This window comes from Mycobacterium hippophais (assembly GCF_027529605.1).
Taxonomy (GTDB): Bacteria; Actinomycetota; Actinomycetes; order Mycobacteriales; family Mycobacteriaceae; genus Mycobacterium; species Mycobacterium arseniciresistens.
On record NZ_JAPZPY010000018.1, the window covers coordinates 1 to 114132 of the forward strand.

108 protein-coding genes and 1 pseudogene (1 of these 109 only partly in view) are annotated in these 114132 nt (G+C 69.7%); 66 read left to right on the plus strand and 43 right to left on the minus strand.

Going from position 1 to position 114132, the window contains the following annotated elements; translation table 11 throughout:
- The 3 genes from O6P37_RS26910 to O6P37_RS26920 form a co-directional block, all read right to left on the minus strand.
- Positions 1-445: FHA domain-containing protein (locus tag O6P37_RS26910; RefSeq protein ID WP_269896952.1), on the minus strand; the 445-nt coding region annotated here is incomplete at its 3' end.
- Positions 446-487: 42 nt separating this feature from the next.
- On the minus strand, positions 488-1966 hold the full coding sequence (locus tag O6P37_RS26915; protein ID WP_269896953.1) for a neutral zinc metallopeptidase: 1479 nt from the start codon (positions 1964-1966) through the stop codon (positions 488-490).
- A 1-nt stretch (position 1967) separates the two neighbouring features.
- On the minus strand, positions 1968-3071 hold the full coding sequence (locus O6P37_RS26920) for an FHA domain-containing protein (RefSeq protein ID WP_269896954.1): 1104 nt from the start codon (positions 3069-3071) through the stop codon (positions 1968-1970).
- Positions 3072-3460: 389 nt separating this feature from the next.
- Here O6P37_RS26920 and O6P37_RS26925 point away from each other — a divergent pair, with 389 nt between their 5' ends.
- Positions 3461-4492, plus strand: a complete 1032-nt coding sequence (locus tag O6P37_RS26925) for a sensor domain-containing protein (RefSeq protein WP_269896955.1) — start codon at positions 3461-3463, stop codon at positions 4490-4492.
- A 34-nt stretch (positions 4493-4526) separates the two neighbouring features.
- Here the strand turns inward: O6P37_RS26925 and O6P37_RS26930 are convergent, their stop codons facing one another.
- From O6P37_RS26930 to O6P37_RS26945, 4 genes are read right to left on the minus strand one after another with little or no spacing between them, the layout of a single operon-like run.
- Positions 4527-6539: a serine/threonine-protein kinase gene (locus O6P37_RS26930; protein WP_269896956.1), complete on the minus strand. Its 2013-nt coding sequence runs from the start codon at positions 6537-6539 to the stop codon at positions 4527-4529.
- A 34-nt stretch (positions 6540-6573) separates the two neighbouring features.
- Positions 6574-7800, minus strand: a complete 1227-nt coding sequence (locus O6P37_RS26935; RefSeq protein ID WP_269896957.1) for a DUF7373 family lipoprotein — start codon at positions 7798-7800, stop codon at positions 6574-6576.
- Between the two features lie 5 nt (positions 7801-7805).
- Entirely contained in the window at positions 7806-9035 is a 1230-nt protein-coding gene (locus O6P37_RS26940; protein WP_269896958.1) for a DUF7373 family lipoprotein, read from the minus strand.
- A gap of 48 nt (positions 9036-9083) precedes the next feature.
- A complete protein-coding gene (locus O6P37_RS26945) occupies positions 9084-9689 on the minus strand; it encodes a TetR/AcrR family transcriptional regulator (RefSeq protein WP_269897055.1) in 606 nt (201 codons plus the stop codon).
- Between the two features lie 141 nt (positions 9690-9830).
- Between O6P37_RS26945 and O6P37_RS26950 the strand changes: the two are divergent.
- Both O6P37_RS26950 and O6P37_RS26955 read left to right on the plus strand, forming a co-directional pair.
- Positions 9831-11994 (plus strand): annotated as a pseudogene (locus O6P37_RS26950) (molybdopterin-dependent oxidoreductase).
- A gap of 12 nt (positions 11995-12006) precedes the next feature.
- Positions 12007-12516, plus strand: coding sequence for a pyridoxamine 5'-phosphate oxidase family protein (locus O6P37_RS26955; RefSeq protein WP_269896959.1), 510 nt, complete (start codon positions 12007-12009; stop codon positions 12514-12516).
- Positions 12517-12522: 6 nt separating this feature from the next.
- Here O6P37_RS26955 and O6P37_RS26960 read toward each other — a convergent pair whose 3' ends face one another.
- The 4 genes from O6P37_RS26960 to O6P37_RS26975 are packed head-to-tail and all read right to left on the minus strand — an operon-like array spanning position 12523 to position 15121.
- Positions 12523-13344: an acyl-CoA thioesterase domain-containing protein gene (locus tag O6P37_RS26960; protein ID WP_269896960.1), complete on the minus strand. Its 822-nt coding sequence runs from the start codon at positions 13342-13344 to the stop codon at positions 12523-12525.
- A gap of 24 nt (positions 13345-13368) precedes the next feature.
- Positions 13369-13701 (minus strand): GNAT family N-acetyltransferase, encoded by a 333-nt coding sequence (locus tag O6P37_RS26965; protein WP_269896961.1) that lies wholly within the window; start codon positions 13699-13701, stop codon positions 13369-13371.
- 22 nt (positions 13702-13723) lie between these two features.
- A complete protein-coding gene (locus O6P37_RS26970) occupies positions 13724-14686 on the minus strand; it encodes a pirin family protein (RefSeq protein ID WP_269896962.1) in 963 nt (320 codons plus the stop codon).
- Positions 14687-14695: 9 nt separating this feature from the next.
- Positions 14696-15121 (minus strand): EVE domain-containing protein, encoded by a 426-nt coding sequence (locus O6P37_RS26975; protein WP_269896963.1) that lies wholly within the window; start codon positions 15119-15121, stop codon positions 14696-14698.
- Positions 15122-15218: 97 nt separating this feature from the next.
- Between O6P37_RS26975 and O6P37_RS26980 the strand changes: the two genes are divergently transcribed.
- Positions 15219-15500: a DivIVA domain-containing protein gene (locus O6P37_RS26980; RefSeq protein ID WP_264014863.1), complete on the plus strand. Its 282-nt coding sequence runs from the start codon at positions 15219-15221 to the stop codon at positions 15498-15500.
- A 199-nt stretch (positions 15501-15699) separates the two neighbouring features.
- Here the strand turns inward: O6P37_RS26980 and O6P37_RS26985 are convergent, their stop codons facing one another.
- Positions 15700-15993 (minus strand): WhiB family transcriptional regulator, encoded by a 294-nt coding sequence (locus tag O6P37_RS26985; RefSeq protein WP_264014862.1) that lies wholly within the window; start codon positions 15991-15993, stop codon positions 15700-15702.
- 353 nt (positions 15994-16346) lie between these two features.
- Between O6P37_RS26985 and O6P37_RS26990 the strand changes: the two genes are divergently transcribed.
- Entirely contained in the window at positions 16347-17093 is a 747-nt protein-coding gene (locus tag O6P37_RS26990) for a helix-turn-helix domain-containing protein (RefSeq protein WP_269896964.1), read from the plus strand.
- 179 nt (positions 17094-17272) lie between these two features.
- Positions 17273-18502: a chromosomal replication initiator protein DnaA gene (locus O6P37_RS26995; RefSeq protein WP_269896965.1), complete on the plus strand. Its 1230-nt coding sequence runs from the start codon at positions 17273-17275 to the stop codon at positions 18500-18502.
- 61 nt (positions 18503-18563) lie between these two features.
- Here the strand turns inward: O6P37_RS26995 and O6P37_RS27000 are convergent, their stop codons facing one another.
- Together O6P37_RS27000 and O6P37_RS27005 are read right to left on the minus strand one after the other, a co-directional pair.
- Entirely contained in the window at positions 18564-19589 is a 1026-nt protein-coding gene (locus O6P37_RS27000; protein ID WP_269896966.1) for an MPT63 family protein, read from the minus strand.
- Between the two features lie 208 nt (positions 19590-19797).
- The gene (locus tag O6P37_RS27005; protein ID WP_269896967.1) at positions 19798-21303 is read right to left on the minus strand and encodes a MinD/ParA family ATP-binding protein; all 1506 of its coding nucleotides are present in this window, start codon (positions 21301-21303) and stop codon (positions 19798-19800) included.
- 589 nt (positions 21304-21892) lie between these two features.
- On the opposite strand from O6P37_RS27005, the gene O6P37_RS27010 reads away from it, so the two are divergent.
- The 12 genes from O6P37_RS27010 (at position 21893) to eccD (ending at position 36031) form a co-directional block, all read left to right on the plus strand.
- Positions 21893-22732, plus strand: coding sequence for an ESX secretion-associated protein EspG (locus O6P37_RS27010; RefSeq protein WP_269896968.1), 840 nt, complete (start codon positions 21893-21895; stop codon positions 22730-22732).
- A gap of 11 nt (positions 22733-22743) precedes the next feature.
- On the plus strand, positions 22744-23298 hold the full coding sequence (locus O6P37_RS27015) for a YbaB/EbfC family DNA-binding protein (RefSeq protein ID WP_269896969.1): 555 nt from the start codon (positions 22744-22746) through the stop codon (positions 23296-23298).
- Complete coding sequence (gene eccA, locus O6P37_RS27020; RefSeq protein WP_269896970.1) at positions 23291-25015, plus strand: type VII secretion AAA-ATPase EccA; 1725 nt, start codon at positions 23291-23293, stop codon at positions 25013-25015. The genes O6P37_RS27015 and eccA overlap by 8 nt, the downstream gene beginning before the upstream one ends.
- A gap of 1 nt (position 25016) precedes the next feature.
- Complete coding sequence (gene eccB / locus O6P37_RS27025; protein WP_269896971.1) at positions 25017-26489, plus strand: type VII secretion protein EccB; 1473 nt, start codon at positions 25017-25019, stop codon at positions 26487-26489.
- Complete coding sequence (gene eccCa / locus O6P37_RS27030; protein ID WP_269896972.1) at positions 26486-28714, plus strand: type VII secretion protein EccCa; 2229 nt, start codon at positions 26486-26488, stop codon at positions 28712-28714. The genes eccB and eccCa overlap by 4 nt, the downstream gene beginning before the upstream one ends.
- Positions 28711-30471 carry a type VII secretion protein EccCb gene (eccCb, locus tag O6P37_RS27035; RefSeq protein WP_264014132.1) on the plus strand — a complete coding sequence of 587 codons (1761 nt, stop codon included), beginning with the start codon at positions 28711-28713 and terminating at the stop codon, positions 30469-30471. The genes eccCa and eccCb overlap by 4 nt, the downstream gene beginning before the upstream one ends.
- 117 nt (positions 30472-30588) lie before the next feature.
- A complete protein-coding gene (locus tag O6P37_RS27040) occupies positions 30589-30882 on the plus strand; it encodes a PE domain-containing protein (protein ID WP_269896973.1) in 294 nt (97 codons plus the stop codon).
- A 43-nt stretch (positions 30883-30925) separates the two neighbouring features.
- On the plus strand, positions 30926-32230 hold the full coding sequence (locus O6P37_RS27045) for a PPE family protein (RefSeq protein ID WP_269896974.1): 1305 nt from the start codon (positions 30926-30928) through the stop codon (positions 32228-32230).
- A gap of 83 nt (positions 32231-32313) precedes the next feature.
- Positions 32314-32619: a WXG100 family type VII secretion target gene (locus O6P37_RS27050; RefSeq protein WP_269896975.1), complete on the plus strand. Its 306-nt coding sequence runs from the start codon at positions 32314-32316 to the stop codon at positions 32617-32619.
- Positions 32620-32667: 48 nt separating this feature from the next.
- Positions 32668-32961, plus strand: coding sequence for a WXG100 family type VII secretion target (locus tag O6P37_RS27055; RefSeq protein WP_269896976.1), 294 nt, complete (start codon positions 32668-32670; stop codon positions 32959-32961).
- Between the two features lie 107 nt (positions 32962-33068).
- Positions 33069-34502 (plus strand): MinD/ParA family ATP-binding protein, encoded by a 1434-nt coding sequence (locus O6P37_RS27060; RefSeq protein WP_269896977.1) that lies wholly within the window; start codon positions 33069-33071, stop codon positions 34500-34502.
- Positions 34499-36031 (plus strand): type VII secretion integral membrane protein EccD, encoded by a 1533-nt coding sequence (eccD, locus tag O6P37_RS27065; protein WP_269896978.1) that lies wholly within the window; start codon positions 34499-34501, stop codon positions 36029-36031. The genes O6P37_RS27060 and eccD overlap by 4 nt, the downstream gene beginning before the upstream one ends.
- 72 nt (positions 36032-36103) lie before the next feature.
- Here the strand turns inward: eccD and O6P37_RS27070 are convergent, their stop codons facing one another.
- The 4 genes from O6P37_RS27070 to mycP are packed head-to-tail and all read right to left on the minus strand — an operon-like array spanning position 36104 to position 40690.
- A complete protein-coding gene (locus tag O6P37_RS27070) occupies positions 36104-36433 on the minus strand; it encodes a YbaB/EbfC family nucleoid-associated protein (protein WP_269896979.1) in 330 nt (109 codons plus the stop codon).
- On the minus strand, positions 36430-37938 hold the full coding sequence (locus tag O6P37_RS27075) for a PPE domain-containing protein (protein WP_269896980.1): 1509 nt from the start codon (positions 37936-37938) through the stop codon (positions 36430-36432). Before O6P37_RS27075 ends, O6P37_RS27070 begins: the two co-directional genes overlap by 4 nt.
- A gap of 11 nt (positions 37939-37949) precedes the next feature.
- Positions 37950-39347, minus strand: a complete 1398-nt coding sequence (gene eccE / locus O6P37_RS27080; protein ID WP_269896981.1) for a type VII secretion protein EccE — start codon at positions 39345-39347, stop codon at positions 37950-37952.
- Positions 39344-40690, minus strand: a complete 1347-nt coding sequence (mycP, locus tag O6P37_RS27085; RefSeq protein ID WP_269896982.1) for a type VII secretion-associated serine protease mycosin — start codon at positions 40688-40690, stop codon at positions 39344-39346. Before mycP ends, eccE begins: the two co-directional genes overlap by 4 nt.
- Positions 40691-41006: 316 nt before the next feature.
- On the opposite strand from mycP, the gene O6P37_RS27090 reads away from it, so the two are divergent.
- Complete coding sequence (locus O6P37_RS27090) at positions 41007-41975, plus strand: pirin family protein (RefSeq protein WP_269896983.1); 969 nt, start codon at positions 41007-41009, stop codon at positions 41973-41975.
- On the opposite strand, the gene O6P37_RS27095 is transcribed toward O6P37_RS27090, so the two are convergent.
- Together O6P37_RS27095 and O6P37_RS27100 are read right to left on the minus strand one after the other, a co-directional pair.
- A complete protein-coding gene (locus O6P37_RS27095; protein WP_269896984.1) occupies positions 41972-44119 on the minus strand; it encodes an FUSC family protein in 2148 nt (715 codons plus the stop codon). The two genes, O6P37_RS27090 and O6P37_RS27095, sit on opposite strands and share 4 nt — an antisense overlap.
- Positions 44120-44139: 20 nt before the next feature.
- Positions 44140-44703: a TetR/AcrR family transcriptional regulator gene (locus tag O6P37_RS27100; protein ID WP_269896985.1), complete on the minus strand. Its 564-nt coding sequence runs from the start codon at positions 44701-44703 to the stop codon at positions 44140-44142.
- Between the two features lie 146 nt (positions 44704-44849).
- Here O6P37_RS27100 and O6P37_RS27105 point away from each other — a divergent pair, with 146 nt between their 5' ends.
- From O6P37_RS27105 to O6P37_RS27140, 8 genes are all read left to right on the plus strand, one after another.
- Complete coding sequence (locus O6P37_RS27105) at positions 44850-45485, plus strand: TetR/AcrR family transcriptional regulator (RefSeq protein ID WP_264015013.1); 636 nt, start codon at positions 44850-44852, stop codon at positions 45483-45485.
- A gap of 58 nt (positions 45486-45543) precedes the next feature.
- A complete protein-coding gene (locus O6P37_RS27110; protein WP_269896986.1) occupies positions 45544-46482 on the plus strand; it encodes a class I SAM-dependent methyltransferase in 939 nt (312 codons plus the stop codon).
- Between the two features lie 70 nt (positions 46483-46552).
- On the plus strand, positions 46553-47947 hold the full coding sequence (locus O6P37_RS27115; protein WP_264015011.1) for an aldehyde dehydrogenase family protein: 1395 nt from the start codon (positions 46553-46555) through the stop codon (positions 47945-47947).
- Between the two features lie 33 nt (positions 47948-47980).
- On the plus strand, positions 47981-48847 hold the full coding sequence (locus O6P37_RS27120) for an SDR family oxidoreductase (RefSeq protein ID WP_269896987.1): 867 nt from the start codon (positions 47981-47983) through the stop codon (positions 48845-48847).
- Positions 48844-49806 (plus strand): NADPH:quinone oxidoreductase family protein, encoded by a 963-nt coding sequence (locus tag O6P37_RS27125; protein ID WP_269896988.1) that lies wholly within the window; start codon positions 48844-48846, stop codon positions 49804-49806. Before O6P37_RS27120 ends, O6P37_RS27125 begins: the two co-directional genes overlap by 4 nt.
- A 25-nt stretch (positions 49807-49831) precedes the next feature.
- Positions 49832-50533 carry a haloacid dehalogenase type II gene (locus tag O6P37_RS27130; protein ID WP_269896989.1) on the plus strand — a complete coding sequence of 234 codons (702 nt, stop codon included), beginning with the start codon at positions 49832-49834 and terminating at the stop codon, positions 50531-50533.
- 49 nt (positions 50534-50582) lie between these two features.
- Positions 50583-51284 carry a methyltransferase domain-containing protein gene (locus tag O6P37_RS27135; protein ID WP_408633264.1) on the plus strand — a complete coding sequence of 234 codons (702 nt, stop codon included), beginning with the start codon at positions 50583-50585 and terminating at the stop codon, positions 51282-51284.
- Between the two features lie 18 nt (positions 51285-51302).
- A complete protein-coding gene (locus O6P37_RS27140) occupies positions 51303-51788 on the plus strand; it encodes a DUF456 domain-containing protein (protein WP_264015006.1) in 486 nt (161 codons plus the stop codon).
- Between the two features lie 115 nt (positions 51789-51903).
- On the opposite strand, the gene O6P37_RS27145 is transcribed toward O6P37_RS27140, so the two are convergent.
- A complete protein-coding gene (locus O6P37_RS27145; RefSeq protein WP_269896991.1) occupies positions 51904-52704 on the minus strand; it encodes a tyrosine-protein phosphatase in 801 nt (266 codons plus the stop codon).
- Positions 52701-53918, minus strand: coding sequence for an acyl-CoA dehydrogenase family protein (locus O6P37_RS27150; protein ID WP_269897056.1), 1218 nt, complete (start codon positions 53916-53918; stop codon positions 52701-52703). The genes O6P37_RS27145 and O6P37_RS27150 overlap by 4 nt, the downstream gene beginning before the upstream one ends.
- Before the next feature lie 90 nt (positions 53919-54008).
- Between O6P37_RS27150 and O6P37_RS27155 the strand changes: the two genes are divergently transcribed.
- Positions 54009-54635, plus strand: a complete 627-nt coding sequence (locus O6P37_RS27155; RefSeq protein WP_264015001.1) for a LysE family translocator — start codon at positions 54009-54011, stop codon at positions 54633-54635.
- 54 nt (positions 54636-54689) lie between these two features.
- Positions 54690-55469 carry a methyltransferase domain-containing protein gene (locus O6P37_RS27160; RefSeq protein ID WP_269896992.1) on the plus strand — a complete coding sequence of 260 codons (780 nt, stop codon included), beginning with the start codon at positions 54690-54692 and terminating at the stop codon, positions 55467-55469.
- Here O6P37_RS27160 and O6P37_RS27165 read toward each other — a convergent pair.
- The 7 genes from O6P37_RS27165 to O6P37_RS27195 all read right to left on the minus strand — a co-directional run bounded on the left by O6P37_RS27165 (position 55454) and on the right by O6P37_RS27195 (position 63907).
- Positions 55454-56221, minus strand: a complete 768-nt coding sequence (locus O6P37_RS27165; RefSeq protein WP_408633260.1) for a phosphotransferase — start codon at positions 56219-56221, stop codon at positions 55454-55456. The two genes, O6P37_RS27160 and O6P37_RS27165, sit on opposite strands and share 16 nt — an antisense overlap.
- Positions 56222-56232: 11 nt before the next feature.
- Complete coding sequence (locus O6P37_RS27170) at positions 56233-57375, minus strand: acyl-CoA dehydrogenase family protein (RefSeq protein WP_269896993.1); 1143 nt, start codon at positions 57373-57375, stop codon at positions 56233-56235.
- A 124-nt stretch (positions 57376-57499) separates the two neighbouring features.
- Positions 57500-58948 carry a Re/Si-specific NAD(P)(+) transhydrogenase subunit beta gene (gene pntB / locus O6P37_RS27175; RefSeq protein ID WP_408633261.1) on the minus strand — a complete coding sequence of 483 codons (1449 nt, stop codon included), beginning with the start codon at positions 58946-58948 and terminating at the stop codon, positions 57500-57502.
- 4 nt (positions 58949-58952) lie between these two features.
- On the minus strand, positions 58953-60488 hold the full coding sequence (locus O6P37_RS27180; RefSeq protein WP_269896994.1) for a Re/Si-specific NAD(P)(+) transhydrogenase subunit alpha: 1536 nt from the start codon (positions 60486-60488) through the stop codon (positions 58953-58955).
- 91 nt (positions 60489-60579) lie between these two features.
- Positions 60580-61950, minus strand: a complete 1371-nt coding sequence (locus O6P37_RS27185; protein WP_269896995.1) for a glycosyltransferase — start codon at positions 61948-61950, stop codon at positions 60580-60582.
- Positions 61947-62963: a glycosyltransferase gene (locus tag O6P37_RS27190; RefSeq protein WP_269896996.1), complete on the minus strand. Its 1017-nt coding sequence runs from the start codon at positions 62961-62963 to the stop codon at positions 61947-61949. The genes O6P37_RS27185 and O6P37_RS27190 overlap by 4 nt, the downstream gene beginning before the upstream one ends.
- On the minus strand, positions 62960-63907 hold the full coding sequence (locus tag O6P37_RS27195) for a WcbI family polysaccharide biosynthesis putative acetyltransferase (protein WP_269896997.1): 948 nt from the start codon (positions 63905-63907) through the stop codon (positions 62960-62962). Before O6P37_RS27195 ends, O6P37_RS27190 begins: the two co-directional genes overlap by 4 nt.
- Before the next feature lie 114 nt (positions 63908-64021).
- Between O6P37_RS27195 and O6P37_RS27200 the strand changes: the two genes are divergently transcribed.
- The 8 genes from O6P37_RS27200 to O6P37_RS27235 are packed head-to-tail and all read left to right on the plus strand — an operon-like array spanning position 64022 to position 71190.
- The gene (locus O6P37_RS27200) at positions 64022-65074 is read left to right on the plus strand and encodes a glycosyltransferase family protein (RefSeq protein WP_269896998.1); all 1053 of its coding nucleotides are present in this window, start codon (positions 64022-64024) and stop codon (positions 65072-65074) included.
- Entirely contained in the window at positions 65071-66162 is a 1092-nt protein-coding gene (locus O6P37_RS27205; RefSeq protein ID WP_269896999.1) for a glycosyltransferase, read from the plus strand. Before O6P37_RS27200 ends, O6P37_RS27205 begins: the two co-directional genes overlap by 4 nt.
- Positions 66159-67142 carry a glycosyltransferase gene (locus O6P37_RS27210; RefSeq protein ID WP_269897000.1) on the plus strand — a complete coding sequence of 328 codons (984 nt, stop codon included), beginning with the start codon at positions 66159-66161 and terminating at the stop codon, positions 67140-67142. Before O6P37_RS27205 ends, O6P37_RS27210 begins: the two co-directional genes overlap by 4 nt.
- A complete protein-coding gene (locus tag O6P37_RS27215) occupies positions 67139-67978 on the plus strand; it encodes a glycosyltransferase family 2 protein (protein WP_269897001.1) in 840 nt (279 codons plus the stop codon). Before O6P37_RS27210 ends, O6P37_RS27215 begins: the two co-directional genes overlap by 4 nt.
- Before the next feature lie 44 nt (positions 67979-68022).
- Positions 68023-68886 (plus strand): ABC transporter permease, encoded by an 864-nt coding sequence (locus tag O6P37_RS27220; RefSeq protein WP_408633262.1) that lies wholly within the window; start codon positions 68023-68025, stop codon positions 68884-68886.
- Complete coding sequence (locus tag O6P37_RS27225; protein WP_269897002.1) at positions 68883-69920, plus strand: taurine ABC transporter substrate-binding protein; 1038 nt, start codon at positions 68883-68885, stop codon at positions 69918-69920. Before O6P37_RS27220 ends, O6P37_RS27225 begins: the two co-directional genes overlap by 4 nt.
- A gap of 37 nt (positions 69921-69957) precedes the next feature.
- A complete protein-coding gene (locus tag O6P37_RS27230; protein ID WP_269897060.1) occupies positions 69958-70707 on the plus strand; it encodes an ABC transporter ATP-binding protein in 750 nt (249 codons plus the stop codon).
- 42 nt (positions 70708-70749) lie between these two features.
- The gene (locus O6P37_RS27235) at positions 70750-71190 is read left to right on the plus strand and encodes a hypothetical protein (protein WP_269897003.1); all 441 of its coding nucleotides are present in this window, start codon (positions 70750-70752) and stop codon (positions 71188-71190) included.
- Here the strand turns inward: O6P37_RS27235 and O6P37_RS27240 are convergent.
- Both O6P37_RS27240 and O6P37_RS27245 read right to left on the minus strand, forming a co-directional pair.
- Positions 71187-72083, minus strand: a complete 897-nt coding sequence (locus O6P37_RS27240) for a class I SAM-dependent methyltransferase (RefSeq protein WP_269897004.1) — start codon at positions 72081-72083, stop codon at positions 71187-71189. The genes O6P37_RS27235 and O6P37_RS27240 overlap by 4 nt on opposite strands.
- A gap of 82 nt (positions 72084-72165) precedes the next feature.
- Positions 72166-72276, minus strand: a complete 111-nt coding sequence (locus O6P37_RS27245; protein WP_264014633.1) for a hypothetical protein — start codon at positions 72274-72276, stop codon at positions 72166-72168.
- Positions 72277-72420: 144 nt separating this feature from the next.
- Between O6P37_RS27245 and O6P37_RS27250 the strand changes: the two genes are divergently transcribed.
- From O6P37_RS27250 to O6P37_RS27260, 3 genes are read left to right on the plus strand one after another with little or no spacing between them, the layout of a single operon-like run.
- Positions 72421-73086, plus strand: a complete 666-nt coding sequence (locus O6P37_RS27250) for a TetR/AcrR family transcriptional regulator (RefSeq protein WP_264014631.1) — start codon at positions 72421-72423, stop codon at positions 73084-73086.
- On the plus strand, positions 73083-73856 hold the full coding sequence (locus O6P37_RS27255) for an SDR family oxidoreductase (RefSeq protein WP_269897005.1): 774 nt from the start codon (positions 73083-73085) through the stop codon (positions 73854-73856). The genes O6P37_RS27250 and O6P37_RS27255 overlap by 4 nt, the downstream gene beginning before the upstream one ends.
- The gene (locus tag O6P37_RS27260) at positions 73853-75649 is read left to right on the plus strand and encodes an acyl-CoA dehydrogenase (RefSeq protein WP_269897006.1); all 1797 of its coding nucleotides are present in this window, start codon (positions 73853-73855) and stop codon (positions 75647-75649) included. The genes O6P37_RS27255 and O6P37_RS27260 overlap by 4 nt, the downstream gene beginning before the upstream one ends.
- On the opposite strand, the gene O6P37_RS27265 is transcribed toward O6P37_RS27260, so the two are convergent.
- Positions 75646-76584, minus strand: coding sequence for a LysR family transcriptional regulator (locus tag O6P37_RS27265; RefSeq protein WP_269897007.1), 939 nt, complete (start codon positions 76582-76584; stop codon positions 75646-75648). The genes O6P37_RS27260 and O6P37_RS27265 overlap by 4 nt on opposite strands.
- A gap of 126 nt (positions 76585-76710) precedes the next feature.
- Here O6P37_RS27265 and O6P37_RS27270 point away from each other — a divergent pair, with 126 nt between their 5' ends.
- From O6P37_RS27270 to O6P37_RS27280, 3 genes are read left to right on the plus strand one after another with little or no spacing between them, the layout of a single operon-like run.
- Positions 76711-77733 (plus strand): tripartite tricarboxylate transporter substrate binding protein, encoded by a 1023-nt coding sequence (locus O6P37_RS27270; protein WP_264014622.1) that lies wholly within the window; start codon positions 76711-76713, stop codon positions 77731-77733.
- 3 nt (positions 77734-77736) lie between these two features.
- Positions 77737-78318 (plus strand): tripartite tricarboxylate transporter TctB family protein, encoded by a 582-nt coding sequence (locus tag O6P37_RS27275; protein ID WP_269897008.1) that lies wholly within the window; start codon positions 77737-77739, stop codon positions 78316-78318.
- A 15-nt stretch (positions 78319-78333) separates the two neighbouring features.
- Positions 78334-79857, plus strand: coding sequence for a tripartite tricarboxylate transporter permease (locus O6P37_RS27280; protein ID WP_269897009.1), 1524 nt, complete (start codon positions 78334-78336; stop codon positions 79855-79857).
- Between the two features lie 67 nt (positions 79858-79924).
- On the opposite strand, the gene O6P37_RS27285 is transcribed toward O6P37_RS27280, so the two are convergent.
- Both O6P37_RS27285 and O6P37_RS27290 read right to left on the minus strand, forming a co-directional pair.
- The gene (locus tag O6P37_RS27285) at positions 79925-80608 is read right to left on the minus strand and encodes a FadR/GntR family transcriptional regulator (protein ID WP_264014619.1); all 684 of its coding nucleotides are present in this window, start codon (positions 80606-80608) and stop codon (positions 79925-79927) included.
- A gap of 7 nt (positions 80609-80615) precedes the next feature.
- Entirely contained in the window at positions 80616-81737 is a 1122-nt protein-coding gene (locus tag O6P37_RS27290; RefSeq protein ID WP_269897010.1) for an L-talarate/galactarate dehydratase, read from the minus strand.
- A gap of 125 nt (positions 81738-81862) precedes the next feature.
- On the opposite strand from O6P37_RS27290, the gene O6P37_RS27295 reads away from it, so the two are divergent.
- Positions 81863-82786 carry a mechanosensitive ion channel family protein gene (locus tag O6P37_RS27295; protein ID WP_269897011.1) on the plus strand — a complete coding sequence of 308 codons (924 nt, stop codon included), beginning with the start codon at positions 81863-81865 and terminating at the stop codon, positions 82784-82786.
- On the opposite strand, the gene O6P37_RS27300 is transcribed toward O6P37_RS27295, so the two are convergent.
- Complete coding sequence (locus tag O6P37_RS27300) at positions 82773-83885, minus strand: alcohol dehydrogenase catalytic domain-containing protein (RefSeq protein ID WP_269897012.1); 1113 nt, start codon at positions 83883-83885, stop codon at positions 82773-82775. The genes O6P37_RS27295 and O6P37_RS27300 overlap by 14 nt on opposite strands.
- A gap of 35 nt (positions 83886-83920) precedes the next feature.
- Between O6P37_RS27300 and O6P37_RS27305 the strand changes: the two genes are divergently transcribed.
- Complete coding sequence (locus O6P37_RS27305; RefSeq protein ID WP_269897013.1) at positions 83921-84364, plus strand: acyl-CoA thioesterase; 444 nt, start codon at positions 83921-83923, stop codon at positions 84362-84364.
- 19 nt (positions 84365-84383) lie between these two features.
- On the plus strand, positions 84384-84821 hold the full coding sequence (locus tag O6P37_RS27310) for an SRPBCC family protein (protein ID WP_264014614.1): 438 nt from the start codon (positions 84384-84386) through the stop codon (positions 84819-84821).
- A gap of 1 nt (position 84822) precedes the next feature.
- Here the strand turns inward: O6P37_RS27310 and O6P37_RS27315 are convergent, their stop codons facing one another.
- Complete coding sequence (locus O6P37_RS27315; RefSeq protein ID WP_269897014.1) at positions 84823-85527, minus strand: GntR family transcriptional regulator; 705 nt, start codon at positions 85525-85527, stop codon at positions 84823-84825.
- A 106-nt stretch (positions 85528-85633) separates the two neighbouring features.
- Here O6P37_RS27315 and fadD5 point away from each other — a divergent pair, with 106 nt between their 5' ends.
- From fadD5 to O6P37_RS27405, 18 genes are all read left to right on the plus strand, one after another.
- Positions 85634-87307, plus strand: coding sequence for a fatty-acid--CoA ligase FadD5 (gene fadD5, locus O6P37_RS27320; protein WP_269897061.1), 1674 nt, complete (start codon positions 85634-85636; stop codon positions 87305-87307).
- 296 nt (positions 87308-87603) lie between these two features.
- On the plus strand, positions 87604-88320 hold the full coding sequence (locus tag O6P37_RS27325) for an MlaE family ABC transporter permease (protein WP_408633265.1): 717 nt from the start codon (positions 87604-87606) through the stop codon (positions 88318-88320).
- A 1-nt stretch (position 88321) separates the two neighbouring features.
- Positions 88322-89215: an MlaE family ABC transporter permease gene (locus O6P37_RS27330; RefSeq protein WP_264014609.1), complete on the plus strand. Its 894-nt coding sequence runs from the start codon at positions 88322-88324 to the stop codon at positions 89213-89215.
- Positions 89216-89217: 2 nt separating this feature from the next.
- The gene (locus O6P37_RS27335; protein WP_269897016.1) at positions 89218-90429 is read left to right on the plus strand and encodes an MCE family protein; all 1212 of its coding nucleotides are present in this window, start codon (positions 89218-89220) and stop codon (positions 90427-90429) included.
- A complete protein-coding gene (locus O6P37_RS27340; protein ID WP_269897017.1) occupies positions 90426-91457 on the plus strand; it encodes a virulence factor Mce family protein in 1032 nt (343 codons plus the stop codon). Before O6P37_RS27335 ends, O6P37_RS27340 begins: the two co-directional genes overlap by 4 nt.
- Positions 91454-93037, plus strand: a complete 1584-nt coding sequence (locus O6P37_RS27345; RefSeq protein WP_269897018.1) for a virulence factor Mce family protein — start codon at positions 91454-91456, stop codon at positions 93035-93037. Before O6P37_RS27340 ends, O6P37_RS27345 begins: the two co-directional genes overlap by 4 nt.
- Positions 93038-93051: 14 nt before the next feature.
- A complete protein-coding gene (locus O6P37_RS27350; RefSeq protein ID WP_269897019.1) occupies positions 93052-94698 on the plus strand; it encodes a virulence factor Mce family protein in 1647 nt (548 codons plus the stop codon).
- Positions 94699-94722: 24 nt separating this feature from the next.
- Positions 94723-95883: a virulence factor Mce family protein gene (locus tag O6P37_RS27355; protein ID WP_408633263.1), complete on the plus strand. Its 1161-nt coding sequence runs from the start codon at positions 94723-94725 to the stop codon at positions 95881-95883.
- Positions 95884-95886: 3 nt separating this feature from the next.
- Entirely contained in the window at positions 95887-97446 is a 1560-nt protein-coding gene (locus O6P37_RS27360; RefSeq protein ID WP_269897020.1) for a virulence factor Mce family protein, read from the plus strand.
- A complete protein-coding gene (locus tag O6P37_RS27365) occupies positions 97416-98102 on the plus strand; it encodes a hypothetical protein (protein ID WP_269897021.1) in 687 nt (228 codons plus the stop codon). The genes O6P37_RS27360 and O6P37_RS27365 overlap by 31 nt, the downstream gene beginning before the upstream one ends.
- A complete protein-coding gene (locus tag O6P37_RS27370) occupies positions 98099-99073 on the plus strand; it encodes an RDD family protein (protein ID WP_269897022.1) in 975 nt (324 codons plus the stop codon). The genes O6P37_RS27365 and O6P37_RS27370 overlap by 4 nt, the downstream gene beginning before the upstream one ends.
- Positions 99070-99624: a mammalian cell entry protein gene (locus O6P37_RS27375; RefSeq protein ID WP_269897023.1), complete on the plus strand. Its 555-nt coding sequence runs from the start codon at positions 99070-99072 to the stop codon at positions 99622-99624. Before O6P37_RS27370 ends, O6P37_RS27375 begins: the two co-directional genes overlap by 4 nt.
- Positions 99591-100604, plus strand: coding sequence for a mammalian cell entry protein (locus O6P37_RS27380; RefSeq protein ID WP_269897024.1), 1014 nt, complete (start codon positions 99591-99593; stop codon positions 100602-100604). Before O6P37_RS27375 ends, O6P37_RS27380 begins: the two co-directional genes overlap by 34 nt.
- 20 nt (positions 100605-100624) lie before the next feature.
- Positions 100625-101305: a YoaK family protein gene (locus O6P37_RS27385; protein ID WP_269897025.1), complete on the plus strand. Its 681-nt coding sequence runs from the start codon at positions 100625-100627 to the stop codon at positions 101303-101305.
- A 73-nt stretch (positions 101306-101378) separates the two neighbouring features.
- Positions 101379-101738 carry a hypothetical protein gene (locus tag O6P37_RS27390; RefSeq protein ID WP_269897026.1) on the plus strand — a complete coding sequence of 120 codons (360 nt, stop codon included), beginning with the start codon at positions 101379-101381 and terminating at the stop codon, positions 101736-101738.
- Between the two features lie 9 nt (positions 101739-101747).
- Entirely contained in the window at positions 101748-102587 is an 840-nt protein-coding gene (locus O6P37_RS27395; RefSeq protein ID WP_269897027.1) for an SDR family NAD(P)-dependent oxidoreductase, read from the plus strand.
- Positions 102584-103354 (plus strand): fructosamine kinase family protein, encoded by a 771-nt coding sequence (locus O6P37_RS27400; protein WP_269897028.1) that lies wholly within the window; start codon positions 102584-102586, stop codon positions 103352-103354. The genes O6P37_RS27395 and O6P37_RS27400 overlap by 4 nt, the downstream gene beginning before the upstream one ends.
- A gap of 365 nt (positions 103355-103719) precedes the next feature.
- The gene (locus O6P37_RS27405; protein WP_269897029.1) at positions 103720-105876 is read left to right on the plus strand and encodes a hypothetical protein; all 2157 of its coding nucleotides are present in this window, start codon (positions 103720-103722) and stop codon (positions 105874-105876) included.
- Between the two features lie 66 nt (positions 105877-105942).
- Here O6P37_RS27405 and O6P37_RS27410 read toward each other — a convergent pair whose 3' ends face one another.
- From O6P37_RS27410 to O6P37_RS27420, 3 genes are all read right to left on the minus strand, one after another.
- Complete coding sequence (locus O6P37_RS27410) at positions 105943-108015, minus strand: acyltransferase family protein (protein WP_269897030.1); 2073 nt, start codon at positions 108013-108015, stop codon at positions 105943-105945.
- A gap of 148 nt (positions 108016-108163) precedes the next feature.
- Positions 108164-108997: an alpha/beta hydrolase-fold protein gene (locus tag O6P37_RS27415; protein WP_269897031.1), complete on the minus strand. Its 834-nt coding sequence runs from the start codon at positions 108995-108997 to the stop codon at positions 108164-108166.
- Between the two features lie 8 nt (positions 108998-109005).
- A complete protein-coding gene (locus O6P37_RS27420; RefSeq protein ID WP_269897032.1) occupies positions 109006-110085 on the minus strand; it encodes a phosphodiester glycosidase family protein in 1080 nt (359 codons plus the stop codon).
- A gap of 222 nt (positions 110086-110307) precedes the next feature.
- Here O6P37_RS27420 and O6P37_RS27425 point away from each other — a divergent pair, with 222 nt between their 5' ends.
- Entirely contained in the window at positions 110308-110595 is a 288-nt protein-coding gene (locus O6P37_RS27425) for a GlsB/YeaQ/YmgE family stress response membrane protein (protein ID WP_269897033.1), read from the plus strand.
- Here O6P37_RS27425 and O6P37_RS27430 read toward each other — a convergent pair whose 3' ends face one another.
- Both O6P37_RS27430 and O6P37_RS27435 read right to left on the minus strand, forming a co-directional pair.
- The gene (locus tag O6P37_RS27430) at positions 110596-111918 is read right to left on the minus strand and encodes a PQQ-dependent sugar dehydrogenase (protein ID WP_269897034.1); all 1323 of its coding nucleotides are present in this window, start codon (positions 111916-111918) and stop codon (positions 110596-110598) included.
- Entirely contained in the window at positions 111896-112654 is a 759-nt protein-coding gene (locus O6P37_RS27435; protein ID WP_269897035.1) for a pirin family protein, read from the minus strand. Before O6P37_RS27435 ends, O6P37_RS27430 begins: the two co-directional genes overlap by 23 nt.
- Before the next feature lie 68 nt (positions 112655-112722).
- Between O6P37_RS27435 and O6P37_RS27440 the strand changes: the two genes are divergently transcribed.
- Positions 112723-113166 (plus strand): MarR family winged helix-turn-helix transcriptional regulator, encoded by a 444-nt coding sequence (locus O6P37_RS27440; protein ID WP_269897036.1) that lies wholly within the window; start codon positions 112723-112725, stop codon positions 113164-113166.
- Here the strand turns inward: O6P37_RS27440 and O6P37_RS27445 are convergent.
- Both O6P37_RS27445 and O6P37_RS27450 read right to left on the minus strand, forming a co-directional pair.
- Positions 113163-113957, minus strand: coding sequence for an ANTAR domain-containing protein (locus tag O6P37_RS27445; protein WP_269897037.1), 795 nt, complete (start codon positions 113955-113957; stop codon positions 113163-113165). The genes O6P37_RS27440 and O6P37_RS27445 overlap by 4 nt on opposite strands.
- A protein-coding gene (locus tag O6P37_RS27450; RefSeq protein ID WP_269897038.1) for an STAS domain-containing protein crosses the window boundary here: on the minus strand, positions 113957-114132 show its 3' portion. The gene runs 88 nt beyond the window's last position; 176 of the gene's 264 nt are visible here — the last part of the coding sequence; its start codon lies beyond the right edge, outside the window; the stop codon is at positions 113957-113959. The genes O6P37_RS27445 and O6P37_RS27450 overlap by 1 nt, the downstream gene beginning before the upstream one ends.

The following is a 114132-nucleotide window of genomic DNA, read 5'->3' on the forward strand; positions in this document are numbered from 1 at the left end:
GCGGCGGTGGCGGCGGCCGGTGCGGCGGCGGGGCGGGCATGGCGCCGGTGGCGGGTCGCGGCGGCGGCGGGCTCGACGGCCACGGACCCGGCGCGACCGGACTGCTGATCACGTTGAGCTGCTGACTGCCGGTGCGGAAGGTCAGGCGAGGCCCGTCGGGGGCGCCGAGGCTCACGTCGACGTCGTCGTCGATGAACACCTGGGGCTGCCGCGCGCCGCCGCTGTAGATGCCGTTGCGGCTCTTGTTGTCGACGGCCACCCACTGCTGACCATCGAAGCGCAGCACCGCGTGGACGCGCGAGATGGCTTGTCGCTCGGGCACGTCGACACGGATGTCGCACTGATCGCCGCGCCCGACGGTGACCTCCCGACCGGCCGGGAACGTGTACATCGCCGCTCCGAGCCACACCGTCAGCGGCGGAGCTGCCACTGCTCTGTCGGTCACGCGTACCTCCGGAGGTCGGGAGTCACTGGCGGCGGCATCGGACTACTCGTCGGCGAACTGGTCGAAGCAGCGATCGGCGTTGGTCTGCAGGCCGGCGCGGTAGGCCAGGATTCGGGTGAAGCCGGCGGGCACCGCGTTGCCGTTGACGTCGCTGGCGCCGATGCCGTTGGTGAGCAACCCCGAGACGCTCTCGTCGACGTCGCCCGCGGTCAGCTGGAAGTTCCCGCCCGACGGCAAGCTGATCGGTTCGACCATCTCCCGGTCGGCGGCGCCGGTCAGGCAGGCGGTGCGCATCGCGGCGGTCGCGCTGTCGAGGGCCAGGCCCCGCTGGTGCTGCAGGGCGATCATGTAGCGCGACGTCACCGCCGACAGCGCGGTGTTGTCCCCCTGCAGCATCATGCCGTCGTCCTCGTTGGCGGCCCGGCCCATCTCCTCGAGCGCCGGGAGGTCGGCGGTGATGGTGTTGGTCGCAGGACAGTAGGTCACCGGTGCGGCGGACGTGGCGTCGGGACATTCGGCCCCGGTGTCGAAGGACAGGGCGGGCGGCTGCTCGGGCTTGTAGATGAAGCCGAGCGTCTCCACCAGGGAGGCGATGGACTCCTCGCCGATGGGCAGCTGGCCGCTGTTCACCGACCCGGTCTCCTCGTCGACCTGGAGCACCATGGGGATGTCGCCCCGGCGCTGGTAGATCTCATCCAGATCGATCGCGGCGCAGGCGGAGACGCCGGACACGAAGCCGATCTGGGCGGCGGTGACCCGGTCCAGTGCGGTGCCGTGCCCCTCTTCGATCATCTCGGCGTCGGCGGGGGTGAGGACGGGGTCACGGGAGGCGATGACGGCGGCGAGGATCTTGTTAAGGCCGTCGCCGGTGCTCAGCGTGAATCGTGGCGAGCCGTCCTCGGCGACCCACCGCATGTAGGCGCCGGCGAAGCAGTCGGCCTGCTGCTCGAAGACGATGGTCGGGGTGCGCGGATTGACCAGCCCGGCCATCCGCTGCACGGCGTGCCCGTACTCGTGGGCCATCAGCCCGGCCGCCGATGTCTTGCCGAAGTACTTCACCCCGACGGGGACGAGAAGTCCGCGGTCCCAGGCGATCAACCGCTCGCGATGGCAGTAGAACGCGTTCGGCCGCTCGTAGGTCTTGGCCCCGCACACCATCGGGGACTGCGGGTTCTGGGAGTCGTAGGACAGGAAGTTCTGGACGGGGCGGAACGCGCCCGGCAGCGATCCGTAGTTCTGTTGCCAGAAGTCGGCGACGTCGTTGGTGGTGAGCAGCATCAGCTGGTCGACCTTGCCGCCGTCGGTGTCGCGTACCTCGCCGGCGGGCGGCGGCGCGCCGTCGCGCACGTCGCTGGGGCCGTCGGTCACCGGCAGTCCACCGACCTCGAACGGGTCGAAGAGGCCCGATACGGGCGTGCCCTTGACGGTGTCACCGCTCCCGCAGCCGGTGAGCAGCGCCGCGGTGCACAGGGCGAGCACGCCGAGAGTGGCGGCAGACCTCGACGTCCGGTGAGATGTCATGTCAGGCGCTCCAGTGCCGGGTGAGGGTGGCGATCACCGATTCCAGTGCCGCTGCAGCCGCCGCGTCGACGGCCTGATCGGCTTCGGCCGCGGTGACGATGCGCGCGTCAACGCCTGCGGCCGCGGCGATCTCGTCGACGCGCAGTTCGCTGCGGTGCCGCGCGGTGTAGAGGCGCGGACCCAGCGGTGCGCCGGGCGCCTTGGCGGCGCGGCCCATGAGATCGGTGTGGGCACGGCGGACCTCGCTGAGCAGCACCGCCAGGTCGGCGCCCGAGGTGGCCGCCAGGGTGGCCCGGCTGATCATCGACTCGAGCCTGCGCAGCTCGCTGAGCAGTTCGCCGACCTGATCGGCATAGCCGGGGTCGTGAAGGGCGGGGAGGGTGAGGATGCGCGCGTTGATCCCGTGCAGGCCGATCTCTGCGGCGTCGACCACCAGCTGCATCTCGACGGTGTTGGACAGGACCTCGGTGTTGTCGTCCGCGGATTCGCCGTCGACGGGCTGAGCGCCGGACTCGCCCGCCACGATGGCGGCGATGGTGCCGGGCGGCCACTTCAGTACCTCTTCGAGGCGGGCACGGCTGCTTTTGCGCGGCCACGTGCGGCCGTTCTCGAAGTTGACCAGTGTCCCTTGGCTTTTCGCCACCCCGAGGGCGAGCAGGTCCCGTTGCGACAGCCCGAGTTCGCGGCGCCGCTCGGCGACGGCCTGACCGGCACGCAGGAGGCGTTCGTCCACCGCGTCCACCGGGTCGTCCTCGGGGTCGTCGACCGGCTCGGCGTCGGCGATCGAGGTGAAGGACACCGGGATGCCGTCGGCGTTGCCGAGGTGCACGGTCATGCCGTCGGTGATCGCGGTGACGCCGATGCGGTGTCCGTCGACATACGTGCCGTTGGTGCTGCCGAGGTCGGTGAGCACCCAGTGGCCCGAGAGGGCGTCGATGCGGGCGTGCCTGCTGGAGATGCGGGGGTCGTTGACCAGGATGCGGGCCGGCGGGATCCGGCCGATGGTCACCGGGCCGTCGTCAGGCCGCACCGTGTGGGCGTCCGCGTCGAGAGCGCAGTGGATCATCAGGGCGGGAACGTCGGGTTCGCCGGTGCCGTCGGTCATCCGTCCAGCGCCCCCCGTCAGTGTGTCCCGCAATCTTCATCGCACCTCGTCCGGCGCCGACGTAACTGTAGCACCGGATCTATCAATGTGAAGCACCCGCTTCGGTTACGTGCACAGTTTCACGCGGCGGAGCTGCCGATGACAGTCGCTGTGGAGAGGACGCTCTTGGAATATAACCGCAGGCTAGGGTCATTCTTGCAGAGCACCATGTGTTGAAAGCGATGTTTGCCCGAGCGGGTCACCGCAGCGCGGATGCTACAGTTCCGTCAATTTGCGGTCGGAGAAACTGAAGCGCTAACCGATGCGGTCTGGCATACTCGGGGTCACGTTCACCGGCGTCAGCAAAGAGATGCAAGGCTGTGCCGAAACCCACCGGAAGGGCGAGTGAGATGAACACGCAGGATCCGCGCGGCACGGGCGGTCGCGAGGGTGAGGACTTCACCGCCGACTGGCCCGCCCGTCAGCGGCCGTCCGGTCCGCCGCCGCCTCCGGCGCCGTACGGCGCCGCCCAGGGCCACCAGCCTTTTCCTCCTGCGCCGCAGCAGCAGTTCCAGCAGCCGCCGGGCTGGTATCCGCCGGGGGCGTCACCGCAGTCGATCACCGTCACGCCGAAGCCGGAGAAGAAGGGACGTCGGCTCGGGCTGGCGATCGGTGCGGCGTTCCTGGCAGGCATCGTCGTCGCCGGCGGCGCGTTCGCGGCCTACGAGTTCACGGCCGGAGAGGATGACGACACCGCCTCGGGCCCGCGCAGCACGAACGTCTGGCCGCCACCCACATCGAGCAAGCCGTCCGGCACGCAGCAGACGACACCGAGCCAGCCGCCCGCGGGGAATGTCGACCCCGCCGCACTGCGTGGGTTCCTGCTGCCGGCGGCCGAGATCGACACCTTCCTGCAGACGTCGGGGCTGGTGCCCTCCGGGGTGATTTCTGTGCTGGCGGCCAACGGGCGGGTCACCCCGCCGACCTCACCGGACTGCCTGAGCGCGTGGGCGGTATTGAACAAGTCGACCTACCTCGCGTTCCCCACCACCGGTGTGGCCGCGCAGGCGGTCGGCGAGGAACCGAAGCCGTTCCACCAGGTGATCCAGGGGGTCGCCGCATTCCCGGACGAGGCGGCCGCCCAGGCGTTCTTCAAGCAGCAGGTCGGTCGCTGGGCGGAGTGTCAATCGAAGCCCATGAGCGTCGATTGGGGTAACACCGCCGACGATGTCGAAGCTGTGGTCCTTGGTCCGTCTGCCGTCACCGGTGACATGCTGACCCTGGCGGTGGAGCGCCCTACCGACGGGGGGCCGCCGTTGAAGTGCGAGCGGGCGATCACGTGGCGGCGCAACGTCGTCGTCGACGTCAGGGCGTGCAGACCGAATGATCCCGTGGCGGGAGCCACCGTGGCGCGAGCGATCGCCGACAATGTCACGGCCTAGCGGAACGGGCGCCCGCGGCGCTGGATGTGACCGGCTACTTGACCCGCTGCGCCATCGCCGGGACGAGCGTCGAGTCGAGGAACTGGGTGGCCAGGTAACCGCCTGGCTGCGCCAGCGCCGCTACCACATTCGTGTCGTCGACGATGATCAGATCACCGGTGTACGCGTTCAATTCGTTGGGGAGGCCGCCGAAGCCACCGCCCCCGGCGGCGCTGTCCGAGCGGATCACCACCAGTACATCGCTCCGGATGCTGTAGAGCCTGTTGGTGTCGGTGATCGAACGCGCGGTGACGGTGTCGCCCGGCCCGCGGAGCAGGTCATCGTTGTAGCGCAAGCCCAGACCGTCCAGGTAGTCCGCCGTGTTCGACGGTTTCAGTACCTGGGCCACGCCGTCGTCGGAGAGGTTGAGCGCTTCTACCGTCTTGCCGACGAGCTGCGGATTCTGGTTGCGCAGGTCGGCCCGCTGGTCACGAACTGCGGTCAGCAGTTCGTCGGCCCGGTCCTGCAGTCCGAGGATTCGGCCAACCCACTTCAACTGCTCCTGCCACGTCCACTGCTGGGAATCAGCTGACTCGGGCTGGGTGATCGTGGGCGCGATCGCCGTAAGCTTCTGATAGGTGGCTTGGTCGACACCACTGGTCGCGATGATGACGTCGGGCTTTGCAGCCGCCACGGCGGCGGTGTCGACGAAGCCGAGCACCTTCGCCGACTGACTGAACTTGTCCCGCTCCCAGCTCGGCAACTGGGCATTCGGTGCGAATGTCACGACCGGCTCGACGCCCAGCGAGAGGACGGCGTCGGCGTCTCCGGCGCCGATCGCGGCGACGGCCTCGGGCGCGGCGCTCAGCTCCGTCTGGCCGTACTCGTGAGCGAAGGTCTGTGCTTCGTAGGGGACGGATCCCGGTCCGCGGGTGAAGTAGAAGCCCGCGATCGCCGCGACCAAGAGCACTGTCCCGGCGATTGCGCCGGCTATCAGAAACTTTCGGCGTCCCCGCTGTGGTGCTGCCGGAGGCGGGGGGCCCGGCAGCACGGGTGGCGGCCCGAAGTGGTGCTGTGGGGGAGGGGGATTCAAGCCGGCCCCGGCATCGTTGGTCGGATGCCAGCCGCTGGGATAGGTGATCGGGTCGCTGTCAGACCTCGGCGGTGGACCGGCGAAGGCCGGCGGTGGTGCTGGAACCCACTGTTGGGTGCCGCCGCCCGGCGACGGACCGCCCGCCAGCGCAGCGGACGCTGCCTGGGCCAGCTCGCGCGCCGACTGGTAGCGCTGGTTGGGATCTTTGGCCATCGCCTTGGCGATGACGTCGTTGAATGCCCCGGGCAGCGCCGGGATCCGGTCGGTGACGCGGGGTGGCGGTGAAATCAGGTGCGCGGTCGCGACCGCGGACAGGCCGCCGGATCTCGAGAACGGGGTGGCGCCGGTGAGCAACCGGTAGAGGGCGCATCCGAGGGCGTAGATGTCGGTGCGGTGATCGATGTGGGTGCCTTCGAGGGCCTCGGGTGCGGCGTAGGCGACGCTCGCCATGACCGTGCCGGTCTGGGTGAGCCCCACGGCCTCGTCGACGGCGCGGGCGATCCCGAAGTCCGCGAGGAAGACCCGCTCCTCTCCGTCGTCGTTGCTGCCGATCAGGAAGTTCGCGGGCTTGATGTCGCGGTGCAGGATCAGTCGCCGGTGGGCGTAGTCGAGCGCCTTGGCGACCTCCCCGATGATGTGCACTGCTCGCGCGGGCGTCATGCGCCCGCGAGTGGTCTCCCGGTCGGCGTCGCTTCCCGCGACATATTGCATGGCGATCCACAGCTGGCCGTCGGTTTCGCCGCGGTTGTACACCGTGACGATGTTGGGGTGGTCCAGGGTCGCGGCCATATCCGCCTCCCGCAGGAAACGGGCACGGAACATCTGGTCCTGCGACATCTCGGCACTGAGCACCTTGACGGCGTCGCTGCGCGGCAGGCTCGGGTGCTTGGCCCGGTAGACGGTGCCCATCCCGCCGGCGCCGAGCACCGACTCGATGGTGTAGCCGCCGACGACGGTCCCTTCGCTCAACGGCATGGCTTACCTGCATCCACCGGGGTCACGTCTCGAATCACGTTGTCAGGAGCAGGTACTGCGCCGCGGCGCGCTGATGGGCGTCGGGGAGCTGCTGGGACGCGACCTCCGCGACATAGCGGTCCACGTTGAAACGGCATACGAATCGAGGAGCTCCAATCTTCGGTGCTCCGGAGGCGGCTTCGCCGCCGTCGAAACACTTCGAGGTCGCCAAGCCGGGAACGGGGTCGGTTTCGACGCTCCTGGGTTCGGGTCGGCGAGCAGCCGCGTCGGCGAATCCCTTCATCAGTATCGAACTCCCCGCGGCGTCCCGAGTCTGGGTGACGGTGACCAGCCCGTTCGCCACGCCGACCACACCCGCGTCGGCGAACAGAGCGCTCGAGCTCAGCGGGTCGACGCTGAAGTGGAGCACTCCACGCGCAGGCCACCAGCCGTGGGTGACCATGAGGGTTCCGGGCGCCGGCGGGATGGTCTTCACCTGAACACCGTCGGGGTCGACGGGCAAGGCGGCGAATCGGTCGGCAGGCGTGGGTTCGAAGGCGTCGAGCCGCGGCTTCTGCAGGCTCAGCGCAGTGGTGGTCAACCGGGTCACCGTGTCGGCGTTGCCATCCTGAGCGCGCGCGAAGGTGTACAGCACGAACATGCCGCGCGGCGTGTATGCGGCGACCGTGGCCGATCCGTCACCGGCAGTGCTCGGCACGGCAAGCGACTCGGCGTGGCCGACCACCGGCAGCAAGGGCGGCGGGTCGGTGGCGCCGGGAGGCCCTTGGGGCGCGCGCGCCATCTCCGCGGCCGCGGCTGTGGCGGCTTCGGCACTCGGGAAGCGCATCACGGCGATCTGCAGGGCGGTGAGACTGCCCGGCGCCGCGTTAGAACTGCGGTCGGTGCTGAAGCCGGTCAGGAAACCACGAGTTGCAGCGATCGTGGAGATGTTCTGCGGCAGAGACGTCCCCATGGCCTCCGTACTGCGCCACACGGAGGTGGAAGCGGTCCCGCGGTTCTGCAGCGTGGGGTCGACTTCCCACGGTCCGACCACGGCGTCGGCCATCCGATGAGCTTCGATGATGGCGCCGTTCGAGCCCGCGGCGCCCAGTGGCGGTCGGGGCGCGGTGGAGTAATTGCCGGCGTCGAGTGTCACCCAAGCCGGTGCATCGGGGTCCCTGCCGGCCTCGCCGGTGACCGTTGCAGAACATCCGGTGAGCATCGCCAGAACCGGCAGCACCGATATGAGCCGCGATCTGGCGGTCGCGGTCGCTCGCGCCACGTGCGTCATCCGGCCATCAGCAGGGCGTACTGCGCGGCGAGTTGCTGGTGAGCGTCGGCGATCTGGGTGGCGCTCACCTCGAACGCGTACCGATCAGCACTGGCAATGCAGTGGTTACCGGCATCACCGCTGAAGCAGCGGCTGTCGGGCAACTGCGCCACCCCGTCGGAGGGCTTGTTGCCGACGCCGACCTCCTCGGCGAAGTCGTCGGCAAGCTGTCGTGCCGAGGCGGCGTCAGCGGCCTGATAGACAGTGGTCTTGCCGCGTGACACCAAGTCGACTCCGGCATCGGTGAACGCCGTGGCGGAGAGCACCGGATCGCTCTGAAACTGCAGTCCTCCCAGCCGTTGATAGACCGTCCGCTGGGTGAGGATCGCGTCCTTGGGGGCGATCGGCAACGTCTTGGCCAGCAGGCCGGTGGGATCCAGCGGCAGATCGGCGAACTCAGCGGGGTTCGTCGCCTTGAACTGGTCGATGAGGGGGCCCTGCAGGTCGAGCGTCTTGGCGACCAGAGCCGCCGTTGCGTCCACGTCGACCGCCTGTGCCTGTTGCAGCAGCACGTACGGCCCACGGGGGGTCGCCGATCGGACGGTGGCCCACGATCTCGGGCCGTTGTTGTGTGTGCTGCTGGTGGCGACGGTCTCAGGGTGCCCCGGAATCGGTAGGGGCGTCGCCGGTGAGGTCTGCATCGGTAGTTGGATCTCGCCGGCCACCCGTGCGATCTCGGCGGTCGCTGCGGCGGCCGCTCCGGGATCGGGGAAGCGCAGCACCGCGTGGTGCAGGAACGTCTTGTCGTCCGCCGACCGGCGCGAGACGAAGAACCCGTTGACGAACTGGTAGCGCTCGGCGGCCTGGTTGACCTGCTTGAGCATGGGAACCGAGACCTGCCCCGGGAGGAGCACCATGGGTTGCCGGATGTAGCCGACGACCAGGGCCGGATCCACCTCCCACGGGCCGATCACGTAGTTGGCCATCCGCTGGGCTTCGACGATCGCCCCCACCTCGGGTTTGCCCGCGGTGCCCAGCGGTGCGGGTTTGGTGGGGTAGTTGCCGACGTCGAGGCTGGCGATGTCGACGGTGCCGGGCGGCGGGCCCGCTGCGGTGACCGGCGAACCGGTGACCTCAGAGGTGCAGGAGGTCAGCAGCGTCGCGGCCCCCAGCACGGCGAGTCCGACACGGAGGCCGCCGGCCGTCGACGTCGTGACATCCCTGATCGACCCCAACCCCACCCACACGCAGGACACAGTAGTCAGCATCGCACCGACCAGCCAGCGAACGCGCTGCTACCTCTGACCGGGTATGAGCACTCCGCGCAGCACCAGTTCGGCGAGTTCGCGTGCCGCGGTCTCCACATCGCGAACCCGGCGCACACACACCGCATACCAGGCGCCGCCGGCGATCACGTCCATGACGGTGTCGGCGCCTACGGCGTCGCGGGCCACCCCCGTCCGGACCGCCTGGTCGATCCGCTCGGCGAGTGCACCACGGGCCGCCGCCTCGAGCCGGTCACTGAGCACCCGTCGCGACTTGCGGTCCGCCCTCAGATCGTTGAGCAGGCCGGGAATCGCCTCGCGCACCGCGGCGTCGCCGTACATCCGCATCGCCCCGCGACACAGCCGGACGATCTCGGCGGCGAAGTCGTCCTCGGGTCGCTCGGGGCCGAGGTCGGGAAAGAGCGCTTCGTGCACCAACTCGGCCTTCGAACTCCAGCGCCGGTACACCGCGGGGCGGCTCACGCCCGCCGTGGCGGCGATCAGGTCGATCGTCGTCGCCGCGTAGCCCCGCGCGATCAGCAATTCGCGCGTCGTCGCCAGCACCGCGGCGTCGATGGCGGGATCGCGTCGCGAACCGTGCCGGCGCCGCGGCGCCGCGTCCGCCGTTCCCACGATTCGGTCTCCCGCCCACCCCGTCGTCGTTACAGTCTGTCACAACAAACACGAGGAGGTCCGATGACCACCGATCTGGGCACACCGCTGGCAGGTATCGGGCAGGACGGCCGCCACCTCTACACCTGCCCGCTGTGTGAAGCCATGTGCGGCCTGGAGATCCAGGTGACCGACGGCCGGGTCGCAGGCATCCGGGGCAACCGCGACGACACCTGGAGCCACGGGCACCTCTGCCCCAAGGGCGCGACACTGGGCGCGGTCCACGACGATCCGGACCGCATCCGGGCGCCGATGATCAAGGTGGACGGGCAGTGGCGCGAGGTCTCCTGGGCCGCCGCATTCCGGCGCTGCACCGAACTGCTCGCGCCGGTGATCGAGAAATACGGCATCGGCGCGGTCACCGCCTACACCGGCAATCCGCTCGCACACTCCTTCTCGCTGGCCCGCTACACCGGCGTGCTGCTGGGGATGTCGGGAATGCCGGTCACCTACTCGCCCGGCACCGTCGACCAGTGGCCCAAGAACCTGTCGTCGCACCTGATGTACGGCGGCTGGTGGAGCTTTCCGGTGCCTGACATCGAGCGCACGGACCTGCTGGTGGTGATGGGCGCCAATCCGGCGGCGTCGCAGGGATCCCTGCTGGCCGCCCCCGATGTCATGGGCATCATCGGCGAGATCGGTCGCGTCCTGGTGATCGACCCCGTCCGCACCGCAACGGCCGACCGGGCCGACGAGTGGTTGCCCATCACGCCGGGCACCGACGCCGCGTTGCTGCTGGCCGTCGTGCACACCCTGTTCGCCGAGGACCTGGTCTCCCTCGGTGCGATGCAGGGACACGTCGACGGCGTCGACCGGCTGCGTGACGTCGCCGCCGACTGGTCGCCCGAGCGGGTGGCCGGCCCCAACCGGCATCGACGCTGCGCGCATCCGGGCACTCGCCCGCGAGCTCGCCGGCACCGAGCGCGCTGTCGTGTACGGCCGAATCGGGTTGTGCAATCAGGAGTTCGGCAGCCTGGCGAGCTGGCTGGTCGACGTCGTCAACATCCTCACCGGACATTTCGACGTGCCGGGCGGCGCCATGTTCCCGCGTGCCGCGGCGTGGTCGCTGACGGTGCAGCCGCAGCCCGGCCTGGAGGGCGGGCTGCCCGAGTTCGGTCGCTACCGCACCCGTGTCCGCGGCGCCAAGGAGGTACTCGGTCAGGTGCCGGTGTCCTGCATGGCCGAGGAGATCGCCACCCCGGGTGACGGCCAGATCAAGGCGCTGATCACCGTCGCAGGCAACCCGGTGCTGTCCACCCCCGGCGGACACCGCCTCGACGAGGTGCTGCCCACGCTGGACGCGATGATCGCCGTCGACCTGTGGATTAACGAGACCACCCGGCACGCCGACGTCATCCTGCCCGGCCTGTCGCCGCTGGAGCAGCCGCATCACGATGACCTCATCCTCAACTTCGCCATCAACAGCGTCGCGAACTACTCGCCGCCGGTGTTCACACCCGAGGACCCCGACCGGCCGCACGAGTGGGAGATCCTCATCCGGCTGACCGGACTGTGCACCGGCACACCCGCCGAGGACGTCGACGTCGCCGCCATCGACGACGGCTTCTTCGACTACCTGGCCTTCACCCAGGGGCTGGACGGCGCCGAGATCCGCCGCCACTACGACCACGGCGGCCCGGAGCGCATCCTCGATCTGACGCTGCGGACCGGGCCGTTCGGCGACCGCTACGGTGAGGACCCGGACGGTCTCACGCTGGACCGGCTCAAGACCACGCCGAACGGCGTCAACTTCGGTCCGATGGTCCCGCAGGTGCCCGCCATCCTCGGCACGCCGGACTCCAAGATCCGCCTCGCCCCGCAGTACCTGCTCGACGACCTGCCCCGGCTGGCCGGCCGGATCGAGCGTGCGCCCGACGACCTGGTGCTGGTCAGCCGCAGGCACCTGCGGTCGAACAACTCGTGGTTGCACAACGTGCCGTCGCTGATGAAGGGCAGGGACCGCTGCACGCTGCTGATGCACGTCGACGACGCCACGCGACGCGGGCTGAGCACCGGCGACCGGGTCGCGGTCACCTCGTCCGGCGGCAGCATCGAGGTACCCGTGGAGGTCACCGACGCGATCAAGCCCGGGGTGGTGTCGATGCCGCACGGCTGGGGCCACGGCAGGCCGGGCACCCGGATGTCGGTGGCCAACGGATCGCCTGGGGTCAACACCAACGTGTTGTCGCCGCCGACCTTCCTCGACGAACCGTCGGGCAACGGTGCGCTCAACGGCATCCCGGTGACCGTCGCGCGCGCCGACGCCTGATAGGCATTACCGATGGGCAAGAACGAGCGCGGCAAGATCGTGATGTCCGACGCCGAGATCGCCGAGTTCATCGACCGGAGTCGCACCGCCACCATGGCGACGGTGCTCCCCAGCGGGCGACCACATCTGGTCGCCATGTGGTACGCGGTGCTCGACGGCGAGATCTGGTTCGAGACCAAGGCCAAGTCGCAGAAGGCCGTCAACCTGAGGCGCGACCCCACGGTCACGGTGATGATCGAGGACGGCGACACCTACAACACCCTGCGCGGGGTGTCGATCGACGGGCGCGCGGAGATCGTCGACGACGACCCGGATCTGCTTCTGCGCGTTGGCATCAGCGTGTGGGAGCGCTACACCGGGCCGTACAGCGACGACATGAGACCGTTCGTCGACCAGATGATGAACAACCGCATCGCCGTACGCGTGGTGCCCGAGCGGAACCGCAGCTGGGACCACCGGAAACTCGGGATGCCCGAGATCCCGCTCGGTGGCAGCACCGCGCAGTATCTGGGCTCGGCCTGAGCCGCGCTAGCGGGCAGGCGGCGCGAAACCCGGGTTCGCCAGCGCGGTCGTGGTGGCGTTGCCGATCGGGCCCAGCCGGTCGAACATGGCGGCCACACCCGTGGCGATGCCGTCGTGACTGTGATGGGTCAGAGCGCTCAGGCCGATGTGCGGACCGTCGGGCAGCCGGCTGAGTGAGATCGAGTAGTCGGCGTTGATGAACGGCAGCCCCGTGCTGCCGAAACTGGTCAGCGAGCTGGCGTAGTCACCGGCGATCGCGGCGCGGGTGAAGGGTGTCAGCTCGACGCCGTCGACCAGCGGGGTGATGTCGCGCACCCACACCGCTTTCGGCCCGTCGTGCTGCCAGCCGTTCAGATCGGTACTGGGACCCCTGTGTTCGGCTCCGGCGCCGAAGACCCACAGCAGCATGGTGCGGCCATCGACGTCGGCGGGATCGGGCGGGATCGGCGGCATGGCGATCGGGGTTGTCCAGGCGTCGTCGTCGGGCTGCGGGCCGCGGCGCAGCAGCAGCGCACTTGCGCGCGCCACCACGGTGTCGTCCTGCAGCAGCTCGGCATCGACGAGGTGCAGCCGCCGGCCCCGGCGGACGAGCCGGGTGCGCCCCCGCACTGGCGCCATCGCGACCGGCCGCAACAGGTCGACGGTGAGGCGCGCCGGGTGCATATCGGTGTCGTCGCCCCGGTCGGCGTCGACGAGATGCCCGAGCAGACCTCCGACGAAGTTGCCGCTCACCGACTCACCCCAGGGACCGCGGGCGGACGAGGTGGGGACGAAGGCGTCGCCGTCGCGCTGGAAGTAGGCGGACCCGGCGCGGCTCTGTGATGTCACCGCGCCGACCCTAGCGGGCCGCGCTCACCGGCCGGACAGCCAGCGTTTGACATCCCTGTCGACCGGATCGACCACGTCGGAGAACTCGTCGTGCTTCTCGACGTAGTTGGCGACGAGTTTGCACACCGCGACGATCCGCATCCCGTCGTCACGCGTCCGGCGCAGCGCCTCGGCGACCAGAATCGTGGCCAGCCCGCGTCCTTCGAACTCGCCGTCCACCTCGGTGTGGGTGAAGACGCGCTGCTTGTCGCGGTCGGCGTACTCCGCCAACCCGACGGTGCGACCCTCCACCGCGATGGTGAACTTGCCGTCCTCGGCAGCGACGTCGGTGGGTGCCCCGGTCTTGTCAGCGGTCACGGTGTCTCCTTGTTCTCGGTTGTCATCTGGGGTTGCGTCGGGGCCGCAGGGTCCCGTTGGGCATCGGCGGCGCCGGAAGTCGGGATACCCGGCCGCGGTAGCCGCTCACCGTCCCGAAGCGGTCGGACCCCGCCTCCCACGCCTCACGGTAGGCGGCGATGTCGGCATGGCTGCGGCCGACGAAGTTCCACCACATCAGCAGCTCCTCGCCGAAAGGTGGACCACCCAGCAGGATCATCCGTGCGGGACCGTCGCCACGATTGACGATGCCCAGGTCGTGCCGCCCGGCGGGCTGGAACGCCAGCTCGGCGACGTCGAGTCGGACGCCCGCCGCCTCCACATCACCCTGGTCGAGGAGGACGCCGTGCTCGAACCCGGCGTCCACCTCGAGTGCAACCGACGCTCCCGGTTGCAGGTCGAGCTGGGCGCCGAGCAACGGTGTGAAGGTCGCCACCGGTGAGCGCGCGCCCTCGACCTCGCCGAGGAACACCCGCAAGGTGACGCCGGCGGTGGTGCGGGGACTCGGAACGTGATGGGCGAAGTCCCGGCCGGTGTCGCGGTCGGCCTCGGGCAGGGCGACCCAGAGCTGCACGCCGTGCAGGACGGTGGTCGCGGGAGTGGACACCTCCGAGTGGCAGATGCCTGCGCCCGCGGTCATCAGATTGAGCTCGCCGGGCCGGACCATGGCGTGCACGCCGGCGCTGTCACGGTGCTCGACCTCGCCGCTGAACAGCCAGCTGACCGTCTGCAGGCCGGTGTGGGGATGCGGCGGAACGTCCATGCCGCCCCCGCGGGACACGTCGTGCGGCCCGTAGTGGTCGGCGAAGCACCAGGCGCCGATCAGCGACCGGTCACGCTGCGGCAGTGTGCGGCGAACGTGGATGGCGCGCGGCCCGCCGAGTGGCACATCGCGGGGATGCAGCACACCGGCGAACGGTGCAGCGCCGCAGACGACCTCGGCGGGCGCCGGGTCGGTGTTGCTCACCGTGCCAATCTACGGAACGGACGCACCGGCCATCGCGGCGCGGATGACGTCGAGATCGTGGTCGCCGATCGTGAAGACGCCGAACCGGAACTTGTAGCCCCAGCGCTGCTTGTTCTCGATGAAGTCGAGGTGCTCGATCAACGGGCGGATCGGCGTCTCGGCGCACTCGAGGAAGTCGACGTTGCGGCGCCACGGCTGCTGATCAGCGGACAGTTCGGCCTGGTAGGGCTCGTCGTCGACCACCTGCCCGATGGCCGTGAACGCCTGCAGCGATTCGCCGTCGGGGTGGGACGTGCGCGGTGAGTAGAAGACGATCCAATCGCCGCGCGCCATCCTGCGCAGTGCGTGTGGCTTGCCGTGGTTGGCCTGCGTGAAGCGGCCGCGGACGCCACGCTGGACGTGGTCGCGGCTGACGGTGTTGATCCAGTTGGTCATGCATCGCACGCTAGGTCCCGGGTCCGACGATGACGACGGTGCGGCGAACGGCCTGTGGATAACTTCCGTCGAGGTGTGTGCGCCTACCATTCCGGGCATGAGCCGAGCCGCCGGCGCGCTTACCGCCGACCAGGTCCGCAGTGCGACCTTCGGGAAATGCCAGTGGAACCGGCGGGGTTACGACCCGAAGTCGGTCAACGACCTGCTGCAGCTGGTGGCCCGGCGCCTCGACGGCCGCGGCCATCTCACGGCCGACGACGTGCGGGGCGTTCGATTCCCCAAGGCGCCGTTGGGGCGTCGCGGCTATGACGAGGGCGAGGTCGACGCCTTCGTGGCGGCGCTACTGACGACGATGGCCGGTCTCGAGGACCGGCCATAGTCGAAGTTTGGGACGGTGCCGCCATGGCGCCTCTCGGCGAGTGGTCGCTCGTAGCGACTGAAGGGGTGGAGCCCGGGGCATGCCCGGCACCGTCGGAAGATGTAACCGTCGCTGTGCCCGCGCTATTCCGGGGACAGCATTCTGCCCTCCTGCCGCCGTCCCCTCGACGCGGCGGCAAGAGGGCAGACGTGCGAGGCGGCTACGCCGACTCGGGGTAGTACCGGCGCACGGCCCGCACCGGGTAACCGTTGCGCTCGGCCAGCGAACGAAGCTGGCGAAGCGCGAAGGTGCGGCCGCGGCCGGCTTCCGGGATGACGATGCCGGCCCAGAGGCCCTCGGCCTTGGGCAGTTCGACGGCGTCGCGGGCGCACATCCATCGGCGGGGGCACCCGCGGCAGATCGCCTTGGCGTCCTCGTCGGCCGTGGTGGTCCACCGCTCGGGATCGCGGGTGCAGGCTCCGACCGGGATCTCCAGGAAGGTCACATTGCTCATGGGGTTCGGCTCCTCTGCTACTCGGCGGTTCTGCACCGCATGGGAGAAATGTATAGCAATAACCGTAGCGATGCAACAGTTTGATCGAACGCAATACCGAAGCGGTGCGACGTATCGCTACGGGACGCCAGCGGAAGCACGCTGAACTGGCCTTTTCAACATTCAGCGACGGGTGAACCGAGGAGGTCGGGTGTCGAACCGTAGCGATGTGCTTGGCCGTGACGGCCCGCAGGTGTAGCTTTGAAACGGCTGTGAACCGCAGTACGCGACCCGAGTCGTAGCGCGCGCTACGGTGACGGCTAGTATTGCGGCGTCGGAGCCGCCGCCCACCCCAGCGAGGAATACGCCGTCCAATGACCAACGCGGAGCCGATCGACGAGGCAACCGGTGCGGTCGATCCAGGGATGGTCCGGGCCGGCGCTGCCGCCGCCGCACGACGGCGAGAGCTCGACATCAGTCAGCGCAGCCTCGCCGCCGACGGCATCATCAACGCCGGCGCGCTCATCGCGTTCGAGAAGGGCCGCAGCTGGCCGCGGGAGCGAACCCGGGCAAAGCTCGAGGAGGTCCTGCGGTGGCCACCGGGGACCATTGCTCGACTCCGAGACGGGCAGGCTCCGGTGCCCGGCGAGGAGGGAGCCGAGACCACCACGACGGTCGTCACCACCGGGGACGAGGTCCCGCTCGTCGCCCAGGCCGTCGTGACGGCGGTGCACACGCTGGCCTCGGCCGCGGACGCGCTGCCTCCGGTCGACGATCCCCAGTTCACACCCCGGGTGTCGGCCATCCTCGCGGACCTGCGGCAGTTGGAGGCGGTCGCGGCCCGCGCGGCACGGATCAGCAGGGTGACCCCGGCGTTGATCAAGGCGCTGAGCTCGGTCCGCGGTCGTATCGACGACCTCACGATGCTCGGCGCCACCGCGCCGAACGCCACCCTGGGCCAGCGGCTCTACGCCGTGCGGCGCCGCGCCAACCTGACGATCGGCGAGACCGCACAGGCGGCCGGGGTCACCGAGGCCGACATCGTGCGTGCCGAGGCCGAGGAGCCGGTGCCGGGTTCGGCGGTGTCCGCCATCGAGCAACTGATCGAACAGCTCGATTGAGGTTCCGGATGCATCGACCAGCGGGGCGGCCCGCAGAGATCGCGCCGTCGGGGTGACCGCCCACTAGTCTTGGTCTGCGAGTTCAGCCGACCGAGACACATGCCCGCACGTTTCCCGACCCGACCGGGGTCAATCATGGGGGGTTGTGAAGTGAAGACGAGCCGGGCCGAGGTGCCGGAATGACGTGGCCTCCACCGCCTCCGGCGTCGGATCCGTGGGAGTCGCAGACCGTGCCACCGGGCGAGTCGCCGCCGCGATTCGACGAACCGGATGATGTGTCGGCGCCGGATCCACAGCCGTTCGAAGGTGGGTGGGAGACGCCGGCCGGTGCCCGCGTCAGTCAGGCCGGGGCAGCGGAACCGCCGTTCCCGGTGCCGGCATTCGACCCGGACTGGAACCTCGGCGGCGAGAGGTCACCGGCCCTCACCGCCGAGGATGAGCCCCCGACGACCGATGCCTGGGAGACGCCCGCGGACGCCGACGCGATCGAACTGGAAACGGTGGATCGGCAGCCGGGGTCCGACGCCGAGGACCGCACCGCTGCGGTGCCGACGTTCGCGGGCGATGCGTGGGAATCGCCGAGCGATCCGGTGATCCAGCCGATGGCGCACGTCGAACCGCCGGCCGAGGCGCCGAGGTGGGAGCCACCGCGCGACCCCGTGGTCCAGCCGACAGTGGGGGCCGGACACGATCAGCGCCTCGAAAGCCGTTGGGAGACAGCGGGTGCACCCGGCGCGGAGCCCGCCGCCGGACCGCCGCCCGAATATGCCGCCACCGAGGGTCAGTGGTCCGGTCTGTACAACGCGCCGCCACCGGTGGTTCCGCGTCCGACGGGCCACGCCATACCGTTGCGCGTGCTGCTCATCGGCGGTGGCGCGCTGGTTGCGCTCGTCCTGGTGGTCGTCGTGGCGATGTGGCTGTTGAAGCCGTCGCCGGCGGCCGACACGACGGCGACCACCACCTCCGAGCCGGCACCGGTCGACACCGAGGCCCAGGACCGGTTGCTGCGGGCGGTGCCCCGCGGCTACGCGCCGCAGGCCTGCGAGCCCTCGGACGCCTCCGGTGAAGCGGTGGCCCGGGTCTCGTGCGCGAAGAACACCGATCCGGGTGGTCCTGACACGTCGACCTACACGCTGTATCCCGACCGGGCCGCTCTCGACGACGCCTTCGAATCGCTCGTCGCCTCGTCGCAGGTGGTGGTCTGTCCGGGCCGGATCCAGTCTCCGGGTCCGTGGCGGCGCAACGCGACTCCGGACAAGGTCAGCGGAACGCTGCTGTGTGCGCTGGACCAGAACCGGCCCACTGTCAGCTGGACCGACGTCGACGAGATGTTCATCGGCACAGTGGAAGCCGCGCCGGGCGGGCCCACCTTCGATGAGCTCTACGCCTGGTGGGCCGCCCACTCCTGAACCGCACCGAGAAGCGATGAGGGCGGCCGCAGTGCGGCCGCCCTCATGCATTGGAGCTACGTCAGGACGCAGCGCCCTGATTGCTGGCCGGGACAGCACCGGGGACCACGACCGGCGGAGGCACGACGCCCTCACCCGGAAGCGGAGTTCCCTCGCTGCCTGCCGGCGGGGCCACCTGCGAGCCGGCCGGGATCGGCGCCGGGGCCGCGGGAGCGCCCGGTTCGGCGGGCGCCGCCGGGACGGGTGCGCCGGGTGCGGCCGGTGCCGGAGCGCCCGGTGCGGCCGGAGTTCCGGCGGGAGCCGGCGCGCCCGCAGGCAACGGCGTACCTGCGCTGCCTGCGGGAACCGGCTGGGTTCCCGCGGGGACCGGGGCGCCCTCGGGCAGCGGCGTGCCCGCACTGCCTTCCGGCAGCGGAACACCGTCAGGTCCGACGGCGACAGGGGTGCCCTGTGCGCCGGGCGCGGCGGGATCGGTTTCGTTGCTCGCCGGAGCGGGCGTCAGCTCGTCCTCCGCCGTGGCAGGCGCCTCGTCGGCCACCTCTGCAGGAGCGGCCGAGCTACCCGAGGGGTAGTTCGAGGTGCCCGGAGCCGTCTGCGGCGCGGCCGGCGGCTCGTCCCACGCCAGGACGTCACGCCCGCCGGCGTTGTAGACGACGGTGTCCGGCGCGGGGCCGGTCACGTCGAAGTAGATCTTGCCGCTGGTCTCCTGACCCTGCGCGATGGTTGCCGGATTGACACCCTGCGGTGTGGCCACCTGGAACAGCGCGCGGTAGTTCTGGCCGTCCGCGGCGCGGGCGTTGAAGTTGGACACGATCGGCGTCGCCGATCCCGCCACGGCCTTGTCGGTCGCGGTGGCTTCCCACAGCGTGCCGCGCACCTGGTAGGGAATGGTGTCCGAGCTGGGCTTGAGGCCTGTCACCGTCCACTGCTGGACGACGTTCCCGTCGCGCAGTTCTGCCTGGCTGCCCAGGTCCTGGGTGGTGACACCGGCGGTGTCCGCGCCCGCGATCGGCGCCGCGATGACGCCTGCGGCTCCCGCAGCGAAGGTTGCTGCGGCCAGTGCATTGGTGATGATTGTGATCTTCAAGGTTGTTCGCTCCTGAGTCGTCCGACTGCCGACTCCCCCGGTCTTAGGGAGGTCACAGATTCGAAGTTAGCAGGTCGTCAGGCACAAGATCATCCCCGCCTGTCGTGAACGGTGCGCCAACGGGATCGGTCCGTCACGTGCGAAGCACCGCCAAGACGCCTCGTCACCACCGCTTTAGGCGGTCGTCGATGCTTGCTGGCGAACGAGCTCAGCCGCGATCGCGGATGCGATCGTCGTGAGTCGGAAAGTGCGAGGCGAGGATGGCGGCGATCTCCAGGAAGCGCCGGCGGGTCGCCTGGGACATCTCGGTGGTGCGGTCGATGACGCCGCCCGGCCGCAGGTGTCCGTCGAACGGCACCTCGACCACCGCCTGGCCCTGGCCGGCGAACTGCTGGGCCAGGATCGACCGGGTGCGTTTGTCGGCATGGCCGTCGGAGTCGTTGAGCACCACGACCGTGCGCTGCAGCAGACCCGTCAGCCCGCGGTTGGCCAGCCAGTCCATCGTCTGCCCCGCGGCGGCGGCGCCGTCGACCCAGGGCGAGGACACCACGATCAGCGCGTCGAGGTCACGCAGTACCTCCTGCGTCACCGGGGAGTCCATCGTGGAACTGCAGTCGACGACGGAGATCGAGAAGTACCGGTCCAACCGCGAGGTGGCCTCGCGGTAGATCGCAGGGTCGAGCACCCGGCGGCGGGCGGGGGTGGCCTCACCGGCCAGGACGAACAGACCAGCGGCGTTGTTGCCGACCCTGGTGCGGACGTCGGCGAACGAGTCCAGGTGCTGGTCACTGGCCAGTTCCCAGTACGAGCCCTGCGCCTTCGGGTCGACCCGGCTGCCCAGTTTCCCGAACGCCGTGTCGGCGTCGATGGCCACCACGCGGTCGTCCTGGCGGAGTTCGGCGAAGATCGACCCGATGCTCGCCGACACCGTCGTCTTGCCCACGCCGCCCTTGCCCATCACGCCGACCTTGTAGTGGCCGCGCAGCGCTCCCCGGATCTTCGCCTCGAGTTCGGCCTGACGCAGTTCGTCGGCCGAGGGACCGGGGTTGATCGCGCCGAAACTCGCGCGGTAGACGAGCCGCCGCCAGCCGCGTTGCGGAGGTGTCCGGCGGGCAGGCACCAGGTCGTTGACCCGGATGCGGTCGGCGTAGGACCCGCTCGGCGGCGGCGCCGAGATGCGGGCGTCCGGACCGTAGGCGGCGGCCGGCCACGGACGCGGCGCCGCTCCCGGCTGACCCGGCGGTGGTGGTGGCCCGGGTTGACCCGGCGGCGGTGGCGCGGGTTGGCCGGGAGGTGGTGGCGCGAGTGCGGGCGGGCGCGGTTGCTGCCAGTTCGGACCCGGAGGCGGCGGACCCCAGCCGGGTTCGGGTCGCTGCGGAGCGGGCGGGCGGATGTCGTGGCTCGGTGGCGGGGCGGGGGCCTGCGGTTCGCGGAAGCTCGTGCGGGGACGGTCGGGTTCCCGCATCGGTTCGGGCGGGGTGTCGTCGGAGTCGGTCGACGACGGCGCCTCGTCGGCCACGCGCGGCGGGGGCTGATCCGGAGTGGCCGGCCGCGGGTTGTCCCTGGGCGGGAGGTAGTCGACGGGTGGCCGGCGGGAGGCCGGCGGAGGAGGAGGAATCCTGGGTCCGGTCGGCCCGGTGTCGGGCTCGTAGTCGGTCTCCTCCGAACCCGTCCAGCCGAGTTCTCGCCGCAGTGCGTCATCGCGGTCGGTCACTGCAATTACTCCTCCGGAACTTCAACGACGCGGTTGTCGGCCGGTTTCCAGTATCAACTACCCGCGCCCCCTTCCGCGGTGGCTGGGGAGGCGCGTGGGCCAGCAAATACAGCCATTTGGCATGTTTTTTTGCAGTACGGGCCGTCGGTGGGAGCGGCCGCCGACGGCGGCCAAGGATCCTGGCGCTGTGCCGATCTGCTGCGCGAGCGGCGCCCTCCGAGACCGTCCGGCTTCCATCAAACGTTCGCTGACGCATGTGTCTATTCCGTCTGAACGGCAGAACCGCGTGGTCAGGACCATTGCTGTAGCATTGCCGATCAAATTGACGGACCGGGTTCACGCCCTGTGAATTAGTGCGTTGGCGGTGTCGATTTCGCTGGTACGCTCGCATGCGGTAAAGGGGGTCGGGTGTTATGGGTACGCATGCCGCTTTTGGCGTCTCTGGCAAAGTCTGCGATGTCGCCGCTCGTGGCGAGGCACGAATTGCGGAGTCGCCGAACACCGCGGTCGGACCGCACGTGAGCGTCGATGCGGCCCGGATCGCGCGTCCGGCAGGTGGTCGCGGCGGCGAACTCGTGGGGTCGCTGCGATGACGGCGGCAGGCACGAGCACCACCCACATCGACGACGTCGTCGGCGTGGAGGTGACGATCGACGGAATGCTGGTCATCGCCGACCGGCTCAACCTCGTCGACTTCCCGGTGGCACTCGGCATCCGGCTCAACATCCCGCAACCTGATCTTCGCGAGATCGTCTGGGAGCAGGTCGCGCGCGACCTCACCGCCCAGGGCGTGCTCGATATCTACGGCCAGCCGCATCCCGAGGTCGCCGCGATGGTCGACACGCTGAGCAGGCCCGACCGCGTCCTCGAGGGCCGCTGGTGGCGCCGCGATCTCGGCGGCAAGATGGTCCGCTTCGTCGTGGTGCGCAAGGGCGAACGCCACGTGGTCGCCGCCCGCGATGACGAGATGCTGGTCCTGCAGCGCATCGCGCCCCAGGTCGGCCTCGCCGGGATGGTGACCGCTGTGCTCGGTGGCGCACAGGCCGCGCACGTGGAACCGCTCACCGGCGTGGCGGCCAGGCTCGCCGAATGCCGCACCGCCGAAGCGCTGACGGCGCTCGGCGTACCGGTGCCGTCGGCCCGCGTCTACGCCGAGATCATCAACGAACCGGCCAGCTGGGTGGAGCTCACGGCCACCGAGCGCCATCCCGGCGGCACCACCACCACGGCTGACGTCGCCGCCGGAGTGCTCGACTCGCGGCAGGGTCGCATCGTGTCGATTCCCCGCCGCGTCAACGGCGAGCTCTACGGCAGCTTCCTGCCCGGCACCCAGGACAACCTGCAGCGCGCACTGGACGGTCTCGTGGAGTTCCTGCCATCGGGCGGCTGGTTCGAGAAGACCGATCCGGACAGCCCGTTCGCAGATTGAGGAAGGTCCACATGGTGGGTGACACTCCGCCACGCGACGCCTCGGACGATTACGACGGCCTCGCGGCACTCGACTACCCGTCCGATTCGGGCGCGGTGGACGAGGCCGACCTCGCGGCCCTCGTGGACTACCTGCCCGCGGGCGGCTACGAGAGCGACGACAGCGACGATGAGCACGCTGCCGGTGCGGAGTTGTACCTGGTCGAGTCCCCGGATACCGACGAGGAGGGTCCCGGCGCCGCCTTCGCGGTGACCAACCCGCCCGGGACGGTCACCGTGACCGCATTCCTCGACGGGCGCATCCAGCAGATCGAGCTGTCCCCGAAGGTGGTCGGCATGACCGAGGCCGATCTCGCCGACGAGATCGTCGTGATCGCCGGCCTGGCCACGATGGACGCCCGGTCCGCCCAGTACTCGTTCATGCTCGACGGAATGCGCGAACACGGCCACAGCGACGTGGCCACCCGCGACTTCCTCGCCAGAGACCTGGAATTGCCCAGCCCGGAGCAGGCCGATGCCCGGCGGGCCGAGGTATTCGCGACCCGGTATGAAGGCAGCCATGAGTGATCATCTGGCGAGCCTTTTCGGCACCGCGGTGGGCATGCTGCCCACGTCCCCGGCACGTGCCCTCGAACTCTTCACCGAGATCACGAATTACGACGAGACCGCCTGCGACGCCTGGGTCGGGCGGATCCGGTGCGGTGACCGTGAGCGGGTGACGCTCTTCCGGGCCTGGTACTCGCGGTCCAACTTCGGCAGGTTGGCCGGCGCGGCCGAGGTGCCGATGAACGCACTCGGCGCCCGCGTCGCGATCGGTGGCATCTTCGGCAAGGACATCAGCTATCCGGTGGTCTCGCCGCTGGCGCTGACACTCGGCTTCGCCGTCCAGGAGGCGTCGGAGGGCAACCACGCCGATGCCATGGAGGCGCTCGAGAACGCGCCCGCCGCGGGTGCGGAGCACCTGATCTCCTGGACCAAGGCGGTCATCCTCGCGTCCGGGGAACGCTGGACGGACGTGATCGAGCACGTCCGCACCGCGGGCAGCTGGCCGGACAAGTTCCTGGCCGCCGCGGCGACCGTCGCGCACGGCGTCGCGGCGGCCAACCTCGGCCTGTTCACCGAGGCGGACCGCCGGCTCACCGAGGCCAACGGCACACCCGTCGGCGAGGCCTGCGCCCCGGCCATCGCCTGGTACCTGGCGATGGCGCGGCGTGCCCAGGGCAACGAAGAGTCCGCCAACGTGCTGCTCGAGTGGTTGCAGGCCAATCATCCCGAGCCGAAGGTCACTGCGGCGCTGCGAGATTCGAATTACCGCCTGGCCACGACCACGGCGGAGAAGATCGCCGCGCGCACCGACCCGTGGGATCCGGCGAGCGCGGTGGCCGACACGTCGGGCCGCGAGACGCTGCTCGCCGAGGCCCAGGCCGAACTCGACCGCCAGATCGGGCTGAGCCGGGTGAAGGAACAGATCGAGGCGTACCGCGCCGCCACCCAGATGGCCAAGGTCCGTGCGGCCCGGGGGATGAAGGTCGCCCAGACGTCCAAGCACATGATCTTCACCGGCCCGCCCGGCACCGGCAAGACCACGATCGCCCGGGTGGTGGCCAACATCCTTGCCGGGCTGGGCGTCATCGCCGAACCGAAGCTCGTCGAGACGTCCCGCAAGGACTTCGTCGCCGAGTACGAGGGACAGTCGGCGGTGAAGACCGCACGCACCATCGACCGTGCAGTGGGCGGCGTGCTGTTCATCGACGAGGCGTACACGCTGGTGCAGGAGCGCGACGGGCGCGCCGACCCGTTCGGCACCGAGGCGCTCGACACGCTGCTGGCGCGGATGGAGAACGACCGCGACCGCCTGGTGGTGGTGATCGCCGGCTACAGCGCCGACATCGACCGTCTGCTGGAGAGCAACGACGGCCTGCGGTCGCGCTTCGCGAACCGCATCGAGTTCGACTCGTATTCCCCTGACGAGATCGTCGACATCGCGAAAGTCATTGCCACGGCGAATGACTCGATGCTCAGCGACGAGGCCGCCAAGCGGGTGCACGAGGCGGCCACGCTGCTGAGCCAGCGGGCGCTGGGCGGCAAGCCGGCACTCGACATCGCGGGCAACGGCCGCTACGCGCGCCAACTCGTGGAGGCCGGCGAGCAGAACCGCGACATGCGGCTGTCCCGCTCACTGGACTTCGACAACCTGGGGGTCGAACAATTGAGTGAGATCGACGGCGAGGACATGGCCTCGGCGATCGCAGCGGTGCACGCCCGACTGAACATCAGCGGCTGACATGGCGGGTTTTCGGCTCACCACCAAGGTGCAGGTCAGCGGCTGGCGCTTCCTGCTGCGCCGGGTGGAGCACGCGATCGTCCGCCGCGACACCCGGATGTTCGACGATCCACTGCAGTTCTACAGCCGCGCCGTGTCGGCGGGCATCATCATCGCGGTGCTGATCTGCCTCGGCGCCGCCCTGCTGGCGTACTTCAAGCCGCTCGGAAAGCGGGGCGGGGACAGCCTTCTCGTCGACCGGGCCACGAACCAGCTGTATGTGGTGCTGCCCGGCAACGGTCAGCTGCGGCCGGTGTACAACCTCACCTCGGCGCGGCTGGTGCTCGGAAGTGCGGGCACCCCGGTCGCAGTCAAGTCCGACGAACTGAACCGGCTGTCCAAAGGCCAGCCGATCGGCATCCCGGGTGCGCCGTACGCCACCCCGGTCGCCGGTGCCGCCGAGTCGATGTGGACGCTGTGCGACACCGTCGAGAAGCCCGAGAGCGCGAAGCCGACGGTGCAGTCGTCGGTGATCGTGCGACGCCTCGCGCTCGACTCGACGGTCGCCCCGATGCGGCCCGATCAGGGCATGCTCGTCAAGTACGAGGGCGCCGACTGGCTGATCACCGACAACGGCAGGCATTCCATCGATCTGGCCGACCGGGCTGTCACGTCGGCGGTCGGTATCCCGGTGACCGCCAAGGCCGCCCCGATCTCGGAGGGTCTGTTCAACGCGTTGCCGAACGTCGGCCCGTGGCAGCTGCCGCAGATCGCCCGTGCCGGCGAGCCCAACACCCTCGGCCTGCCACCGAATCTCGTGATCGCGTCCGTGTTCAAGACCGTGACCGAGAAGGGCGAGCAGCACTATGTCGTGCTGCCCGACGGCGTGGCGCGCGTCAACGACCCCACCGCGGCGGCGTTGCGCGCCACCAACTCCTACGGTCTGATCGAGCCGCCGCCCGTCGAGGCGAGCGTGGTGGCTGGCATCTCCGAGCAGGTCTACGTGTCGCCGTTGCCGGACAAGGCGCTCGACATCCTGCTGCGCGAAGAGGATCCGGCGTTGTGCTGGTCGTGGGAGCGGGTGCCGGGCGACCAGGCGCCGAAGACCTCGGTGATCGCCGGACGCCGCCTGCCGGTACCCGCGTCGGCCCTCAACACCGGCATCGAGCAGATCGACGGCGACGCCACCGTCTACATCGACGGCGGCCAGTACATCCGGCTGCAGTCCCCTGATCCCCGCTACGGCGAGAGCCTGTACTACATCGACCCGCAGGGCGTGCGCTACGGCCTGCCCGACGAGGAGACGGCGAAGAACCTCGGGCTGTCCGCTCCGCTGACCGCGCCGTGGCAGGTGGTCAAGCTGTTGGTCGACGGGCCGGTGCTGTCGAAGGAGGCGGCGCTGCTCGAGCACGACACCCTGCCGCCGAACCCCAGTCCCCGAAAGGTCGAGGGAGGCGCCGGAGCTCCGGCACCGGCATCCGGAGGTGGCCCGTGACGACGAAGAAGTTCACCCCGACCATCAAGCGGGGGCCGCGCCTGACACCCGGCGAGATCAACGTGACACCGCCGGACGACCTGGGTGTAGAGATCCCGCCGTCGGGCCTGCAGCGGGCGTTGCCGTGGGTGATGGGCGGCTGCATGCTCGGCATGATCGCGATCATGATCTTCACCGGCGTGCGCCAACTCTCGCCGTACATGCTGATGATGCCGCTGATGATGGTGATGGGCACGGTCGGCTTCATGGCCGGCGGCGGTTCGGGCGGCAAGAAGGTGCCCGAGATCAACGCCGACCGCAAGGAGTACCTGCGCTACCTGTCCGGCCTGCGCACCCGCGTCACCTCATCGGCCGCCGCTCAGGTGACGTTCTTCAACTACCACGCGCCGCACCCCGAGGACCTGCTGTCGATCATCGGGACCCACCGGCAGTGGTCGCGCCAGTCCAACGCCGACTTCTTCTCCTCCACCCGGATCGGGATCGGCGCCGAGGCCGCCGTCGACCGTCTGCTCAAGCCGAATGTCGGCGGTGAACTCGCGGGCCCGGCAGGCGCCCCGCAGCCGCACCTGGAGCCGGTCAGCCACATGTGGGTGACGAAATTCCTGCGCACCCACGGCCTCATCCACGACTGCCCGAAGCTGTTGCAGACCCGCACCTTTCCGACGATCGCCGTCGGCGGTGACCTCGGCGGCGCAGCGGGTCTGCTGACCGCGATGATCTGCCATCTCGCGGTGTTCCATCCGCCGGACCTGCTCCAGATCCGGGTCCTGACCGACAATCCCGAGGACCCGCAGTGGTCCTGGCTCAAGTGGTTGCCGCACGTGCAGCATCAGAGCGACACCGACGCCGCGGGCGCCACCCGATTGGTCTTCACCCGTCCGGACGGGCTCAGCGACCTGACCGCCCGGGGCCCGCACACGGCCGACGCCGTTCCGACGGGGCCCTACATCGTCGTCGTCGACCTGACGGGCGGCCGGGCCGGCTTCCCGGTCGACGGGCGGGCCGGTGTCACCGTGATCACCCTCGGCAATCACAAGTCCTCCTACCGCATCAAGGTCAATCCGGACGGCAGCGCGGACGACAAGATGCACAACCAGAACTTCCGTCCGGTGCTGCGCGTCGCCGACAGGATGACGCCGGGGCAGGCGGGCCGGCTCGCCCGCAAGTTGGCCGGCTGGTCGATCACCGGGACGATCATCGACAAGAGCGTCCGCGTGCAGAAGAAGGTCGCCACCGAATGGCACCAGCTCGTCGGCGCGCAGACCATCGAAGAGGTCACGCCGGCGCGCTGGCGGATGTACGCCGACACCGACCGCGACCGGCTGAGGATCCCCTTCGGCCACGAGCTCAAGTCGGGCGACATCATGCACCTCGACATCAAGGAGGGTGCCGAGTTCGGCGCCGGTCCGCACGGCATGCTGATCGGCACCACCGGTTCCGGCAAGTCGGAATTCCTTCGCACACTGATCCTCTCGCTGGCCGCCACGCATCATCCCGATCAGGTGAACCTGCTGCTCACGGACTTCAAGGGCGGCTCGACGTTCCTCGGTATGGAGAAGCTGCCGCACACCGCGGCGGTGGTCACCAACATGGAAGAGGAAGCCGAGCTGGTGAGCCGGATGGGCGAGGTGCTCACCGGTGAGCTCGACCGCAGGCAGTCGATCCTGCGTCAGGCCGGCATCCAGGTCGGCGCCGCGGGCGCACTCTCGGGTGTGGCCGAGTACGAGAAGCACCGCGAGCGCGGCGCGGACCTGCCCCCGATGCCGACGCTGTTCGTCGTGGTCGACGAGTTCGCCGAGCTGCTGCAGAACCACCCGGACTTCATCCAGTTGTTCGACCGGATCTGCCGCGTCGGCCGCTCGCTGCGGGTGCACCTGCTGCTCGCCACGCAGTCGCTGAACACCGGCGGCGTACGGATCGACAAGCTCGAGCCCAACCTGACGTACCGGATCGCGTTGCGCACCACCAGTTCCGCAGAGTCCAAGGCGGTGATCGGCACGCCGGAGGCGCAGTACATCACCAACAAGGAGAGTGGCGTGGGCTTCCTGCGGGTCGGCATGGAGGATCCGGCCAAGTTCCGCAGTGTGTACACCGGCGTCAACTACGTGCCGACGGCTCTCACCCAGGACGACGGTGATGCCAAGCCCCGTGCCAGGACCCAGAACCGGGTTCGGATCCACCAGTTCACCGCGGCGCCCATTCTCGATGCGGCAGGTGCGTCATGACGGTCGGTGAAACCGAACAGCGGGTGCTGCGCGAGGTCGTGCTCGGTCAGCTGACCACCGGCGAGATCCGCGCCTACCGGATGTGGTTGCCGCCGTTGACCGATCCGACACCGGTCAACGAACTGGTCGAGCGTGACTATCAGCGTCAGCCGCTGCGGTTCGGCCTCGGGATCATGGACGAGCCACGCAGGCACAGGCAGGACATCTGGGGGATCGACGTCTCCGCGGCGGGTGGCAACATCGCCGTCGGCGGCGCGCCCCAGACGGGCAAGTCGACGTTCCTGCAGACGTTGATGCTCTCCGCGGCGGCCACCCATACGCCGCGCCAGGTGCAGTTCTACTGCGTGGACCTCGGCGGTGGCGGCCTGATGTACCTCGAGGACCTGCCGCACGTCGGTGGCGTCGCGACCCGCGCCGAGCCGGACCGGGTGAACCGGGTGGTGGCCGAGGTCAAGGCCGTGCTGCGGGCCCGTGAGGCGATGTTCAAGCAGTACCGCGTCGGCTCCATCGCCTCGTACCGCGAGATGCGCGAGGACCCGAACAGCCCGGCGGCGGCCGACCCGTTCGGTGACGTGTTCCTGGTGATCGACGGCTGGCCGGCGTTCGTGAGCGAGTTCCCCGACCTCGAACCCGTGGTCCAGGACCTGGCGGGCCAGGGCCTGGCATTCGGGGTGCACGTGGTCATCTCGACGCCACGCTGGACCGAACTGAAGGCGCGTGTCCGCGACTACCTGGGCACCAAGGTGGAGTTCCGGCTCGGTGACGTCAACGAGACCCAGATCGACCGCATCACCCGGGAGATCCCCGCCAACCGTCCTGGCCGCGCCATCTCGATCGAGAAGCACCACCTGATGATCGGTGTGCCGAGGCTGGACGGCGTGCACAGCGCCGAGAACATGGTGCCTGCGATCTCGGCGGCGGTGCAGCACATCGCCGCTCAGTACACCGACAGCGCCCCCCAGGTCCGGGTGCTGCCCGACAAGATCCACCTGCACGAGCTCGACCCGAACCCGCCCGGACCCGACACCGACTACCGCACGCGGTGGACGATCCCGCTGGGCGTGCGCGAGTCGGACCTCACGGTGGCCTACAACCGGATGAGCGCGACGCCGCATCTGTTGATCTTCGGTGCGCCGAAGTCCGGCAAGACCACCATCGCCCACGCGGTGGCGCAGGCCATCTGCAAGCGCAACAGCCCGCAGCAGGTCCGGTTCATGGTGGCCGACTACCGGTCGGCGTTGCTCGACGCGGTGCCGCAGAGCCATCTCCTCGACGCGGGGGCAGTCAACCGCAACCACGCGACGCTCGAGGAGTCGATCAAGGCGCTGGCGATCAACCTGAAGAAGCGGCTCCCGCCGCCGGACCTGACCACCGCACAGCTCCGTTCGCGGTCGTGGTGGACCGGGCCGGACGTGGTCCTGCTGGTCGACGACTGGCACATGATCGTCGCGGCGTCGGGGATGTTGCCGCCGACATCGCCGCTGGCGCCGCTGCTTCCGGCGGCCGCCGACATCGGCCTGCACCTCGTGGTGACCTGTCAGATGAGCCAGGCCCACCGCGCCACCATGGACAAGTTCGTGGGCGCCGCGTACGGCGCCGGATCGCCCACCCTGTTCCTGTCCGGGGAGAAGTCGGAGTTCCCGACCAGTGAGTTCAAACTCCGGCGACGACCCCCTGGCCAGGCACTTCTCGTCTCTCCGGACGGGAAGGAGGTGGTGCAGGCGGCTTATGTCGACCCCCCTGAAGAATTGGTGTGAAGACCCCCCTCGCGGGGCGGTTAGGATTTGATCCAGAGCGCACAGCAACGTAGGCGATCAGTCGCCAGCAAACTTTCATCCCGGACGTAAGTAGACAGCAGTCAAGGAGCAGGACACATGGAACCGCTGCAGCACAATCCAGGAGCCATCGGCGTCGGCGGCCAGGTCGTCGCGAACGCCGCCCGCGGTCTCGCGGGCGGGACCACCGCGACGGCCGCAGTCACCGCGCTGGTGCCGGCCGGCGCCGACGAGGTGTCGGCCATGGCCGCCGCCGCATTCGCCGTCGAGGGCGCCGAGGCGCTGGCACTCAACTCCTTCGCGCAGGAGGAATTGACGCGGGCCGGCGCGGCGTACATCGAGGTCGCCGGCATCTATGACGCGGTCGACGCCGCCAACGCCTCAACTCTCTAGCCGCAGACGCTTCGAGTAACTCGACAGGAGATCCGCACTCGCCATGGTGCCCGTTCCCCTTCCGCCCACCTGGGTTGCGCTACCGCCCGAGGTCAACACCGCGCGCTTGATGCTCGGTGCCGGCCCCGTGCCGATGGTGCAGGCCGCGGCGGGGTGGGAAGGGCTGGCGATCCTGCTGGAGACCCAGGCCGACGAACTCGCGGCGTCCTTGACCAATCTGCAGGCGCTGTGGAGTGGGACCGCGGGCGAACGCGCGATCGCGGCGACGCTGCCGATGATCATGTGGCTGCGGACCACGGCGATGCAGGCGCAGAAGCGGGCGATGCAGGCGACGGCTCAGGCAAACTCCTACAGCCTGGCATTGGCAACGACGCCACCCATTCCGGAGATCGAACAGAACCACGTCACCAATGCGGTGCTGAACGCGACGAACTTCCTCGGCATCAACACCGTGCCGATCGCGATGAACGAGTTCGACTACTTCGTCCGGATGTGGAACCAGGCGGCCGGGGTGATGACCGCATACCAGGCCGAGACGTCGCTGAACCTGCTGTTCGAGCCGATCATGCCGATGAAGCCGATCGTGATGCCTGGCATCGGCGCGGCGACGGCGGGCACGAACGTGGCGCAGGCGACGGCTCGGGCACCGATGGGCGCGTTACGCAACGCGACGGTCGAGATGGTGTCGGCCCATGCGCACCTGCAATCGGCGGCATTGCACGGCGGCCGGGCGGCGGCGCAGGGCAAGCACACAGCCGAGCGCGCGGGCGGCCAGGCCAAGCAGGCGGACAACGCCACTCAGCAGACCCAGATGACGCAGCAGGTGATGCAGCAGGGTGTGCAGATGGGCACCCAGATGGCATCCCAACTGGCCTCGGTGCCACAGCAGATGGGGCAGCAGGTCTCCAGCGGCATCCAGCAGATCACCCAGCCGCTGCAGCAGGTGACGTCGATGTTCAGCCAGATGGGCGCCGGCGGCGACAAGCCGCTCGCGCAGATGGGGCTGATCGGCGCCAGCCCGTTCTCGAACCACCCGCTGGCCGGGGGGTCGGGGCCGTCGACGGGTGCCGGTCTGGTGCGGGCGGCGTCGCTACCCGGGTTGGGTGGCACATCACCGCAGACGCCGCTGATCTCGAATCTGGTCGGCAACTCGGGGCAGGCGCCGCTCGGCGCCGGCGCGCCGGGCGCCGGCGGACCGGGACTGGCTCCGGTCGGACCCGGTAGCGGCATGGGCCCGATGGGTGGGGCCCAGGGCAACAAGGGTTCCGGCTCGAGCACCAGGACGGCGCTGACCGCGCCGGCACCACTGATCCAGGACTTGAACGAGGACGAAGACGACGACTGGTGAGTCGTCGCGTCAACAAGCTTCTCGGCTAGGGAGCCGAAAGACTCGCCATCCCGTGGTGAGGACACAGGAAGAAGAGGAAACACATGTCACAACCGATGGAAACCGATCCCGCCGTCCTCGCCGCCGAGGCCGGTAACTTCTCGCGTATCGCCGCCGAGCTCAAGGGCGTCATCACGTCGGTCGAGGCGACCGCAGGCGCCCTTCAGCCGACGTTCAAGGGCACGGCCGGGATGGCCGCGCAGGCCGCTCTCCTGCGCTACCAGGAGGCCGGCAACGCCCAGGAACGACTGCTCGACGACATCGCGAACAACATCCAGCAGTCCGGCCTGCAGTACACCACCACCGACGACGACCAGGCCGCGGCGATCGCCCCGACCATGGGCATCTGACCCGAGCACCACAACACCCTACGACAACCAAAAAAACTGGGAGACAACATGTCCGATGGAATCATCTACAACTTCGCAGGCATCGAGGGTGGTGCGGGCGAGATCAGCGGCGCGGTCGCCACGACCAACGGCCTGCTGGACGAAGGCAAGGGATCGCTGGCCACGCTGCAGAGCGTGTGGGGCGGCGGCGGCTCCGAGGCATACCAGCAGGTGCAGATGCGCTGGGACGCGACGTCGGCGGAACTGAACGACGCGCTGCAGAAGCTCGCGCAGGCCATCAGCGAGGCCGGTCAGCAGATGGCCTCCACCGAGGCCGGCGTCACCGGCATGTTCGGGGCCTAAGACGGCTCAAGCACGTTGGTGGGCGGGTCGGCCCGGCTCGAAGATAGGGTCAGGCCGACTCCGCCCATCTCGTGTGCTCAGGAGTGCAAACGCAAGGAGAGGTACCCATGTCGGCAGACTATGACCGGCTCTTCAACTCCCCCGACAGTGGTCAGCCGCCCGAAGAGGCGACCAGGACCGTCGACCGGGAGGCTCTGATGGGCGGTTCGACGTCGCCCGTGCCGGCTACCGGGACGCCGCCGCGCACCCCGGATGCGGGCCCACCGCCACCTCCGATGCCGATCGCTCAGCCGCGCGCCCAGGCAGCGCCCGCCCCGCCGCCGCGGCAGGCGGAGGTCACCAGTCAGATGCCGCCGACCCCCCCGGCGGCCCCCACCCCGGCGCCGCAGCCACCTCGGCAGGCCAACTCGATGATGCGCGCGCCCCAGGCGAACGCCCCGACGGGCGCGCGTTTCGAACAGCCCCGCACGGCCCCGACCGCGCCGCCGCGCCCGGCCGCCGCGCCGGCGCCGACCCAGCACTTCGCCGACCCGCAGGCCGAACAGAACACGGCCTGGCCGGGGCAGACGGCCAATCAGCCCGCTCCGACGTCGGCGGCCACGATGGGCAACCACCGCGCCATCGATGCGCTGTCCCACGTCGGCGTGAAGTCGGCGGTCAAGATGCCGTCGCAGCGCGGCTGGCGCCACGTCCTCTACATGCTCACCCGCATCAATCTCGGGTTCTCTCCTGACGAGCTGTACGAGATGGACCTGCACACCCGGATCCGCCGCAACGCACGGGACTCGTATCAGATCGGTGTGTTCGGGCTCAAGGGCGGCGTCGGCAAGACGGCCGTCACCGTCGCACTCGGCTCGGCGCTGAGCAGGATCCGCGGCGACCGGATCCTCGCCGTCGACGCCGATCCCGACGGCGGCAATCTCGCCGACCGGGCCGGACGCCAGTCCGCGGCCACGATCGCCGACCTGCTGTCCGACAAAGAACTGGCGCGCTACAACGACATTCGCGCGTACACCAGCATGAACGCCTCCAACCTCGAGGTGCTGTCGTCGGAGGACTACAGCGGTGCCCGCCGCGAGTTCAACGACGAGGACTGGAAAGGAATCGTCGGCGTCGTCTCGCGGTATTACAACCTGGTACTGGCCGACTGCGGCACAGGGCTTTTCACACCCGCGTCACGGGGCGTGCTGTCCACGGTGTCGGGCATGGTGATCGTCGCCAGCGCCTCGATCGACGGCGCCCGCCAGGCGGCCGTCACGATGGACTGGATGCGCCAGAACGGCTACCAGGATCTGCTGGGCCGGTCCTGCGTGGTGATCAACCATGTGACACCGGGGAAGCCGAACATCGACGTGGCAGATCTCGTTCAGCAATTCGAGCGGCACGTGCCACCCGGTCGTGTCATCGTTCTCCCGTGGGACAAGCACATCGCCGCGGGCACCGAGATCCAGCTCGACCTGCTCGACGACACCTTCGAGCGGAGGATCATCGAGTTGGCGGCCGCCTTGTCTGACGACTTCGACAGGCTCGAACGCCGTTGACCACCACCGCCGCTGCCTCGTCGAGCACCTCGAGCGTCACCCCGGGACGGCCGTCCACCACCCGGGTGACGATCCTCACCGGTCGGCGGATGACCGACCTGGTGCTGCCGGCGTCGGCGCCCATCGAGACCTACATCGACGAGACGGTGGCCGTCCTGGGCGAGATGCTCGAGGACACCCCGAAGGACGTGCTGGGCGGCTTCGACTTCTCGGCACAGGGCGTGTGGGCGTTCGCGCGGCCGGGCGCGCCGCCGATCAGGTTCAGTGAATCCCTCGATGACGCAGGCGTCGTCGACGGTTCGCTGCTGACGCTCGTCTCGGTCAGCCGGACCGAACGGTACCGGCCGCTGGTCGAGGACGTGATCGACGCGATCGCCGTGCTCGACGAGTCACCGGAGTTCGACCGCACCGCACTCAACCGCTTCGTCGGCATCGTCATTCCGCTGGTGGCGCTGGTGGTCACGGTGCTGGCACTGCTCACCTGGTCGAACACCGGTCAGGACTGGTGGTGGGCGGTGGCCCTCGGCGTGCTGGGCCTCGGGATCCTCGGCGGCAGCCTGATGGCCCGAAGCCGGTACGACAACATCGACCTGTCCGAGAGCCTGCTGGTGGCGTCGGTGCCGCTGCTGGCCGGCGCTGCGGCACTGGCGGTTCCGCTACCCCGCGGTGTCGAACAGCTGGGTGCGCCCCAGGTGGCCGGTGCGGCGTCGGTCGTGTTGTTGCTGACACTCGCCACCCGCGGAGGCCCGCGCGGCCGTGCTCACCTGGCCGCGTTCCTCGCGGTGACGTGCACCGCGATCGCACTGGCGGCGATCGCCTTCGGTTACGGCTGGCAGTACTGGGTGCCCGCAGGCGCCGTCGCATTCGGCCTGATGGCGGTCACCAACGCGGCGAAACTCACTGTCGCCGTAGCGCGTATCGCCCTGCCCCCGATTCCGGCCCCCGGCGAGACCGTGAGCAACGACGAACTGCTCGACCCGGTGACCACCCCGGATCCCAGCGACGAGGAGTCGCCGACCTGGCAGGCCATCATCGCCTCGGTTCCCGAATCGGCTGCGCGACTGCAGGAACGCAGTGTGCTGGCCAAGAAGCTGTTGATCGGCTTCCTGACCGCCGGGGCGCTGGTGCTGGCCACCGGTGCGATCACCGTCGTCGTGCAGGGACACTTCTTCGTCCACAGCCTGATCGTCGCCGGTCTCGTCACGGCGATCTGCACCTTCCGCTCGCGCCTGTACGCCGAACGGTGGTGTGCCTGGGCATTGCTCGCGGCGGCGGTGATCATCCCCACCGGCGTGACCGTACGGCTGTGCCTGTGGAATCCGGATGACGCCTGGCTGGTCCTGGCCGTCTACCTCGCGCTCGGCGCGGTGGCGTTGGTGATCGTCGGCGCCACCGACAACGTGCGGCGGGTGTCGCCGGTGACCAAACGCATCCTCGAACTGCTCGACGGCGCGACGATCGCCGCGGTCATCCCGCTGCTGCTGTGGATCGCGAGCGTCTACGACCTGTTGCGGAACCTGCGGTTCTGAGTGCCCGTCGGTGCGGCTGAGCTGACGCCCGCCGGAACCCGCGAAGTGCGGACGCCACCGGCCGTCTGAGCGTCAGGGCCGGTCGCCGGTGGTCTCGGCGACCAGGGCGTCGATGCGTTCGCGGTCGGCGTCGATGGACTCGCTGGCCGCCGCCGTGGCGTTCTGCAGCGCTTCGTTCAGCCGCTGCTCCACCGTCGCCGCACCGAGCCGCAACAATCCCGGCTCGAGATGGATCCCGGTCAGGTGGTGATGCCCGTTGAGGGTCACCTCCACGGTTCCGGTCTCGTCTGTGGCGGTGAAGGTCTCGCTGTTCATCTTGTGCAACTGGTCGTCCATGATGGACTGCAACCGCTGCGCCTGCTGCAGCACCGCGGCGACCTCGGGGTGCATGTCGTCGGTCACGTGCTCTCCTTGTCCTGGCCGCCGTCCTTGCCGCGTCGCGGCCGCAGACCGATGACGGGCTCAGTGGACGGGCGATCCTCGACGTACAGCTCCTCGTCAGGCGAGAGTCCGGGCGTCCGCCGCCTCTCCTTGGCGCCGCCACCCTGGCCGCCCATGCCGTGGCCGCCACCCATCGGCATACCGCCCATCGCGCCGCCGGGTCCCGCGGCACCGACGGGTGCCGCACCGCCGCCGGAGACGGCGGCCGGTGACGAGGAGGGCGCGCTCGCGCTCGCCGCGGGAGCCAGCGGCGAATTCGGTGTACCGCCGCCGCCTCCTCCGCCACCACCGCCGGAGCCGGAGCCGGGTCCGCCGCCACCCGCGGGTTCGGCCGACGCGGGGCGTATCGCGGGATCGGTCGGCATGTCGGTGAGGCCTTCGGGGAGGCCGGTGGGCGCACCGCCGCCGGCGGGGGATCCGCCGGCACCCTGTCCGCCCGAGGGCGAGCCGCCGGAGCCCTGTCCGCCGGACGGTGATCCGCCCGACTGCTGACCCGATGCCGGGGTCTGCTGTCCGTTCTGCGCACTGGCGGGTGACACGGCGGGGGTTTCGCCCGGCGTGCCACCGGGCTGTTCGCCGCCACCGCCTCCGCCCGCCGCGGGACTGCCTGGCCGCCGTCCGTTGTCCTTCTCGGGCAGCGGCGGGACGTCCTGCCGGAAGACGGGCGTGGGAGGGTATGCGCCCGCCGGAGGTTCAGGAATCTCGACGATCGAGAACGAGACCTCGCTGGAGTATTCGCCGCGGATGGTCTCGGAGAGATGCTGGTTGGCGGCGTAGTCGGTGGCGCCGAACAACTCGCCTTCGGCAGGTGCTTCGGGATGCTCCGCCTTGGCCCTCTCGTGCGCGTGGTAGAAGTCCTGTGCCTGCTTGGCGATGTCGCGGCTCTTGGCCGCCACGTCGTAGAGCCACGACTCGTGCCTGCGCATCGACCCGTCGGCGGCCTCGGCCGCGAGGCCTTCCCAGTGGGTGTCGCCGGGGGAGAAGTCCTTGGCCCGCTGGGTCAGCGCATCGGAGAAGGCGTACATCTCGTCGGCGAACTGCAGCACGTTGATGTTGGACTGCGCCAGTTGCTCGGCGGCAACCGTCCACTCGGCGTAGGGATTGCCCGGCACGCCGGGGAAGGGACTGTGACTGACTGGAACCGTCGGCGGCAGAACAGGATTGATGGTGACCGCGTCGGATCCGGAGGGCGTGCCGGATTCGATTGCGCCCTTGTTGATCTCGTCGACTTGTTCGTAAGCCTTGGCGGCGGCCTCCAGGCATGCCGCCAGCCGGGACGCCTCCGCCTTGCCCGACTGGATGCAGGCGTTCAGGCGATCCCGATTGGCCACGATCTGCTTGATCGCATTGCTGGCGAGTGCCAACTGGTCCGGTGGAATGGGCGATGCGGGCACGGCGGGCCATTCCCCGTTGATCTTGGTGGCCTTGGCGCGGATGCTGGTCGGATCGGCTTTCAACGTCGTCATGGTGTTCTCCGTTACTGCTCGAGAGCCATCTGGTAGCGGCTCTCCTCACGCGGGTTGATCAGCTGGATCGGCAGCTGACGGTGGCGCGGGGTGTCGATGAAGTTGTGCCGCATGATCACTCGGCCGATACCCAGGTGAGGGCCGAGGTAGGTGGTCGCGTTGGGCCACGCCACCTTGGCCTCGGGGCCGATCCGCCCGTTGATCAGTCCGGCGAACTCCTGGAACTGCGGGCGCAGCGTCACCACCGCACCCGCGGCCGCCGCGCGGACCACGAACTGGGTGAACAGCCGGGCGTCGCCGAGGTTGATGCTGACGTCGACGTCGTCGAACGGCATGTACACCGGGTAGCGGTCGTTCGTCTCGCCGATCAGCACGCCGGCGGAGCCGATCGGCAACTCGTAGTGCTTGTCGCTGACCGGACTGATGCCCTGCAGCGCCGCCCGCTGACCGCCGAACAGGCAGGAGAATCCGCGCGGCGTCGTCGGGGTGGCCAGCGTGGTCAGCAGCACCGTGGTGGTGGGCGCCATCCCGGGCATGATCCGCATCCGGGTGATCGTGTGGTCGGCCCGGGCCGACCACCACACATTGGGTCCGCCGGGCGCGGTGTACGCGGCGGTGAAGGTGCTGCGGCCCTTGATCGTCGACCACGTCTCGCGTTCGAAGCTGATCTCGGTCGCCCGGTCGAAGTCGTCGAAGCTGCGCGCGCAACGGGCGTCGACGCCGTTGCTCGACAATTGATCCGCCAGCCGCGTCGCCGACGCGACGAGGTACCGGGCATGTCCCGCAACCCCCTCGTCGCGGCGGCGGGCCGGCTTCTCGGTGAGTGCGGGGTCGGCGCGGAGCACGATCCACGTCCGCCGGTTCGCCGGTACCGGGTACGGGCCGATGACCTGTTCGTACAGCGCGACCAGGCTGGCGGGCGCCGTCCGGCCGACCCGGTAGCCGGCCGACACGACGTCGGCCTCGAGTTCGGGGCAGTGCGCGACCACGAGCTGTTCGATCAGCCGGGTGTCGACGACGTCGTCGGTGACCGCGCTGCCGTTCACGATGACGGTCGGGGTGAACGGTCGGGGCACGAGTTCGATTGCGGCGACGAGATGTTCGCCCTGCCAGCGGACCGCGACGTGGTCTCCGGGCAGCACCGTGCTGCCGACCGCGGGCACCGACGGCTGCTGCGGCACCGTGCGGTGGCGGCGCCGCCAGGAGAACAGCGCGGCGATCCACCCGGTGATACGCCGGCCGCGGACCGTCAGCACGGCCAGCAGCGCGATCAGCACCGACACCCCGACCGCGGTCCACAGCTGGTTCAGTGGCAGCAACACGGCCACGATCGCCGGGATCAGCACCGCCGCGGCGATCGCGTGGCCGGTGGTGAACCGGATGCCGAACGCGGAGAACAGCTTTCTCATCGCCGCCTCAGTGCCCGTCGGGTCATGGCGCCGAGGCCGAGTACCAGGGCGAGGCCGACGCCGCTGATCACCACCCAGGTGATGGGTCCGCGGTCCGGCGGCGGGATGTGGACCGGTGGGGGGATCTGCTTGACGCGGAACGGCACGGCCTCGGGTCCGGCGGGCAGGTCCCAGGTCAGCGCCGCGACCGGATCGATGACCCCGGCGCCGACGTAGTTGTCGACGCCGCCGCCGGGATGACGGGAGGTGGCGGTGATGCGGTTGATCACCTGTGCGGGAGTCAAGTCCGGGAACCGCTGTTTGACCATCGCCGCGAGTCCGGACACGTAGGCGGCGGCGAACGACGTCCCACCGATCGGCACCGGTCCGTCGTCGCCGTTGAGCGCGTTGACCGGGTTGCCGTCATAGCCGAGGGCGATGATGTTCGCCGCGGGCGCGGCCGCACCGACCCACGGTCCCGACATCGAGAAGTCGCTGGGCTGTCCGTTCTCGTTGATGCCGCCGACGGTGAGCACCAGGGGTGAGTACCAGGCGGGGCTGACGATGGTCTGCACCTCGTCCCAGCCGCGCGGGTCCGCAGGCACGGCAGGGTCGGGCGGCGGGTTCTGGCTGCAGTCCTGACCGGTGTTGCCCGCGGCCACCACGATCACGGCCTTCTTGACGTTGACCGCGTAGTTGACCGCCGCGCCGAGGCTGGTCTCGTTGATCCGGCGGGTCACCTTGTAGCAGGCGGCCTCGCTGATGTTGATCACCTGGGCGCCCAGATTGGCCGCGTGCACCACCGCGCGGGCCAGGCTGCGCAGTGAGCCCGCGGTCTTCGTCGTGTTCGGGTCGTTGGGATCCTGGCGGGAGCCGACGGGCTGCCACGCCGCCGAGGTCTGACGCAGGGACAGGATGCGGACATCCGGTGCGACACCGATGAATCCGTCCGTCGGCGACGGTCGTCCGCCGATGATCGACGCGGTCAGCGTGCCGTGGGCGTCGCAGTCGTTCATGCCGTTGCCCGCGGCGTCGACGAAATCGCCGCCGGGTTCGGCGGGCACCCGTGGGGAGCCCATCACGCCGGTGTCGATCACGGCGACCGTGATGCCCTTGCCGGTGGCGAACTTCTGCGCCTCGGCCAGCCTCAGGTAGTTGTTGGGCCACGGCTTGTCGGCGAAGTTCGAGTTCGGGAACGTCGTCGGCGCCGCGCACTCGGCGCGCAGCTCGGTGGGACTGTCCGGGCCGGTCTCGTCGGGCGGGAGGGCGGCAGCATCGATCGACGGCGGTTCGATCGCCGACGCCGGTGGCGCGCTCACGAAGGCCAACAACAGTGCTGCCAGCAGCACACCGATGCGACGCACGCGCTACACACCCCCCTTGTCGAATAGCCGGCTCGTGGCAGGCCCGTCACTACACAGCAAACCTGCTGCTGGCCCGGCAGCGGGCCATCGTCTCACGTCAGGACGCCCGACCGATGGTCCAAGCGCAATCCTATGCGCAACGAACGGGGGTCGACTGCGCTTTCTTTCGCCGGTGGGAGCCACCGCGCGCGCACTCCGCGGCCGGGCGCACGCCGGCACGGGTCGGCAAACACAAATGATGGGTCGCCGAGGCGCGGCCGGTTGACGCATCTGTCTATTCGGGAATGATCTGGACTGCAGTCCGGTTACCCCGAACATGCCCGCCATCACAGCCGACACCCTAACCCTGACCCGGGTGAGCCCGCCCTCGCCCACCGACACCGACCGCCCCGTCCGATCGATCACCACCGGCCCCCGTGGCTACGAGGGCGAGGGATTCCCGGTCGTCCGCGCCTTCGCCGGAGTCAGCGCCGCCGACCTCGACCCCTTCATCCACATGGATCAGATGGGGGAGGTGGAGTACGAGCCCGGTGAACCGCGCGGCACCGACTGGCATCCGCACCGCGGCTTCGAGACCGTGACCTACATGATCGACGGCCGGTTCGCCCACCAGGACTCCCACGGCGGCGGCGGTCTGATCACCGACGGCGCCACCCAGTGGATGACGGCCGGTTCCGGGATCCTGCACATCGAGACACCGCCCGCCGAACTCGTGGAGAGCGGCGGTGTGTTCCACGGCGTCCAGCTGTGGGTGAACCTGCCGCGCAGGGACAAGTTCGCCGCACCCCGCTACCAGTCGATCGAGGGTGGCGACGTGGCGCTGCTGGCGTCCGAGGACGGCGGCGCGCTGGTGCGCGTCATCGCCGGAGACGTCGACGACCATCGCGGCCCGGGCTCCACCCACACGCCGATCACGCTCGCGCACGCCACGGTTCAGCCCGGCGCACAGCTGAGCCTGCCGTGGAACCGTGACTACAACGCCCTGGTCTACGTGCTGTCGGGGCGCGGCAGAGTGGGCCCCGTCGGCCATCCCATCGAACAGGGCCAACTGGCGGTGCTCGGTCCCGGCGACCGGATCGCGCTGTCCGCCAACGACGTCCAGGATTCGAACCGGCCCGCCTTGGAGGTGCTGCTGCTCGGCGGCAGGCCGATCCGCGAGCCGGTGTTCCACTACGGACCGTTCGTGATGAGCTCGAAGTCCGAGCTGATCCAGGCCGTCGAGGACTACCAGGCCGGCAAGTTCGGTGAGATCCCGCCCGGTGCGCTGATGCCCCACCGGGTCTAGCGCTTCACCGGCGCCGCCTGCTTCGGGTAGAGCAGTTCCAGCTCACCGAGGTGGGCGGCGACGGTGACCAGCGGCAGCGCCGCCGACACGGCCAGGTCGTCGGCGCCCGCCTCGTCCCGCAGCGCACCGACGAAGTCGTCGCTGATCGGCGAGAGGGACTGCGCCACCGGCCGGCCGAGCAACCGCAGACTGACCAGGTCGGCGTGGGTCTCGAGGACCCGGCGGGTGCGGGGGTACACACCCAGCGGCGGCGGGACGATGTCGGCGACCAGTTCGGCGGCGGCGCGTATCCGGATCGCCCGGTTCGCCGCCCCGACCACCGGCGCGCGTGCGTCGCTGTCGCTGCGGTTCTCGGAGAGGTACTGCCGCACGGCGTCGTCGAGTGTGCGGGACGCCTGCAGCGCGTCGTGACTGAGTGCGATCACCCGGTCGGTGGCGTCTTCGGAGGCGCCGCGGGTGACCCGCAGCACCCCGGCCTTGAGCAGGTCGGCGCCGGCGATGGTGGCCCTGCGCACCGACGCCGACACCGCCGCCGAGGCGCCGCGCGGCCACAGCAGCAGCGAGACACTGACGCCGACAAGTGCGCCCACCACCACGTCCTCGACCCGGATGAGGCCCACCGACCAGCCCGTCGGCTGGATGAGGTTGAAGATGATCAGCACCATCATGGTGAACGCCGCCTGCCCGGCGATGAACGACGCCACCTCGGGCACCCATGCCGAACCGAAGGCGACCAGCGGCAGCAGCAGCCACATCACCGCGTGGTCGACACCGACCAGCTCGATGACGACGACGCCGATGACGAACCCGATCCCGGTGCCCGCCACCGCGCGCAGCACCCGCGTGCCGGTGGTCAGCGCACTGCTGCGCAACACCGACATGGCGCCGAGCACCACCCAGAAGCCGTGCTCGACGGGGAACAGGTGGGTGACGGCGACCGCGAGTGCCAACCCGAGCCCGGTGCGCAGGCTGTTGCGCAGCACCACCGCCCGTGTCGCCAGGAAGCCCTTCGTGATTGCGGCGACGGCCGTCGTCTCGGGCATCACCCAGTCCGCCGCACCGGTCTCGGGCAGCCGGCGGCCCAGCACGCGGGCCCAGACCGGCCTGGCATCGGCCAGTGCGGCGTTGCGGATGATCCGGCCGGTCACCCCGACGGTGGCCGAGAAGGTGCGCCGCGCGAGCAGCGTCTGGCCCACCGCGAGCGCCGTCGCGTCGTCGGGCACCGCGAGGATCTGCTCGATGTCCTCGCGGTAGCGGCCCTGGGCCACCGCCCGCAGCTCGGTGAGCGCGGTGTCGAGGTCGGCGGTGCGCGCCGCCCGCTCGTCGCGATCGGCGATGCGCAGCACCGCCGCCGCGTCGCGCAGCACCCGGACGATCGGCGGTTTCATGTCGCCCAGCAGGGCTCCGGTGTCGGCGGTGAGGCGGTCGGACAGCCAGCCGAGATCGTCCACGACGCGGACCAGCGCCCGGCTCCCGGCGGTAAGGGCGACCGGCCGGAAGTCGGCGTTGACGAAGTTGTCCCACAGCGCGTTCATCGCCCGGGTGACGTCGCGCGTGCCCGCGGCGCCCTCGAGGCTGTCGGCCAGTGTCCGGCACACCTTGGCGGCATGGCGGCGCAGATCGTCATGGTGCTGGGGCGGGAAGAGGAACAAGGCCGCGGGCACGCACACCGCGAGCGCGATCAGCCAGCCGAGCAGCCGCTCGCCGATCGGCCCGGGCGGGGTGCATGCGGGCAGCACGAACAGCATCAGGGTGGCGCGCTGGCCTGCCGCCACGATCTCGCTGAGCACCCCGGAGAACATCACCACCACGCCGAGCACGAACATCATCGCCACGCTCAGCCACGGGTGCGGCGACACCAGCGTGCCGACGGTGATGAGCACCGCGCCGTTGAATCCCAGCCCGCCGTAGGCCAGTGCGCGGGCGGGCCGGTTGCCCGGGAAGTCCACGAGGATCAGCAGTGCCACCGAGCCGAAGATCGTGAAGAGGGGGGTCTGCGACCCGGCGCCGACGGTGAAGCTGACTGCGGCGGCCGTGGGCAGGATGATGGCCGCCCGGGCCGCCCGCCGCAGGGCGTCGCGCTCCGGGTCGCGCTGACGGATCCGGTCGGATCCCCGGCGCCACAGACCGCCCGGAGTCAGCATGCCCGCCGATGGTAGACCGGTCAGGCGGGCGGCACCGTCGCGAAGCGGCCGGAGTCCAGCGCCTCGAGCAGCTGGTCGGCGATCCAGTTGATCGCCGGGATGTCGCGGGGCAGGGCGGTCTGCTCGTAGCCGATCAGGATGTAGACGCTCCAGGCGGCGAACACCTCGGCCTGGCGCTTGTCCTGGAGGACCTCGTAGGCGGACTCGAACATGATGTCGTAGCGCTGCTTGTCGACCGCGGACTGCACGGCGTACACCTCGGGGTCCAGCGAGCTCCACACCCGGATGGCGGCCTCGGCGCTGTGCGGCAGCACCAGCGCCTCCTGCACCAGGGTGTCGATGCGCCGGCGCGGATCGGGTTCGGCGCGGACGGCGTCGACCACTCCGGTCGTGCGGGCCTGCCGCCAGTGCGCGACGAGGTCCTTGGTGTAGGCGGGCCAGCTGGGAAAGTAGTGGTAGAAGGAGCCGGTGGTGACACCGAGACGGTTGCACACCTCGGCGAGTTTGAGCCCGCCGTACCCCAGTTCGGAGAGCACATCGAGGCCAGTCTCGAAGTACGCTTCCCGAGAAACGACACTGGCCATGGGTTGACAGCCTAGTTGTTCGCCGGCTCCCATTCGGGCGCAAATCGAGAGCCCCGACCAGCTTGAATTTGCTGGCATCGAATGTCATCGCAGCTGGTCTGGCAACTCTTGACGGTGGCGTAGGTGACGTGTGGCACAATTTGACCGTGCCGTATACCGCGAGTCGGGGACCGGGTCGACCTCCCGCAGCGAAGGCCGCGGAAACGCGGGAGCGCATTCTGCGCGCCGCCCGGGAGATCTTCAGCGAACTCGGCTACGACGCGGCGACCTTTCAGGCGATCGCGGTTCGCGCGGATCTGACCCGGCCGGCAATCAACCATTACTTCGCCAGCAAGCGGGTTCTGTACCGCGAAGTCGTCGAGCAGACCAATGCGCTGATTGTTAGCGCGGGGATGGCCCGAGCGCAGGGCGCCACCACTTTGTTGAGCAGACTGTCCGCCTTTTTCGCCGCGACAATGGACGCCGGTTCCGAAGACCGTTCGGCGGCAGCTTTTCTCGTGACGTCGGTGCTGGAGTCCCAGCGGCACCCGGATCTGCGCAACGACGAGCACGACGCGCTGCGGAATTCGCGCGCGTTCGTCGCGTGGGCGGTCAACGACGCGATCGAGCGCGGAGAGCTCAGCACCGACACCGACATCCCCTCGATCGTGGAGATGCTGGTCGCGGTGATGTGGGGGATGGGTTTCTACGCGGGTTACGTCGGCGACCACGACGAGCTGGAACGCGTCATCGACAAGTTCGAGCTGCTGATGGCCAACAAGCTCTGGCATCTCACCGACTGAGCCAGAGGCCGCACAACCCATCGCATAGCTTGGCTAAGCTCTTCGGTAGCATGGCGTGATGAGCTCACTGCGCACCCATGACGACACCTGGGACATCACCACCAGCGTCGGCACGACGGCCGTGATGGTCGCCGCGGCCCGCGCCGGCGAGACCGAGCGGGACAATCCGCTGATCCAGGACCCGTATGCGCGCGTGCTGGTCGACGCCGCGGGCAGCGGGGTGTGGAGCGCGATGCTCGACGGCGACTTCACCGAGAAGGTGGGCGAGGTGGACGCCGAGGCCGCCGCGATCTTCGCGCACATGGGCGGCTACCAGGCGGTGCGCACCCACTTCTTCGACCGGTTCTTCGCCGAGGCGAGCGCCGCAGGCATCCGGCAGGTCGTCATCCTCGCCTCCGGGCTCGACTCGCGGGCCTACCGGCTGGACTGGCCTGCAGGCACGACGGTCTACGAGATCGACCAGCCCAAGGTGCTCGAGTTCAAGGCGCAGACGCTCGCCGGCCATGGGGCCGAGCCCTCGGCCACCCGCAGGGAGGTGCCGATCGACCTGCGGTTCGACTGGCCGACGGCGCTGCGCGAGGCCGGTTTCGACCAGGCGCAGCCGACCGCCTGGCTGGCCGAGGGCCTGCTCATGTATCTGTCCGCCGACGCGCAGGACCGGCTGTTCGAGCAGGTCACGGCGCTCAGCGCGGCGGGAAGCCGGATCGCCGCCGAGACCGCCGGGGTGTCGTCGGAGGACCGCCGCGAGGAGATGCGGGCGCGCTTCGAGCGGATCGCCGAGAAGTTCGGCATGGAGGAGTCCCTGAAGATCCAGGAGCTGATCTACGAGGATCCCGATCGGGCCGACGTCGCCGAGTGGCTCGACGGCCACGGCTGGTCGGCGACGCCGGTCGACTCGCAGCAGGAGATGCGCCGGCTGGGGCGGTGGGCGCTGCCCGCCGAGCTGTCCGACGACGACGCGTTCTCGCACTTCGTCACCGCCGAGCGGGCCGGATAGCACAGGGGTTCTGACGGCCCAACCGGTTGGTTAGGATCGGGTCATCCTCGGGTCAGGAAGGACTCCCCCCATGACCACCGAATCCGTCAGCGCGCCCACCACCGACATCGACTCGACCGTCGCCAGGCTCCGGCAGACGTTCGCCACGGGCCGCACCCGCGACATCGAATGGCGCAGACAGCAGCTGCGCGCGATGGAGCGGCTGATGATCGAGAACGAGGCGGTCATCGCCGACGCGCTGGAGCAAGACCTCGGCCGCAAGCCCTTCGAGGCGTGGCTGGCCGACATCGCCAGCGTCGCCGGCGAGGCCAAGGACGCGGCGAAGAACCTCCGCAAGTGGACGCGGCGCAAGTACCGGATGCTGGAGATGTCGCAGCTGCCCGGCCTGGGATGGGTGGAGCACGAGCCGTTCGGCACCGTGCTGATCATCGGCGCGTGGAACTTCCCGTTCGCGCTGACCCTTGGTCCGGCCGTCGGCGCCATCGCCGCGGGCAACACCGTGGTGCTCAAGCCGTCGGAGGTGGCTGCTGCCTCGTCGGCGGTGATGGCCGACCTGGTGCCGAAGTACCTGGACGGTGACGCGATCGCGGTGATCGAGGGCGACGGCTCGGTCAGCCAGGAACTCATCGCCCAGGGCTTCGACTACCTGCTGTACACCGGCGGCACGGAGATCGGCCGCAAGGTCTACGAGGGCGCCGCACCGCATCTGACGCCGGTCACCCTCGAGCTCGGTGGCAAGAGCCCAGTGATCGTCACCGCCGACGCCGACATCGACGTCGCCGCCAAGCGCATCGCCTGGACCAAGCTGATCAACTCGGGCCAGATCTGCATCGCGCCCGACTACGTGCTGGCCGACGCGAAGATCCGCGAGGAACTCGTCGACAAGATCAAGGCCGCGGTCACCACCTTCGAGTCCGGCAACCCCGACGGCAAGCGCATCGTCAACGAGCGGCACTTTGACCGGCTCGCCACGGCGCTCGCCGCGACCAAGGGTGAGGTGGTCATCGGCGGTGGCTCCGACGCGTCGAAGATCAGCATCCAGCCGACCGTCGTCGTCGATCCCGACCCGGCCGAGCCGCTGATGACCGACGAGATCTTCGGGCCGATCCTGCCGATCGTGACGGTCCAATCACTGGACGATGCCATCGATTTCGTCAACGCACGGCCGAAGCCGCTGGCCGCGTACTTGTTCACCAAGACCAAGAGCATCCGCGAGCGGGTGGTCAAGGAGGTGTCCGCGGGCGGCATGGTGGTCAACCACCTGCTGTTCCACTTCGCGACGCACAAGCTGCCGTTCGGCGGCGTCGGCCCCTCGGGCATGGGCGCCTACCACGGCAGATTCGGCTTCGAGACGTTCAGCCACAAGAAGACGGTGATGACGAAGACCACCCGACCCGACGTGGGCGCCTTCATCTATCCCCCGTATACAGAGAAGGCCTGGAAGCTGGCCCGCAAGCTGTTCTGATTTCGTCAACGAAGCCCGAGAGATAGGAAACCCATGCCAGGAGTGCAGGATCGCGTCATCGTCGTCACCGGCGCCGGAGGCGGACTGGGGCGCGAGTACGCGCTGACACTGGCCCGTGAGGGCGCCAGCGTCGTCGTCAACGACCTGGGCGGTTCGCGCGACGGCACCGGTGCGGGCTCGGCGATGGCCGATCAGGTGGTCGACGAGATCAAGGCGGCGGGCGGCCGCGCGGTCGCCAACTACGACTCCGTCGCGGAGTCCGAGGGTGCCGAGAACATCATCAAGACCGCGATCGACGAGTTCGGCAAGGTCGACGGCGTGGTGAGCAACGCGGGCATCCTGCGCGACGGCACCTTCCACAAGATGACGTACGAGAACTGGGACGCCGTGCTGAAGGTGCACCTCTACGGCGGTTACAACGTGATCCGCGCGGCGTGGCCGCACTTCCGCGAGCAGAGCTTCGGCCGGGTCGTCGTGGCGACCTCCACCAGCGGTCTGTTCGGCAACTTCGGGCAGGCCAACTACGGCGCCGCCAAGCTCGGCCTGGTCGGGCTGATCAACACGCTCGCCCAGGAGGGCGCGAAGTACAACATCAAGACCAACGCCGTCGCACCGATCGCGGCGACCCGGATGACGCAGGACATCCTGCCGCCAGAGGTCTTCGAGAAGCTGACCCCGGAGTACGTGGCGCCGGTGGTGGCCTACCTGATGACCGAGGAACTGCCCGACACCGATTCGATCTTCATCGTCGGCGGCGGCAAGGTGCAGCGCACCGCGCTGTTCCAGAACGAGGGCATCACCTTCTCCGACGGGGTGCCGTCACTCGACGACGTCGCAGCGAAGTGGGCCGAGATCACCGATCTGTCGGCGGCGCAGCAGGCCAGCTTCAACCTCGGGTGAAAGCGCTTGTCGCGCAATCGTTGACGGGCCCCGCCGGCCTGGAGTACACCGACGTCGATGAAGTGCGCAACACCGATGCCGTCGTCATCGACGTCGGTGCTGCCGGCGTCAACTTCCCCGACCTGCTGATGCTGCGCGGCGAGTACCAGCTGAAGCTGGACCCGCCGTTCATCCCCGGCGTCGAGGTGGCGGGCACCGTGCGCTCGGTGCCCGAGGACTCCGAGTTCACGGTGGGACAACGCGTTTCGGCGTTCTCACTGCTGGGCGGCTTCGCCGAACGGGTGGCGGTGCCCGCGTCGTCGGTGGTGCCGACCCCGCCGGGGGTCGACGACGCGTCCGCCGCGGCGCTGCTCGGCAACTACTACACGATGTACTTCGCGCTGGCACGCCGCGGCGCCCTGCGCATCGGCGAGACCGTGCTGGTGCTCGGGTCGGCGGGCGGCATCGGCACGGCGTCGATCCAGATCGCGAAGGCGATGGGTGCCAAGGTGATCGCGATGGTGCACCGGCCCGATGCCCGTGACTTCGTCGAGTCGCTGGGAGCCGATGTGGTGCTGCCGCTGACCGATGGCTGGCTGCAGGCGGTCCGCGACGTCACCGACGGCCGCGGTGTCGACCTGGTGGTCGATCCCGTCGGCGGCGAGGCGTTCGACGACGCGATCCGCGCGCTGGCCACCGAGGGCCGGCTGCTGGTGATCGGATTCGCGGCGGGCGGCATCCCGACGGTCAAGGTGAATCGGCTGCTGCTGCGCAACGTCTCGGTGGTCGGCGTGGGTTGGGGCGAGTTCGTCAACCGCAATCCGGGTGCCCAGTCGCTGTTCGGGTTCGGGCTGGGCAAGCTGGTCGAGGCCGGCTTGCGCCCGCCGCCGCCGGTGACCTACCCGCTCTCGGAGGGCCGCGCCGCACTCGAGGCGCTGGCCGCGGGCGAGATCCGGGGCAAGCTGGTCCTGCAGCCGTGATTCGCGCTTGCGCGAAGAACCGACGATGTTGATTCGCGCCCTGGCGTTCGACGTGTTCGGCACCGTGGTCGACTGGCGGTCCAGCGTCATTGCCGAACTCGAGGCATTCGGGCGCAGCCACGGGATGTCCGCGGACTGGCCGTCGTTCGCCGACGACTGGCGGGCCGGGTACGCGCCGGCGATGGACCGGGTGCGGCGCGGTGAGCTGCCCTGGACACGGATCGACGACCTGCACCGGGGCCGCCTCGTGGAGCTGCTCGCCGGCGCGGGCATCGCGGTCGGCGACGACGAGGTCGACGAGCTGAACCGTGCCTGGCATCGTCTTGACCCGTGGCCGGACACGGTGGCCGGGCTGTCGCGGCTCAAGGAGCGGTTCGTCATCACCACGCTGTCGAACGGCAACGTCTCGCTGCTGACGAACATGGCCAAGCGCGCAGGGCTGCCGTGGGACTGCGTGATCTCCGCGGAGCTGTTCCGGCACTACAAGCCCGACCCGGAGGCCTATCTCGGCTGCGCCGACCTGCTCGGCGTCGCACCCGAGGAGCTGATGCTGGTCGCCGCCCATCCCGGTGACCTGCGCGCGGCCCGGTCGGCGGGACTGCGCACGGGCTTCGTGTTCCGTCCGCTCGAACACGGGCCCGACCGGGTGTTGCGGATGCCGCCGGAAGGTGAATTCGACGTCATGGCAGCCGATTTCCAGGATCTGGCCGACAAATTAGGGGCTTGAGCGGCGTAGCGTGGACGGCGTGACCACACCTCTTCCGCCCGCGCTCCGCATGGCTCACAAGCTGCTCGCCGACCCGCCGGCGGATCCGGAGATCGTCGACGGTTACCTCGACCTGTTGAGCGACGCGGGCGACGATGCGCCCGAACGCAACACCGGAACCATCCAGGCGGTGTGGGCGTCGCGGCTGGGCTCGATGGTCTACGACAACTCTCAGATCTTGGTGCGCCGGCTGGTGACGTCCTGGCAGCTGCCGATCGATTGGCTGAGCCTGCCGGTCGGCGGTGTCGCGCTCGACGTCGGCAGCGGGCCCGGCAACGTCACTGCGGCACTCGGCCGGGCCGCCGGTCCGGGTGGACTGGCGCTCGGTGTCGACATCTCCGCGCCGATGCTCGCCCGCGCGGTCCGCGCCGAGGCCGCGCCGAACGTCGGGTTCGTCCGGGCCGACGCGCAGCGACTGCCGTTGCGCGACGAGTCCGTCGACGCGGTGGTGTCGATGGCGATGCTGCAATTGATCCCCGATCCGGCGGCGGCGCTGGCGGAAATGGTGCGGGTGCTGCGACCCGGCCGCCGGATGGCCGTCATGGTGCCGACGGCGGGACCCGCCGCGCGGCTGATCGGGGTGCTGCCCAACGCCGGCGCCCGCGTCTTCGACGACGACGAGATCGGGGACACCCTCGAGTCGCTCGGCGTGGTCGGCGTGCGGACCAAGACGATCGGCACCATCCAATGGGTGCGCGGCAGGCGGTCGTGACGCCGTAGGCTCGCTGACGTGAGCACGGGCGGCATCCTCCTGGTCGGGTTGGCGATCGCCGTCGGGCTGGTCGGCATCCTGGTGCCGCTGCTGCCGGGCACGCTGCTGATCTTCGCGGCAATCCTGGTGTGGGCGCTGGTGGAGCAGGACATGACCGGCTGGGTGACGCTGGCGGTGGCGTCGGTGCTGCTCGGCGCGACGACCCTGGTGAAGTACCTGTGGCCGGTGCGCCGGATGCGCGCGGCCGACGTGCGGACGTCGAGCCTGGCGGCGGGCGGTGTGCTGGGCATCATCGGCTTCTTCGTGATCCCTGTCCTCGGCCTGCCGATCGGTTTCGTCGGCGGGATCTACCTCGCCGAACTCGCGGCGCGCCGCGATCAGCGGCTGGCCTGGGCGTCGACGGTGCACGCGCTCAAGGGCGTCGCGCTGTCGATGTTCGTCGAGTTGGCGGGTGCGCTGCTGGCGACGGCCGCGTGGGTGGCCGGCGTCTACGTCACGCAGTAGCGCTGTCGGTCGCGTGTTTTTCCGTGCCATGCGTCGAGTGTGAAACCACGGCGAAAATTCGGGCCGAAACCCGCCCTGGTTTCACACTCGGCGCGCGCGGGCCGCGCGACGGCCGTCAGTCGCGCAGCTGCTGCCGCAGACGAGCGACGTCGTCGTCGGTCACGCCGACGGCGGCCAGGTAGGCCTCCAGCGAGCCGTAGTCGTTCAGGATCGTGCGCCGCGCCGCGTCGAGGTATTCCTCGCGCACACCGAGGATCTCATCGGCGAGCCGGGCTTCGGCGAACGTCACGATCTCATCGGTGGGCTGTTCGGCGGTCCGGGCCCGGATCGACTCCATGATCTGTTCGCGCAGCAGCGGGACGGCGTCGTTGCTGCGGAGGAAGTCGGCGACGATGGCATCCCGGCCGACGCCTGCGGCCTCCAGCACGACCGAGACGGTGAAGCCGGTGCGGTCCTTGCCCGCGAAACAGTGCGTGAGCACCGTCCGCTGGTCGGCGAGCAGCGTCACCATGCGGCGCACAGCGGCCTGCGCTCCGGCCATCGCCGGGTACTTCGCGTACTCCTCGGTCATGTAACGGCCCGCGGCCGCCGCGACGTCCTCGGCGCCCTCGGTCTCCTGCGCCAGCAGCTGCTCGAAGCCCTGCTCGTGCGGGGCATGGGTGCCGACCTCCCGGAACGGGAGCCGGTGCACGGCGACGCCGTCGGGCACCAGGCTCGCACCGCGGCGCTCGACCTCGCGGTCCGAACGCAGATCGGCGACGTCGGTGACCCTGAGTCCGGCGAGCGCCGCCCGGCCTGCGTCGTCGAGTGCGGCCAGCTCACTGGACCTGAAGAACCGCCCGGGCCGGATCACGGTGTGTTCGGCGATGTCGCGGAAGTTCCACGCCCCCGACAGTTCCCTAAGGCCGTCGGTCACGCGCCGGTCACCGCCGCGGCGAACGGGGACTTCTCCCTGCCGAGCTCGGCGCGGGCGATGGTCCGCATGTGCACCTCGTCCGGACCGTCGAACAGCCGCATCGCGCGGTGCCAGCTGTACAGCCGGGCGAGCGGGAAGTCGTCGCTGACGCCTGCGCCGCCGTGCACCTGGATCGCCCGGTCGATGACGTCGCACGCCACCTGCGGTGCGACGGATTTGATCTGCGCGACGAGCACAGCCGCGCCCTTGTTGCCGTGCTGGTCGATGGTCCACGCCGCCTTCTCGCACAGCAGCCGGGCCTGGTCGATCTCGTTGCGTGACTTGGCGATCGCTTCCCGCACCACACCCTGCTCCGCCAGCGGCTTGCCGAACGCAACGCGCTTGTGCACCCGGTCGACCATCAGCGCGAGCGCACGTTCGGCCGCACCGAGGGCCCGCATGCAGTGGTGGATGCGGCCGGGGCCCAGGCGTGCCTGGGCGATCGCGAAGCCGCTGCCCTCCTCGTGCAACAGGTTCGACGACGGCACCCGCACGTTGTCGAAGGTGATCTCGCAGTGCCCGTGCTGGTCCTGCCAGCCGAACACCGGAAGTGAGCGCTCGATGGACACCCCGGGGGTGTCGACCGGCACCAGGATCATCGACTGCTGCTGGTGGCTGGCCGCGTCGGGGTTGGTGCGGCCCATCACGATCAGGATCTTGCAGCGCGGGTCGGCGGCGCCGGTGATCCACCATTTGCGGCCGTTGATCACGTAGTCGTCGCCGTCGCGCAGCATCGTCGTCTCGATGTTGCGGGCGTCGCTGGAGGCGACGGCGGGCTCGGTCATCGCGAACGCACTGCGGATCTCACCGGCCAGCAGCGGTTCCAGCCACTGCTTGCTCTGCTCCTCGGTGGCGAACAGGTGCAGCGTCTCCATGTTGCCGGTGTCGGGGGCGGCGCAGTTGATCACCTCGGGACCGATCTCGGGGCTCCACCCCGACAGCTCGGCCAGCGGCGCGTACTCGATGTTGGACAGACCCGACAGCGACGGCAGGAACAGATTCCACAGCCCCTGCTCCTTGGCGCGGACCTTGAGCTCCTCGACGATCGGCGGGACGGTGTGGTCCTTGGGCCCGGCCTCCTCGCGGTAGCGGTGGTACTCCGCTTCGGCGGGGAACACGTACTCGGTCATGAAAGCGGTCAGCCGCTTGTGGTAATCCTGCGCCTTGGCCGACATCGCGAAGTCCATCTGGCCACGATATGACACGTGTAAAAGCGCCGGTAAATCGGTGGCGGCCGGGAGCCGGCGAGGACGAGGATTGCGGGTGTGATCGACTTCTCCGCCGTCGCCGGTGTCGCGCTCGTCGCCCTTCTCATGGTGCTGACGCCGGGGCCGAACATGATCTACCTCGCCTCGCGCAGCGTCAGCCAGGGTCGTTCCGCCGGGCTGGTGTCACTCGCAGGCGTCGCGACGGGCTTCGCGGTGTACCTGTCGGCGGCCACCCTCGGCCTCACGGCGATCTTCGTGGCGGTGCCCGCGCTGTTCACCGCCGTCAAGGTCGCCGGCGCGCTGTACCTCGGCTACCTGGCGTGGACCATGCTGCGGCCCGGCGGGAAGTCGCCGTTCGGCGGCGCCGACCAGGTGGCGCACCGGCCGCTGCGGCTGTTCGGGATGGGCCTGGTCACCAACCTGCTGAACCCGAAGATCGCGCTGATGTACATGGCGCTCATCCCGCAGTTCATCGATCCGGCGCGCGGGTCGATCTGGCTGCAGGCGCTGCTGCTCGGGCTGGTCCAGATCGCCATCGCGGTCACCGTCAACGGTGCGATCGTGCTCGCCGCGGCCACCATCTCCGGCTTCCTCACCGCCCGACCGGTCTGGCTGCGGGTGCAGCGGTACGTGGCGGGGACGCTGCTGGGCGGGATGGCCGTGAAGATGGCCGTCGACAAATAGCCCCCGATCGGCGCAAAACGGCTGGTGCCCGAGTCGGGCCACTACGCTCGATCGATGTCACTGACACCGCTCGAGGCGGCGCGTTCGCGCGACTACCTGCTGCGGCTCGCGCATTCCGATGCGGGCAGGTTCAAGGCGATCGGGAATGCACAACTCGACCTGGGCAGCGGGCACGTGGTCGTCGACGTGGGATGCGGGCCGGGCGCCGACCTGAGGTCCTACGCCGAGGCGGTCGGCCCGAACGGACGGGTGATCGGCGTCGACCACGACGCCGAACTGATCCGGCACGCGCGGGCCGACACCGCCGACCTGGCCAACGTGTCGACCGAGATCGCCGACGCACACCGGCTGCCCTTCGAGAGCCGTTCGGTGGACCGGGTGCACATCGACCGGATGCTGCAGCACGTGTCGTCGCCGGCCGCGGTGATCGGTGAGGCCGCCCGGCTGTTGCGCCCGGCGGGGCGGATCGTCTGCGTCGAACCGGACTGGGCGACCCTGGTGATCGACCATCCGGACGCCGCCGCCAGCCGCGCGTACACCGCCTTCAACGTCGAGCGCACCGCCCCCCACGCCACCATCGGCCGGGCACTGCCCCGGCTGCTCCGGCACGCCGGATTGACGGTCGATTCGATCATCCCGGCCACCGTGGTGTTCACCGACGCCGCCGAGGCCGAGAACGTCCTCACCATCCGGTCGGTCACCGAGGGCGCCGTGGCCGCCGGCTACCTGAGCGACGAGCAGGGCCGCAGCTGGCTGCAGCACCTCGACGCGGAACCGTTCTTCGCGTCGATCACGCTGTTCGTCGTCACGGCCACGGCTCAGGCGAGGTCGTAGAGCAGCCGGTAGTAGGCGATGCGCGCCTCGTCGGCCTCGATCCCGTACGCCTGCAACAGCACTCGGTCGAACCCGGGGCCGTAGTCCCAGTCGAGGCTCCACGTCGCGACGGCGAGGTCCGCCCATCGGTCTGCCACACCGAGTGATCCGAGGTCGACGTGCGCGGCGAAGCCGCCGTCGTCGTGCAGCAGCGTGTTGGGTGTGCACGCATCGCCGTGGCAGACCACCAGGCGGTCGATCGGCGGCGGGTCGTCGAGGTGTGCGCGCGCGGCGGGCAGTCCGAGGTGCCGGTGTTCCGGCGCCCACTGCGCGGGTCCTTCGCCGTCGGCGATGCGGGCGTCCGCCCGCAGCAGCCGTCGCTGCACACTCCACTCGAAGGGGCACTCGGCCGGGGGCAGCGCGTCGTGCAGTGACCGCAGCCCGCGGCCGATCGCCGCGGCCGCCACCGCCGGGTCGCCCTTCCACTCGACCGCCGAACGGCCGGGCACCTCTTCGGTGACGAGCCACTCACCCGTGGCGTCGCGGCCGTGGTCGAGCACGCGGGGGACCACGGCCCACGGCTGCGCCCAGGCCAGTCGCTCAGCTTCTGCGGCGAGGTCGATCTCGGGTGTTCCGAGGGCGACCCACTTGACGTACCGCGTGTCGTTCCGGCCGCGATCGATGCGAAAGGTCAACCCGCCCAGTTCGTTCCGCCACACCAACGTCGCCGGGGAACCGTCGGCGAGCGTGGCGACGACGTCGGGGAGTCGCACAGTGGGATCGGTCAGCGCGCCGTGAGCGCCCGGGATATGACGAGCCGCTGAATCTGGTTGGTGCCCTCGAAGATCTGGGTGATCTTGGCCTCGCGCATGAACCGCTCGACGCGGTAGTCGCGGGTGTAGCCCACGCCACCGAGCACCTGTACGGCGTCGGTGGTGACCTTCATCGCCGCGTCGGTGGCCACCAGCTTGGCGATGCTGGCCTGCGTCGAGTACGGCAGGTCGAGATCACGCCTGCGTGCCGCGTCGAGGTAGGTGGTCCGGGCGCTGACCACGGCGGCAGCCATGTCGGCCAGCAGGAAGCCCAGCCCCTGGTGGTCGATGATTTTGCGGCCGAACGTGGTTCGCTCGTTGGCGTATGCGATGGCGGCGTCGAGGGCGGCCTGCGCGATGCCGACCGCCACCGCGGCGATGCCGAGCCGGCCGGAGTCCAGGGCGGAGAACGCGATCTGCAGGCCCTGGCCCTCGGCGCCGATCCGGCGGTCGGCGTCCACGCGGGCGTGGTCGTAGTAGGCCGACGTGGTGGGCACCGCGTGCAACGCCATCTTCTCCTCGGGCACACCGAAACTCAGCCCGGGTAGGTCACCGGGGATGAGGAAGCTGCTGATGCCGCGAGACCCCTCGCCGGTGCGGGCGAACAAGGTGTAGAAGTCGGCCCGCCCGCCGTGGGTGATCCAGGACTTCTCGCCGGTGATGACGTAGCCGTCGCCGCCAGGCACGGCCGCGCACCGCAACGCCGCCGCATCCGATCCGGCCTGCGGCTCCGACAGGCTGTACGCGCCGATCTGCTCACCGGACAGCATCCCGGGCAGCCAGCGCTGCTTCTGCTCCTCGGTGCCGAACGCCAGCAGCGGATGCGACGACAGGCTGTGCACGCTGACCGCGACCGCGACGGCGGCCCACCGCGCCGCGATCTCCTCGAGTACCTGCAGGTACACCTCGTAGAGCTGGCCGCCGCCGCCCCACTCCTGGGGTTGCGGCAGGCTCAGCAGGCCGGCGGCGCCGAGTTGAGCGAACACCCCGTCGGGGTAGGTCTCGGCCTTCTCGTGCTCGTCGACGTGTGGTTCGAGCACCTTGTCGGCGATGTCGCGCGTCAGCGCGATAAGTTCGCGCGCTTCGTCGGAGGGCAGCAGACGGTCAACGGGCATGGTTGATCATCCTAGTGATCCGCGCTGAGCGATCGACTAGCGCTGCCCGCCCGCTCTAGAATTTGCGCGCAGGGTCGTGACTGGCGCGGACGGCACGACCCTGACCGCAAAAACCAGACGGCGTCTACGCGTGCTCGCTGACCGACAGCGCGGAGTTGATTGCGTCCACCCGGTCCTTGGCGTCGCCGAACAGCATCTGGGTGTTCTCCCGGAAGAACAGCGGGTTCTGCACGCCCGCGTAGCCCGACGCCATGGACCGCTTGAAGACGATGACGTTGTCGGCGTTCCACACCGTCAGCACCGGCATCCCGGCGATCGGACTGCTCGGATCCTCGGACGCCGCCGGGTTGACGGTGTCGTTGGCGCCGATCACCAGGACCACCGACGTGCCGTCGAAGTCGTCGTTGATCTCGTCCATCTCGAGCACGATGTCGTAGGGCACCTTCGCCTCGGCCAGCAGCACGTTCATGTGGCCGGGCAGGCGGCCCGCGACGGGGTGGATGCCGAAGCGCACGTCGACACCGCGCTCCCGCAGCTTGCGGGTCAGGTCGGCGACGCCGTACTGGGCCTGCGCGACGGCCATCCCGTAGCCGGGCGTGATGATCACCGACGATGCGGAGCTGAGCAGCTCGGCGGCGCCCTCGGCGTTGATCTCGCGGTGCTCGCCGTAGTCCTTGTCCTCGGCCGGGCCCGCCTCGATGCCGAAGCCGCCTGCGATGACGGAGATGAACGACCGGTTCATCGCCTTGCACATGATGTAGGACAGGTATGCACCGGACGAGCCGACCAGCGCGCCGGTGATGATCAGCAGGTCGTTGCCGAGCAGGAAGCCCGACGCCGCGGCGGCCCAGCCGGAGTAGCTGTTCAGCATCGACACCACCACCGGCATGTCACCGCCGCCGATCGAGGCGACCAGGTGCCAGCCCAGCAGCAGCGCCAGCACCGTGACGGCGATCAGCAGCCACAGCTGCGGGTCGATCACGAACCACACGGTGAGCGCGGCGAACACCACCAGCGCGCCGACGTTGAGGAAGTTCTTGCCGGGCAGCATCATCGGCGCGGACTTGATGCGCGCCGACAGCTTCAGGTTGGCCACGATGGAGCCGGTGAACGTCACGGCGCCGATGAAGACGCCGATGACGACCTCGGCGGAGTGGATGCCGAGCATTCCCTCGCCCGCCAGTTGGACGGCTTCGGCACCGTTCGCGTCGCCCTCGACGTGCAGGTAGCCGTTCCAGCCGACCAGCACGGCGGCCAGGCCGACGAACGAGTGCAGCAGCGCGATCAACTCGGGCATGCCGGTCATCTCGACGACCTTGGCGCGCCAGAGCCCGATCGCGGCGCCGATGACCACGGCGCCTGCAAGCAGGGCGAGGCCGACCGGCTCGATGTGGCGGGCCAGCGCGAGCCCGACGGTCGCGATCAAAGCAAGCGCCATGCCGGCGATGCCGAAACTGTTGCCTGCCCTGGACGTCTCGTGCCTGGACAGGCCGGCCAGCGCGAGGATGAACAGCAACGCTGCGACGACGTAGGCCGCGGTGGCGGCGGTTTCAGTGTTTATCAAGTGGAACATGTCCTTAGCTCCTCGAGAACATCGCGAGCATGCGGCGGGTCACCGCGAAGCCGCCGAAGACGTTGATGCTGGCGAGCAGGATCGCAAGCGTGGCGACCGCTGTCACGATGGGGTCACCGTGGCCGATCTGCAGCAGCGCGCCGACCACGATGATTCCGGAGATCGCGTTGGTCACCGACATCAGTGGTGTGTGCAGCGCGTGGTGCACGTTGCCGATCACGTAATAGCCGATCACGATCGCCAGCGCGAACACCGTCAGGTGCACCTGCAGCGCGGCCGGCGAGAAGGCGATGAGTGCGAACAGCACCGCGGCCGCGGCGAAGGCGATGCCCAGCCGGCGTCCCGTCGACATCGGCACCTTGGCCTTGGGCGCCTCGACCGGGGCGGCCTTGGCGGCGGCGGCCGGCGCCGCGGACACCTGCACCGGTGGCGGCGGCCAGGTGACCTCGCCGTCGCGCACGACGGTCACCGACCGCTGCACCACGTCGTCGAAGTCCAGGGTGAGCTGGCCGTCCTTCTCGGGGGTGAGCAGCTTGAGCAGGTTCACCAGGTTGGTGCCGTAGAGCTGGGAGGCCGTCGCGGGCAGCCGTCCGGCCAGATCGGTGTAGCCGATGATCGTCACGCCGTTGTCGGTGACCACCGCCTGGTCCTTGACCGTGCCCTCGACGTTGCCGCCGTTGGCCGCGGCCATGTCCACGATCACGCTGCCCGGATTCATGGAGGCGACCATCTCCGCGGTGATGATCCGCGGCGCCGGCCGGCCCGGGATCAGCGCAGTGGTGATGATGATGTCGACGTCCTTGGTCTGCTCGGCGTACAGCGCCGCCTCGCGGGCCTTGTAGTCGTCGCCCATCTCCTTGGCGTAGCCGGTCGCCGATATCTCGGCGGCCTCCGGGTCGACGTAGAGGTACTCCCCGCCGAGCGACTTGACCTGGTCGGCGACCTCGGGCCGCGGATCGGTGGCCCGCACGATGGCGCCCATGCTGCCCGCGGCGCCGATGGCGGCCAGCCCGGCCACGCCCGCGCCGACGACGAGCACCTTGGCCGGCGGCACCTTGCCCGCCGCGGTCACCTGCCCGGTGAAGAACCGGCCGAAGCTGTGCGCCGCCTCGACGACGGCCCGGTATCCGGCGATGTTGGCCATCGACGACAGCACGTCCAGCGACTGCGCCCGTGAGATGCGCGGGACGGCGTCCATCGCCAGCACCGTGACGGGGCGGGCGGACAGCTTCTCGACGAGCTCGGGGTTCAGCGCCGGCGAGATCAGGCTGATCAGCGTGGCACCGTCGCGCAACGCGGCGATCTCGGCATCGGCGGGTGCGTTGACCTTGAGGACGACGTCGGCGGACAGCGCCTCTTCGGACGAGCCGACACTGGCGCCTGCGTCGACGAACGCGGCATCGGAGAAGCTCGAGGCGTCGCCGGCACCGGATTCGACCACGACGTCGTAGCCGAGCTTGATGAGTGCTCCGACGGTCTGCGGCGTGCCGGCGACACGCGTCTCACCCGCGTGGGACTCGCGCGGTATTCCGATAATCATCCGAAGAGTCTCCCATTTGCTCTCGGGACCCGCGCGCGGCCCTCGGGCGGTAAGCGGTGCGCTTACCCGCCGCGACGACACCGGGCCGGGTTCACCAGGACAGGTCGGGCTCGGATTCAGCGCAGCGAAGGTTCAGATCGGCGGCCGCCAATGTCACCGTCCTGCTCACGCGATCGGCGTCGGCCGGGTTGGCGAACCGGACGGCGCCGGCGCTCCACCGGCGCACCCGATTGACGGCCCACGAGGCGCGGCAGACCACCGACGCACCCTCGGTCTCCGCGGCGACGGCGCCGACTCCGGGCCGCGCACACTCGCCGATGACGGCCGTCACGGCACCCCGCGGCAGCACCGCCCGTCCCGTGACGGTGACCGCCATTCGGCAGCGCCGCCGCACGCCGTCGGGAATCGGACCGGTCCGCACGCGCTGGTCCTCGATGCTGGTCTCGCGGAGCAGCGGGCCGACCCCCGGGCCGTCGACCCAGATGCCGACGTCCTCGTGCAGGAAGCAGGCGATGGTGCCGACGAGCGACGCCGCGCTGTGCCCGGCGGCGTCGACCTGCACCGCGATGTCGGGCAGCGCGTAGCGCAGTCCCGGCCTGCGGGCATCCGGATCGGTGATCAGCCGCGCCAGGGTGAGCGCCTCGGCGTTCTTCGTGGCCCGGCGGTCGGCGACGGGACGGTCGGCCCAGTCGGGGCCGTCGTGCCAGGCGACGGCATCGCGGGCGTGGTGCAGGACGGCGCCGTTGGCCATCGCGCGGTGAGCGAACTCCCAGTCCTCGCCGCCGTACCGGCCGAACGACTCGTCGAAGCCGCCCGTGTCCGCGAACAGCGTCGCGCTACAGCACATCACCGAACTGATGACGTAACGGTAGGAGCGGTGGTCGACGTCGAGGAGTTCGCCGCTGGCCCGGTACGCGTCGGCCAGCCAGGTCGGTTCGCGCAGCACCGGTGGTGAGCTGGCACCCGCCCACCAGTCCGGTAGGCGTTCGGGGCCGATGCCGTCGAGCTCGGCGTGGCGGCGCCGGCCCACCACCAGCGCGTCCGGAATCTGTGCCGGAAGCCGGGTGATCTCGGTGAGGTAGGACGGCTCGGGAACGGTGTCGGCGTCGAGGAAGCACAACACCGTCGCGTCGGTCGCGGCGGCGCCGAGATTGCGGGCGGCCGCGGCGCGGAACCCGAGGTCGTCCTGCCGGACGGTGCTCACGCGCAGGCTTGTCGGCGGGATCATCGGCGGAAGGGCCGAGCCGTCGTCGGCGACGACGACGTGAATGAGACGACGGGGGTGGGTCTGCAGCTCCAGTGCGGCCACCAGGCGCTCGAGTTCGGTCTGCTGGTTGTAGAACGGCACCACCACCGCCACGGTGGGCAGGTCGCGGGGATACCCGGTCACCAGGTCCCACCGGTTGGCGGGAACGGTGACGTGCCCATCGGTCAGCGGTACTGCCGCGTCCGGGACGGTCATCGATGCCACCGCCCGAGCAGCTCGGCATAACGGGCGGCGGCCTCGGCCGTGGTCGGCGTGCACACCGTCCCGGCGGTCAGCCAGGTGTGCCGGGGCTCGGCGAGTGCCCGGGCCAGCGACTCACGCAGCCCGTCGGCGGTGTCTGGATACAGCGACAACACTCCGGGATTGCGGACGTCGATCTCGCGGGTGTACCGGTTCGACGGGGCCAGCGGCCGACGGCCCGCGGCGAGCCACGAGTTCAGCGATCCCGACGCCGAGATGTGCCGATGCGGTGCCACCGGCACCGTGACGCGGCGCAGCGCGTCGGTCACCGCGTCGTCGGGCAGATGACCGGTCACGGCGAACCGGCGGCCACGACGCGCACTTCGAGCGCGCAGTTCCTCGATCAGGTCGTCGTGTCCCGCCGACGGCTCTCCGATCGCCAGTACCTCGATGCCTGGGTCCGATCCGGTCAGGGCATCGATCACCTCGGCGTGGCCCTTGCCGGGGTAGACGAAGCCGAAGATGCCGACCGTCGGCGGCGCCGAGACCACCGGTGCGGGCGCGAAGGAGACGTCGATCGGCAACGGCGCCACGCCGACACGGTCCGCCGGTGCGCCGGACTCGAGGAGCAGCGACCGCTCGTGTTCGCTGCTGACGACGACCCCGTCGGCGGCGTCGGCGACGCGCCGGTATGCCGCCGCCCGTCGCCGGTGGTTCGCCCCGTCGGACGGCTGCGGCAGGTCGTGCAGGGTCGCTGTCACGCGGCCGCCGCCTGAGCGCACCACGCCGGCGACGGCGACCACCGCCTCGGCGGCCTCCTCCGCAGTGCTGCCGAACAGCCGGTCGGTGAACTGGAGATGCACACCGCCGGTCCGGGCCCAGACCGATAGCAAGTCCGCGACCCCCGCGGCGCACACCGTGCTGATGTCGACTCCGTTGTTGCGCAGAGCGTTTCCGAGGTCGACACCGAAGCGCACGACGCCGTGCCGACGGGGCCCGACGACGAGATGGGTGACGGCCGGCTTCAACGTCGCACCCGGCGCCCCGTCAGGCCCAGCAGCTCGGCGGCGGCCGCATGCCGCTGCAGGGCGAGTTCGATGTAATCAGGATTCTCTGCGTACCAACGCATCTGGGTGGCATGCACGTCCTGCGGCGACAGCGGACCGTGCTCTGTGGTCCAGCAGGCGCGCGGCGCAGCGTCGATCCGCAGCGCCTCGAGCACCCGCGCCTCGAGCGGTGCGTGGACCGAGCGCAGCAGGGTCCGCGGCGGCGCTGGCACCGGCGCCGCCACGCCCTGCGATGCGAGGATGCGCCTGCCCAGCTCGACGAGCACGGAGTTGCCCGGATGGTTGATGGTGTGGGCGGCGTCAGCGCCGAATCGCATCAGCACGTCGGACACGCCGACATCGGTGTCGCGTTGCTCCCGGCGGGCGAGTTCGGCGCGGCTGGCCTCGGCGGCCGCGACGATCTGGGCCGCGGACACGTCGACATCCCAGGGCGCCTCCGGTGTCCGTCCGTCCCGTGCGGCCACGATCGTGCGCAGGTCGTGGTAGGGCACCGCCGGCGGGACGACGGACCGGTCGGCGGGGTGCCGCACGATGACCTGGAACGGGTACAGACCGGCGTACCGGATCACCGGCCACCGCACCACGGTCGCCGACCGGGGGAGACGGGCGGCGAGCTGGCCGGTGCCGATCGGCAGGTCGCGATAGTCGGGCCGGATCGGCTGGCAGGCCAGCACCGACGTCCGCGCGAGCAACGCCTCGAGATGGGGCAGATCGGTGGCCGCCAGCTCGTGCACGGGAGGTGTCCGCACGGTCCGGTACGGCCGGCCCGGCACCGCGTCGAGCACCAGGCGCAACGCCTCGGCCTGACAGTTCCCCATGATCATCCACAGCGGCTCGGACGGCGTCGAACCGGAGCTCCCGTAGAAGTCCCGGTAGTGGGCAGCCCGCCCGGCGTCATCGGTCACCTTCGCGAGCGTAGATGTCCCCGGCGCGGGGTATAGAGCCCCGGCGGCACATCGTCGGTGAGGTGGCGAAGTGGCGCCCGCCCCTGTTCGAAGAAGGTTGAGCAATTGATCACTGTGGCCTCAGTTCCTGCTGGGCATCCCTACGTCTACGCCACGACAGACGCCGAAGATGTTGCGCTGCTGCGTGATCCGGTGCCACCGGGTGCGACGCTGCCCGGGCAGTGGTGGCCGCCGCCCCTGCTCGACCCGAATTATCTGATCGGTCAAATTGATTCGATCGACGTGCTGCACGTGCACTTCGGCTTCGACGCCACCGCGCACGAGGTGCTGCGCGACGTCGTGCGGATCCTGGACACCCACCGTGTCCCGCTGGTGCTGACCGTGCACGATCTGCACAACCCGCACTTCGTCGACACCACCGACCACCTGGCCCGCCTCGACGTCCTCGTCCCTGCCGCGGCCGAGGTGATCACCCTCACCCGAGGAGCGGCCGACGCCGTCCTCGCGCGGTGGGGGCGCACCGCGACGGTGCTCCCGCATCCGCACGTCCTGCCGATCGAGGCCGTCGGGGCCCCGCGCGTGTGGCGCCCCGATCCTGTCGTCGCGGTGCACGCCAAGTCGTTGCGCGCGAACATCGACCCCCTTCCGGTGATCGACGGCCTGTTGTCGGCAGGCCGGCCGCACTGGTCGTTGCGCCTCGACGTCGACGACGACGTGACCTCGTCGCCCCGGGCGGACGAGTTGTCGCAGACCCGGCTCGACGACATGCGCACCCGAGGTGTCGACGTGCGGGTGCACCCGCGCTTCACCGACGACGAGCTGCTGCGCTATTTGCACGAGGTGGACGTCCTCGTGCTGCCCTATCGGTTCGGCACCCACTCCGGCTGGGTCGAGGCCTGCTTCGACGCCGGTGTCTGCGCGGTCGTCCCGGACTGCGGCTTCTTCCACGAGCAGCACGATTTCCCGACCTACCGCTGCGAGTCGGGCGTGCCCGACGCGGTGACCCTGCGGTCCGCGGTCAGCGACGCCGTCGACAGGATCCGCGCCGGAAGCCCCCGCGAGGACCTCGGCCGCCGCTACGAGAGGCGCAACGAACGAACTCACGTCCGCCGGCAGACGACCGGAATCTATCGCCGGCTGCTCGCCGAAGTGGCGGCCGCGGCATGATCCGCCCGTTGCGGATCGCGCTGCTCGCGTCGTCCCGCTACCCCGTCCGCCAGCCGTTCGCGGGTGGCCTCGAAGCCTTCGTCTACGAGTTCGCCCGGGCGCTCACCGCCGCGGGCCACCACGTCACGATGTTCGCCGCGCCCGGTTCTGCTGTCGACCTGCCCTGGGATGTGTTGCCGGTGCACACATTCGAGATGAGCGAGGTGTCGCGCGAGGACCCGTCGGTGCCGGAATGGGTGGTGCACGAAACCCACGCCTACCTCTCGGTGATGCTGGATCTCGCTGACACGCTGCGGGATTCATTCGACATCGTGCACAACCACAGCCTGCACTACCTCCCGCTTGCGATGGCGCGGACCATCGCGGCGCCGATGCTGACGACGTTGCACACCCCTCCGCTGAAGTGGCTGGACCAGGCGGTGGCCCTGCCCGGCGGGGTGGCGAGCGAGTTCGTCGCGGTCAGCGGGTTCACCGCCCGCCAGTGGGAGCCGGTGAACGGACCGGTGCCGGTGATCCCCAACGGCATCAACCTCGACGACTGGCGACCCGGGCCCGGCGGCGACTACGCGGTGTGGAGCGGGCGCCTGGTGCCCGAGAAGGGTCTGCCCGACGCGATCGCGGCGGCACGCCGCGCCGGCATCCCACTCCGGATCGCCGGCCCGATGGGCCCCCCGGATTACTTCGCCCAGCACGTCCGGCCTCAGCTCGACGGCTCGGTGAGCTACGAGGGACACCTGTGCCGCGAAGATGTCAACGACCTCGTCGGGGGTGCCGCGGTCGCGCTGGTGACACCGCATTGGGAAGAGCCCTACGGGCTGGTCACGGCCGAGGCGCTGGCGTGCGGCACGCCCGTCGCCGCGTTCGCCCGCGGCGGCATTCCCGAGATCCTCGACGCGACCAGCGGCCGGCTCGCGCCGCCCGATGACGTCGACGCCCTCGCCGGCGCGATCGTGCGCGCCGCCGAACTGCCGCGGGCACGGGTGCGCGCCCGCGCCGAAGCGCACTGTTCCCAGGCGGTGATGGTGCGCCGCTACCTCGACTGCTACTCCGGCCTGCTCGACGAGGAACCCGAAAGCCTGTCGGCGTGATCGGCTACTACGTCCACCATCACGGGCGAGGGCACCTCACCCGCGCACTGGGCATCAGCCGGCACCTCCGGGAGGACGTGGTGTTCTTCTCGTCGTCACCGAGGCCGGCGACGATCCGGCCCGGTGACGACTGGGTGCAGCTGCCCTCCGACGTGCCGCCCACCGACCTGGCCCCCGTCGATGCCACCGCGAACGGCCGGCTGCACTGGGCGCCCGTGGGAGTGGGCGGGCTCGCCGAACGATCGGCGATACTACTCGACGCGATCGTCGAACTGCGCCCGCGCCGCATGGTCGTCGACGTCTCGGTGGAGGTGACGATGCTGGTCCGGCTGGCCGGCGTGCCGGTGACGGTGATGGCGATGCCCGGGGACCGGACCGACGAGCCGCACCGGCTGGCCTACGACGTCGCCGACCGCATCGTGGCGCCGTGGTCCGCCGACGTGTACCGGCCCGCCTGGCTCCGTCGGTACGACGAGAAGACCCACTACGTCGGCTCGATCAGCCGGTTCGACGGGACGGCCCGGCAACCCGCGACGCAGCCGACGGCAGCGACCGGGCTGCTGCTCGCGGGCGCAGGCGGGTCGTCGGCGCCGCGCGACGCGCCGGCCGAACTCGCACGCGCGACACCGGGTCTGCGCTGGGTGGCGGCGGGCGGCGGCGCCGACTGGGTCGACGACCTGTGGCCCCTGCTCTCGGCGGCCGAGGTGGTGGTCACCCACGCCGGCCAGAACGCCATCGCCGATGTGGCCCTGGCCCAGGCGTGCGCCGTCGTGATCCCCGAGCAGCGGCCGTTCGGGGAACAACACGCCACCGCGGCCGCTCTCACAGAGGCGGGCATCGCAGTGTCGGTGCCACGCTGGCCGTCCGCCGACCGCTGGGCCGCACTGGTGCGACGCGCGCGCCACCAGGACCCGCGGCAGTGGAAACGGCTGCAGGTGGAAGGCGCCGCCGCCCGCGCCGCGGCGGCCATCGCCGCATGACCGGGCCGAGGACCGCCGTCATCACCGTCGTGCACGGCAGGCACCACCACCTGCGGGCGCAGAACGCGGGTCTGGCCCGGTCGGACGCCCGACCGGATGTGCGGTGCGTGGTGGCGATGGCAGATCCGGCGATCGCCGCCATCGCCGGAGACGACGCCGACGTCGTCGACTGCCCGGCCCCGGGTGCCGAGTTGCCGCTGGCCGCGGCGCGCAACGCGGGCGCCGAGCGGGCGTTGCAGCGCGGCGCCGAGCTGCTGATCTTCCTCGACGTGGACTGCATTCCCGGCCGCTCGCTCGTCGGCCGTTACGTCGACGCGCACCGCGCCCTCGGCGCCGGTGCGCTGCTGAGCGGTCCCGTCACCTACCTGTCGCCGCCTGGGCCCGACGGCTATCCGCTCGACGACCTCGACGCGCTCACCCGTCCCCACCCGGGCCGGCCGTCGCCGCCGGCCGGAACGCTTGTCCCCGAACCGAACCACGACCTGTTCTGGTCGTTGTCGTTCGCGGTGTCGGCGCACACCTGGCGTCGCCTCGGTGGCTTCTGCGAGGAGTACGTCGGTTACGGCGGGGAGGACACCGACTTCGCGGCCGTCGCCCGGCGCCACGACATCCCGCTGGTGTGGGTCGGCGGAGCCCACGCCTACCACCAGCACCACCCGGTGTCCGATCCACCGGTGGAACACCTCGCGCAGATCGTGGACAACGCCCGGGTCTTCCGCAGCCGATGGAACCGCTGGCCGATGCCGGGCTGGCTGGACGCGTTCGAGCGGATGGAGCTCATCGTCCGTCGCGGTGACGAGATCGCGCTGAGCGTGCCGGAATTCGAATCGCGGTGAGCGCAGCTATTCGCCTGAGCTGAGACAACCGCCAAGGTGTCCGGGTGTCTGTGTTCACCGATATCGCGCCCGCCGAGCCGCAGGCCGACGCGCCCGTGGTCGCCGCGCCCACGGGCCGGTGGCGCGGCCGTCTGACGCGTGCGGCGTTGCCGCTGCTGTCGGTGGCGGTGTTCTTCGGCGTCTGGCAACTCGTCGCGGTCAGCGGTGTCTGGAACCAGACCTTCGTGCCGTATCCCAGCACCGTGTGGCATGCCCTGGTCGACGTGTCGACCACCCACGACGGTGTCCGCGGCTACGCCGGCTACCTGCTGTGGGAGCACCTCTACATGACGCTGCGGCGGGTGCTCGTCGGCGTCGCGGTCGGTGTCACGCTCGGGGTGGCGCTCGGCGTGGTCATGGGTTCGGTCTCCTGGGTGCGCAGCGTCCTGGAGCCGTGGCTGACGTTCCTGCGGGCGCTGCCGCCGCTGGCCTACTTCTTCCTGCTGGTGATCTGGCTGGGGATCGACGAGGCCCCCAAGATCACCCTGCTGGCGCTGGCCGCGCTGCCGCCCGCGGCGGTCGCCACCACGGCGGCGGTGATGGCCGCGCCGGTCGGCCTGATCGAGGCCGCACGGGCACTTGGCGCGTCGCGCCCCGACGTCATCCGCGACGTCGTCGTGCCGTCGGCGCTGCCCGAGACGTTCACCGGCGTGCGCCTCGCCGTCGGGATGGCGTACTCGTCGGTGGTGGCGGCCGAACTGTTCAACGGGCTGCCCGGCGTCGGCGGCCTGGTCAAGGACGCGAGCAACTACAACAACACCCCGGTCGTGCTGGTCGGCATCTTCGCCATCGGCTTCTCGGGCCTGGTCATCGACGGTCTGCTGCGTGCCATCGAACGGCGCGCGGTCCCCTGGAGAGGAAAAATATGAGGCGTAGGGCATTCGGAGCGGCCGTCGCGGCGCTGACGGTCACGGCACTGGGGCTGTCCGGGTGCTCGGTGGACCGCTCGGGCGGGGACGCCGAGAAGCCGACGATCCGCATCGCCTACCAGAGCTTCCCGAGCGGCGACCTGATCGTGAAGAACAACCGCTGGCTCGAGGACGCGCTGCCCGAATACAACGTCAAGTGGACGAAGTTCGACTCCGGCGCCGACGTCAACACCGCGTTCGTGGCCAAGGAGGTCGACTTCGGCGCGCTGGGGTCGAGCCCCGTCGCGCGTGGCCTTTCGGCGCCGCTGAACATCCCCTACCGGGTGGCGTTCATCCTCGACGTCGCCGGCGACAACGAGGCACTGGTGGCCCGCAACGGCAGCGGCGTCAACACCATCGCCGACCTGAAAGGCAAGCGGGTCGGCACGCCGTTCGCCTCGACGGCGCACTACAGCCTGCTGGCCGCGCTCGACCGCAGCGGCCTCTCACCGGCCGACGTCCAGCTCGTCGACCTGCAGCCGCAGGCCATCCTCGCCGCGTTCGACCGGGGTGACATCGACGCCGGCTACTCCTGGCTGCCGACACTGGACCAGTTGCGCCGCAACGGCAAGGACCTGATCACCAGCAGGCAGCTGGCCGCCGACGGCAAGCCCACCCTCGACCTCGCGGTGGTGGCCGACGAGTTCGCCACCGCGCACCCCGAGGTGGTCGACACCTGGCGGCAGCAGCAGGCCCGGGCCCTCGACCTGATCAAGGACGATCCCGCAGCAGCCGCCAAGGCGATCGCCGCCGAGAGCGGCCTCACACCGGGTGACGTCGAAGGACAGCTCAAGCAGGTCGGCTTCCTGACACCCGCGGAGATCGCGTCGCCGGAGTGGCTCGGCGCCGACGGCAGCCCCGGCAATCTCGCCGCGAACCTGCAGAGCGCCTCGCAGTTCCTGTTCGAGCAGAAGCAGATCGAGGCCGCCGCGCCGCTGAAGACCTTCCAGGACGCGCTGTACACCACGGGTCTGCCCGGTGCCCTCACCCAGTGACGGCGCGGTCCGGACGGCGGTTGACCACGGCGTCCGCCTGCGGAACGTCTCGCATCGCTACGGGCGCGCAGGCGCCGAGGTCACGGCCGTCGGACCGGTGGACCTGACGGTCGACCCGGGCTCGTTCCTGGTGCTGGTCGGCGCGTCGGGCTGCGGCAAGAGCACCCTGCTGCGGCTGCTCGCCGGCTTCGAATCGCCGAGCGAGGGTTCGGTGCAGGTCGCCGGGGTCGCGCCCACCCCCGGCGTGACGGCGGGTGTGGTGTTCCAGCAGCCGCGGCTGTTCCCGTGGCGCACGGTCGGCGGCAACGTCGACCTGGCGCTGAAGTACGCGAAGGTGCCGCGAGAGCGGCGGGCCGAGCGGCGCGACCAGCTGCTGGAGCGCGTCGGGCTCGAGGGCACCGCCGACCGCAGGATCTGGGAGATCAGCGGCGGGCAGCAGCAGCGCGTCGCGATCGCCAGGGCGCTGGCCGCCGAGACGCCGCTGTTCCTGCTCGACGAGCCGTTCGCGGCGCTCGACGCGCTGACCCGGGAACGGCTGCAGGAGGACGTGCGGCAGGTCAGCGCGGAGTCCGGACGCACCACGGTGTTCGTCACGCACAGTGCCGACGAGGCAGCGTTCCTCGGGTCGCGCATCGTGGTGCTGACGCGGCGGCCGGGCCAGGTCGCCCTCGACCTGCCGGTCGACCTGCCTCGCGTCGGTGTCGACGCCGACGAGCTGCGCCGCTCACCGGAGTACACCGAGCTGCGCGCCGAGGTGGGGCGGGCGGTCAAGGCCGCCGCGGCCTGATCGGCGCCATCGTGGTCGTCCCGCGCGGGCGACAATCGAGGGATGACGCGGCGCGGGTGGTGGCTCGCGGCCGGCCTGGTCGTCGTGCTCGCCGTCGTCGTGCTCGGGGTCGGTGTCGCCCTGCGGGGCGGGGAGTCGCCGGACTGCGAGGCCGTCCGGGCGGTGGTCGAGGAGTCCGACCGGTTCCACGACGCGGTCGCCGGTGACGTCAACGGTGGAACGGCTTCGGCGACCGACCGCGACGAGCAGGTCGCGCGCATCGCGGCGCACGCCGCAGAGGTCCACGATGCCGGACTGGCCCGGCGCGCCCGCGACGTCGCCGACCTCGCAGGCCGGATGTCCGGCCTGGCGGCACGGGAGCGGACTGCGGACTTCGCCGCGCAGTTCAGCCGCATCGGCGCGGAGTTCAACGCGAACCTGATGGCGCTGTCGCAGGCCTGTCCGGACCCGGGCGACCGGATCCGGATCGGCGCGCCCAGCTAGTCCAGTTCGGCGCGCAGGTAGGTGACGTCGGAGAACATCGCGAACTCCGCTGCGTCCGGATAGTCCAGGCCGTTGGTGGCGTAGAGCTGTTCGGCGGTGCGCACGCTGCTGCACCAGGCGAGCCGGCTCAGGTACTCCGGCACCTGGCTGCGGTCGTCCTGGTACACCAGGTCGCGGACGTTCACCGCCGACTCCTCGAACATCTCGCGCAGCGCCTCGTGGCCGAACACCGACATGTCGGGGACGTACTCGCAGGCGAACTGGCTGCGCGGCGCGCTGAGCGCGGTGAGCTCGTCGAAGAGCCGGTCCTGGGCGGCCGAGGGCAGGTACATCAGCAGTCCCTCGGCGCTCCACGCCGTCGGCGCCGCCGGGTCGAAACCCGCGGCGCGCAACGCCGCCGGCCAGTCGTCACGCAGGTCGACGGCCACCGTCCGGTGCTTCGCGGCGGGTTCGGCGTCGAGTGCCCGCAGAGTCGTCGACTTGAACTCAAGCACGCCGGGCAGGTCGACCTCGAAGACGACGGTGTCCCTCGGCCATGGCAGTCGGTAGGCCCGGGTGTCGAGTCCGGACGCCAGGATCACCACCTGCCGGATGCCGCTTCGGACGGCGTTGAGGAAGAAGTCGTCGTAGAACCGCGTCCGCACGGCCATGTGCTCGCCGGAGCGTTCGGCGTCGTAGCGGGGCTGGGCGTCGGGGACCTTGCCGTCGAGCAGGTGGACGAAGAACTCGAGGCCGACGGCGCGCACCAGGGGTTCGGCATAGGGGTCGTCGATCAGCGCGTCGGCGCTGCGGGTGGCCAGCGCCCTCGAGGTGGCGACCATGGTCGCGGTCGCACCCACGCTCGAGGCGAGATCCCAGCTGTCGTCGTCGTTGCGTGCGGTGTGTCGGCTCATTACTTAGAGAAGCTAACACAACCTGCTGTCACTGCAGTTCAGCGCACTGCGGCCGAGCAGGCGCGCGGGAACCGGTGAGCGTCTAGACCGGCGGGTAGGACGGCGGTGGGTACACGCCGCGCAGCCCCCAGGGGAACCACTGGAAGAAGTACTCGATCTCGTCGCTCGCGTCGTAGTCCGGATTCGGATCCATCGGTACCTCCCAGTTGACGCGGCGTTGATGAAAGTCTAGCCCCGGCGGGCCCGTCACCGGCAGGGGTTGCGGTACACATTGCCTAGACTGATCGACCTACCGGTTAGTTGACGCCCCAGCGGGCACGTTCGATAGCGAGTCACCATGTCCGATACGTCCCCAGCAGCCTCGCCGAACGGGCTGTCCCGGCGCCAGGAACTGCTGGCAGTGGCCACCAAGCTGTTCGCGGCGCGGGGATACCACGGCACCCGGATGGACGACGTGGCCGACGCGGTCGGCCTGAACAAGGCCACGGTGTACCACTACTACGCCAGCAAGTCGCTGATCCTCTACGACATCTACAAGGGCGCCGCCGACTTCACCGTCGACGCACTGCACGACGACCCCAGCGCGTCGGCGCGCGAGACCATCTACCACTTCACCCGGCGCCTGCTGGTCGGCATCGCCGGCGACCTCGAGCGCGCGGCGGTCTACTTCCAGGAGGGGCCCTACATCACGGAGTGGTTCACCGAGGACCAGGTGGCCTACATCCGGGAGAAGGAGACCCAGGTGTACGAACACGTCCGCGACGTCATCGACCGCGGGATCGCCAGCGGCGAGTTCTACGACTGCGACTCCCACGTGCTGGCGCTGGGCTACATCGGCATGACCCTCGGCGCCTACCGCTGGCTGCGCCCACAGGGCCGCCGCACCGCTCAGGAGATCGCCGAGGAGTTCAGCACCGCACTGCTGCGCGGCCTGATCCGCGACGAGACCATCCGCGCCGAATCTCCGCTCGGCCTCGACGTCACCACCGGTCGCGGCGCATGACCGACATGTTCCGGCTCGACGGCAAGGTCGCCGTCGTCACCGGCGGCGGCCGCGGCATCGGGGTGATGATGGCGCGGGGTCTGCTGCAGGCCGGCGCGAAGGTGTACCTGTCCAGCCGCAAGGAGGCCGAACTCGCCTCGGCCACCGCCGAACTCTCGTCACTGGGCCCGGTCGAGGCGGTCCCCGCCGACCTGGGCACCGCCGAAGGGGTGCAGACGCTGACCGCCGCGCTGAGCGACCGCGAGGACGCGGTGCACGCGCTGTTCAACAATGCGGGCTCGAACTGGGGCGCGCCGTTCGACGAGTTCCCCGAGTCGGCCTTCGACCGGGTCTTCGACGTCAACGTCAAGGGCGTGTTCCTGCTGACCCGCGCGCTGGTGCCGCTGCTCACCGCGGGCTCGACCGACGACGACCCGGCCCGGGTGGTCAACACCGGCAGCATCGACGGGTACTTCACCCCGGAGAAGGGCCGCGACAACTTCTCGTACGCGGCCAGCAAGGCGGCCGTGCACATGCTGACCAAGCACCTGGCCACGGAACTGGCGCCGCGGATCCTGGTCAACGCGATCGCGCCCGGGCTGTTCGAGTCGCGGATGACCAAGGTGCTGCTGGCCCCCGGCGCCGACGCCGTGGGACGGGCGCTTCCCCTTGGCCGCATCGGGGCGCCCGAGGACATGGCGGGCATCGCGGTGTTCCTGGCCGCCAGGGCGAGCTCGTACATCACCGGCGCTGTGATTCCCGTCGACGGCGGGGTAAGCACGATCAGATGAAGTCCGTCCTGTTGTCGCGGCGCGACCTCGACTTCCTGCTCTACGAGTGGCTGCAGGTCGAGGAGCTGACCAAGAGCGTCCGGTTCGCCGAACACTCGAAGGAGACGTTCGACGGCGTGCTCGACCTGTGCGAGCAGCTGGCCGAACGCTACTTCGCCCCACACAACAAGAAGAGCGACGCGAACGAGCCGACGTTCGACGGGCAGCAGGTCACCCTCATCCCCGAGGTCAAGCGGGCGTGGGACGCCTTCGCCACGGCGGACCTGCTCGCGATGGGCATGGACGCCGACGTCGGCGGCGCGCAACTGCCCGCGACCGTCGCGCAGGCCGCGTTCGCCTGGATCTCCGCGGCCAATCTGGCCACCTCCGGCTATCTGATGCTCACGGTCGCCAACGCGAACCTGCTCGCCGAGTTCGGCACCGCCGAACAGATCGAGACGTTCGTCAAACCCATGCTGGCGGGCCGGTTCTCGGGCACCATGGCGCTGTCGGAGACCCAGGCCGGATCGTCGCTGGCCGACATCACGATGCGCGCGGAGCCGCAGCCCGACGGCAGCTACCGGCTGTTCGGCTCGAAGATGTGGATCTCGGGCGCCGAGCACGAGATGACCGACAACATCGTCAATCTCGTGCTGGCCAAGATCCCCGGCGGACCGGCCGGCACCAAGGGCATCTCGCTGTTCATCGTGCCGAAGTTCCTCGTCGGCGACGACGGCGCGATCGGCGAGCGCAACGACGTCGTGCTGGCCGGCCTCAACCACAAGATGGGCCAGCGCGGCATCACCAACACCGTGCTGAACTTCGGCGACGGCACCCACCGCCCCGGCGGCGCGGACGGTGCGGTCGGCTACCTGGTCGGCGAGCCGCACCGCGGGATCACCTACATGTTCCGGATGATGAACGAGGCGCGCCTCGGGGTCGGCATGGGCGCCGTCGCGCTCGGCTACACGGGATACCTGAAGTCGGTGCAGTACGCCCGGGAGCGTCCGCAGGGCCGCCCGGTGACCGCCAAGGATCCGTCGACGCCGCAGGTGCCGATCATCGAGCACGCCGACGTCAAGCGAATGCTGTTGGCGCAGAAGGCCTATGCGGAGGGCGCCTTGGCGCTGGCGCTGTACTGTGCGCGGCTGGTCGACGTGTCACACAGCGCGGAGTCCGACGGCGAGCGCGACGCCGCGACCCTGCTGCTCGACATCCTGACCCCGGTCGCCAAGAGCTGGCCGTCGCAGTGGTGCCTGGAGGCCAACAGCCTGGCGATCCAGGTGCACGGCGGCTACGGCTACACCCGCGAGTACGACGTCGAGCAGCACTACCGGGACAACCGGCTCAACCCCATCCACGAGGGCACACACGGCATCCAGAGCCTCGACCTGCTGGGTCGCAAGGTGACTCAGCGCGGCGGCGCCAGTCTGGCGGCGCTCGGCGAGGCGATCGCCGGGACGGTCGCGGCCGCCGACAGCATCCGCGGCGAGGCCGCCGAGCTCGCCGCCGCACTGAACGGGATGTGGCGGCGCCTGGTCGAGGTCACCTCCGCCATGTTCGCCTCAGGTGACGTCGAGGCGGCGATGGCCAACAGCGTGGTTTACCTCGAGGCGTTCGGGCACCTCGTCATCGCCTGGATGTGGCTGGAGCAGTTCGTCGCCGCGCACAGCGAGTGCGGCGACTTCTACGACGGCAAGCGGCAGGCGGCGCGGTACTTCTTCCGTTACGAATTGCCCTGCATCGCACCGCAACTCGACCTGCTCGAGAGCCTGGACCGCACCACGCTGGAGATGTCACCCGACTGGTTCTAGCGCGCGCCGAACAGCTCGTCGAGATGCTCGGCCGAGCGCGCCACCAGTCGCAGCACCTCCCGCAGCAGCGGCGTCAGGCCCTGCCGCGGGTAGATCGCGTGCAGTTCCACCGGCCGGGCCGGATCGCTGTCGGGGTGACCGCCGAACACGTCGGTGAGCGCCCGGTAGACCACGCCGTCGACCTTGAGCGCGGTGGCGCTGGCCGGCACGAGCGCCACCCCCTCGCCCGCGGCCACCAGCAGCACGGCGGTGAGGATCTGCTGCACCCGCTGCGTGATGCGGGGGTGGCCGTTGAACAGGAACCGCACGGTCAGCTCGTGGAAGTAGCGGGCCTGGATGGGGTGGTAGCTGATCACCGGCAGGCCGTCGAAGTCCTGCGGTTCCAGCGGCCGGGTGATCTCGGCGAGGGGATGGCCGACCGGGACCACCGCGCGCAGCGGTTCGCGCGCCACGATCTGTGAGGCGAGCAGCGCGGTGTCGAACGGCGGCCGTGCCAGCCCCAGGTCGAGCTCACCGCGGCGGATGCCGTCGACCTGGGCGCCGGTCACCCGCTCGTGCAGCACCACCTCGATGTCGGGCAGCTCGCTGCCCAGCAGGTTGAGCAGCGGGCCGAGGATGGCGATCGCCGACACCGCGGTGAAGCCGAGGTGCAGCGTGCCCGCCGAACCGCGCTCCACCCGCTGCGCGTGCGCGGTCGCCGCGTCGAGCGTGTTGAGCATCCGGTAGCAGTCCTCCAGGAACGCGGCGCCCGCCGCGGTGAGCAGCACCCGGCGGTTGTCCCGGTCGAGCAGGCCGGCGCCGACGGCGCGCTCGAGTTTCTGGATCTGCCGGCTCAGCGGGGGCTGTGTCATCGCCAGCCGGTCCGCCGCGCGACCGAAATGCAGCTCTTCGGCCACCGCGATGAAGCAGCGGACCTGGTCCAACGTCACCGTCATGCATGCAAAGTATCAAACGATGCCAGAAAGGCGTTGGACAGGTATCACTGATTGTTTCTACCTTGTACGTGACGGCGACCACATTCACCGTCGGCGTCGACCACAGATCACACAGGAGTGATAGCCATGCCGCTCACCACCGCTTCCCGCACCCGCCGCGCCCGCCGCGCCGGTGTGGCCGTCACCGCCGCCGCCGGCCTGCTGCTCACCGCGTGCAGCGGTGTGCAGAGTTCGACCGGCGGTGGATCCGGGGACTCCTGGCCGTCGGGCACCGTCGAGATGTACGTCGGCGCCTCGGCCGGCGGCTCGAGCGACCTGATCAGCCGCGCCATCTCCAAGGGCCTGTCCGACGATCTCGGCGCCTCCTTCCCCGTCATCAACCGGGAGGGCGCCAACGGCGCGCTGGCGGCCGCCGAGGTCGCCAAGGCCACGCCGGACGGCTCGAAGATCGCCATCCAGAACGCCTCGCTGTTCACCATCACCCCGCTCGCGGTGGCGCCCGACGAGGTCACCAAGATCGACGACTTCGACGTCGTGCAGGGCGTCTCGCGCGACGACTACGTCCTGGTCACCAACCCGCAGAGCGGCCTGCGCAACCTCGACGACGTCAAGCGGGCCACCAAGACCATCCGCTACGGCACCACCGGCGTCGGCACCGGCGCCCAGCTGTCGGCCGCGCTGCTGTTCAAGACCTCCAACGTCAACGCCCAGGCCGTCCCCTTCGACGGCGGCGCCCCGGCGCTGGCCGCGGTGCTCGGCAACCAGGTCGACGTGGCGAGCATCCAGGTCGGCGAGGCGATCGAGAACATCCAGTCCGGCAAGCTGACCCCGCTGGCGGTGTTCGGGCCCGACCGCATCGAGTACCTGCCCGAGGTGCCGACCGCCAAGGAGCAGGGTCTCGACGTCGAGGTGACGCAGTACCGGTTCATGACGGTGCCCAAGGAGACGCCGCAGGACGTCCGCGACAAGCTCGTCGAAGGCATGAAGGCCACCTTCGAGACCGAGGCCTACAAGGACTTCAACAAGCAGAACAGCCTGACTCCGATGGAGCTCTCGGGTGACGAGGTGCTCGCCCAGCTCAAGGAGGATCAGCAGCGCTACGCCGACCTGGTCGAGCAGTACGACATCAACCTCCGCAACGAGGGCTAGCCCGTGAACTCCACCGCCAAGGGACCGGCCGAGGACGGCGGCGCCGTCGAGGCGCCGCACCCCGATCACCCGCACACCCGCGACATCCTCGCCGAGATCGAGGCCGAGGTCGCCCACGAGCTGGAGGAGGACCGCCCGCCGCAGGGCGGTCCGCTCTACCAGACCGTCGGCGCGCTGGTCGGGCTCGCGATCGGGGTCGGCGGTGCGGTGCTGGCCTGGGGGTACGGACTCGGATCGCCGGCCGAGCCGGGCCCAGGCCTGTGGCCGTTCCTCGTCAGCGTCGTGATCGCGGTGCTGTCGGCGATCCTGCTCGTGGTGGGGCGCGGCCTCGGCGACAGCGAGGCGTTCACCCGCAGCAGCTGGCTGCCGGTGGCGGGCATCGTCACCTTCGTCGCGTTCGGTCTGCTGTTGCCGCTCACCGGCTTCGAGATCCCCGCGCTGGTGCTTTCGGTCATCTGGCTGAGATTCCTCGGCGGGGAGACCTGGCGCAACACCGTGGTGATCAGTGTGGTGACGGTGACCGTCTTCTACTTCCTGTTCCTCTACGGGCTGCGAATTCCGTTGCCGCACCTGATCAACTTCTGAGAATCGACCGAATCCATGGACTTCACCGCGTTTCTCGACGGGTTCGCCCTCGTCGTCGAGCCGAAGAACCTGCTGTACTGCCTGGCGGGCGTGCTGATCGGGATGATCATCGGCGTGCTGCCGGGCCTTGGCCCCGCGGCGACGATCGCCATCCTGCTGCCGATCACCTACACCATCGACCCGGTGTCGGCGATCATCATGCTGGCCGGCATCTACTACGGCGCCCAGTACGGCGGCACCATCACCTCGGTGCTGCTCCGGCTGCCCGGTGAGGCGTCCTCGGTGGTCACCGTGTTCGACGGGTTCGCGCTGGCGAAACAGGGCAAGGCAGGCACCGCGCTGGGCATCGCGGCCATCGGATCCTTTGTCGGCGCGACCATCTCGATCGTCGGCCTGACCCTGCTGGCGCCGGTGGTCGCCAGCGTCGCGCTGGATTTCGGGCCGCCCGAGTACGCGGCGCTCGCCCTGCTCGGCGTCCTGCTCGTCGCGACGATCGGCAGCGGCAACAAGCTCAAGGCGCTGATCGCGGGCACCATCGGCCTGCTGCTGGCCACCGTCGGCCGCGACAGCTTCAGCGGTGCAAGCCGTTTCACGTTCGACAGCCTGCAGCTCGCCGACGGCATCGACTTCGTCGTGGTCGCCATGGGCCTGTTCGGTGTCGGCGAAATCCTCTACAACCTCGAGCAACGTCACCGCAAGGTGCAGCCACCGACCAAGGTCGGCAACGTCTGGCCGTCGAAAGCGGAGCTCAAGCAGTCCTCGGGTGCCATCGGCCGCGGCTCGATCATCGGCTTCGTGCTGGGCGTGCTGCCCGGCGGTGGTGCAGTGCTGTCCTCGATCGTGGCCTATGCCACGGAGAAGCGCCGCTCCAAGACCCCCGAGCGGTTCGGTCGCGGCGCGATCGAAGGCGTCGCCGCCCCCGAGACCGCGAACAACGCGGCGGCGACGTCGTCGTTCATCCCGCTGCTGACCATCGGTCTGCCGGCCAACGCGACGATGGCGATGCTGTTCGGCGCCTTGCTGATCCTCGGCGTCTCGCCCGGCCCGCAGCTCGTCACCGAGCACCCCGACGTGTTCTGGGGCGTCATCAACTCGATGTACATCGGGAACATCCTGCTGCTGATCCTGTCGATCCCGCTGGTCGGGCTGTTCGTGCGGATCCTGCGGGTGCGCCCGGCGATCCTGGCGCCGATCACCGCACTCATCACCATCCTCGGCGTCTACACGATCAACAACTCGGTCTTCGACATCTACCTGATGGTGGCCTTCGGCGTGATCGGCTACCTGATGAAGAAGGCCGGCTTCGATCCCGGACCGATGGTGCTGGCGTTCGTGCTCGGATCCATCATCGAATCCAGCACGCGCCGTTCGCTGCTCATCTTCGGCGGCGACGCGACGGGCTTCTTCACCCGGCCCATCTCCGGGGTGATCCTGGCCATCTTCATCCTGCTGATCGCGCTGCCCGTGATCCGGCACCTGTTGTCGGCGCGGAAGGCCAAGGTCGAATCCGCGGATCCTGCAGACAAAGTGGGCGTATAGACCTCACGAGTGTGAAACGTGGGCGGAAACTCGACCGGAATCCCGCCCACGTTTCACACTCGCGGAGTCACCGCCCGGCGGCCAGCCGCCTTCGGGTGTTGCCCAGGTGCAGCCGCATCGCGGCGCGGGCGGTGTCGGGTTCACCGGCCAGCACCGCGGCCGCGATGTCGTCGTGTTCGCGCTGCACCCGCGCGGCATGGCCGGCGTCGGTGATCGAGTACTCGGCGCCGAGCCGGGTGCGCGGCAGCATGATCATCATCGGGCCCAGCGAGTCGAGCAGTTCCAGGCAGAAGCGGTTCGCGCTGACCGCCGCGACGGCACGGTGGAAGCGGAAGTCGGCCTCGACGGCGTCCTCCGGCGCGGCAGCGACGAACGCCGCCAGCGCCGACCGGATGGTCTCGCGGCCTGCGTCGTCGATGCGGGCGGCGGCCAGTGCGGCCGTCTCGGATTCCACACCGAGCCGGAAGTCCACCATGTCGAGCACGTCGCGGTGGGTGCGCAGTGCGGCGGACTCGACGGTGAACGACGTGGGCTCGGGCACGGCGAGCACGAACGACCCACGGCCCTGGAACGTTTCGACGAGACCTTCGGCACGCAGGCGGGTGACGGCCTCGCGGACCACCGTGCGCGACACCCCGAACTCCTCGATCAGCTCGGCTTCGGAGGGCAGCTTGTGGCCGGGCAGGAGGGCGCCGGTGAAGATCTTGTCCTTCAGCCCGGCGACCACCCCCGCCGCCAATGTCGTCGTCACGGATAGATCATCGCGTACCGAACGACGCGGACTCCTTGGTCAGCGCCCGCATCCGATCGCTCAGGGTGAAGCCGAGGCCGGGCCGCTCCGGCAGCCACATCCGGCCGTCGCGGATCTCGATGCGCTCGTCGAACAGCGGGTTGAGCCATTCGAAGTGCTCGACCCACGGCTCGGTGGGGTACGCCGCGGCCAGGTGCAGGTGGATCTCCATCGCGTAGTGCGGCGCCAGTGCCAGCCCGGCCTGCGAGGCCAGCGTCGCGAAGCGCAGGAACGGCGTGATGCCGCCGATCCGCGGGGCGTCGGGCTGCACGATGCCGCGGTACCCGGCGTCGAGCAGCGCCAGGTGCTCGGGCACCGAGGTGAGCATCTCGCCGGTGGCGATCGGGGTGTCGAACGTGTGGCTGAGGTCGGCGTGACCGACGGCGTCCCAGGCGTCCAGCGGCTCCTCGATCCAGATCAGGTCGAAGCGCTCGAGTTCACGGCACATCCGGCGGGCGCGGGCCCGGTCCCACTGCTGGTTGGCGTCCACCATCAGCGGGGAGTCACCGAGGTGTTCGCGCATGGCGGCCACCCGGTCCAGGTCGGTCTGCCAGTCCGGTTGACCGACCTTGATCTTGATGCCGCCGATGCCCGATTCGAGCGACGCGGTGGCCTTCTCCTTGATCTCCTCGACCGAGGCCTGCAGGAAGCCGCCGGAGGTGTTGTACACCCGGCAGGAATCGCGGTGCGCACCGAGCAGCTTGGCCAGCGGCAACCCGGCCCGGCGCGCCTTGAGGTCCCACAGCGCGACGTCGAGCGCCGCGATCGCCTGGGTGGCGACGCCCGAGCGGCCCACCGAGGCGCCCGCCCACAGCAGCGACTGGTAGATGCGTTCGATGTCGGACGGGTCCTGGCCGAGCACGGTGTCGGCGATCTCGGCCAGGTGGGCGTACTGCGCCCGGCCGCCCGCCCGCTTCGAGTAGCTGAACCCCATTCCCTCGTGGCCGTCCTCGGTGATCACCTCGACGAACAGCAGCACGGTCTCGGTGAGCGGCTTCTGCCGCCCGGTGAGCACCTTCGCGTCACTGACCGGGTTGTCCAGCGGCAGGACTACGTGCGAGAGCGTGAGGTGGCGGATGCGGTCGGACATCGGGACTCCTGGAGGGCGCGGACGTATGATGAGTTGCTAACTCATCATACATGTTGTGTGGGCCGGGTAACAGGTCCGCGCCGCGGTGTTTGGCCCCCCGCGGGCAGTGGGAAGGCTTCCGGGCGATGACTTCAGACATCGACACCCACGACATCCGGAATCTCGCGGCGTTCGGCGACTCCTGGCACGGCTTCTGGCAGAACAGCCTGGGCCACTGGCTGGCCACCAAGGGCCTGCACATCCTGCTGGTCCTGGTGTTCGTGGTGATCGCCACCCGGGTCATCCGCTACGTCGCCAAGCGGATCAGCAACCGGCTGAGCCGGATCGACGACAGCGACGCCGTGGTGCGCTCGGAGAGCGTCAAGCACCGGCAGGCGCTGGCGTCGGTGATCTCGTCGGTGGCGATCGCCGTGCTGTACGTCATGGTCGCTGTCGACATCGCGAACCAGCTGGGCCTTCCGGTCGGATCGCTGGTGGCGCCGGCCGCGGTGCTCGGCGCCGCGCTCGGTTTCGGCGCCCAGCGCATCGTCCAGGACCTGCTCTCCGGCTTCTTCGTCATCACCGAGAAGCAGTACGGCTTCGGTGATCTGGTGGAGCTCACCGTGAACGGCGGCGGGACGGCGCAGGGCACGGTCGAGGACGTCACCCTGCGGGTGACGAAGCTGCGCACGGCCGATGGCGAGATGTACACCGTGCCCAACGGTCAGATCGTGAAAGCGCTGAACCTGTCGAAGGATTGGGCCCGCGCGGTCGTCGACGTCCCGGTGCCGGCGTCGGCGGACCTCAACCACGTCAACGAGGTGTTGCGCAACGTCTCGGCCGCCGCCGTGAAGGACGCCACCCTTTCGGACCTGCTGCTCGACGAGCCCTCGCTGATGGGCGTCGAGAGCATGGAACTCGACACCGTCAACCTGCAGATGGTGGCGCGCACGCTGCCCGGCAAGCAGTTCGAGGTGAGCCGCAGGCTGCGCTCACTGATCGTGGACGCGCTCCGCCGCGAGGGCATCGCCACGAAGGCGCCGGTCGGCGCGGGCGCTAGCCGAAACTGATCACCTGACGCACCGCTTCGCCCTCGGCGAGACGGTCCATGCCGGCGTTGATCTCGTCGAGGGTGATGGTTGACGACACCAGTGACTCCACCGGCAGCCGCCCCGAACGCCACAGGTCGACGAACACCGGGATGTCGCGGGCGGGCACCGCCGAACCCAGATAGCTGCCGATGAGCGACCTGCCTTCGGCGACGAACCCCAACGGCGACAACGTGATCCGCGCGTCGGGCCGCGGCAGGCCGACGGTCACGGTGCGGCCGCCCGGCGCGGTCAGCGCGACCGCGGTCTCCAGCGCCGCGGGGTGGCCGACCGCCTCGACCACCACCGTCGCCTTGAGGTTCTGCTCGGCGGCCTGTTCGGGGGTGTAGGCCTCGTGGATGCCCATCGCGCGGGCCCGGTCCAGCTTGTCGTCGAGCTGGTCGATGCCGACCACGCGCACGTCGTCGTGGGCCAGCGCGGTGATCACCGCGGCCATGCCCACTCCGCCGAGGCCGACCACCGCGACGGTCTGGCCGGGCTGCGGCCGCCCGACGTTGAGCACGGCGCCGCCGCCGGTGAGCACGGCGCAGCCCAGCAGCGACGCGACCACCGGCGGGACGTCGGCATCGACGGGGACCACCGAATGCCGGTCGACGACGGCGTGGGTGGCGAAGCCGGAGACGCCCAGATGGTGGTGCACCGGCCGGCCGTCGCGGCTCAGCCGGATGTCGCCGTGCATCAGCGTGCCCGCGGCGTTGGCGGCGCTGCCCGGCTCGCACGGGGTGAGGCCGTCGGTCGCACAGGCGGGGCAGTGCCCGCACCGAGGCAGGAACGTCATCACCACCCGCTGGCCGACGGCGAGGTCCGACCCGCCGGGACCGACCTGCTCCACCACACCGGCCGCCTCGTGACCGAGCAGCATCGGCACCGGTCGCACCCGGTTCCCGTCGACCACCGACAGGTCGGAGTGGCAGAGCCCGGCGGCCTCGATGCCGATGAGCAGCTCGTCGGGGCCCGGCGGCGCGAGGTCGAGGTCGCTGACGGTCAGTGGGGTCGACTCGGTGTAGGGCCTCGGACGCCCGATCTCCTCGAGCACCGCGCCGCGGATGCGCACTGTCATGTCCACCAGACTGCCCGACTGGGAGACTGCTACCCATGCCGACCGACCTCACCAGTCGCGACTTCCCGGTGCACTGGCCGGTGCTGACCCGCTGGACCGACAACGACATGTTCGGCCACCTCAACAACGCGGTGTACTACGCGCTGTTCGACACCGCGATCAACGCGTGGATCACCACCACGATCGGGGTCGACCCGCTCGAGGCGCCGTGGCTGGGCGTGGTCGCCGAGTCGGGCTGCCAGTACTTCGCGGAGCTCAAGTTCCCCGACCCGCTGACCGTCGGCCTGGCCGTCACGAGGATCGGCACCAGCAGCGTCACCTACCGGCTCTCGCTGTTCCCCGCGGCGGGCGGCGACGTGCCGGTCGCGGCCGTCGGGCACTGGGTGCACGTCTACGTCGACCGCGATTCACGCCGCCCGATCCCGATCCCCGATCCGATCCGGGATCTGCTCGAAACTGCTCGCGTGCCGTCCGACTGACGCTCGCTATGCTCGCCCGATGCCGCTGGTGAGCAAGACCGTCGAGGTGTCGGCCCCCGCCGAGGCGATCCTGGGGATCGTCCGCGACTTCGAGAAGTACCCCGAGTGGAATCCCGAGATCAAGGGCTGCTGGATCCTGGCCCGCTACGACGACGGGCGACCGAGCCAGCTCCGCCTCGACGTCGAGGTGCAGGGCCAGGCGGGCACGTTCATCACCGCCGTCTACTACCCCGGCGAGAACGAGATCTTCACGATGCTGCAGCAGGGCGATCACTTCGACAAGCAGGAGCAGAAGTTCTCCGTGGTGCCGATGGGCCCCACGTCGCTGCTCACCGTCGACCTCGACGTGGAGACCAAGCTGGCCATCCCGAAGCCGATGGTGAAGAAGGCGATCGGCGACACCATCGACTACCTCGCCGACAACCTCAAGGCGCGCGCCGAGCAGCTCTCGGCCTGACTCAGCTCCACAGCCCGATCTCCTCCAGCCGCGCCATCAGCCGCCGGGCGCCGTCGGTGAACTGCGCGTCGGTCAGGCGCACGACGGTCTCGGCGTCGCGCCGGCGCAGCGCCGCGGTCACCGCCCGGTGGTTGGCCACCGCCCGCTCGCCCCACTGCGGGTCGTTGGCGTAGAACAGCGGCGGCAGGTTGCGGGCCGCATGAAGCAGGAACCACGCCAGCTTGATCCGTCCCGTCGACCGGTTGAGCGTCCGGTGGAAGTCGAAGACCGCCTGCGCCACCAGCTCGGGCTCGCGCTCGTCGACGGCCACGGCCAGCGCGTCGATGAGCCGGTCCAGTTCGTCGATCTGCGCGTCGGTGATGCGCGCGGTCGCACTCGCCGCGAGTTCCTTGGCGATGGTGGACTGCAGCCAGAAGATGTCCTCGACGTCGGCACGGCTGAGCGGGACGACGACGTGGCCGCGGTGCGGTTCCAGCTGCACCATGCCCTCGCCCCGCAACGTCCGCAGCGCCTCGCGCACCGGGGTGATGCTGACGCCCAGCGAAGCGGCCGTCTCGTCGAGCCGGATGAACGTGCCCGGACGCAGCGAACCGGACATGATCGCGTACCGCAGGTGAGCGGCCACCTCGTCGGAGAGCTGTTCGCGGCGGACCCGTCGCGTCGGCGCGACCCGGGGTGTCGCAGGTGCGTTCACGGTGGTCTCCATGGCCGGGAGTGTCCGTCTGGCGTGGGGTTGTCCCCGAGCCACCGAGGCCATAGTGTGACCGGGGCTACACCATGTTTGATCAAATATCAGCCGTGCGCAACCCACGATCCCCGGAGCATCGCCGTTGAGCCAGCTCGACCCTCCCGCCCTCACCGAGCAGCCCTATCTGGCCCGCCGGCAGAACTGGGTCAACCAGCTCTCCCGGCATGCGGCCATGCAGCCGGAGAGGACCGCGCTGCGGTTCCTCGGGCACACGACCACGTGGCGTGAGCTCGACCGGCGGGTGACCGCACTCGCGGGCGCCCTGAGCCGCCGCGGCATCGGGTTCGGCGACCGGGTGCTGGTGCTGATGCTCAACCGCACCGAATTCATGGAGTCGGTGCTCGCGGCCAACAAGCTCGGCGCGATCGCCGTGCCGGTCAACTTCCGGATGACCCCGCCCGAGATCGCCTTCCTGGTGAGCGACTGCCAGGCCCGCGTGGTCGTCACCGAGTCGGTGCTCGCCCCTGTCGCCACCGCGGTGCGCGACCTCGACCCGACACTGACGACGGTGATCGTGGCGGGCGGCAGCACCGACGCCGACACCGTGCTCGGCTACGACGACCTGCTCGACGAGGCCGGCGACCCGCCCGCGCCGGTCGACATCCCCAACGACTCACCCGCGCTGATCATGTACACCTCGGGCACCACGGGCAGGCCCAAGGGCGCGGTGCTGACCCACAACAACATCACCGGCCAGGCGATGACCAACCTCTTCACGGTCAGCCCGGACATCAACAACGACGTCGGCTTCATCGGTGTCCCGCTGTTCCACATCGCCGGGGTGGGCAACATGATCAGCGGCCTGCTGCTCGGCCTGCCGACCGTCGTCTACCCGCTGGGCGCCTTCGATCCGGGTGCGCTGCTCGACGTGCTCGCCGCCGAGCAGGTCACCTCGATCTTCCTGGTGCCCGCGCAGTGGCAGGCGGTGTGCGCCGAGCAGTGCGCCAGGCCACGGACGCTGAAGCTTCGGGTGCTGTCCTGGGGTGCCGCCCCGGCGTCGGATACTCTCCTGCGCGACATGTCAGAGATGTTCCCGGGCACCCAGATCTACGCGGCTTTCGGTCAGACCGAGATGTCGCCGGTGACCTGCATGCTGCTGGCGCAGGACGCGCTGCGCAAGCTCGGTTCGGTCGGCAAGGTGATCCCCACCGTCGCCGCCCGCGTCGTCGACGAGAACATGAACGACGTCCCGACCGGACAGGTCGGTGAGATCGTCTACCGCGCACCGACCCTGATGGCCGGCTACTGGAACAACCCGAAGGCCACCGCGGAGGCGTTCGAAGGCGGCTGGTTCCACTCCGGCGATCTCGTGCGCCAAGACGGCGAGGGCTACATCTGGGTGGTCGACCGCAAGAAGGACATGATCATCTCCGGCGGCGAGAACATCTACTGCGCCGAGGTGGAGAACGCGCTCGCCGCCCACCCCGCCATCGCCGAGGTGGCGGTGATCGGGCGGGCACACGAGAAGTGGGGCGAGGTGCCGGTGGCCATCGTGGCGGTGGGAGCGGCGGCGACCGAGCAGGGCCTCACCCTCGCGGATCTCGACGGTTTCCTCACCGAACGGCTGGCGCGCTACAAGCACCCGAAGGCGCTCGAGGTCGTCGACGCACTCCCTCGCAACCCCGCCGGCAAAGTGCTCAAGACGGAACTGCGCGCCCGATTCGCCGGCCAGCTATCTACTGACGCGAACGAAAGTTCGTCTGCGACAACAGTTTCTGCCGCCTCCGGAGAGAGCTAGCCAAAGGTGATGCGTTTGCTAACAGTTGAAGGCTCAATCCGGCCGATGCGGTCCACGGCCAGGATTTCATCGGGTACAGTCCTGTGGTCTTGCTTACTACCCGTGAGTAGGGAGATCGACGTCACACGTGCGGGGACGGGACAAGGAGGGGGCGTGCGACAGGAATTGCCGTTGCGCCATGACGAATCGGGTTCCGTCGTGGGAGTGCACTGGTGACGGCCGGTTCCGGCAGTCTGACGGGTTACGTACGTGACCAGGCCAGGCCGGTTCTGGAAGCGGTCGGCGGCTTCGTCCGCATGTGCGTGCTCACCGCCCGAGCAACTTTCAAGACGCCGTTCCAGGGACGCGAGTTCGTCCTGCAGGGCTGGTTCCTGATGCGGGTGGCGTTCCTGCCCACCATCGCGGTCGCCATCCCGCTCACCGTCCTCATCATCTTCACGCTGAACATCCTGTTGGCCGAGTTCGGCGCCGCCGACATCTCCGGCGCTGGTGCGGCACTGGGCGCGGTCACGCAGCTCGGGCCACTGGTGACCGTGCTGGTGGTCGCGGGCGCGGGCTCGACGGCCATCTGCGCCGACATCGGCGCCCGCACCATCCGCGAGGAGATCGACGCCCTCGAGGTCCTCGGCATCGACCCGATCCACCGGCTCGTCGTGCCCCGCGTCCTCGCCTCGACTTTCGTGGCGTTCCTGCTCAACGGCGCCGTCATCACCATCGGCCTGGTGGGCGGCTTCATCTTCGGCGTGTACATCCAGAACATCTCGGCGGGCGCCTACGTGTCGACGCTGACGCTGGTCACCGGATTGCCCGAGGTGCTCATCTCGATCGTCAAGGCGCTCACGTTCGGCCTGATCGCCGGTCTGGTCGGCTGCTACCGCGGCCTCACGGTGTCCGGCGGCGCCAAGGGCGTCGGCACGGCGGTCAACGAGACGCTGGTGCTCTGCGTGATCGCCCTCTTCGCCGTCAACGTCGTGATGACCACCATCGGCGTGCGTTTTGGAACGGGGCGCTGACATGGCAACCAAGACTCAGGGACACTCCGAGACCGGAACCGTTCTGCGGCAGCGCTTCCCACGGGGCGTCGCGCGGGCCGAGAAGATCGCCAGCGCACCGTCACGCGGACTCGACAGCATCGGGCACGTCGCGTGGTTCGTCGTCACCGCGATCGGCTCCATCGGTCACGCTATGCGCTTCTACCGCAAGGAGATGCTGCGGCTCATCGCCGAAATCGGCATGGGCACCGGCGCGATGGCCGTCATCGGCGGAACGGTGGCGATCGTCGGCTTCGTGACCCTGTCCGGCGGCTCGCTGATCGCCATCCAGGGTTTCGCGTCGCTGGGCAACATCGGCGTCGAGGCGTTCACCGGGTTCTTCGCCGCGTTGGTCAACGTCCGCATCGCCGCACCCGTGGTGTCCGGTCAGGCACTGGCCGCAACCGTGGGCGCGGGCGCCACCGCCGAGCTCGGGGCCATGCGCATCGCCGAGGAGATCGACGCCCTCGAGGTGATGGGCATCAAGTCCATCTCCTACCTGGTGTCCACCCGCATCATGGCCGGCTTCGTGGTGATCATCCCGCTGTACGCGATGGCGATCATCATGAGCTTCCTGTCCGCGCAGATCACCACGACGTTGTTCTACGGCCAGTCGACCGGCACCTACGAGCACTACTTCCGCACCTTCCTGCGGCCGGACGACGTGATGTGGTCGTTCGTGCAGGCGATCATCATCTCGGTGATCGTCATGCTGAATCACTGCTACTACGGCTACTTCGCCAGCGGCGGCCCGGTGGGCGTCGGTGAGGCGGTCGGCCGATCCATGCGCGCCTCCCTGATCGCGATCGTGTTGGTGGTCCTGTTTGCTTCGTTGGCGCTCTACGGCACCGACCCGAACTTCAACCTGACGGTGTAGCCATGACCGCTCCCATCAACAAGCCCAAGACACCGCCGTACAAGCTGGCCGGCCTGGTGCTGGTGCTCATTCTCGCGGTGGTGACCACGCTGGTCTGGTTCCAGTTCCGCGGTGACTTCGCGCCGCGCGAGCAGCTCACGATGATGTCCTCGCGGGCCGGCCTCAACCTCGACCCCGGTAACAAGGTGACCTACAACGGCGTCGAGATCGGCCGGGTCGCCGAGGTCGAGGCCGAGAGCGTCGGCGAGGAACCCCGCGCCAAGATCCTGCTCGAGGTCGAGCCCAAGTACATCGACCTGATCCCGCAGAACGTCAACGCCGACATCTCCGCGACCACCGTGTTCGGCAACAAGTACGTGTCGTTCTCGACGCCGGAGAACCCGTCGAAGCAGCGGATCAGCAGCTCCGACGTGATCGACGTGACGAAGGTGACCACCGAGTTCAACACGCTGTTCGAGACCGTGGTCGACGTCGCCCAGCAGGTCGACCCGATCAAGCTGAACCAGACGCTGACCGCGGCGGCCGAGGCGCTCCAAGGGCTCGGCGACCGCTTCGGTGAGTCGGTGATCAACGGCAACGAGATCCTGGCCGAGATCAACCCGCAGATGCCCGAGATCCGGCGCGACGTCCGAGGGTTGGCCGACCTGGGTGAGGTGTACGCCGACGCGTCGCCCGACCTGTTCGACGGGCTGGAGAACGCGGTGACCACCGCGCGCACGCTCAATCAGGAGCGCGGCAACCTCGATGCGGCGCTGATGGCCGCCGTCGGGTTCGGCAACACCGGCGGCGAGGTCTTCGAGCGCGGCGGCCCGTACCTGGTGCGCGGCGCGGAGGACCTGGTCCCGACGAGCGAGATCCTCGACGAGTACAGCCCGGCGCTGTTCTGCACCATCCGCAACTTCCACGACGTCGAGCCGAAGATCGCCGCCTCGCTCGGCGGCAACGGCTACTCGCTGCAGACCCATTCCGAGGTGCTCGGCGCCGGCAACCCCTACGTGTACCCGGACAACCTGCCGCGGGTGAACGCCAGGGGCGGCCCCGAGGGCAGGCCGGGCTGCTGGCAGCCGGTCACCCGCGACCTGTGGCCCGCGCCGTACCTGGTGATGGACACCGGTGCCTCCATCGCTCCCTACAACCACATTGAGCTCGGCCAGCCCATCGCCATCGAGTACGTCTGGGGACGCCAGATCGGGGAGAACACGATCAACCCATGAAAATCACCGGTACCGCCATCAAGCTGGGCGCCTTCTCCCTGGTGCTGCTGCTGTTCACCGCGATCATCATCGTGGTGTTCGGGCAGATGCGATTCGACCGCACCTCGGGATACACGGCGATCTTCTCCAACGCCAGCGGCCTGCGCCCCGGCCAGTTCGTCCGGGCCTCCGGCGTCGAGGTCGGCAAGGTCAAAGACGTCAAGATCATCGACGAGGGCAGCCGTGTCGAGGTGAGCTTCGCCATCGACCGCTCGCTGCCGCTGTTCGAGGGTTCCACCGCCTCGGTCCGCTACCTCAACCTGATCGGCGACCGGTACCTGGAGCTCAAGCGCGGCGACAGCGACCGGCGGATGCCGTCGGGCGGCACCATCCCGATCGAGCACACCGAACCGGCACTGGATCTCGACGCGCTGGTCGGCGGTTTCCGGCCGCTGTTCCGGGCGCTGGACCCTGACAAGGTCAACAACATCGCCCAGTCGATCATCACGATCTTCCAGGGCCAGGGCGGCACCATCAACGACATCCTCGACCAAACCGCCTCGCTGACGTCGGCGCTGGCCGACCGCGACCAGGCGATCGGCGAGGTGATCCGGAACCTGAACACGGTCCTCGACACCACCGTCAAGCACCAGAAGCAGTTCGACGAGACGCTGGTGAACTTCGAGAAGCTCATCACCGGCCTGAAGAACCGCGCCGATCCGATCGCGACGTCGGTCGGCGACATCAGCGATGCCGCGGGCACCGTCGCCGACCTGCTGGCCGACAACCGGCCCCTGCTGCAGGACACGATCGGTTACCTCGAGGCCACCCAGCAGCCGCTGATCGACCAGAAGGAGCAGCTCAATGACATCCTGGTCCGGCTGCCGAACGCGTTGAAGATCATCGGCCGCGCGGGCGGCGTCTACGGCGACTTCTTCAACTTCTATGCGTGCGACGTGACCCTCAAGCTCAACGGCCTGCAGCCCGGTGGACCGGTGCGCACGGTCAAGGTCTGGTCGCAGCCATCGGGTAGGTGCACCCCGCAATGAGGACACTCGAAGGAAGCAACCGGGTCCGCAACGGCCTGATGGGCATCGTCATCCTGGCGCTGGTCATCGGGGTCGGGCAGAGCTTCGCCAGTGTGCCGATGCTGTTCGCGCAGCCGGTGTACTACGCACAGTTCACCGACACCGCGGGCCTGACCCCCGGTGACAAGGTCCGCATCGCGGGCGTGGACGTCGGCGAGGTCAAGAGGACCGAGATCGACGGCGACAAGATCCGCATCGGCTACACCCTCGGCGGGGTGGAGATCGGCAGCGACAGCCGCGCCGCGATCCGCACCGACACGATCCTGGGCCGCAAGAACCTGGAGATCATTCCGCGCGGCTCGAAGGCCCTGCAGGTCAACGGCGTCCTCCCGCTCGGCCAGACCACCACGCCGTACCAGGTCTACGACGCCTTCTTCGACGTCACCAAGGCCGCGTCCGGCTGGGACACCGACACGGTGAAGCGGTCGCTGAACGTGCTGTCGGAGACGATTGACCAGACCTATCCGCACCTGAGTGCCGCACTCGACGGGGTGGCCCGGTTCTCCGACACGCTCGGCAAGCGCGACGATCAGCTCAAGGAGCTGCTGGCCAACGCCAACAAGATCGCCGGCGTGCTCGGCTCGCGCAGCGAGCAGGTGAACCAGCTGCTGGTGAACGCGCAGACACTGCTCGGCGCGATCAACGAGCGGCAGTACGCCGTCAGCATGCTGCTGGAGCGGGTGTCTGCGTTCTCCGAGCAGGTCAAGGGCTTCATCGACGACAACCCGAACCTGAACAACGTGCTCGAGCAACTCCGCACCATCAGCGACATCCTGGTCGAGCGCAAGTTCGACCTGGTCGACGTGCTGACCACGCTGAGCAAGTTCACTGCATCGCTGGCCGAGGGCATCGCGTCCGGCCCGTACTTCAAGGTGATGCTGGTCAACCTGGCCCCGTACTGGATCCTGCAGCCGTGGGTGGACGCCGCGTTCCAGAAGCGCGGCATCGATCCGCAGAAGTTCTGGCGCGACGCCGGCCTACCGGCCTACCAGTTCCCGGACCCGAACGGCGAGCGCCAGCCCAACGGCGCCCCGCCGCCCGCGCCCGCGACGCTGCAGGGCACCCCGGAGTTCCCGGGCCCGGCCGTGCCGAGGGGCAGCCCGTGCTCCTACACGCCGGCTGCCGACGGCCTGCCCACGCCGGGCAACCCGCTGCCGTGTGCCGATCTGACCGTCGGTCCGTTCGGTGACAACCCGTACGGTCCGAACTACGGCCCGCCGAATGTCGCCACCTCGGATCCGAACCCGAACGGGTTGCCGCCAACGCCGGGCATCCCGGCCGCGGCGGTCCCTGGTCAGGTGGCTCCGCCGGTGCCGGGCACCCCGGTGCCGCTGGCGCCCGGCCCGCCCGGGGCGCGACTTTCGCCGCCGGGTCCGTTCCCGGACCCGACGCCGCCGGGTCCGCTGCCGGGGTTCGCACCGATCCCCGCGCCGCTGAACGGTCCGCCGCCACCGCCGGGACCCGGCCAGCAGCTGCCGCCCGTCAACACGGCGCCGCTGCCCGGTAATCCGCCCTTCCTCCCGCCCGGAGCACAAGAATGACGGGGGCCTGACAGATGTCGACGATCTTCAACATCCGCAACATGAAGTTGCCGGCGATGTCCCGTGCCACGGTCATCATCGGAACGCTTCTGGTGATCGTGGCGCTGGTGGCCGCGTTCGTCGGCTGGCAGCTCTACAAGAAGCTGACCACCAACACCGTCACCGCCTACTTCACCGACACCCTGGCGCTGTACCCCGGCGACAAGGTGCAGATCATGGGCGTCCAGGTCGGCAAGATCGACGCGATCGACCCCGACGGCGACAAGATGAGGGTCACCTTCACCTACTCGTCGAAGTACAAGGTCCCCAAGGACGCGTCGGCCTCGATCCTGAACCCGAGCCTGGTCGCGTCGCGCACCATCCAGCTCACCCCGGCCTACACCGGCGGCGATGTGATGGAGGACGGTGCGGTCATCCCGCTCAACCGGACCCAGGTGCCCGTCGAGTGGGACGAGCTGCGTGACTCGCTCGACAAGATCCTGACCGACCTCGGTCCCTCGAAGGAGGACCCGAAGGGCCCGTTCGGCGAGGTCATCGAGTCGTTCGCCGACGGTCTGGCCGGCAAGGGCAAGCAGATCAACACGACGCTCAACAGCCTGTCGGAGGCGCTGACCACCCTCAACGAGGGCCGCGACGACTTCTTCAGCATCGTCAAGAGCCTGGCCCTGTTCGTCAACGCGCTGTACCAGAGCGATCAGCAGTTCGTCGCGCTCAATGACGACCTGGCGCAGTTCACGAACGCGTTCACCAACACCGACCGTGAACTGGCCAACGCACTGCAGGACCTGAACCAGCTGCTGTCCACCACCCGCGGCTTCCTCGACGAGAACGCCGAGGTGCTGACGAAGGACGTGAACAATCTCGCCGACGTCACGAACGCGATCCTGCAGCCGGAGCCGCTCGACGGCCTCGAGACCGGTCTGCACGTGTTCCCGAACCTCGGCGCGAACATCGTCAACATCAGCTCGCCGGTCAACGGCGGCATCGTGGGTCTGCCGGTGATCAACAACATGGCCAACCCCATGCAGTTCATCTGCAGTGCAATCCAGGCGGGCAGCCGGCTGGGTTACCAGGAGTCGGGCGAGCTGTGTGCGCAGTACCTCGCACCGATCCTCGACGCGATCAAGTTCAACTTCCCGCCGTTCGGCCTGAACCAGATCAGCACCGCGCTGACGCTGCCGAAGATGGTCACCTACTCCGAGCCGCGGCTGCAGCCGCCGCCCGGCTACAAGGACACGACGGTGCCCGGCATCTTCTCCCGCGACACGCTGTTCTCGCACGGCAACCACGAGCCGGGCTGGGTCGTGGCGCCCGGGATGCAGGGCGTCGACGTGCAGCCGTTCACCGCGAACATGCTGACGCCGGACTCCCTGGCCGCACTGCTCGGTGGGCCGGACATCGCTCCGCCGACCGCGCCGCCGGCCTTCGGTGTCGGCGCCAACGGCAAGCTGCCGGGGCCGCCGAACGCCTACCAGGAGAACCAGCCGCTGCCGCCGCCGTGGTACCCGCAGCCCGGCCCGCCGCCGGCCCCCGCGCCGGGTGTGATCCCGGGTGATCCGGGTGGTCCGTCGCCGATGTCGGGTCCCGCAGCGGGACCGGCACCCGGCCCCGCCCCGGCCGCACCGGCCGGTCCGCCCCTACCCGCCGAGGCAGGTGGATAAGTGAAAGCGATGAGGATGCGCAGTATGCGATTCCCGGGTCGGTCCGTCTCGGCCCGCCGCGTCGCATTCCGCACGGCTGCGCTGGCCGTCGCGGCTGTGGTGCTCACGTCCTGCGGGTCGTGGAAGGGCATCGCCAATGTGCCGCTGCCCAGCGGTCCGGGCTCCGGCTCGGACAAGATGACGGTGTACGTGCAGATGCCGGACACCCTCGCGCTCAACGTGAACAGCCGCGTGCGGGTGGCCGACGTCTACGTCGGCGCCGTCCGTTCCATCGAGCTGAAGAACTGGGTCGCGGTACTGACGCTGGACCTGCAGCCGAACGTCAAGCTTCCGCGCAACGCGACGGCGAAGATCGGCCAGACCAGCCTGCTGGGTTCGCAGCACGTGGAGCTGGCAGCGCCGGAGGACCCGCAGGGTGAGCTGCGCAGCGGCGACACCATCGAGCTCCGCAACGCCTCGGCGTTCCCCACCACCGAACGGGTGCTGGCCAGCATCGGCAACATCCTCACCGGCGGCGGTATCCCGAATCTCGAGGTGATCCAGACCGAGATCAACAACGTGCTGACCGGTCGCGGCGATCAGATCCGTGAGTTCCTCAACCGGCTCGACGTGTTCACCGACGAACTGAACCAGCAGCGCGAGGACCTGACGAGGGCGATCGACTCGACCAACCGGCTGCTGAGCATCGTCGCGAGCCGCAACGACACGCTGGACCGGGTGCTCACCGAGTTCCCGCCGCTCATCCAGCACTTCGCGGACACCAGGGACCTGTTCGCCGACGCCGTGCAGGCGGTCGGCCGGATCAGCAGCGCGGCCGACACCTACCTCGGTCAGGCAAGCGATCCGCTGAACACCAACCTGAACAACCTGCAGCGGCCGCTCAAGCAGATCGCCAAGTCGTCGCCGTACCTGATCGGGGCGCTGAAGCTGATGCTCACCGCGCCGTTCAGCATCGAGAACGTGCCGAAGGTGGTGCGCGGCGACTACATCAACGTGTCGCTGCTGGTCGACCTGACGCTGTCGGCTGTGGACAACGGCTTCCTCACGGGGACCGGTGTGTCGGGCATGCTGCGCGCACTCGAGCAGTCGTGGGGCCGCGACCCGGCGACGATGATCCCGGATGTGCGGTTCACGCCGAACGCGCACAACGCGCCGAACGGACCACTGGTCGAAAGGGGTGAGTGAGCTGTGCTGACTCGCTTCATCAAGATCCAGCTGGTGCTCTTCGCCATCCTGACGCTGATCGCGTTGGTGGCGTTGGGCTGGTACTACCTGCGCCTTCCGAGCCTGGCCGGTATCGGGCAGTACACGCTGCACGCCGACCTGCCACGTTCGGGCGGGCTGTACTCGACGGCGAACGTCACCTACCGAGGCACCACGATCGGCAAGGTGACCGCCGTCGAGCCCACCGAGGACGGCGCCAAGGCGACGATGAGCATCGACAACCGGTACAAGATCCCGCGCGACACGGTGGCCAACGTGCATTCGGTCTCGGCGATCGGCGAGCAGTACCTCGACCTGGTCCCGGCAGGGGAGTCCAACCAGTTCTTCGCCGACGGCCAGACCATCACCGACAGCACGGTTCCCAGTGAGGTCGGCCCGGCGCTGGACGCCGCGAACAACGGCCTCAAGGTGCTGCCCAAGGAGAAGATCGACTCGCTGCTGACGGAGACGTCGGAGGCGGTCGGTGGACTCGGCCCCGCGCTGCAGCGGTTGGTCGACTCGACGACGAACCTCGCCCAGGGCTTCAAGGACAACCTGGACCCGGTGAACGACATCATCGCCAACTCGGCACCGATCCTGGAGAGTCAGGTGCAGTCGCGCGACAACATCGCCCAGTGGTCGCGCAACCTGAACACCCTTGCCGCGCAGTCGGCCGAGCAGGACGCGGCGCTGCGCAGCGGCCTGCAGCAGGCGGCGCCGACCGCCCAGCAGCTCGAGTCGGTGTTCGGCGGCGTGCGTGAGTCACTGCCGCAGACGCTGGCGAACCTGGCGGTCGTCATCGACATGCTCAAGCGCTACAACAAGGGCCTCGAGCAGGCGTTGGTGGTGCTGCCGCAGGGCGCGTCGGTCGCCCAGGCGGGCACCATCTTCGAGGGTGAGGGCCTGCTGCACTTCGGTCTGTCGATCAACCAGCCACCGCCCTGCCTGACCGGCTTCCTGCCGGCCTCGGAGTGGCGATCGCCTGCCGACACATCGATGGCGCCGCTGCCGTCGGGCACGTACTGCAAGATCCCGAAGGACTTCCAGGCCAACGTCGTCCGCGGCGCACGTAACTATCCGTGCGCCGACGTACCGGGCAAGCGGGCCGCGACGCCTCGGGAGTGCCGCAGCGACGAGCCGTACGTGCCGCTGGGTACCAACCCGTGGTACGGCGACCCGAACCAGATCCTCAACTGCCCGGCGCCTGCCGCTCGATGCGACCAGCCCGTGCACCCGGGCCGCCCCGGCGTCATCCCGGCGCCGTCGATCAACAACGGGATGAACCCGCTGCCCGCCGACCAGCTGCCGTCGCCACCTGCGCCTGTCAGTGATCCGCTGAGCCCGCCCGGGCAGGGGCGCGTCGAGTGCAGTGGACAGCAGCCCAACCCCTGCGTCTACACTCCGGCAGCAGGACCTCCCGGTGCCGCGGTGTACAACCCGTCCAGCGGTGAGGTGGTCGGACCTGACGGCGTCAGGTACAACGTCAGCAACTCGAATAACCCAGGAGACGACGGATGGAAGGAGATGCTGGCACCCGCCAGCTGAACCCCACCGATGCTGACCAAACGCCGGACCAGTCGTTAGCAGTATCAACCGAGACGACAACCGAAGAACCCATCGAAGACACCACCGTGGACGGCCCTGACCAGGCAGCCGTCGATGCGGAGACGGCACCGCCCACTTCCGTGGACGATCGTCGCCCGGCGCGGCTCGGCCGCGGCTGGGCCGGCGGGATCTGTGCGGCGCTGGTGGTCCTCGCGGTCGGCGCGGGCGTCGGCGGATACCTCACGCTTCGGTCGAACGACGAGAGCCAGACGCTGGCGCGCAACGAGGCCACCGCGCTGCAGTCGGCCAAGGAGTGCGTGGCGGCCACCCATGCGCCCGACGCCGCCGCGATGAGTGCAAGTCAGGCGAAGATCCTGGAGTGCTCGACCGGGGACTTCGCCGTGCAGGCGGGCCTCTACGGCGGAATGCTCGTCGACGCCTACCGGGCGGCGAACGTCGCAGTGCAGGTGTCCGACATCCGGGCCGCGGTGGAGAAGCACAACGACGACGGTTCGATCAACGTCCTCGTCGCGGTGCGGACCAAGGTGACCAACTCAGAGGCCTCCGATCAGGAGCAGGGTTACCGGCTGCGTGTGCAGATGGCCCCCGACGACGGCACGTACAAGGTGGCCAGGCTCGACACGGTCGCATCGTGACGGCTGTCCTCGACGCTCCACCGCACGAAGCGACCGCCGTCGGCACTCCCGACGGTCGGCCGGCCTCGTGGCAGGCGCGGGCGGCGGCGATCGCGCTGGACGTGCTGCCGGGCGTCGCGGTGGCGGCGACGATGGCGCTGTGCGCGTTCACCGCGCTCGAGACGGGGTGGCTGTTCTGGGTCTTCACCGTCGCGGGCGCCGCGGCGGTGCTGGCGACGATGGCCAACCGCTGGCTGCTGCCCGCGACGACGGGCTGGTCGGTCGGCCGCGCGGTGGCAGGAATCCGCGTCGTGCGCCGGGACGGGACGGCCGCGGGGGTGTGGCGGCTGCTGGTCCGTGACCTCGCGCACCTGCTCGACACGGCCGCGCTGCTGGTCGGCTGGTTGTGGCCGCTGTGGGACGGCAGGAACCGCACCTTCGCCGACCTGCTGACGGGCACCGAGGTCCGGGTGTCCGATCGCCCCGAACGCGACGTCCGCCGCACCGCGGGCAAGGTGCTGCTGGCCGCCGTGGTGGTCTGCGCACTCGCCGTCGGTCTGAGCTACCTCGTGGTGTACCGCCAGGAGCGGGCCGTCGACCAGGCGCACCAGCAGATCGCCGAGCAGGGCCCGCGGATCGTCGAGCAGATGCTGAGCTACAGCCTGGACACCATGGCCGACGACTTCGCGAGGGCGCAGGGCCTGGCCACCGACTCGTACCGTGCACAGTTGACCGAGCAGCAGGATGCGGCGAAGAAGTCCGGTGCCAGCACCAACGAGTACTGGGCCGTGAGCAGCGCGGTGCTGCCGGGCGTGACCAAGGACCGGGCGGCGATGCTGCTCGCGATGCAGGGCCAGCGGGGCACCGACCCGAAGGACCTGAAGTTCATCACCGCCACCCTGCGGGTCGACTTCGAGAAGTCCGGCGACCAGTGGCGGGTGTCCAACCTCGCGGTGCTAAAACGGCCACTCATCAACGGAGCGACCCAGTGAGCCCCCGGCGCAAGGTGGAGTCGGGCGAGCCCGACTACTTCTTCCGCATCGAACCGAAGCCGCCGATCCGGTGGGGGCTGCCGATCGTGGCGGCGATCGCCACGCTCCTCGTCGCGGCAGCGATCACGGCGAGCACGCTGATGCTGGTCAGCCATGAGCGGAGCCACCGCGCGCAGACCGATGACGCCGCGGCGCTGGGCTACGTGCGCAACTTCATGACGTCGTACACGACGCTCGATCCGTTCAACGCCAACGCCTACGCGGACCGCATCCTGGCCCAGGGCACCGGCGAGTTCGCCAAGACGTTCCGCGAGAAGCTCAACGAGATCGTCATCCAGGTCGCCCGCGGCGAACCCACGACGGGCACGGTGCTCGAGGCCGGCGTGCAACGCTGGAACACCGACGGCAGCGCCGACGTCCTCGTGGCCACCAAGATCAGCACCAAGTCGCCGGACGGCAAGTCCACGATCGAGAGTGGCAGCCGGTGGGTGGCGACCGCATCCCAGGAAGGACAAGAGTGGAAGATCAGCAACCTGATCCAGGTGATCTGACCACGGATCCCGACCGGGACGACGACGTCGACACCGGCACTCAGACCGTGGCGGACACCGGGCCGGCAGCGCGACGACGTTGGTGGCCGTTCGGCCGTGGCACCAAGACGGACCCGTCCACCGACGGAACCGCCGTCGCGACAACGGAATCCGAAGAGGCCGCCGCGCCGCGCACCCCGGTCGGGAAGTCGCGGCGCACGCGGGTGGCCGCCGAGCCCGACGCGCCGCCGGCTGAACCGGCCGTCGCGACCGGCGAACCGGCCGCCACGGACCCGGTCGATCCCGTCGAGCCGGACGAGGAGGCCGCCGAGGAGGCCGCCGGTGTGTCCGACGACGATGCTGACGAGGAGCGCGACGAGGACGCTGACGAGGACGCTGACGACGACGCTGGCGCGGCAGCGGCCGGCGATGCGGACGAGGCACACCAGGAACCCGAGCCCGAACCGATCCTGGTGCCGCACCGGCCGGCCGGGCGTCGGCTGATCGCGGCGGCCGCCGCTGCCGGCGTACTGTTCGTCGGCGCCACGGCGTTCGCGGCATCGCAGCTGCAGCCCTATCTGGCCGACCGTGCGTCGGTGGACATCAAGGTCGACATCGCCCGCACCGCGACCGAGGCGGTCACCACGCTGTGGACCTACACACCGGACGACATGGAGACGTTGCCGGACCGGTCGTCGCGTTACCTCACAGGTGAATTCGCGTCGGAGTACCGCCGCTACATCGACGCCATCGTGGCCACCAACAAGCAGGCGCAGGTCACCAACACCACCGAGGTGATGGGCGCGGCGGTGGAGACACTGACCCCGACGGAGGCGACCGCGCTCGTGTACACCAACTCGGTGTCGACGAGTCCGGTGAGCAAGAACATCCCGTCGCTGCGGTACCTGTCCTACCGGCTCACCCTGGAGCGGCAGGATGCGCACTGGATGATCACCCGGATGAACGCCGTCACCAAGCTGGATCTGACACCTCAGATCTAGCCCGACAGAGGTTGGGCGCCATGGCCGTCGCGTCACCTGTCTCGCAGCGGGCGACGGTCGCCGCGCTCCTGCTGTTGACGTTCGCCACCGGACTGGTCGACGCGGTCAGCGTCCTCGTGCTCGGCCATGTGTTCGTCGCCAACATGACCGGCAACGTCATCTTCCTGGGCTTCTGGTTCGTCCCCGATTCCGGGGTGGACCTGACCGCGGCGATCGTGGCGTTCGTGAGCTTCGTGGCGGGCACCGTCGTCGGTGGCCGGCTGGCGCGTCACCTCGACAGTGCGGTGCGTCGCTGGCTGTCGGTGGCGCTCGGCGTGGAAGTCGTTGCCCTGCTCATTCTCTCGGTGCTCGCCGGGACTGGGGTCCTCGAGTATCACGACGGCGGGAAACTCGTCCTGATCGCCGGCCTCGCGGTGGTGTTCGGCAGCCAGAACGCCACCGCCCGGCTGTTCGGCATCCAGGAACTCAGCACCACGGTGCTGACGTCGACGATCGTCGGGCTCGGCTTCGACAGCAGACTGGCCGGTGGCACCGGTGAGCGGGAAAAGCTGCGGTACACGGTGGTTTTGACGATGTGCGGGGGAGCGGTGGTGGGGGCGACGCTGACCCTGGTGACGGTGGCGCCGGTGATCGCCCTTGCGGCACTGGTCGTGGCGGGCGCGGCGGCGATCTTCCGGTTCGGGCCCGATGCGGCCGGTTAGGGTCATCGCGGGACATGCATCGAGGGGAGCCGTCAGTGTCGAATGATCCGTCCGCTGGTATCTGGTTGGCGCGGTGCTGGTCCTCCTCGGCCTGGTCGGAGCGGCGGTGGCCGTGGCGGCGATCGTCGACGTGATCGGCAAGGCGCCAGGCGAGGCGGACACCTTCAACAGCGGCGACGCGGTCGTCGTGCAGATGGACGCGGGCACCACCAGGGTGGTGTTCGTCGACAGCGGCGGGGCGGGGGCGCACGACGTCAACTGCGACGTCGCCAACCGGCCGGGTGACTCCGTACCGATGGAGCGCTTCGACGGCTCGCTGACCCTAGACGACTGGGAGGCGCTTTTCACGGTGACCGCGCCGAATGCCGGCGAGTACCGGCCGGTGGTGACGGCCGTCCTGCGTCACCGCCGTGCGCCCGCCGCGGGCCACTAGGGTCGGGCGATGCCGACCGTACTGATCACCGGGGCCTCGAGGGGAATCGGCCGCCAACTCGTGGCACACCTGGCGGCGGCGGGCTGGGACGTCGTCGCTGGCGTGCGGACCGCGGCGGACGCCGAGGCGGTGGCGGCGATCGATCGGGTGTCGACGGTGCTGCTCGACGTCACCGATGAGGCCCACATCGCGGCGCTGGCCGGCGCGCTGCCTGCGCGGTTGGACGCGGTGGTCAACAACGCAGGCATCGTCGTCGCAGGACCTGTCGAGGCGATCGATCCGGCGGCGTGGCGAGAACAGTTCGAGGTCAACGTGTTCGGTCAGCTCGCCGTCACGCAGGCGGTGTTGCCGAAGCTGCGCGCCTCGCGGGGCCGGGTGGTGTTCGTCTCGAGTGTCAACGGGCGGCTCTCGGTACCGATGCTGGGCGCATACAGCGCCTCCAAGTTCGCCCTCGAGGGCGCCGCGGACGCGCTGCGGGTCGAGCTGCGGCCGTGGGGCGTCGCGGTCGCCGTCGTGGAACCGGCGCAGACCGATACCGACATGTGGCGGCTGGCGGACACCATGGTGACCGACACCGAGGCGGGGATGTCCGCCGAGTTCGCCGCCTTGTACGCCGGCCACATCGCGGGGATGAAGAAGTTCGTCCCCGCTGCCCGCAGGATGACGGTGCCGGCCGCGAAGGTCGCCGCCGTCGTCGAGCGGGCACTGACGGCGCGGCGGCCGAAAGCCCGCTACATCGTCGGTGTCGGGCCGAGGCTGCAGGTCACCTTCATGTCGAATGTGCCGGTGCCGGTGAGGGATCGAATCATCGGACTGATCGCCGGCGTGCCGCGCCGGCGGCGGCGATGACCGACTTCGTCAAACGCAACGCCGCGGCGCCCGATGGCTTCTTCGCCCTCGAGGCGGCGGGTCTGCGGTGGCTGGCGGCCGCAGGCGGCGCCCGCTGTGCGCGGGTGGTGTCCCACGACGCGACGTCGCTGACGCTGGAGCGGCTGGTGACGGCGGCGCCGGCGCGGGCGGCGGCCCGGGAGTTCGGTGCGGCACTGGCGGTGACACACGATGCCGGAGCCGACGCGTTCGGCGCCGGCCCGCAGGGCTGGCGGGGTGACGGCTTCTTCGGTCCGCTGAGCGGTCCGCTGCCGATGTCGCTGACCGGCCATGATTCCTGGGGCGAGTTCTACGCCCTCGAGCGGTTGCGCCCGATGGCCGCAGCTGCGGCGCCGCGGATGAGTGCGGAGGGCCGCGCCGCGATCGAGGAGGTGGCCGACCTGTGTCGGACCGGGCGATTCGACGACGACGACCGGCCGGCGCGTCTGCACGGTGACCTGTGGAGCGGCAACGTGATGTGGACGCCGGACGGCGTGGTGCTGATCGACCCGGCCGCGCACGGCGGCCACCGCGAGACCGATCTGGCGATGCTGGCGTTGTTCGGCTGTCCGCATCTCGATGACGTGATCGCCGGGTACCAGGGCGTGCATCCGCTGCGCGCCGGGTGGCGCGACCGCGTCGGACTGCACCAGCTGTATCCGCTGCTCGCGCATGTCGTGCTGTTCGGCGGCGGTTATGCGGGCCGCACGGAGGCGGTGCTCGCAGAGATCCTGCGGGGCTGCAGCTAACGACGGATTTCGTTGTGCCAGGCGGTGCGGCCGCGTCGTCTGGGTGATTGACGTGCGGCGACGGTGCGGCGGGATGCGCGGCCCGCAGATAGTTGCCAACGCACAAGCTACGGCGGTGCGGCGCTGCCGGCAAGCGGTGACGTAGCAACATTCCAAACCAAAGGTACGGAATTTGCCAACGATCGCGGGCCATACAAAGCCCATGGCGCTGAACAGCACCGACCTTTCCAATTGCGGAGGTAGGTCGGCGCGTCGGCCTTTGTTGTTGATGGTGGCGAAAATAATCCAGCAATCATGCGGCGGCCGGTGTAACTGATGTTACGGTGCCTGAGAGCACCCTGAGAAACGGTCGAGAGGACTGTCATATGGCCGCGACGACGAAGAAGTCGAAGCACCGCAAGCAGAGCAGGCGCGCAAAGAAGATCGCGGTGATCGGTGCGGCGACAGTGACGTCGGCGGCCCTCACGGTGGGCATGGCGCCGCCGCCACCCGACACCGAGCGGTCGGTGACGATGCCGGTCTCGCTGGCGGCCAGCCCGAATTACACGCAGATCATCGAGAACAGCTCGGACAGCCTGAACAACCTCCTGTATGCGCAGGCGAATTTCACCAACGCCCTCGGAGCCGTGCTGAATCCGCTCGCGGCGCTCTCCGGTGGCGTGCTGCCGTCCGTCGATGCCGACGTGGACCAGGTCGAGGTCAACTCGCTGGCGAGCCTGGTGCAGACGCTGTCCCTCGTACTGAATGCGGTCGGCACGGTACCGAATCTGGGGGCGATCCCCGGCCTGCCGCCGAACGCCGCGACCGACTTGGCCGCTGCGCTCAACCTCCCGAGTGACCTCGGGCTCGGTGCGCTGGCGCCTCTGCTGCTGGAGACGGCGGGCGTTCTCGCCGTGGTCGACGGCCTGCTCGACGTAGTCGCGGGTAATCCGCTACTGAGCGTGCCCACGTTGGACGACGTCATCGACGCGCTCGGCCTGACGGTTCAGACGACGAGCTTCACCTCGTCCTTCCTGTGGCCGGTGCTCGGCATCGACGGTTCGAGCAACGTCACGAACATCTTCGCCCAACTCGACGGATTGACCGGTGCCGCCGTGGTCGGCGAAATCCTCGATCAGACGACACTTCTCGGGGGCGCTCCACTGCCTCCACTCATCCGGGACACCGTCGCTGCGCTCCTCACGCCCCTCGACGTCCTCGAAACCCCCTCCGTCACTGCGTGGTTGCCGACCGCGACCGGCAATTACACGCTGCCGCTCGGTGGCTCGTTCGGATACCTCGCGACGATGCCGACCCTCGCCGTCGGTGCACTCGACGTGCTCGGCATCGAGGTGCCCGAAACGGTCGTCGCGGTGCCGTTGGCCGCCGCCGGCCTCACCCTCCCCCTCGGGCTCGCCTCCTTCGGCACGGTCGCCACGCCGGGCGTGGTGTTCCCGACCGCCACGGGCGTGTCCACGCTGCTCGGCACGAACCTGCAGTCGTTCGCGATGCCGCTACTGGGCGTCAGTTACACCAGCCTCAACACGCTCAACTCGACCTACTTCGGCACCAACGGGATCAACTACAACAGCGGGCAGACCGTCGGACTGCTGACGACCCCGTTCGGCGCACTGCCGATCGTGTACTCGCTCGGCAGGGTGAATGCGGGCACCACCGGATTCGGATTCTCCGGACCGTCGCTGTTCGGCGTGGGTCTGCTGCCTCACCTGCAGGTCGGGACTGCTCCGGACCAGCAGTCACCGGACGGCCTCATCCCCGCCGAAGTCCTGAACCTGGGGCTCGACGTACCCACCCAATTGACCAGCGTGACAGAGGTTCTGGGTATCCCCAGCCCGCAGCTCGCGATCAATGCACTCGTGAACCCGGTCTTCAACGCCACGGCGGCACCATTGGGCGCGCTGATCACGGAGTTCCTGAACGAGAACATCGGGTCGTACGCTGACGGATCATCGGACTTCGCTCTGCAGGTGACCAACATCATCCGGCAACTGTCGGAGCGCATCCCGGGCGCCGAACAGCTGCCGGCTGACGACGAAGCTGCAGCCGACGCGAACATCCTGCAGGCGAACAAGACAGCTGAGCCCGAGAACAAGCCGGTCGCCGCGGCCGACTCCGGCATCAAGCAGGCTGTGACGAACGACGCGGCGCCGAATCTGCCCGCCGCCTCCGGCGGCGAAGGCGGCGAGGAACTCCTCGACGAGAGCGCGGATCCTCAGAACGGCGACGAGGGAACCACTGCTCCGTTCGACAAGGCCGCCAAGGACGCCCTCGAGCAGACCGACAAGAATTTCAAGAGCGCTCGAAGCGAACTCGACCGCATCGCGAAAGACGGCCGCAAGCAGATCAACGACACGGTCAAGGGCGCTCAGAAGGGCCTCAACGACACCGCGAAGAAGGTCGGCACCGGACTCAAGAGGGCCGGCGACGACGTGAAGAAGGCCCTCGGCGGGAACAAGAAGAAGGACGACAAGGACGACAAGAAGACCGAGTCGTCTGACACCTCCGAGAAGGCGGCCGGCTAGCAACCACAGACGAGAAGCGCCGGGGCCGAAACGGCTCCGGTGCTTCTACCATTCGAATGCCGGCCGTCAGCCCAGCAGGTGCTCCACCATCCCGGCCACCAAGGGTCCCAGCACCGTTGCGTACTCCGACGTGATGTGGTTGTCGTCGCGGTAGACCAGCGTGTCACCGACGATCACCGGGCAGCGCTCGGCCGTGCAGAACAGGTCCGACAGCGCCGCGTAGGACCCGCCGCCCGCCGCGACGGCCGCCGCCTCGGCCCCGATTCCCGCATCGCTGAGGGCCTTCGGCCGGTCGGGCGAGCACGCGACGACGTCGTTCATGTGCCCGGACAGACACGTGGGCACCGTTCCGTTCGGGTCGGGCACCGGTCCGAGCACCAGCACCTGTGCACCGGTTGCCCGCAACCGCGACACCAGCTGCGTCAGGGCGTCGAGCCACACCGGGTCGTAGGCGACGAAGCCGAAGTCCGCGCCGTAGCGCCGCGACATGTCGACCACGACGACCTGCGGACGCTCCTGCTCCAGCCGGCGCACAGTGTCCCGGCGCCACTGCACGCACTCGGTGAAGTCGCGGCCCAGATAGGGGCTGCTGATCGGCAACTCCATTAGCGGGCACGTCACCTTACTCATCGTCGACAGCCGCCAATGCCGTTCCCTGGCGATATTTTCGATGCCGGGCTGCCACATCGCCGCGTGGGAGTCGCCGACGAGTGCGACCCCGACCGGTGACGCCGGGTCACCCGACGCGCACTCGGGCTGCTGCACGTCCGGCCAGGAGAGCACGCAGCCGTTGACGAACGCCTCCGGCTTCGCGATCGCGTCGAGCGCCGGGGACAAATTGGCGGGCACCGCACGCAGATCCGCCGAAGCCACCACGGCCGCCTGCACCTGCTCACGCGGTGACAGCTGTCGCGGCGCCGTCGACGGCGTGGGCATCTCCACCACCACCTGACGTGCCGGTGCGCCCGTTCCTGTGGGCACCGGCCGCACCGACAGCAGCACCAGCGCCGCGCACACCGCCAGGCCGGTCGCGACGGCGCCGGCGAGCAGGCTGCGTGGCGCCGACGACCGCAGCCGCACCGCGAAGCGGGCCGGATTCTCGACCAGGTGCAGCGTGAGGATCGCCAGTCCGAGCGAGATCACCACCAGCGCGAGCCGGCCCGCCAGGCCGGGCATCTGCCCGAACACCGGCGGCGCCAGCACCAGCACCGGCCAGTGCCACAGGTACCACGAGTACGACACCCGCCCGATCCCGCGCATCACCGGTTCGCCGAGGAACCGGCCCACTCCGAGATTCGGTGTCGCACAACCGGCGCCGATCACCAGTGCGGTGCCCAGCACGGGCAGCAGCGCCGCGGTGCCGGGGAACGGCGTCGACGAGCCCACCTGCGTGCAGGTGGCGACGATCAGCGCCAGCCCGCCCCACCCGACGACGGCCGCAGCCACCGGCGGCAGCGAACGCCAGAAGCCGGCGGTCAGCGCCACCAAGCCGCCGAGCGCCAGTTCCCAGGCCCTGGTCGGCAGCGAGAAGAACGCCCACGACGGCCACTCGTGCGTCCAGGACAGTGACACCGCGAACGACGCCACCGCGACCACCGTCAGCGTGACGACATAGGGCCGCACCGATCGCGCCGCTGCCCAGCCCGCCCGGGCGACCAGCCACGCCGTCGCGATCATCAGCGCCGGCCACAGTAGGTAGAACTGTTCCTCGACGCCGAGGGACCAGTAGTGCTGCAGCGGTGAGGGCGCCACGTCGGCCGCGAGGTAGTCGGTGCCCTCGATCGCGAACCGGTAGTTGCCGACGTACAGCGCGCTCGCGATGGCGTCACCCAGCACGCTGCGCGCCTGCAGCGCGGGCAGCAGGGCGGCGGACGCGACAGCCGTCGCCGTCAGCACCAGTGCCGCCGCGGGGAGCAGCCGACGAGCCCGCGCCGCATAGAACGCGCCTAGCCGGACGGTTCCGGTGCCGGTCACCTCGCGCCACAGCAGGCCGGTGATCAGGAATCCCGACACGACGAAGAACACGTCCACGCCGATGAATCCGCCGCCGAGGCCCGGAACGCCGGCGTGGTAGAGCACCACCGCCAGCACGGCGATCGCACGCAGCCCTTCGATGTCGGGCCGAAAGCCTGTCCGCATCAGCGGGTTCCGACCGCTCGCGGACGGGCCGCGTCGGGTGGTGGATCCGGGAGTCGCCGCCACTTCAGTCACTTCGGCCCCGATCGTCCCACGTCAGCGGCGTGCCGGCCGGGATTGCCCGCTCGGACGCGCCCCGCGTGTCAGCCGGTCAGGGCTGTGCGGCGAGCCAGGCGAGTTCGGCGGGCAGTTGGCGCCGCCACCCGTCGGCGTCGTGCCCGCCGGCGTAACCCACACCCGACGGCGGCCTGCGCAGCGAGGCGGTGAACTTCTTGGTGGCCGTGTAGAACTGATCACTGGTCCCGCAGTCCACCCGCACCGGGATCACCGACAGCGCTTCGGCGCCGAACACCGAGTACCTGGCGTAGTCGTCGGGCCCGTCGACCGCGCCGTTCATCATCGCCGGGATCCAGCCGGTGTAGAGCGCCGGGCTCACCGCGCAGATCGCCGAGGTGCGTTCCGGACCGAGCAACCCGCCCAGCAGCAGCGCGCCGTAGCCGCCCATCGACCATCCGATGAACGCCACCCGGCTGGTGTCGAGGCCCTTCTGCGCCAGCATCGGCAGCAGTTCGTCGAGCACCATCGCCCCGGCGTCCCCGCCGGATTCCCTGGCGTGCCAGTAGCCGTTGCCGCCGTCGACGCTGACCACCGCCAGCGGAGCGCCACCGGCACGCGCCACCTCGGCGAGTGCGGTCTCGACGCCGAGCGCCATCACGCCCGCGGCGTCGGAGTCCTTGCCGTGCAGTGCGATCACCGTCCGCGCCGGGCCCGTCGCCCCCGGGGTGCGGGCGATCATCCACCGCGTCTCGATCCCGCCGCGCGCGTCGGACCGGAACGATCCCGACAGTGGAGCGGTGGCGGCCGTCGAGGGCGCACCCGGATCGGCCCTCGCGGCTGCGGCGCCGAGCAACGGCGCCAAGGCGAAGGCGGCTCCGGCCCCCAGCCGCAGTGCGGCGCGGCGTGACAGATACGAGTCCGGCGACATGGGCGGCGTCAGTTGAAGGCGAGCCAGCTGGGCAGGGCGCGTTCCTTCGAGTCGCAGAGCACGGCGTAGGTGTCGCAGCTGCCGCGCGGAACCCCTGCGCCGGTCCACATTCCACCGGTGTCGCGGCGGAGGACGATCGCCGAGGACCCGCCGCCGTCGAGCAGCACGGCGCTCTCGGCGCCGAGGCCGCGGAAGAGATCCTGCATGTTGTCCGGCGTGTAGCTGCCGCCCTGGAACACGTACAGCTGGTCGCTCTGGCGGTTGTAGGCGATGGCCGTGCGGGCCGCGCTGGGTCCGCCGTCGTTGAGTTGGCCCGTCTCCCCGGGGCCGAGCAGTCCGATGCCGGCGACCGCGACGAACCGGGTCCCGCCGTCGACCAGCTTGGTGATCTCCGGGGTGGCGGCGTCGTAGTCGTTGTCGCCCTTCGGCATCACCACGTAGGGGGCGCCGCCGACGGGCAGGATCATCGTCGCCAGCGCCGACCAGTGCTCGTTGCCGCCCGACAGTCCCTGCTTGCCGGCGTAGGCCACCGTGCCGGTGACGGCGGCGTTGGCGCGGCCCTGCCCGCGGGTGTTGTCGACGTAGGCGCCCAGCGGCGAACTGCAGTTGGTGTCCCGCCAGGAGCCGCCCTTCTGGCCGCGGACGTCGAAGAAGTTGGCGTTGATCGCGATGGTCGGCCGGCCGAGCGCCTGCCATGCCTGCAGCGGCGGATAGGTCTCCGAGGCCTGCCAGAGCCCCTCGCCGGTGCGTGCCCGGGGGTCACGCTCGCAGCGCGACTGATATCCGGAGTGCGAGTCGACCAGCAGGCGGGGGGTGAGGCGGGCTGCGGCGTTCTTGATCGTCATCAGGTGCCCGCCGTTGTTCAGCGTGTACTCGCGGCCGTCGGCACTGCGGAACGGCGCGGCGAACTGGCCGCCGAAGTTGTACACCAGGTAGGCGCCCTTGGTGTTGGCGATCGCGCCGAGCAGCATTTCGCGAGCGTCAGCGGCCCGGGCGATCGGCCCGCCCAGCGTCGCCAGCGCAGCACACAGTGCGAGCACGGCGGCACCGGCCGTCCATCGCCGCATCAGTGCTGCTGGGGCTTTCATCACCGGCCTTTCCCGCGGATCATCCAGCACACAACACTAATCACGGCAGCAACACTGTCAACTTGCGTAACAGCTGCGTCACAATGCGCTAACGCGCGAATGTCGCTTTGGCGGCAAGGCTTTGCCGAACGGGCACGAAGGTGTGCGATTAGACCGAAGGCATCCGGGAAACACCGCTTCCGTGACGGCGCCAACCGGTGTCGCTGACAAAGGAGTGCGAAAATGTTCTGGACAATCATCTCCGCGATCATCGGAGGCCTGATCATCGGCGCACTGGCGCGCCTGGTCATGCCCGGCAAGCAGAACATCGGCGTGATCATGACGATCGTGCTCGGCGTCCTCGGGTCGTTCATCGGCTCGTGGGCCTGCTACAACCTGTTCGGTTACCAGAACGAAGGCGGCGGCTGGGCCGTCATCCCGTTCATCGTCGGCATCGTCGTGGCGGCCATCCTGATCGCGATCTACCTCGCGGTCACCGGGCGCAAGACCCGAGGCACCACGGTTCGCTGATCAACGGCCGGGCGGCGCCAACCGGTAGACCGCATCGGCATAGTCATCACTGATGTAGACGGCGCCGTCCGGTCCCGCGACTGCGGCGACCGGGCGGCCCCACCGTGATCCGTCCTCGGACTGGAAACCACCGACCAGGGTCTGCTGGTCACCCAACCCGCCGTCGCGCCAGGGGTAGAACGACACCTCCGGCGCGCGCGGCGGGTCTGCGTTCCACGACCCGTGGATGCCGACCAGCGCCCCGGCCGAATATGGGTCCGGCAGCGTGCCGTCGGTGAAGCTGAGGCCCAGCGGCGCCGAATGTGCGCCGAAGCTCTGCTCGACCGGCGGCAGTGCCGCGCAGTCCATGTTCGCGCCGTCGGGATTGGTCTGCACGTCGCGGATGAACGGCAGATTCGCCGGGCCGCCGTCCGGATTGCAGTACGGCCACCCGAGCTCGCGACCGGGAGTGAGTTTCGCGAGCTGCTCGCGCGGATGGTCGGAGACGTACTCGGGCAGGACCTTGCCGTAGTCCGGGCCGGGCTCGGGGAACGCGACATTGTCGCGCCCGTTGTTCGCCGTCCACAGCGAGCCGTCGGGCGCGACGGCCAGGCCGGTGCCGTTGCGCACGCCGGTCGCGAACGGCTCGGCGGGCCCGCCGCCGGGCGGCACCCGCATGACGGTGGCGCGCGGCGGCGTCGCGGTCCGGTCCTCTGCGGAGACGTTCCCGGTGCTGCCGATCGAGAAGTACACCGCGCCGTCGGGTCCCACCGCAACGCTCTTCAGGGCGTGCGCGTAGGCGCCCCTCAGGTCGGGACTCTTGGCGTCGGGCAGCCCGCCGGCGACGGTGCGGCGGTTGACGGCCCGCCCGCCTGCGTAGTCGTAGGCGACGACGCCGTCGCTCTCGGCGACGTGGAGCGTCGGGCCGGCGAAGGCCAGCCCGTGCGGTTGGTTGAGACCCTCGAGCAACAGCGTCTCCCGCGGGCCCGCGCCCGACGGTTCGAGCCGGATGACCTGCCCGGTCCTGGGCACCGAGACGAGCAGTGCGCCGTCGGGCGCCCAGGCCATCAGCCGCGCCTGCGGGATGCGCGCCCACACCGACATCGTCCAGCCCGGCGGTACCAGCGCCTGGCGGGGCTCGTCGAACGGCGCGGCGCCGAGGTCCTCGGGCACCTCCACCGTCGTGGCCGCCAGTTCTGCAGTGCCGACGGGCGCGGCCGCCGACGTGTTCGTCGACGGCGCGTCGCCCTTCTGGTCGGCGGGTGGAGCCGTCGAGCACCCGGCCGAGAGTGTCACGCCGATCAGCGCGACACCGATGTGCCTACGCCGCAGCCAGATTCGCATGCATCTCCCAGACCAGGATCTCCGACGGTTCGGTGGCGGTGACGCGCTGGCCACCGGAGGCGGTGAAACGCACGGCGTCCCCCTCATTGAGCGGGCCTGCGCCTTCCAGGGTGACGTCGCCGCGCGCGACGAACAGGTGAAGGTAAGGCGCCGAGGGTAATTCGACACTGTCGCCGGGTTGCAGACGGGCGCCGTGCAGCGCGGCGTACTTGTTGCGGATGGTGATCGCGGACTCGCCGTCGTGCTCGGGCATGCCCGAGGCGATGGGCACCAGCCCGCCGCGCAAGAGTTCGTCGTCGATCTCGAGCTGCTGATAGCCCGGGGTGATTCCGGACTCATCGGGCACCACCCACATCTGGACGAAGTGCACCGGTTCGCTGTGGGACTGTTCGCCGGTCAGGGTCCACGAGTCGTTCTTCTCCGAGTGCAGGATGCCGCGGCCGGCAGACATCCGCTGCGCCAGACCGGGGTAGATGACGCCCGAGTGGCCGGTCGAATCCTGGTGCACCAGCGACCCGCGCAGCACCCAGGTGACGATCTCCATGTCGCGGTGCGGATGGGTGTCGAACCCCGAACCGGGGGTGACGATGTCGTCGTTGTTCACCAAGAGCAGGCCGTGGTGGGTGTTGCCGGGTTCGTAATGCTGCCCGAACGAGAACGAGTGCTTGGAGTCCAACCAGCTGATCCTGGTCTTCGCGCGGTCGGCTGCGCGCCGGATGTCGACGGTCTCGGGCATGGTGAAGTCTCCTCGGTTGCGGCCAGCCTAGGTGTGGCCTCTGGACGCGACAACATAAATGATGTGTCATGTATTTCATGTGGTTGTCGAACGAGGAACAGCGCATCTGGCGCGGATACCTGGCGCTGGTCTCCCAGCTGCAGGCCGCGATGAACCGCCAGCTGCAGCGGGACTGCGGGCTGTCGCTGAGCGACTACGACGTGCTGGTCGCACTGTCCGAACGGGGTCCGCAGCGGATGTACCAGCTCGCCGAGGCGCTCGGCTGGGAGCAGAGCCGGCTGTCGCACCAGCTCCGGCGGATGCGCGACCGTGGCCTGATCGACCGGCACGGTGCGGACTCCGATCGCCGAGGCGCGACGGTCGACCTGCGCGACGCGGGCCGCTCGGCGCTCGACCTGGCTGCGCCCGGGCATGCCCGGCTGGTGCGCGAGGTGCTCTTCGACGGTGTCGCGGCCGCCGACCGGCGCGCGTTCGGCCACGTCGTCGACAGTGCGCTGGCGCGGCTGCGTTAGCGCTCGCCGACGGCGAGGCCCTCCCACAACTCCTTGGCCGCATACCGCGCCCGGTCGTTGACCTCGATCGGCGCCGCCGAGATCTGCTGCTCGGCGGCGCCGCCGCCGATGTGCTCCACGAGTGCGACGGCGAGGGCCCGCAGCTTGACGTTGGCGCGCTGACTGGCGTCGCGCAGCATCACCCAGGCGCCGTCGGCGTCGCATCCCAGCCGGCCCATCACCGCGCCCTTGGCCTGCTCGATGGCGCTTCGCGACTGGAGCACCGCGAGCACGTCGGCCATGTTGGTACCGCTGTCGGCGGCCACCGTCACCAGCGCCGCCGACACCAGGTGCTCGTAACTGATCAGCGTTGCCACCGTCCCCGCCGTGGCGGGGCCGTCGAGCGTGCACGACAGCACCACCGCACCGTCGCCCCACACGCCGGGGACCGCGGCGGCGCCGCCGACCTGTTCCCAGGTCCGGGCGTGGTCGGGGAGGCGCTCGGTCATCGCGGCCAGGGTCAGTTCCGGCCACCTGTCGTCCGCCCAGAGCTGCAGGCTGACGATCGGCAGCTGGTGGGTCAGCGAATCGGCGACCGGCCCGCCGAGCCCGCCGGTCTGCACCGCGACCAGCTCGCCCTCGGCGCCGAGCTGACACAGCACCACCGGCGCGCCGGCGTCCGTCGTGCTGTCGTGGACGGCGATCGCCACGCCCAGCACGCCAGGCAGGTCGTCGTGTATGCGCTCGAGTACCCGTTGCAGGAGGGTGGCCAGCTGAGGCTGATCCCGGAGCGCACGCAGGGCGGGCGTCATCAGTCGGTCAACTCGACGGTGGTCACCCGGTCCAGGCCGGAGATGTCGAGCAGCTTCTTCAGCGGCCCGGCGCGATCGATCCGCAGCGTCAGGTCGGTGTCGGCGCCGGCCTTGAACAGCGCCCGCATGCCCGCGCTGTCGCAGTACGTCACGCCGACCATGTCGACGACGACCG

What these genes read in the sequence shown, in the direction of transcription:
- O6P37_RS27115 (WP_264015011.1), top strand. Translation starts at nt 46,553, where the DNA reads ATGACCACCGAATCCGTCAGCGCGCCCACCACCGACATCGACTCGACC.
- O6P37_RS27255 (WP_269897005.1), top strand. Translation starts at nt 73,083, where the DNA reads ATGACCGACATGTTCCGGCTCGACGGCAAGGTCGCCGTCGTCACCGGC.
- O6P37_RS27330 (WP_264014609.1), top strand. Translation starts at nt 88,322, where the DNA reads ATGGCAACCAAGACTCAGGGACACTCCGAGACCGGAACCGTTCTGCGG.
- O6P37_RS27150 (WP_269897056.1), bottom strand. Translation starts at nt 53,918, where the DNA reads ATGTCGGCCAAGGCGCAGGATTACCACAAGCGGCTGACCGCTTTCATG.
- O6P37_RS27185 (WP_269896995.1), bottom strand. Translation starts at nt 61,950, where the DNA reads ATGACCGTCCCGGACGCGGCAGTACCGCTGACCGATGGGCACGTCACC.
- O6P37_RS27295 (WP_269897011.1), top strand. Translation starts at nt 81,863, where the DNA reads ATGACTTCAGACATCGACACCCACGACATCCGGAATCTCGCGGCGTTC.
- O6P37_RS27345 (WP_269897018.1), top strand. Translation starts at nt 91,454, where the DNA reads ATGAGGACACTCGAAGGAAGCAACCGGGTCCGCAACGGCCTGATGGGC.
- O6P37_RS27340 (WP_269897017.1), top strand. Translation starts at nt 90,426, where the DNA reads ATGAAAATCACCGGTACCGCCATCAAGCTGGGCGCCTTCTCCCTGGTG.
- O6P37_RS27350 (WP_269897019.1), top strand. Translation starts at nt 93,052, where the DNA reads ATGTCGACGATCTTCAACATCCGCAACATGAAGTTGCCGGCGATGTCC.
- O6P37_RS27050 (WP_269896975.1), top strand. Translation starts at nt 32,314, where the DNA reads ATGTCACAACCGATGGAAACCGATCCCGCCGTCCTCGCCGCCGAGGCC.
- O6P37_RS26930 (WP_269896956.1), bottom strand. Translation starts at nt 6,539, where the DNA reads ATGCCGTTGAGCGAAGGGACCGTCGTCGGCGGCTACACCATCGAGTCG.
- O6P37_RS27110 (WP_269896986.1), top strand. Translation starts at nt 45,544, where the DNA reads ATGAGCTCACTGCGCACCCATGACGACACCTGGGACATCACCACCAGC.
- O6P37_RS27060 (WP_269896977.1), top strand. Translation starts at nt 33,069, where the DNA reads ATGTCGGCAGACTATGACCGGCTCTTCAACTCCCCCGACAGTGGTCAG.
- O6P37_RS27240 (WP_269897004.1), bottom strand. Translation starts at nt 72,083, where the DNA reads ATGAGCCGACACACCGCACGCAACGACGACGACAGCTGGGATCTCGCC.
- O6P37_RS27405 (WP_269897029.1), top strand. Translation starts at nt 103,720, where the DNA reads ATGGCCGCGACGACGAAGAAGTCGAAGCACCGCAAGCAGAGCAGGCGC.
- O6P37_RS26975 (WP_269896963.1), bottom strand. Translation starts at nt 15,121, where the DNA reads ATGACCAACTGGATCAACACCGTCAGCCGCGACCACGTCCAGCGTGGC.
- O6P37_RS27435 (WP_269897035.1), bottom strand. Translation starts at nt 112,654, where the DNA reads ATGCCCGAGACCGTCGACATCCGGCGCGCAGCCGACCGCGCGAAGACC.
- O6P37_RS26995 (WP_269896965.1), top strand. Translation starts at nt 17,273, where the DNA reads ATGACGTGGCCTCCACCGCCTCCGGCGTCGGATCCGTGGGAGTCGCAG.
- O6P37_RS27130 (WP_269896989.1), top strand. Translation starts at nt 49,832, where the DNA reads ATGTTGATTCGCGCCCTGGCGTTCGACGTGTTCGGCACCGTGGTCGAC.
- O6P37_RS27310 (WP_264014614.1), top strand. Translation starts at nt 84,384, where the DNA reads ATGCCGCTGGTGAGCAAGACCGTCGAGGTGTCGGCCCCCGCCGAGGCG.
- O6P37_RS27305 (WP_269897013.1), top strand. Translation starts at nt 83,921, where the DNA reads ATGCCGACCGACCTCACCAGTCGCGACTTCCCGGTGCACTGGCCGGTG.
- O6P37_RS27160 (WP_269896992.1), top strand. Translation starts at nt 54,690, where the DNA reads ATGTCACTGACACCGCTCGAGGCGGCGCGTTCGCGCGACTACCTGCTG.
- O6P37_RS26955 (WP_269896959.1), top strand. Translation starts at nt 12,007, where the DNA reads ATGGGCAAGAACGAGCGCGGCAAGATCGTGATGTCCGACGCCGAGATC.
- O6P37_RS27090 (WP_269896983.1), top strand. Translation starts at nt 41,007, where the DNA reads ATGCCCGCCATCACAGCCGACACCCTAACCCTGACCCGGGTGAGCCCG.
- O6P37_RS27100 (WP_269896985.1), bottom strand. Translation starts at nt 44,703, where the DNA reads ATGGCCAGTGTCGTTTCTCGGGAAGCGTACTTCGAGACTGGCCTCGAT.
- O6P37_RS26980 (WP_264014863.1), top strand. Translation starts at nt 15,219, where the DNA reads ATGAGCCGAGCCGCCGGCGCGCTTACCGCCGACCAGGTCCGCAGTGCG.
- O6P37_RS27265 (WP_269897007.1), bottom strand. Translation starts at nt 76,584, where the DNA reads ATGACGGTGACGTTGGACCAGGTCCGCTGCTTCATCGCGGTGGCCGAA.
- O6P37_RS27430 (WP_269897034.1), bottom strand. Translation starts at nt 111,918, where the DNA reads ATGCGAATCTGGCTGCGGCGTAGGCACATCGGTGTCGCGCTGATCGGC.
- O6P37_RS27420 (WP_269897032.1), bottom strand. Translation starts at nt 110,085, where the DNA reads ATGAAAGCCCCAGCAGCACTGATGCGGCGATGGACGGCCGGTGCCGCC.
- O6P37_RS27410 (WP_269897030.1), bottom strand. Translation starts at nt 108,015, where the DNA reads ATGCGGACAGGCTTTCGGCCCGACATCGAAGGGCTGCGTGCGATCGCC.
- O6P37_RS27215 (WP_269897001.1), top strand. Translation starts at nt 67,139, where the DNA reads ATGACCGGGCCGAGGACCGCCGTCATCACCGTCGTGCACGGCAGGCAC.
- O6P37_RS27095 (WP_269896984.1), bottom strand. Translation starts at nt 44,119, where the DNA reads ATGCTGACTCCGGGCGGTCTGTGGCGCCGGGGATCCGACCGGATCCGT.
- O6P37_RS27245 (WP_264014633.1), bottom strand. Translation starts at nt 72,276, where the DNA reads ATGGATCCGAATCCGGACTACGACGCGAGCGACGAGATCGAGTACTTC.
- O6P37_RS27315 (WP_269897014.1), bottom strand. Translation starts at nt 85,527, where the DNA reads ATGGAGACCACCGTGAACGCACCTGCGACACCCCGGGTCGCGCCGACG.
- O6P37_RS27250 (WP_264014631.1), top strand. Translation starts at nt 72,421, where the DNA reads ATGTCCGATACGTCCCCAGCAGCCTCGCCGAACGGGCTGTCCCGGCGC.
- O6P37_RS27365 (WP_269897021.1), top strand. Translation starts at nt 97,416, where the DNA reads ATGGAAGGAGATGCTGGCACCCGCCAGCTGAACCCCACCGATGCTGAC.
- O6P37_RS27445 (WP_269897037.1), bottom strand. Translation starts at nt 113,957, where the DNA reads ATGACGCCCGCCCTGCGTGCGCTCCGGGATCAGCCTCAGCTGGCCACC.
- O6P37_RS26925 (WP_269896955.1), top strand. Translation starts at nt 3,461, where the DNA reads ATGAACACGCAGGATCCGCGCGGCACGGGCGGTCGCGAGGGTGAGGAC.
- O6P37_RS27270 (WP_264014622.1), top strand. Translation starts at nt 76,711, where the DNA reads ATGCCGCTCACCACCGCTTCCCGCACCCGCCGCGCCCGCCGCGCCGGT.
- pntB (WP_408633261.1), bottom strand. Translation starts at nt 58,948, where the DNA reads ATGTTCCACTTGATAAACACTGAAACCGCCGCCACCGCGGCCTACGTC.
- O6P37_RS27135 (WP_408633264.1), top strand. Translation starts at nt 50,583, where the DNA reads ATGGCTCACAAGCTGCTCGCCGACCCGCCGGCGGATCCGGAGATCGTC.
- O6P37_RS26990 (WP_269896964.1), top strand. Translation starts at nt 16,347, where the DNA reads ATGACCAACGCGGAGCCGATCGACGAGGCAACCGGTGCGGTCGATCCA.
- O6P37_RS27045 (WP_269896974.1), top strand. Translation starts at nt 30,926, where the DNA reads ATGGTGCCCGTTCCCCTTCCGCCCACCTGGGTTGCGCTACCGCCCGAG.
- O6P37_RS27040 (WP_269896973.1), top strand. Translation starts at nt 30,589, where the DNA reads ATGGAACCGCTGCAGCACAATCCAGGAGCCATCGGCGTCGGCGGCCAG.
- O6P37_RS27205 (WP_269896999.1), top strand. Translation starts at nt 65,071, where the DNA reads ATGATCCGCCCGTTGCGGATCGCGCTGCTCGCGTCGTCCCGCTACCCC.
- O6P37_RS27355 (WP_408633263.1), top strand. Translation starts at nt 94,723, where the DNA reads ATGCGATTCCCGGGTCGGTCCGTCTCGGCCCGCCGCGTCGCATTCCGC.
- O6P37_RS27400 (WP_269897028.1), top strand. Translation starts at nt 102,584, where the DNA reads ATGACCGACTTCGTCAAACGCAACGCCGCGGCGCCCGATGGCTTCTTC.
- O6P37_RS27290 (WP_269897010.1), bottom strand. Translation starts at nt 81,737, where the DNA reads ATGTCCGACCGCATCCGCCACCTCACGCTCTCGCACGTAGTCCTGCCG.
- O6P37_RS27385 (WP_269897025.1), top strand. Translation starts at nt 100,625, where the DNA reads ATGGCCGTCGCGTCACCTGTCTCGCAGCGGGCGACGGTCGCCGCGCTC.
- O6P37_RS27280 (WP_269897009.1), top strand. Translation starts at nt 78,334, where the DNA reads ATGGACTTCACCGCGTTTCTCGACGGGTTCGCCCTCGTCGTCGAGCCG.
- eccA (WP_269896970.1), top strand. Translation starts at nt 23,291, where the DNA reads ATGAGTGATCATCTGGCGAGCCTTTTCGGCACCGCGGTGGGCATGCTG.
- O6P37_RS27260 (WP_269897006.1), top strand. Translation starts at nt 73,853, where the DNA reads ATGAAGTCCGTCCTGTTGTCGCGGCGCGACCTCGACTTCCTGCTCTAC.
- O6P37_RS27425 (WP_269897033.1), top strand. Translation starts at nt 110,308, where the DNA reads ATGTTCTGGACAATCATCTCCGCGATCATCGGAGGCCTGATCATCGGC.
- O6P37_RS27055 (WP_269896976.1), top strand. Translation starts at nt 32,668, where the DNA reads ATGTCCGATGGAATCATCTACAACTTCGCAGGCATCGAGGGTGGTGCG.
- O6P37_RS26915 (WP_269896953.1), bottom strand. Translation starts at nt 1,966, where the DNA reads ATGACATCTCACCGGACGTCGAGGTCTGCCGCCACTCTCGGCGTGCTC.
- O6P37_RS27235 (WP_269897003.1), top strand. Translation starts at nt 70,750, where the DNA reads ATGACGCGGCGCGGGTGGTGGCTCGCGGCCGGCCTGGTCGTCGTGCTC.
- O6P37_RS27180 (WP_269896994.1), bottom strand. Translation starts at nt 60,488, where the DNA reads ATGATTATCGGAATACCGCGCGAGTCCCACGCGGGTGAGACGCGTGTC.
- O6P37_RS27440 (WP_269897036.1), top strand. Translation starts at nt 112,723, where the DNA reads ATGTATTTCATGTGGTTGTCGAACGAGGAACAGCGCATCTGGCGCGGA.
- O6P37_RS27120 (WP_269896987.1), top strand. Translation starts at nt 47,981, where the DNA reads ATGCCAGGAGTGCAGGATCGCGTCATCGTCGTCACCGGCGCCGGAGGC.
- eccB (WP_269896971.1), top strand. Translation starts at nt 25,017, where the DNA reads ATGGCGGGTTTTCGGCTCACCACCAAGGTGCAGGTCAGCGGCTGGCGC.
- O6P37_RS27335 (WP_269897016.1), top strand. Translation starts at nt 89,218, where the DNA reads ATGACCGCTCCCATCAACAAGCCCAAGACACCGCCGTACAAGCTGGCC.
- eccE (WP_269896981.1), bottom strand. Translation starts at nt 39,347, where the DNA reads ATGAGAAAGCTGTTCTCCGCGTTCGGCATCCGGTTCACCACCGGCCAC.
- O6P37_RS27395 (WP_269897027.1), top strand. Translation starts at nt 101,748, where the DNA reads ATGCCGACCGTACTGATCACCGGGGCCTCGAGGGGAATCGGCCGCCAA.
- O6P37_RS27075 (WP_269896980.1), bottom strand. Translation starts at nt 37,938, where the DNA reads ATGACGACGTTGAAAGCCGATCCGACCAGCATCCGCGCCAAGGCCACC.
- O6P37_RS27170 (WP_269896993.1), bottom strand. Translation starts at nt 57,375, where the DNA reads ATGCCCGTTGACCGTCTGCTGCCCTCCGACGAAGCGCGCGAACTTATC.
- eccCb (WP_264014132.1), top strand. Translation starts at nt 28,711, where the DNA reads ATGACGGTCGGTGAAACCGAACAGCGGGTGCTGCGCGAGGTCGTGCTC.
- O6P37_RS26920 (WP_269896954.1), bottom strand. Translation starts at nt 3,071, where the DNA reads ATGACCGACGGCACCGGCGAACCCGACGTTCCCGCCCTGATGATCCAC.
- O6P37_RS27015 (WP_269896969.1), top strand. Translation starts at nt 22,744, where the DNA reads ATGGTGGGTGACACTCCGCCACGCGACGCCTCGGACGATTACGACGGC.
- O6P37_RS27225 (WP_269897002.1), top strand. Translation starts at nt 68,883, where the DNA reads ATGAGGCGTAGGGCATTCGGAGCGGCCGTCGCGGCGCTGACGGTCACG.
- O6P37_RS27415 (WP_269897031.1), bottom strand. Translation starts at nt 108,997, where the DNA reads ATGTCGCCGGACTCGTATCTGTCACGCCGCGCCGCACTGCGGCTGGGG.
- O6P37_RS27300 (WP_269897012.1), bottom strand. Translation starts at nt 83,885, where the DNA reads ATGACAGTGCGCATCCGCGGCGCGGTGCTCGAGGAGATCGGGCGTCCG.
- O6P37_RS27325 (WP_408633265.1), top strand. Translation starts at nt 87,604, where the DNA reads ATGTGCGTGCTCACCGCCCGAGCAACTTTCAAGACGCCGTTCCAGGGA.
- O6P37_RS26985 (WP_264014862.1), bottom strand. Translation starts at nt 15,993, where the DNA reads ATGAGCAATGTGACCTTCCTGGAGATCCCGGTCGGAGCCTGCACCCGC.
- O6P37_RS27010 (WP_269896968.1), top strand. Translation starts at nt 21,893, where the DNA reads ATGACGGCGGCAGGCACGAGCACCACCCACATCGACGACGTCGTCGGC.